This window comes from Streptomyces sp. FXJ1.172 (assembly GCF_001636945.3).
Lineage (GTDB): Bacteria > Actinomycetota > Actinomycetes > Streptomycetales > Streptomycetaceae > Streptomyces.
Map to the genome: position 1 here is coordinate 341,671 of NZ_CP119133.2, position 113,554 is coordinate 455,224.

The 113,554-nt window shown below is 69.6% G+C and carries 106 protein-coding genes and 11 pseudogenes (2 of these 117 running past the window's edge); 54 read left to right on the plus strand and 63 right to left on the minus strand.

All coding sequences use genetic code 11. The features are described from left to right. The 6 genes and pseudogenes from A6P39_RS45305 to A6P39_RS01780 form a co-directional block, all read left to right on the plus strand. Positions 1–223, plus strand: a pseudogene (locus A6P39_RS45305) (IS701 family transposase) (its annotated part extends 26 nt beyond the left edge of the window); the annotation flags it as partial. A 35-nt stretch (positions 224–258) separates the two neighbouring features. Next, on the plus strand, positions 259–549 hold the full coding sequence (locus A6P39_RS01760; RefSeq protein ID WP_331454073.1) for a hypothetical protein: 291 nt from the start codon (positions 259–261) through the stop codon (positions 547–549). A 5-nt stretch (positions 550–554) separates the two neighbouring features. Beyond that, positions 555–1,031, plus strand: coding sequence for a hypothetical protein (locus A6P39_RS01765; RefSeq protein WP_159396032.1), 477 nt, complete (start codon positions 555–557; stop codon positions 1,029–1,031). Further along, complete coding sequence (locus A6P39_RS01770) at positions 994–1,320, plus strand: transposase (protein ID WP_067045306.1); 327 nt, start codon at positions 994–996, stop codon at positions 1,318–1,320. The genes A6P39_RS01765 and A6P39_RS01770 overlap by 38 nt, the downstream gene beginning before the upstream one ends. 681 nt (positions 1,321–2,001) lie before the next feature. Continuing rightward, a complete protein-coding gene (locus tag A6P39_RS01775; protein ID WP_234378872.1) occupies positions 2,002–2,625 on the plus strand; it encodes a hypothetical protein in 624 nt (207 codons plus the stop codon). Continuing rightward, positions 2,622–3,209 (plus strand): DUF6262 family protein, encoded by a 588-nt coding sequence (locus tag A6P39_RS01780; RefSeq protein WP_067045280.1) that lies wholly within the window; start codon positions 2,622–2,624, stop codon positions 3,207–3,209. Before A6P39_RS01775 ends, A6P39_RS01780 begins: the two co-directional genes overlap by 4 nt. Before the next feature lie 117 nt (positions 3,210–3,326). Here the strand turns inward: A6P39_RS01780 and A6P39_RS01785 are convergent, their stop codons facing one another. Further along, entirely contained in the window at positions 3,327–4,193 is an 867-nt protein-coding gene (locus A6P39_RS01785) for an NAD(P)H-binding protein (RefSeq protein ID WP_159396031.1), read from the minus strand. A 173-nt stretch (positions 4,194–4,366) separates the two neighbouring features. On the opposite strand from A6P39_RS01785, the gene A6P39_RS01790 reads away from it, so the two are divergent. Together A6P39_RS01790 and mptB are read left to right on the plus strand one after the other, a co-directional pair. Continuing rightward, positions 4,367–4,870, plus strand: a complete 504-nt coding sequence (locus A6P39_RS01790; protein ID WP_234378871.1) for a TetR/AcrR family transcriptional regulator — start codon at positions 4,367–4,369, stop codon at positions 4,868–4,870. Positions 4,871–5,100: 230 nt separating this feature from the next. Further along, positions 5,101–6,552: a polyprenol phosphomannose-dependent alpha 1,6 mannosyltransferase MptB gene (gene mptB / locus A6P39_RS01795; RefSeq protein WP_067045272.1), complete on the plus strand. Its 1,452-nt coding sequence runs from the start codon at positions 5,101–5,103 to the stop codon at positions 6,550–6,552. On the opposite strand, the gene A6P39_RS01800 is transcribed toward mptB, so the two are convergent. Together A6P39_RS01800 and A6P39_RS01805 are read right to left on the minus strand one after the other, a co-directional pair. Beyond that, on the minus strand, positions 6,452–7,513 hold the full coding sequence (locus A6P39_RS01800) for a lysylphosphatidylglycerol synthase transmembrane domain-containing protein (protein ID WP_159396030.1): 1,062 nt from the start codon (positions 7,511–7,513) through the stop codon (positions 6,452–6,454). The two genes, mptB and A6P39_RS01800, sit on opposite strands and share 101 nt — an antisense overlap. Beyond that, entirely contained in the window at positions 7,507–8,325 is an 819-nt protein-coding gene (locus A6P39_RS01805; protein WP_067045266.1) for a PIG-L deacetylase family protein, read from the minus strand. Before A6P39_RS01805 ends, A6P39_RS01800 begins: the two co-directional genes overlap by 7 nt. 51 nt (positions 8,326–8,376) lie before the next feature. Here A6P39_RS01805 and A6P39_RS01810 point away from each other — a divergent pair, with 51 nt between their 5' ends. After that, positions 8,377–9,489, plus strand: coding sequence for a glycosyltransferase family 4 protein (locus A6P39_RS01810; RefSeq protein WP_067045263.1), 1,113 nt, complete (start codon positions 8,377–8,379; stop codon positions 9,487–9,489). A gap of 1 nt (position 9,490) precedes the next feature. Here A6P39_RS01810 and A6P39_RS01815 read toward each other — a convergent pair. Together A6P39_RS01815 and A6P39_RS01820 are read right to left on the minus strand one after the other, a co-directional pair. Beyond that, positions 9,491–9,868, minus strand: a pseudogene (locus A6P39_RS01815) (CBS domain-containing protein); the annotation flags it as partial. A gap of 139 nt (positions 9,869–10,007) precedes the next feature. Then, positions 10,008–10,121 (minus strand): annotated as a pseudogene (locus tag A6P39_RS01820) (DoxX family protein); the annotation flags it as partial. A 56-nt stretch (positions 10,122–10,177) separates the two neighbouring features. Here A6P39_RS01820 and A6P39_RS01825 point away from each other — a divergent pair. After that, positions 10,178–10,573: pseudogene (locus A6P39_RS01825) on the plus strand (IS701 family transposase); the annotation flags it as partial. A gap of 471 nt (positions 10,574–11,044) precedes the next feature. Here A6P39_RS01825 and A6P39_RS01830 read toward each other — a convergent pair. Further along, positions 11,045–11,368 carry an ANTAR domain-containing protein gene (locus A6P39_RS01830; protein WP_107304337.1) on the minus strand — a complete coding sequence of 108 codons (324 nt, stop codon included), beginning with the start codon at positions 11,366–11,368 and terminating at the stop codon, positions 11,045–11,047. Continuing rightward, positions 11,358–11,627 (minus strand): STAS domain-containing protein, encoded by a 270-nt coding sequence (locus A6P39_RS01835; RefSeq protein WP_159396029.1) that lies wholly within the window; start codon positions 11,625–11,627, stop codon positions 11,358–11,360. The genes A6P39_RS01830 and A6P39_RS01835 overlap by 11 nt, the downstream gene beginning before the upstream one ends. Before the next feature lie 282 nt (positions 11,628–11,909). Between A6P39_RS01835 and A6P39_RS01840 the strand changes: the two genes are divergently transcribed. Next, positions 11,910–12,293: a helix-turn-helix transcriptional regulator gene (locus A6P39_RS01840; RefSeq protein ID WP_067045260.1), complete on the plus strand. Its 384-nt coding sequence runs from the start codon at positions 11,910–11,912 to the stop codon at positions 12,291–12,293. 332 nt (positions 12,294–12,625) lie between these two features. Here the strand turns inward: A6P39_RS01840 and A6P39_RS01845 are convergent. The 3 genes and pseudogenes from A6P39_RS01845 to A6P39_RS01855 all read right to left on the minus strand — a co-directional run. Beyond that, a pseudogene (locus tag A6P39_RS01845) lies at positions 12,626–13,054 on the minus strand (transposase); the annotation flags it as partial. Between the two features lie 1,286 nt (positions 13,055–14,340). Then, positions 14,341–14,607 carry a hypothetical protein gene (locus tag A6P39_RS01850; protein ID WP_067045257.1) on the minus strand — a complete coding sequence of 89 codons (267 nt, stop codon included), beginning with the start codon at positions 14,605–14,607 and terminating at the stop codon, positions 14,341–14,343. Then, complete coding sequence (locus A6P39_RS01855) at positions 14,604–14,903, minus strand: hypothetical protein (protein ID WP_067045254.1); 300 nt, start codon at positions 14,901–14,903, stop codon at positions 14,604–14,606. Before A6P39_RS01855 ends, A6P39_RS01850 begins: the two co-directional genes overlap by 4 nt. A gap of 668 nt (positions 14,904–15,571) precedes the next feature. On the opposite strand from A6P39_RS01855, the gene A6P39_RS01860 reads away from it, so the two are divergent. After that, the gene (locus A6P39_RS01860) at positions 15,572–15,775 is read left to right on the plus strand and encodes a hypothetical protein (protein ID WP_331454077.1); all 204 of its coding nucleotides are present in this window, start codon (positions 15,572–15,574) and stop codon (positions 15,773–15,775) included. A gap of 367 nt (positions 15,776–16,142) precedes the next feature. Here A6P39_RS01860 and A6P39_RS01865 read toward each other — a convergent pair whose 3' ends face one another. Then, positions 16,143–16,616 carry a MarR family winged helix-turn-helix transcriptional regulator gene (locus A6P39_RS01865; RefSeq protein ID WP_067045251.1) on the minus strand — a complete coding sequence of 158 codons (474 nt, stop codon included), beginning with the start codon at positions 16,614–16,616 and terminating at the stop codon, positions 16,143–16,145. A 57-nt stretch (positions 16,617–16,673) separates the two neighbouring features. Here A6P39_RS01865 and A6P39_RS01870 point away from each other — a divergent pair, with 57 nt between their 5' ends. Beyond that, a complete protein-coding gene (locus A6P39_RS01870; RefSeq protein WP_107304335.1) occupies positions 16,674–17,450 on the plus strand; it encodes an alpha/beta fold hydrolase in 777 nt (258 codons plus the stop codon). A gap of 221 nt (positions 17,451–17,671) precedes the next feature. Here the strand turns inward: A6P39_RS01870 and A6P39_RS01875 are convergent, their stop codons facing one another. From A6P39_RS01875 to A6P39_RS01890, 3 genes are all read right to left on the minus strand, one after another. Next, entirely contained in the window at positions 17,672–18,358 is a 687-nt protein-coding gene (locus A6P39_RS01875; RefSeq protein WP_331454078.1) for a hypothetical protein, read from the minus strand. A gap of 726 nt (positions 18,359–19,084) precedes the next feature. Further along, positions 19,085–19,222, minus strand: coding sequence for a hypothetical protein (locus A6P39_RS01880; protein ID WP_275883999.1), 138 nt, complete (start codon positions 19,220–19,222; stop codon positions 19,085–19,087). A gap of 261 nt (positions 19,223–19,483) precedes the next feature. Then, positions 19,484–19,630 carry a hypothetical protein gene (locus tag A6P39_RS01890; RefSeq protein ID WP_199840787.1) on the minus strand — a complete coding sequence of 49 codons (147 nt, stop codon included), beginning with the start codon at positions 19,628–19,630 and terminating at the stop codon, positions 19,484–19,486. 63 nt (positions 19,631–19,693) lie between these two features. On the opposite strand from A6P39_RS01890, the gene A6P39_RS01895 reads away from it, so the two are divergent. Beyond that, positions 19,694–20,560, plus strand: coding sequence for a replication-relaxation family protein (locus A6P39_RS01895; RefSeq protein ID WP_234378876.1), 867 nt, complete (start codon positions 19,694–19,696; stop codon positions 20,558–20,560). Positions 20,561–20,679: 119 nt separating this feature from the next. Here the strand turns inward: A6P39_RS01895 and A6P39_RS01900 are convergent, their stop codons facing one another. The 3 genes from A6P39_RS01900 to tgmA are packed head-to-tail and all read right to left on the minus strand — an operon-like array spanning position 20,680 to position 23,386. Further along, the gene (locus A6P39_RS01900) at positions 20,680–22,143 is read right to left on the minus strand and encodes a DUF6087 family protein (protein ID WP_275883776.1); all 1,464 of its coding nucleotides are present in this window, start codon (positions 22,141–22,143) and stop codon (positions 20,680–20,682) included. Then, positions 22,140–23,096, minus strand: a complete 957-nt coding sequence (gene tgmB, locus A6P39_RS01905) for an ATP-grasp ribosomal peptide maturase (protein WP_067045241.1) — start codon at positions 23,094–23,096, stop codon at positions 22,140–22,142. The genes A6P39_RS01900 and tgmB overlap by 4 nt, the downstream gene beginning before the upstream one ends. After that, on the minus strand, positions 23,093–23,386 hold the full coding sequence (tgmA, locus tag A6P39_RS01910; protein ID WP_067045238.1) for a putative ATP-grasp-modified RiPP: 294 nt from the start codon (positions 23,384–23,386) through the stop codon (positions 23,093–23,095). Before tgmA ends, tgmB begins: the two co-directional genes overlap by 4 nt. Before the next feature lie 108 nt (positions 23,387–23,494). Between tgmA and A6P39_RS01915 the strand changes: the two genes are divergently transcribed. Genes A6P39_RS01915 through A6P39_RS01925 form a run of 3 tightly spaced genes read left to right on the plus strand, consistent with a single transcriptional unit; the run spans position 23,495 to position 24,806 of the window. Then, complete coding sequence (locus A6P39_RS01915) at positions 23,495–24,100, plus strand: hypothetical protein (RefSeq protein WP_159396028.1); 606 nt, start codon at positions 23,495–23,497, stop codon at positions 24,098–24,100. A gap of 32 nt (positions 24,101–24,132) precedes the next feature. After that, positions 24,133–24,288 carry a hypothetical protein gene (locus A6P39_RS01920; protein ID WP_234378869.1) on the plus strand — a complete coding sequence of 52 codons (156 nt, stop codon included), beginning with the start codon at positions 24,133–24,135 and terminating at the stop codon, positions 24,286–24,288. Continuing rightward, complete coding sequence (locus A6P39_RS01925; RefSeq protein WP_067045232.1) at positions 24,285–24,806, plus strand: NUDIX domain-containing protein; 522 nt, start codon at positions 24,285–24,287, stop codon at positions 24,804–24,806. The genes A6P39_RS01920 and A6P39_RS01925 overlap by 4 nt, the downstream gene beginning before the upstream one ends. A 307-nt stretch (positions 24,807–25,113) precedes the next feature. Here the strand turns inward: A6P39_RS01925 and A6P39_RS01930 are convergent, their stop codons facing one another. Both A6P39_RS01930 and A6P39_RS01935 read right to left on the minus strand, forming a co-directional pair. Further along, a complete protein-coding gene (locus A6P39_RS01930; RefSeq protein ID WP_067045229.1) occupies positions 25,114–25,395 on the minus strand; it encodes a hypothetical protein in 282 nt (93 codons plus the stop codon). Between the two features lie 287 nt (positions 25,396–25,682). Beyond that, positions 25,683–26,384 carry a hypothetical protein gene (locus tag A6P39_RS01935; RefSeq protein WP_067045226.1) on the minus strand — a complete coding sequence of 234 codons (702 nt, stop codon included), beginning with the start codon at positions 26,382–26,384 and terminating at the stop codon, positions 25,683–25,685. A gap of 36 nt (positions 26,385–26,420) precedes the next feature. Here A6P39_RS01935 and A6P39_RS01940 point away from each other — a divergent pair, with 36 nt between their 5' ends. From A6P39_RS01940 to A6P39_RS01950, 3 genes are all read left to right on the plus strand, one after another. Beyond that, positions 26,421–26,930 carry a CGNR zinc finger domain-containing protein gene (locus A6P39_RS01940; RefSeq protein WP_067045223.1) on the plus strand — a complete coding sequence of 170 codons (510 nt, stop codon included), beginning with the start codon at positions 26,421–26,423 and terminating at the stop codon, positions 26,928–26,930. A 75-nt stretch (positions 26,931–27,005) separates the two neighbouring features. Then, on the plus strand, positions 27,006–27,536 hold the full coding sequence (locus A6P39_RS01945; protein ID WP_067045220.1) for a GNAT family N-acetyltransferase: 531 nt from the start codon (positions 27,006–27,008) through the stop codon (positions 27,534–27,536). Positions 27,537–27,596: 60 nt separating this feature from the next. Further along, positions 27,597–27,962: a hypothetical protein gene (locus tag A6P39_RS01950; protein ID WP_067045217.1), complete on the plus strand. Its 366-nt coding sequence runs from the start codon at positions 27,597–27,599 to the stop codon at positions 27,960–27,962. Between the two features lie 369 nt (positions 27,963–28,331). Here A6P39_RS01950 and A6P39_RS01955 read toward each other — a convergent pair whose 3' ends face one another. Then, positions 28,332–29,228 (minus strand): LysR family transcriptional regulator, encoded by an 897-nt coding sequence (locus A6P39_RS01955; RefSeq protein WP_067045214.1) that lies wholly within the window; start codon positions 29,226–29,228, stop codon positions 28,332–28,334. A 78-nt stretch (positions 29,229–29,306) separates the two neighbouring features. On the opposite strand from A6P39_RS01955, the gene A6P39_RS01960 reads away from it, so the two are divergent. From A6P39_RS01960 to A6P39_RS01970, 3 genes and pseudogenes are all read left to right on the plus strand, one after another. Continuing rightward, positions 29,307–30,326 carry an EamA family transporter gene (locus A6P39_RS01960; protein WP_079133340.1) on the plus strand — a complete coding sequence of 340 codons (1,020 nt, stop codon included), beginning with the start codon at positions 29,307–29,309 and terminating at the stop codon, positions 30,324–30,326. Further along, a complete protein-coding gene (locus tag A6P39_RS01965) occupies positions 30,217–30,864 on the plus strand; it encodes an NAD(P)-dependent oxidoreductase (protein ID WP_067045211.1) in 648 nt (215 codons plus the stop codon). The genes A6P39_RS01960 and A6P39_RS01965 overlap by 110 nt, the downstream gene beginning before the upstream one ends. Positions 30,865–30,975: 111 nt before the next feature. Beyond that, positions 30,976–31,284, plus strand: a pseudogene (locus tag A6P39_RS01970) (IS701 family transposase); the annotation flags it as partial. Between the two features lie 121 nt (positions 31,285–31,405). Here the strand turns inward: A6P39_RS01970 and A6P39_RS01975 are convergent. Next, positions 31,406–31,957, minus strand: coding sequence for a helix-turn-helix domain-containing protein (locus A6P39_RS01975; RefSeq protein ID WP_067045205.1), 552 nt, complete (start codon positions 31,955–31,957; stop codon positions 31,406–31,408). Between the two features lie 38 nt (positions 31,958–31,995). On the opposite strand from A6P39_RS01975, the gene A6P39_RS01980 reads away from it, so the two are divergent. Both A6P39_RS01980 and A6P39_RS01985 read left to right on the plus strand, forming a co-directional pair. Then, complete coding sequence (locus tag A6P39_RS01980; protein WP_331454079.1) at positions 31,996–32,697, plus strand: hypothetical protein; 702 nt, start codon at positions 31,996–31,998, stop codon at positions 32,695–32,697. Between the two features lie 354 nt (positions 32,698–33,051). Continuing rightward, the gene (locus tag A6P39_RS01985) at positions 33,052–34,248 is read left to right on the plus strand and encodes a low temperature requirement protein A (RefSeq protein ID WP_067045199.1); all 1,197 of its coding nucleotides are present in this window, start codon (positions 33,052–33,054) and stop codon (positions 34,246–34,248) included. Positions 34,249–34,498: 250 nt separating this feature from the next. Here A6P39_RS01985 and A6P39_RS01990 read toward each other — a convergent pair whose 3' ends face one another. Then, positions 34,499–35,137, minus strand: coding sequence for a tyrosine-type recombinase/integrase (locus A6P39_RS01990; protein ID WP_234378867.1), 639 nt, complete (start codon positions 35,135–35,137; stop codon positions 34,499–34,501). A gap of 300 nt (positions 35,138–35,437) precedes the next feature. Then, the gene (locus A6P39_RS01995; RefSeq protein ID WP_067045196.1) at positions 35,438–36,040 is read right to left on the minus strand and encodes a CGNR zinc finger domain-containing protein; all 603 of its coding nucleotides are present in this window, start codon (positions 36,038–36,040) and stop codon (positions 35,438–35,440) included. A 107-nt stretch (positions 36,041–36,147) separates the two neighbouring features. Here A6P39_RS01995 and A6P39_RS02000 point away from each other — a divergent pair, with 107 nt between their 5' ends. Continuing rightward, positions 36,148–37,467, plus strand: coding sequence for an MFS transporter (locus tag A6P39_RS02000; RefSeq protein ID WP_067045193.1), 1,320 nt, complete (start codon positions 36,148–36,150; stop codon positions 37,465–37,467). 390 nt (positions 37,468–37,857) lie between these two features. Here A6P39_RS02000 and A6P39_RS02005 read toward each other — a convergent pair whose 3' ends face one another. Then, positions 37,858–38,682 (minus strand): hypothetical protein, encoded by an 825-nt coding sequence (locus A6P39_RS02005; protein WP_067045191.1) that lies wholly within the window; start codon positions 38,680–38,682, stop codon positions 37,858–37,860. A gap of 116 nt (positions 38,683–38,798) precedes the next feature. Beyond that, positions 38,799–39,005 carry a hypothetical protein gene (locus A6P39_RS02010; RefSeq protein ID WP_079133337.1) on the minus strand — a complete coding sequence of 69 codons (207 nt, stop codon included), beginning with the start codon at positions 39,003–39,005 and terminating at the stop codon, positions 38,799–38,801. A gap of 578 nt (positions 39,006–39,583) precedes the next feature. On the opposite strand from A6P39_RS02010, the gene A6P39_RS02015 reads away from it, so the two are divergent. Beyond that, complete coding sequence (locus A6P39_RS02015) at positions 39,584–40,522, plus strand: ISL3 family transposase (RefSeq protein ID WP_275883974.1); 939 nt, start codon at positions 39,584–39,586, stop codon at positions 40,520–40,522. Positions 40,523–40,904: 382 nt separating this feature from the next. Here A6P39_RS02015 and A6P39_RS02020 read toward each other — a convergent pair whose 3' ends face one another. After that, positions 40,905–41,294, minus strand: coding sequence for a hypothetical protein (locus A6P39_RS02020; protein ID WP_159396027.1), 390 nt, complete (start codon positions 41,292–41,294; stop codon positions 40,905–40,907). On the opposite strand from A6P39_RS02020, the pseudogene A6P39_RS02025 reads away from it, so the two are divergent. After that, positions 41,275–41,640: pseudogene (locus A6P39_RS02025) on the plus strand (GNAT family N-acetyltransferase); the annotation flags it as partial. The gene A6P39_RS02020 and the pseudogene A6P39_RS02025 overlap by 20 nt on opposite strands. Positions 41,641–42,068: 428 nt before the next feature. Here the strand turns inward: A6P39_RS02025 and A6P39_RS02030 are convergent. Together A6P39_RS02030 and A6P39_RS02035 are read right to left on the minus strand one after the other, a co-directional pair. Further along, positions 42,069–42,623, minus strand: coding sequence for a hypothetical protein (locus tag A6P39_RS02030; RefSeq protein ID WP_067045180.1), 555 nt, complete (start codon positions 42,621–42,623; stop codon positions 42,069–42,071). 81 nt (positions 42,624–42,704) lie between these two features. Beyond that, on the minus strand, positions 42,705–43,190 hold the full coding sequence (locus A6P39_RS02035; RefSeq protein ID WP_067045177.1) for a NucA/NucB deoxyribonuclease domain-containing protein: 486 nt from the start codon (positions 43,188–43,190) through the stop codon (positions 42,705–42,707). Positions 43,191–43,437: 247 nt separating this feature from the next. Here A6P39_RS02035 and A6P39_RS02040 point away from each other — a divergent pair, with 247 nt between their 5' ends. The 3 genes from A6P39_RS02040 (at position 43,438) to A6P39_RS02050 (ending at position 46,471) form a co-directional block, all read left to right on the plus strand. After that, positions 43,438–44,142, plus strand: a complete 705-nt coding sequence (locus A6P39_RS02040; RefSeq protein ID WP_067045174.1) for a hypothetical protein — start codon at positions 43,438–43,440, stop codon at positions 44,140–44,142. Between the two features lie 401 nt (positions 44,143–44,543). Then, complete coding sequence (locus A6P39_RS02045) at positions 44,544–45,635, plus strand: hypothetical protein (protein WP_159396026.1); 1,092 nt, start codon at positions 44,544–44,546, stop codon at positions 45,633–45,635. Between the two features lie 626 nt (positions 45,636–46,261). After that, positions 46,262–46,471, plus strand: coding sequence for a DUF6207 family protein (locus tag A6P39_RS02050; protein WP_067045295.1), 210 nt, complete (start codon positions 46,262–46,264; stop codon positions 46,469–46,471). Between the two features lie 424 nt (positions 46,472–46,895). Here A6P39_RS02050 and A6P39_RS02055 read toward each other — a convergent pair whose 3' ends face one another. Together A6P39_RS02055 and A6P39_RS02060 are read right to left on the minus strand one after the other, a co-directional pair. Continuing rightward, the gene (locus A6P39_RS02055; RefSeq protein ID WP_067045167.1) at positions 46,896–47,192 is read right to left on the minus strand and encodes a hypothetical protein; all 297 of its coding nucleotides are present in this window, start codon (positions 47,190–47,192) and stop codon (positions 46,896–46,898) included. 95 nt (positions 47,193–47,287) lie between these two features. Next, positions 47,288–47,428 (minus strand): hypothetical protein, encoded by a 141-nt coding sequence (locus A6P39_RS02060; RefSeq protein ID WP_275883778.1) that lies wholly within the window; start codon positions 47,426–47,428, stop codon positions 47,288–47,290. A 717-nt stretch (positions 47,429–48,145) separates the two neighbouring features. Here A6P39_RS02060 and A6P39_RS02065 point away from each other — a divergent pair. From A6P39_RS02065 to A6P39_RS02095, 7 genes are all read left to right on the plus strand, one after another. Beyond that, positions 48,146–48,553, plus strand: a complete 408-nt coding sequence (locus A6P39_RS02065; protein WP_199840784.1) for a hypothetical protein — start codon at positions 48,146–48,148, stop codon at positions 48,551–48,553. Further along, positions 48,550–48,960, plus strand: coding sequence for a hypothetical protein (locus tag A6P39_RS02070; protein ID WP_067045160.1), 411 nt, complete (start codon positions 48,550–48,552; stop codon positions 48,958–48,960). The genes A6P39_RS02065 and A6P39_RS02070 overlap by 4 nt, the downstream gene beginning before the upstream one ends. Before the next feature lie 26 nt (positions 48,961–48,986). Next, positions 48,987–49,370 carry a hemopexin repeat-containing protein gene (locus A6P39_RS02075; RefSeq protein ID WP_067045157.1) on the plus strand — a complete coding sequence of 128 codons (384 nt, stop codon included), beginning with the start codon at positions 48,987–48,989 and terminating at the stop codon, positions 49,368–49,370. Positions 49,371–49,440: 70 nt separating this feature from the next. Continuing rightward, positions 49,441–50,508, plus strand: coding sequence for a WD40 repeat domain-containing protein (locus A6P39_RS02080; protein WP_067045154.1), 1,068 nt, complete (start codon positions 49,441–49,443; stop codon positions 50,506–50,508). 6 nt (positions 50,509–50,514) lie between these two features. Then, entirely contained in the window at positions 50,515–53,418 is a 2,904-nt protein-coding gene (locus A6P39_RS02085; RefSeq protein ID WP_067045151.1) for a DUF6603 domain-containing protein, read from the plus strand. A gap of 58 nt (positions 53,419–53,476) precedes the next feature. Then, positions 53,477–56,038, plus strand: a complete 2,562-nt coding sequence (locus tag A6P39_RS02090) for a hypothetical protein (RefSeq protein WP_067045148.1) — start codon at positions 53,477–53,479, stop codon at positions 56,036–56,038. A gap of 87 nt (positions 56,039–56,125) precedes the next feature. After that, positions 56,126–62,059, plus strand: a complete 5,934-nt coding sequence (locus tag A6P39_RS02095) for a hypothetical protein (RefSeq protein WP_067045145.1) — start codon at positions 56,126–56,128, stop codon at positions 62,057–62,059. Positions 62,060–62,127: 68 nt separating this feature from the next. Here A6P39_RS02095 and A6P39_RS02100 read toward each other — a convergent pair whose 3' ends face one another. The 4 genes from A6P39_RS02100 to A6P39_RS02115 form a co-directional block, all read right to left on the minus strand. Further along, entirely contained in the window at positions 62,128–63,114 is a 987-nt protein-coding gene (locus A6P39_RS02100; protein ID WP_199840783.1) for a hypothetical protein, read from the minus strand. 230 nt (positions 63,115–63,344) lie between these two features. After that, a complete protein-coding gene (locus A6P39_RS02105) occupies positions 63,345–63,983 on the minus strand; it encodes a hypothetical protein (RefSeq protein WP_199840782.1) in 639 nt (212 codons plus the stop codon). A gap of 445 nt (positions 63,984–64,428) precedes the next feature. Further along, positions 64,429–65,523 carry an integrase core domain-containing protein gene (locus tag A6P39_RS02110; protein ID WP_067045292.1) on the minus strand — a complete coding sequence of 365 codons (1,095 nt, stop codon included), beginning with the start codon at positions 65,521–65,523 and terminating at the stop codon, positions 64,429–64,431. Positions 65,524–65,687: 164 nt separating this feature from the next. Continuing rightward, positions 65,688–66,863, minus strand: coding sequence for a carboxylate-amine ligase (locus tag A6P39_RS02115; protein ID WP_079133334.1), 1,176 nt, complete (start codon positions 66,861–66,863; stop codon positions 65,688–65,690). Between the two features lie 75 nt (positions 66,864–66,938). Between A6P39_RS02115 and A6P39_RS02120 the strand changes: the two genes are divergently transcribed. Further along, positions 66,939–68,342 (plus strand): NAD(P)/FAD-dependent oxidoreductase, encoded by a 1,404-nt coding sequence (locus A6P39_RS02120; RefSeq protein ID WP_067045142.1) that lies wholly within the window; start codon positions 66,939–66,941, stop codon positions 68,340–68,342. Positions 68,343–68,451: 109 nt separating this feature from the next. Here the strand turns inward: A6P39_RS02120 and A6P39_RS02125 are convergent, their stop codons facing one another. Further along, complete coding sequence (locus A6P39_RS02125; RefSeq protein WP_067045139.1) at positions 68,452–69,033, minus strand: hypothetical protein; 582 nt, start codon at positions 69,031–69,033, stop codon at positions 68,452–68,454. Further along, on the minus strand, positions 69,030–70,721 hold the full coding sequence (locus A6P39_RS02130) for a SpoIIE family protein phosphatase (protein WP_067045136.1): 1,692 nt from the start codon (positions 70,719–70,721) through the stop codon (positions 69,030–69,032). The genes A6P39_RS02125 and A6P39_RS02130 overlap by 4 nt, the downstream gene beginning before the upstream one ends. Positions 70,722–71,050: 329 nt before the next feature. Here A6P39_RS02130 and A6P39_RS02135 point away from each other — a divergent pair, with 329 nt between their 5' ends. After that, the gene (locus A6P39_RS02135; protein ID WP_067045133.1) at positions 71,051–71,518 is read left to right on the plus strand and encodes an SRPBCC family protein; all 468 of its coding nucleotides are present in this window, start codon (positions 71,051–71,053) and stop codon (positions 71,516–71,518) included. 249 nt (positions 71,519–71,767) lie between these two features. Continuing rightward, positions 71,768–72,007 carry an IS110 family transposase gene (locus A6P39_RS02140; protein ID WP_067045130.1) on the plus strand — a complete coding sequence of 80 codons (240 nt, stop codon included), beginning with the start codon at positions 71,768–71,770 and terminating at the stop codon, positions 72,005–72,007. A 141-nt stretch (positions 72,008–72,148) separates the two neighbouring features. Here A6P39_RS02140 and A6P39_RS45310 read toward each other — a convergent pair. Then, a pseudogene (locus A6P39_RS45310) lies at positions 72,149–72,419 on the minus strand (zinc-binding dehydrogenase); the annotation flags it as partial. Between the two features lie 66 nt (positions 72,420–72,485). Between A6P39_RS45310 and A6P39_RS02145 the strand changes: the two are divergent. The 3 genes from A6P39_RS02145 to A6P39_RS02155 all read left to right on the plus strand — a co-directional run bounded on the left by A6P39_RS02145 (position 72,486) and on the right by A6P39_RS02155 (position 74,776). Further along, positions 72,486–73,172, plus strand: a complete 687-nt coding sequence (locus A6P39_RS02145) for a hypothetical protein (protein ID WP_079133333.1) — start codon at positions 72,486–72,488, stop codon at positions 73,170–73,172. Positions 73,173–73,370: 198 nt separating this feature from the next. Continuing rightward, positions 73,371–73,664 carry a hypothetical protein gene (locus A6P39_RS02150; RefSeq protein WP_159396025.1) on the plus strand — a complete coding sequence of 98 codons (294 nt, stop codon included), beginning with the start codon at positions 73,371–73,373 and terminating at the stop codon, positions 73,662–73,664. A gap of 5 nt (positions 73,665–73,669) precedes the next feature. After that, a complete protein-coding gene (locus A6P39_RS02155) occupies positions 73,670–74,776 on the plus strand; it encodes a hypothetical protein (protein WP_275883779.1) in 1,107 nt (368 codons plus the stop codon). Here A6P39_RS02155 and mobF read toward each other — a convergent pair. The 5 genes and pseudogenes from mobF to A6P39_RS45315 form a co-directional block, all read right to left on the minus strand. Continuing rightward, a complete protein-coding gene (gene mobF, locus A6P39_RS02160) occupies positions 74,732–75,955 on the minus strand; it encodes a MobF family relaxase (RefSeq protein WP_331454196.1) in 1,224 nt (407 codons plus the stop codon). The genes A6P39_RS02155 and mobF overlap by 45 nt on opposite strands. A gap of 165 nt (positions 75,956–76,120) precedes the next feature. Beyond that, positions 76,121–76,411 carry a relaxase domain-containing protein gene (locus A6P39_RS02165; RefSeq protein WP_067045118.1) on the minus strand — a complete coding sequence of 97 codons (291 nt, stop codon included), beginning with the start codon at positions 76,409–76,411 and terminating at the stop codon, positions 76,121–76,123. Next, positions 76,408–76,992 carry a hypothetical protein gene (locus A6P39_RS02170; RefSeq protein WP_159396022.1) on the minus strand — a complete coding sequence of 195 codons (585 nt, stop codon included), beginning with the start codon at positions 76,990–76,992 and terminating at the stop codon, positions 76,408–76,410. Before A6P39_RS02170 ends, A6P39_RS02165 begins: the two co-directional genes overlap by 4 nt. A 473-nt stretch (positions 76,993–77,465) precedes the next feature. After that, positions 77,466–78,203, minus strand: coding sequence for a VOC family protein (locus A6P39_RS02175; protein ID WP_067045114.1), 738 nt, complete (start codon positions 78,201–78,203; stop codon positions 77,466–77,468). A gap of 605 nt (positions 78,204–78,808) precedes the next feature. Further along, positions 78,809–78,937: pseudogene (locus A6P39_RS45315) on the minus strand (IS701 family transposase); the annotation flags it as partial. Between the two features lie 253 nt (positions 78,938–79,190). On the opposite strand from A6P39_RS45315, the gene A6P39_RS02185 reads away from it, so the two are divergent. Next, the gene (locus tag A6P39_RS02185) at positions 79,191–79,967 is read left to right on the plus strand and encodes a macro domain-containing protein (RefSeq protein ID WP_107304333.1); all 777 of its coding nucleotides are present in this window, start codon (positions 79,191–79,193) and stop codon (positions 79,965–79,967) included. 49 nt (positions 79,968–80,016) lie between these two features. Next, positions 80,017–81,471, plus strand: coding sequence for an ADP-ribosyltransferase domain-containing protein (locus A6P39_RS02190; protein ID WP_234378866.1), 1,455 nt, complete (start codon positions 80,017–80,019; stop codon positions 81,469–81,471). A gap of 371 nt (positions 81,472–81,842) precedes the next feature. Here the strand turns inward: A6P39_RS02190 and A6P39_RS02195 are convergent, their stop codons facing one another. Next, the gene (locus tag A6P39_RS02195; protein WP_275883780.1) at positions 81,843–82,112 is read right to left on the minus strand and encodes a hypothetical protein; all 270 of its coding nucleotides are present in this window, start codon (positions 82,110–82,112) and stop codon (positions 81,843–81,845) included. A gap of 114 nt (positions 82,113–82,226) precedes the next feature. On the opposite strand from A6P39_RS02195, the pseudogene A6P39_RS02200 reads away from it, so the two are divergent. Further along, a pseudogene (locus tag A6P39_RS02200) lies at positions 82,227–83,466 on the plus strand (IS256 family transposase). A 424-nt stretch (positions 83,467–83,890) separates the two neighbouring features. Here A6P39_RS02200 and A6P39_RS02205 read toward each other — a convergent pair. Then, on the minus strand, positions 83,891–84,868 hold the full coding sequence (locus tag A6P39_RS02205) for a GlxA family transcriptional regulator (RefSeq protein ID WP_067057294.1): 978 nt from the start codon (positions 84,866–84,868) through the stop codon (positions 83,891–83,893). A 113-nt stretch (positions 84,869–84,981) separates the two neighbouring features. Between A6P39_RS02205 and A6P39_RS02210 the strand changes: the two genes are divergently transcribed. The 3 genes from A6P39_RS02210 to A6P39_RS02225 all read left to right on the plus strand — a co-directional run bounded on the left by A6P39_RS02210 (position 84,982) and on the right by A6P39_RS02225 (position 86,637). Then, on the plus strand, positions 84,982–85,278 hold the full coding sequence (locus A6P39_RS02210; RefSeq protein WP_067057290.1) for a putative quinol monooxygenase: 297 nt from the start codon (positions 84,982–84,984) through the stop codon (positions 85,276–85,278). Between the two features lie 43 nt (positions 85,279–85,321). Beyond that, positions 85,322–85,861 (plus strand): PaaI family thioesterase, encoded by a 540-nt coding sequence (locus A6P39_RS02215; RefSeq protein WP_067057287.1) that lies wholly within the window; start codon positions 85,322–85,324, stop codon positions 85,859–85,861. A 380-nt stretch (positions 85,862–86,241) separates the two neighbouring features. Continuing rightward, on the plus strand, positions 86,242–86,637 hold the full coding sequence (locus A6P39_RS02225; protein ID WP_067057284.1) for a DUF3592 domain-containing protein: 396 nt from the start codon (positions 86,242–86,244) through the stop codon (positions 86,635–86,637). Positions 86,638–86,847: 210 nt separating this feature from the next. Here A6P39_RS02225 and A6P39_RS02230 read toward each other — a convergent pair whose 3' ends face one another. The 12 genes from A6P39_RS02230 to A6P39_RS02285 form a co-directional block, all read right to left on the minus strand. Then, positions 86,848–88,680 carry a glycoside hydrolase family 15 protein gene (locus A6P39_RS02230; protein ID WP_067057281.1) on the minus strand — a complete coding sequence of 611 codons (1,833 nt, stop codon included), beginning with the start codon at positions 88,678–88,680 and terminating at the stop codon, positions 86,848–86,850. Positions 88,681–88,935: 255 nt separating this feature from the next. Then, entirely contained in the window at positions 88,936–89,586 is a 651-nt protein-coding gene (locus A6P39_RS02235) for a class I SAM-dependent methyltransferase (RefSeq protein WP_234379315.1), read from the minus strand. A 53-nt stretch (positions 89,587–89,639) separates the two neighbouring features. Next, on the minus strand, positions 89,640–90,149 hold the full coding sequence (locus A6P39_RS02240; protein WP_443052801.1) for a hypothetical protein: 510 nt from the start codon (positions 90,147–90,149) through the stop codon (positions 89,640–89,642). Beyond that, positions 90,146–91,525: a molybdopterin-dependent oxidoreductase gene (locus A6P39_RS02245; protein ID WP_079133874.1), complete on the minus strand. Its 1,380-nt coding sequence runs from the start codon at positions 91,523–91,525 to the stop codon at positions 90,146–90,148. Before A6P39_RS02245 ends, A6P39_RS02240 begins: the two co-directional genes overlap by 4 nt. 494 nt (positions 91,526–92,019) lie before the next feature. Continuing rightward, complete coding sequence (locus A6P39_RS02250) at positions 92,020–92,697, minus strand: GAP family protein (RefSeq protein ID WP_079133873.1); 678 nt, start codon at positions 92,695–92,697, stop codon at positions 92,020–92,022. A 377-nt stretch (positions 92,698–93,074) separates the two neighbouring features. Then, on the minus strand, positions 93,075–93,509 hold the full coding sequence (locus tag A6P39_RS02255; protein WP_067057268.1) for a hypothetical protein: 435 nt from the start codon (positions 93,507–93,509) through the stop codon (positions 93,075–93,077). After that, positions 93,510–95,207, minus strand: coding sequence for a hypothetical protein (locus tag A6P39_RS02260; protein ID WP_159396224.1), 1,698 nt, complete (start codon positions 95,205–95,207; stop codon positions 93,510–93,512). A 577-nt stretch (positions 95,208–95,784) separates the two neighbouring features. Beyond that, entirely contained in the window at positions 95,785–97,602 is a 1,818-nt protein-coding gene (locus A6P39_RS02265; protein WP_067057261.1) for a hypothetical protein, read from the minus strand. A 114-nt stretch (positions 97,603–97,716) separates the two neighbouring features. After that, positions 97,717–99,177, minus strand: coding sequence for a tyrosine-type recombinase/integrase (locus A6P39_RS02270; RefSeq protein WP_067057258.1), 1,461 nt, complete (start codon positions 99,175–99,177; stop codon positions 97,717–97,719). A 214-nt stretch (positions 99,178–99,391) separates the two neighbouring features. Beyond that, entirely contained in the window at positions 99,392–100,972 is a 1,581-nt protein-coding gene (locus A6P39_RS02275) for an ISL3 family transposase (RefSeq protein ID WP_331454080.1), read from the minus strand. 193 nt (positions 100,973–101,165) lie between these two features. Then, positions 101,166–101,681: a hypothetical protein gene (locus A6P39_RS02280; RefSeq protein ID WP_067057255.1), complete on the minus strand. Its 516-nt coding sequence runs from the start codon at positions 101,679–101,681 to the stop codon at positions 101,166–101,168. Positions 101,682–102,379: 698 nt separating this feature from the next. Beyond that, on the minus strand, positions 102,380–102,949 hold the full coding sequence (locus A6P39_RS02285; RefSeq protein ID WP_067057252.1) for a DUF4232 domain-containing protein: 570 nt from the start codon (positions 102,947–102,949) through the stop codon (positions 102,380–102,382). 382 nt (positions 102,950–103,331) lie between these two features. Here A6P39_RS02285 and A6P39_RS02290 point away from each other — a divergent pair, with 382 nt between their 5' ends. Continuing rightward, a complete protein-coding gene (locus tag A6P39_RS02290) occupies positions 103,332–103,937 on the plus strand; it encodes a nucleotidyl transferase AbiEii/AbiGii toxin family protein (RefSeq protein ID WP_067057249.1) in 606 nt (201 codons plus the stop codon). 145 nt (positions 103,938–104,082) lie between these two features. Here A6P39_RS02290 and A6P39_RS02295 read toward each other — a convergent pair whose 3' ends face one another. From A6P39_RS02295 to A6P39_RS02305, 3 genes are all read right to left on the minus strand, one after another. After that, a complete protein-coding gene (locus A6P39_RS02295) occupies positions 104,083–104,550 on the minus strand; it encodes a hypothetical protein (RefSeq protein WP_159396223.1) in 468 nt (155 codons plus the stop codon). Positions 104,551–105,605: 1,055 nt separating this feature from the next. After that, positions 105,606–106,405 (minus strand): IS5 family transposase gene (locus A6P39_RS02300; protein WP_275883975.1). Its coding sequence is split into 2 segments (ribosomal slippage): positions 105,606–106,067 and positions 106,070–106,405, totalling 798 coding nucleotides; the frame shifts between segments, so codons are not numbered across the junction. Positions 106,406–106,618: 213 nt separating this feature from the next. Further along, positions 106,619–107,227 (minus strand): TetR/AcrR family transcriptional regulator, encoded by a 609-nt coding sequence (locus A6P39_RS02305; RefSeq protein WP_067039856.1) that lies wholly within the window; start codon positions 107,225–107,227, stop codon positions 106,619–106,621. A gap of 161 nt (positions 107,228–107,388) precedes the next feature. Here A6P39_RS02305 and A6P39_RS02310 point away from each other — a divergent pair, with 161 nt between their 5' ends. The 3 genes and pseudogenes from A6P39_RS02310 (at position 107,389) to A6P39_RS02320 (ending at position 109,296) form a co-directional block, all read left to right on the plus strand. Beyond that, positions 107,389–108,102, plus strand: a complete 714-nt coding sequence (locus A6P39_RS02310) for an SDR family NAD(P)-dependent oxidoreductase (RefSeq protein WP_067039858.1) — start codon at positions 107,389–107,391, stop codon at positions 108,100–108,102. 199 nt (positions 108,103–108,301) lie between these two features. Further along, positions 108,302–108,544 (plus strand): annotated as a pseudogene (locus A6P39_RS02315) (helix-turn-helix domain-containing protein); the annotation flags it as partial. Positions 108,545–108,588: 44 nt separating this feature from the next. Further along, positions 108,589–109,296, plus strand: a complete 708-nt coding sequence (locus A6P39_RS02320) for an IS630 family transposase (protein WP_234378731.1) — start codon at positions 108,589–108,591, stop codon at positions 109,294–109,296. A gap of 741 nt (positions 109,297–110,037) precedes the next feature. On the opposite strand, the gene A6P39_RS02325 is transcribed toward A6P39_RS02320, so the two are convergent. The 4 genes from A6P39_RS02325 to A6P39_RS02345 all read right to left on the minus strand — a co-directional run. Beyond that, the gene (locus A6P39_RS02325; protein ID WP_234378732.1) at positions 110,038–110,706 is read right to left on the minus strand and encodes a hypothetical protein; all 669 of its coding nucleotides are present in this window, start codon (positions 110,704–110,706) and stop codon (positions 110,038–110,040) included. A 1,240-nt stretch (positions 110,707–111,946) separates the two neighbouring features. After that, a complete protein-coding gene (locus A6P39_RS02335) occupies positions 111,947–112,366 on the minus strand; it encodes a hypothetical protein (protein ID WP_067039861.1) in 420 nt (139 codons plus the stop codon). Between the two features lie 356 nt (positions 112,367–112,722). Next, complete coding sequence (locus A6P39_RS02340) at positions 112,723–113,163, minus strand: hypothetical protein (RefSeq protein WP_159395941.1); 441 nt, start codon at positions 113,161–113,163, stop codon at positions 112,723–112,725. A gap of 158 nt (positions 113,164–113,321) precedes the next feature. Beyond that, positions 113,322–113,554 carry the 3' portion of a hypothetical protein gene (locus A6P39_RS02345; protein ID WP_067039867.1) on the minus strand. 277 nt of this gene lie beyond the right edge of the window, so only the last 233 of its 510 coding nucleotides appear in the window; the start codon falls outside the window, past its right edge — the gene reads right to left on this strand; it ends in the stop codon at positions 113,322–113,324.

The following is a 113,554-nucleotide window of genomic DNA, read 5'->3' on the forward strand; positions in this document are numbered from 1 at the left end:
TGCGCCGGGGCCGTTGGAGGAGTATGCGGCCCGGTTCGACGACCTCTTCTTCAGTCTCGCCCAGCGGCGGGGGTTTCGCGAGTGCCTGACCGGGCTGCTGGCGCCGCGGGAGCGGAACAAGACGATCACCTGTCTGGCCGGGGCGGAGCCGGTGACGGGTGCGGGGATGCCGGGGGTGCAGCGGCTGCAGTTCTTCCTGTCCGAGTCGCCTTGGGAGGTCGAGCACCGGCTCCAGCCGTCAGTTCCGGGGAGATCGAGTTGGTCAGGCTTCAGGAGGCCCCCGGGGATGCAGCGCGTGCGCAGGCGCTGAGCACCGCTTTGGCGGTGCGGGCCGCGGTGGATACAGAGTTCTCTTCCGGCCTGCAGCAGTGGCACGAGCAGGCGAAGCTCGTGCGTACTGGCGACGGTGACGTCCACAACACGATCAGCGGCGGCACCCAGCACGGGCCGGTACTGCAGGGCCGGGACTTCTCCGGTTTGTCCTTCACCACCACCTCCCCTCCTCCTGCGACTGCAACCGAAGGCGAGACGCGGTCGGCGCAAGGCTGAACCGTATGGCCGTCGAGGACGGGAACGTGTCCGACGCAATCAGTGGCGGAGTGTTCTTCCACCAGGTGATCCAGGGCCGCGACATCACCGTGGTGCTGCCCCCAAAGGTCACGCCAGCGCTCTCCGGTCTCCCCGCTCCCTCTCCCGCGTTCACCGGACGCGACGCAGACGTAGAGGAGTTGCTCCACGCACTGGCCCCGCGCGAGGAGATGCAGGCGGTGCCGCAGTCGTCACGGATAGCGGTGGCGGGTCTGGCAGGTGTCGGCAAGACCGAGCTGGTCATCCAGGTCGCCGCACGTGCCCTGCGCTACCGGGCTGGTTCCCGGGCGGAGTGCTGTTCGTTGACCTGCTCGGTTACGACCCTGAACGCCAGATTGAGGTTCCCCCGAGATGCGGAGGATGGTGACAGAGGGTCAGATGGTTCTCATGAGAGGAACATCGACCATGGCTGCCCCCAGGAAGTACTCGTTGGAGTTGCGTGAGCGTGCGGTGCGGATGTACCGGACCTCCGACCCGAAGCCGCAGATCAAGAAGCTGGCTGTTGATCTCGGTGTGCATCCCGAGGCCCTGCGCGGCTGGATCCGGCAGGCCGAGGCGGATGCCGGCGAGCGTGATGACCGGCTCACCACGGACGAGCGGGCCGAGCTGGTGGCCCTGCGCAAGGAGAACCCCCAGCTCAAGCGGGCCAACGACGTGCTGCGGACGGCCCCGGCTTTTTTCGCGGCCCAGTTACCTCGGCGGTTCTCGACGCCGCGGACGGCAACCTGCTGATCGCCCGGGACGCCGGTCGCTGGGCGTCGGCCGCGATGGTCGACGAGGTCTACGGGCACGTCGACGTCCACGACTCTGAGTTCGACGCCGCACTGCGCGCGGTCTGGGGTGAGGCGTGATGCGGCGGCAGGAGTACCTTCGGCCGCTGTTCACCGAGCGTCCGGACCGGGTCGGCCGCGACCGGCTGGAGATCCTGACCGCGCTCATCGGCAGGCCGTCCTTCGACCCGATCTACCGGCCCGACATCATCAAGATCCCGCGCGGCCACGCGATCTACCGGTGGGAGTGCGTCGTCGGCACCTGTGAACGCACCCGGAGCGGGCGGGTGGGACCTGTGCTCGGAGCATCAGCGGCAATGGGTCTGCGACCGCGAGCGCGGCGTGGGCAAGGCCGCCTTCGTGGCCGCCGCCCAGGGGCTGGAGCGACACGTCGGAGCGGAAGAGAGCATCTGCCGGATCTGCCCTGAACGGCCCGCAGCACACAGCGACCTGCGGCTTTGCCAACGACATCTGAGCCGGTGGGTCGCGCGCAAGAAGGAGGGAGACGACAGCGACTCCTTCGCCACCTGGGTGAACGACGAACAGCCGTGCCCCGGCTACGGTCCCTGCGGCGCGGTCGTCTGCCCGAACCTGGCCGACGCCCCGCTGGGGCTGTGCTCATGGCACGGCAGCCGCTACCGCCGTGACGGCAGTCCCGGAGGCGCCGCCATGCCGCCCAACTGGTGGCAGCGATACGAGAAGTTCGGGAAGACAGTCCCGATCGAGGGTCGCCGGTCCCGGCGCTGCACACCCCGGCGAACTCCTGGCAGGGGACACCACCCCGCTCACCCGCCAGCAGGCCCAGGCCCTCGCGATCGACCTGTCACGCCGCAGCACCCCTGCGGAGGGCGGCTTCTGCACCTTCCAGCCCGTCGTCGACGGCGGCGCCTGCCCCTGGAACCTCGACTGCCACAACTGCGACAAATTCGTCCTGTCCGGCGCCGACCTCCTCTACTGGCGGCGCAAACGCGAGCAGTGGCAGCTGCTGGCCGAAGGCGCCCCCGACGACGCGACCGCCGACTACCTCCACCGCTACTTCGAACCCACAGCCCGGGCCATCGACGGCCTGGAGAAGGCCCTGGCCGGCCTCGGCCTCCTCGACGACGCCCTCGCCCTGGACCTGCGCAAACCCCAGGACTACTTCCACCGGGTCTGGTCCACCGCCTTCCGCGCCGCCGACCTCGCCGACGCGGGCAGCGACGAGCCGGACGAGTACAGCGATACGTGCACAGCCAACGGCGACGACCCCGAACAGGAAATTGCATGAACACCGCCACCGTTCCCGAGCCCCGCACCGCGGCGGCCCAGGCCGCCCGCCGCCGCAAGACCGAGATCGCCCTGGAGCGAGTCCACCAGGTCATCGCCCGGCTCCGGCGCGAGAAAGCCCAGGTCAGCGTCGCCGCTGTCGCCCGCCGAGCGGACGTCTCGCGCACCTTCCTCTACGACAACGCCGAGGCCAGGGCCATGGTCGCCGCAGCGATTGCCGAGGCTGGCGAAGGCCGGACCCAGATGCTCGCCGACCAGGACGACGCCCGCGAGGCGGCCTGGCGTGAGCGGGCCCTCAACGCCGAGGAAGCCCTCAAGACCGCCCACACCGAGATCCTCACCCAGCGCACCCGCATCAGCGAACTCCTCGGGCAGATACGCGACTTGCAGACCGAATGGACCCAGGAAGCCGTCCAGCGGATCATCACCGAGAACACCACCCTCAAGCAGCGCGTCCGCCAGTTCACCACCGACAACCGCACCCTCGACGAACGACTCAAGGCCGCCCGCTCCAACCTGCGCTTCCAGGACCGCCGCGTCTCCGACCTAGAAGCCCAGATCGCAGCTCCCGGGTCACGAGCATGATCGTTGCAGGCCGATGACTCACGGCCCGTCCATGCAGTGGACGGGCCGTTGCATTGCTGCCTCCCCGATGCGTGGTCAGTCAATCGCCCCGAGCCCCGCACCGCCGCGGCCAGCTGGTCAGAGTGCGACGGCCTGCCGGACAGCGTCGAGGGATGCGGTCGGCTGCCTGCGCAGCAGGTGGCCCAGGTCGGGACTGGGGGTGCTGGCCCATCCGGCCCGGAATGCCTGGTAGTAGGCGACAAGCATGTCAATGACCGGTGCCGAGAAACCGGTGGCTAGGACCTGGTCGCGGAACTCCTCATCCGGCACTGGGCGGTAGCCGATCTCCTTGCCTGCCAGCGTGGTCGCCAGGGTTGCCAGATCGTCCCAGGTGATCGCGTCGGGACCCGTCAGCTCGTAGGTCTTACCGTCATGGCCTATCCCTGACAGAACGTTGGCGGTTGCGTCGGCAAGGTCGCCGACGGCGGCGGGGGTTGCACGGGCGCCCCCGGCCGGGGCGGCGAGCGTGCCGACCGTCAGGGCCGATTGCACGTCGCGGGCCAGGGATGCCGACATCCCGTAGGTCAGGCGCAGGACCGTCCACGAGGCACCGGATGCGGCAACCAGGCTTTCGGTTTCGGGAAAGTCACTGACGGTCTCCAGCGGGCAGTTGTCCAGGTCCTGCCAGCTGGTGATGACGATCCGAGTGGCGCCGACGGCTTGTGCGGCCTGAAGGGCGGCCGCCTGCTGACGGGCACGCACCTGCGGCGCGGCACCGTAGTTCGTGCCATTGATCAAGACGGTGTCGGCCCCGGCGAAGGCCTTCGGGAGAGTCTCAGGGCGGTCGAAGTCGCCGTGCCGGACGTCGACACCCCGACAGGCTATCCGGGCGGCGCCAACCGTGTCGCGCACGCTGACTGCCAGGTCGCTGGCAGGTATGCGAGCCAGTAACTGCTCGACGACGAGGCCGCCGAAGGCCCCGTTCGCTCCCGTCACGACGATCACAAGAGATCCCTTCATCCGGCCAATGCAGTAAAGTGGGGCGTGCGCCCCGGTTCACTATACGGGGCGCACGCCCCGGTTACTAGGAATGCGAGACACCCGTGTCAGACGCCCCGCCACGCGATGCCCGGAAACCGAAGCCCGCACGCGCCGACGCGCGCCGGAACAGGGAGCGCGTGCTGACCGCCGCGAGGGCCGCCTTCGCTGTCGAGGGCCCATCGGTCAGCCTCGATGACATCGCTCGCCGGGCCGGGGTGGGCGCCGGAACCGTGCACCGCCACTTCCCTACCAAGGACGAGTTGTTCAAAGCGGTCATCGCCGACCGACTGCACGAACTCACCACGGCCGCACGAGAACTCGCCTATGCCACCGAACCCGGCGAGGCGTTCTTTGCGTTCTTCCACCAGCTGTCTGCCGCCGCGCGCCACAACCTCGCGCTCTCCGCAGCCCTCGCCAGCCCGGTCAACACGGACAACGCGGTGCTGGACGCCGGTGCGACCCTGAACGACGCTGTCGCTGACCTGCTCGCCCGCGCACAGGCAACCGGCGCCGTCCGAAGCGACATCGACGCCGCCGATCTCCACGCGATCATCGCCGGCGCCCTTGCCATGGAAGAACGCCTTACGCCGGGCTCTCAAGGGCGCGGCCTGGCCGTCATCGTTGACGGATTGCGCGGATAAGCACCAGCCGGGACCCTGGACCTCGCGCGAGTCCACCCCGCCGGGTGACAGCAAACGCGCCGAGCCACGTCACGCACATGTACTCTATGAGCCGCCGCAGTTCGGCCGCGCGGCGGACGGGAGCTTGAGTAACAGCACTCGGCGCGTATAGGAGCCGATGCCTGGGATTCGGGAACGGACACGGAGGAATCGGTGCGAGATCCCCGGATGGTCTTCCTTACGCTCGCTGTGTGACGATCAAGGCTCCGGGCTGGCTGCTGCTCGGCACCGCGGGCTCCGTGCTGGTCGCGGCCGGCAGCTGGGGAGCCGGTGCGCTGCCGCTGGGCGTTCCTGGCGGGGTGTGGGGGCAACCCGGCCAGGTGGAGATGCTGCTGGGCTTCGGCCTCTTCTACGCGGGTCTGGTGCTGCTGGTGGCCGGGTGGTGGTGGCTGGGGCGCCTCCTGCGCGACGGGGCCGGGGTGAGCCGCGGACAGCAGCGAAGCGCCCTTCTGTGCTGGTCACTGCCGCTGCTTCCGTGCCCGCTGCTCTTCAGCAGCGACGCCTACAGCTATGTCGCCGAGGGTGCGTTGTCGGCGCGCGGGTGGGACGTGTACCGGCTGGGCCCGGGTGCGCTGGGCGGGGCGCTGTCGGCCAATGTGCCCAGGATGTGGCAGGACACCCCGGCTCCGTACGGGCCGGTGTTCCTCGCCGCCGCGCGCGCCGTGGTGGCCGTGACGGGCGAGGGCCATGTGGTGGCTGCGACGATGGGTATGCGGTTGCTGGCGATGGCGGGACTGGCATTGGCGGTCATGGCGGTGCTGCGGCTGGCGGCCGACATTGGCGGGACGGGGGCCCGCGCAGCTGCGGGGGCGCTGTGGGCCACCGCGCTGAGCCCGCTGGTGCTGCTGCACATGGTGGGCGGTGCGCACAACGACGCGCTGATGCTCGGCGCGATGATGGCGGGCCTCGTGGCGTTCCGCCGGGGCCGGTGGGTTGCGGGGACCGTCCTGCTGACGACGGCGGCGCTGATCAAGGCGCCGGCTGGGGTGGCGCTGTTGTGTGCCGCAGTGGTGGCGGTGGCGGGCCGGGCCGGCTGGGCGCGCCGGGCCTGGCTGGCGACGGGGATCCTCGTGGTGGCCGCCGGTGCAGGTCTGCTGGAAGTGCTCCTGTGCAGACAAGGCTTCGGGTGGGTGCGCACGCTCGGTGCCCCCGTCTCCGTGCGGACGATGCTCTCGCCGAGCACGGATGTGGGTGCGCTGCTGGAGTGGCTGGCCTCGGTGGTCGGCTGGCGGGCCGGGACGGGGACGCTGATGGCCGCGGCACGGACGGCCGGTCTGCTGGCCGGTTCGGCGGCGGTGGTCTACTGGGCGCGGCGGGCGCCTCGGACGGGAGCGGAGTACGCCGTGGGCATGGCGCTGCTGACGGTCGTGGTGTGCGCGCCGGCGGTACAGGTGTGGTACTTGCTGTGGGGCCTGGTGCCGCTGGCTGCGGTGTCGTGGCGAACGCTGGCACACCCGGTCGCGAAGGCCGCGACCATGGCGACGTTCCTCGTCGTGATGCCGATCGGAGTGGGCCCCACCTGGCCCTCCGCGCTCGCCGCCGTCACAGGTGGGCTGGCGGCTGTGACGGGTCTCGCGTGGTGGTGGCTGCTGCGGGGCGGCGGGCGCGCCGCCCTTCGCGCAGCAGGAAGTACGCTCCGGTGAGACATCCCAGAAGGATCTCCAGCAGGTGGGTGAAGGCGGCGTACAGCAGCATGCTCGAGGCCACGGCGGCGGGCGCCCCGCCGAGGGCGACAAGGGCGAACGCGGCGGCGCTCTCTGTGACCCCGATGCCGCCGGGCGTGATGCCGATCTGGGTGAGCAGCCTGCTGGCGGCGAAGACCGCCGCTGCCGGCCCCAATCCGGTACCGGCGCCCGTCACCCGCAGGCAGGCCAGGAAGAGAAGACCTTGCGCGGCCAGCGTCCCCGCCATCCCGCCCACCAGGCGCGGCCACGATCGCAGCCACACGGCATGGCAGTCGTGGCGGCACCGCCGTGCGAGCCTGCGCATCCGCACCGCCGTGCTGGCCGCGGGGCCCTGGAACAGTCGTGCGGGAGCACAGTGTCTGACGGCCCGTCGCAGCGGCTGCCGGAGCAGCCAGAGGCCGCCGCTGCTCAGGCACGCCGCCAGCAGCGCGGTGCCGGCGTCAGCGGCCCAGCCGGTGCCCGGTAGGGACAGCCCGGCCAGCACCAGCACCCCGGCGGTGGAGACCACCAGCCGGGCCAGGACGTTGCAGACCCCGGTCACAAGGATGGACGCGGCCACCGCCCGCGGCGGGTGCCCCCAGCGACGCGTCATGGAGTAGGTGACGGCCACTCCGGCCGCACCTCCTGCGGGCAGGACGTTGCTGACGGCGCTCCCTGTGCAGTTCAGTACCAGCGCCCGGGAGCGGGTCAGGCCCGGCAGCGAGGCGCTGAGGACGTACGTGTAGGCCCACAGGTACACGCCTGCCAGGGCGGCGAGATTCGCGAGGTGGAAGGCGCCGACCTGTCCGAGGCTGGCTCTGACCGCCGACCACTGCGTGCCCGCGGCCCGCGGCACGGCGAGCACCAGCAGGGCGATCCCCGCAGCCGCCGAGGCGAGGCCCAGCAGCCGCCGCACGTAGGGCCGACGGAGCGTCACCACGCCCGGTTCCCACCGCCGCTGAACCCCGCCAGGGGGTGGTCCAGGCGGGTGCCCGACGGAAGGCCCCGCTGGATGTACCACTCCGTGCCCAGCACCTGGCGGAACACCGGAGCGGGCAGACGGCGCAGCGCGGCCAGGGTTCGCACGGAGTCGCCGCCGCCCGTCTGGCTCACGTGTGCGGCCATGCTGGCGCGTTTGGCGGCCCAATGGTGCCCGACCCGCACCCGGTGCGTGATCTGGGCACGAGGCGCGTAGGCGCGGCGGAAGGCGTCGCGGTCGAAGCCGGGCGGGAGGCGGTGGAACCAGGAGGCCCAGCGAAGTCCGCGCAGCAGCAGGTCGCGGTCGACGGTCGCCTCCAGCACCACGGGGGTTCCGGCGAGGCGGGCCGCCCGGTAACCGACGCGGTGGACCTGCACATGATCAGGATGGCCGTATCCGCCGGCCGGGTCGTAGACCGTCAGGACTGCGGCGTGCTCCCCGCCCAGCAGGTCCGCGAGGCGTCCTGCCGCCTCGTCGGCGTCCGCCGCGGCGAACGCCCCCTCGGGGGGCGGGGAAGCGTGCCCGGAGTCGCCGTAGCCGAGGAAGGCGACCCGTGCGCAGCCCAGGAGGCGTGCCGACGTACGGGCCTCAGCGCGGCGCAGGCCGCCCAATCCCCGGACGAGGTGCTCGGGCGCCGCGAGGCCCCCCTCCCCGGCGGTCGCCAGCACGAGAACCACCCGGTGGCCCTCGGCGGCCAGCCTCGCCATCGTCCCGGCGGTCAGCAGCGCCTCGTCGTCCGGATGGGCGTGGAAGAACACACACGTATGAGTCATCACCAAGCGCCCTCCCGCCAAGGGATCGCGACAAATAGGAATGTACCAGGCATGATTCTGCACATCTCGGACTGCTTCGCGCCGCGCACCGGGGGCATTGAGAGCCAGGTCATCGCCTTGGCGGAAGCGCAGCACCGGTCCGGGCAGGAGGTTGCAGTGGCGACCGCCACTCCTGCCGCCGGCCAGGGGCAGGGACCGTGGCCGTACCCCGTGCACAGGATCACCGCACGCCTCCCCTACCAGTTGCCCGTCCACCCGAGGGCCGGGCGGGAGCTGGACCGGCTGCTGACCGGTCTTGCGCCGCGGGCCGTCCACGTGCACGTGGGTGCGGTGTCGCTGTTTGCCTGGTCGGCGCTGGCGTGCGTGCGACGCTTGCGGATCCCGGCGGTGGTGACGGTGCACAGCACCTGGGGTCCCGCGGTGCGCACCCTCTACCGCTGCCTGGCGCGGACTCCGGGCGGGCCATTCGCCCCGGTCGTCGTGACGGCTGTCAGCCGTTCGGCCGCCAGGCTGATCGGCCAGGCACTGCCGCACCTGACGCCGCTGGTGGTCCCCAATGGCATCGACCCCGACCTGTGGCGCGGCCCGGCACGAAACGGCCGTGACGACGAGCGCGTCCATGTCGTCTCGGTCGGTCGGCTCGTCCCTCGCAAACAGCCGATGGAACTGCTGGCGGCTTTGCGGTCGGCGCAGCCGCGGCTGGCGACCCGCAACGTGGCGCTGCGTGCGACGGTCGCCGGAGACGGGCAGCGCATGGCGGCCATGCACCGCTTTGTGCACCGACACGACATGGCCGGCTGGGTTCGTCTCACCGGCCGGATCGACCCGAGCGAGGTGCGGCGGCTGCTGGCCGACGCCGACCTGTTCGTCAACGCCTCGAACCACGAGGCGTTCGGCATCGCCGCGCTGGAGGCCCGTACCAGCGGGGTGCCAGTCCTGGGACGCGCCCACACGGGCGTCGCCGACTTCGTCCGGCACAACCGCGAGGGGGTACTGTGCCGCGCCTCGACGTCCGCACTCTGCGACGAGCTGGTCTGGCTGGCCCGCACCCCCGGCGCCCGGCGCCGCATGGCGGACCACAACCGCAAGACCCCGCCGACACCCTGCACCTGGCCCGTAGTCACCGCAGCGTTCGCCCACTGCTACGACGCGGTCGCCCCCTGACATCGCTCCGCGACGCGGCGGGCAACGCCAGGGCCGCCACGATGAGAAGGCGGGCCGCGCCGACCACACTCCAGTCCGGACGTGCGCACACCGCGGGAGCCGACATCAGCTCCTCGGCCCTGGGCCCTTCGGCCTTGGCTCGCTCCCACGCCTCCAGGTGGGGAATCGGTGTCCGGCCGGACGGGTCGGCCTGGTCCGCCGACTTGCGCAACAGGTCGGCCTCCGACACCACACCCATGGGGCGGTCCAGTTCGTCCACCACGGGTACGGCGGTGACGTCGTTCTCCGCCAACAGCCTGACGATCTCCTTGAACGGCGTGTCACGCCGCGCCCGGACGACCAGTCTGGTCATGAGTTCTGCGACCGTTCGGTGGTGCATGTCGCCGTTCCCTTCCGGGCCGTGAGAGCCGGTCGTGGTCACGTGGCCAGCGTGGTCGGGAACCATCCCGTGCGGGGGCGGTTCGTACGTGGCACGTTGGATACAGCAGAATTCTGCGGAAACGGCGGCGATCATGCGTCGCGGCGAAGAGCTTGCCCGGGTGACACCCCAGGGCCGCGAATCCCTTGCCGGTTGCCGTCAGCCCCCGGCCTCCGAAGAGCCCGAAGACTTTCTGGGCGTCGTGGGCGGCCATCAACAGGCCGAAGGTCAGCCGGATGAGCAGCAGGCCGCAGTCTGCGGCGGAGTGCGTCCTGGGACGCTGACGCAGTCCGGGACGACGTGCAGCATTACGTCGCCGAGCGCCTCGGAACCCCGGACGGGGTCCTGATCGTGGATGACACCGGCTTCCTCAAGAAAGGCACCACATCCGCCGGCGTGCAGAGGCAGTACTCCGGTACTGCCGGTCGCACGGAAAACTGCCAGATCGGAGTCTCCGCCGCCTACGCCTCGGTCAAGGGCAGGGCGCTGGTGGACCGGAAACTGTAACTGCCCAAGTCCTGGACCTCAGATGCGGTCCGGTGCCGAGCCGCGAAGGTCCCTGACAACCGCGTCTTCGCGACCAAGGGTGAGCTGGCCCGCGCGATGATCCTGCGGGCCCTGGCTTCGCCCCTGCCGATCGCCTGGGTGACGGGCGACTGTGCCCACGACCGAGACCGCTCTCGTCTTGCTCGAGGACCCCGCCGCCGCGGCGAGCTGTGCGGGCCGCTGGACTGGATCCCCGAAGTCCACCACCCGATCGGGAGCGGCGAGGCCGTCATCCCTGACGCGCTCCTGTCCTACCGGCGTGGCCCCGCCGACGGCGAAAGCGGTCGATGCTCCGGGCGTTCGTGGAAGTCGACCGAGCCACTATAGGCCCCGAACGCCTCGCCGCCTAGCTGCCCGCATACGAGCGCCTCCACCGCTACGTACCCGCGGTCCCGGGACGCCGGCCGACCCTCCAGGAGCCAGGCCTGGAGGCGTGGCGGCGGCGCTACCCGCTGTTCCCCCGCGTCCTGTTCATCCTGGACGGCACCGGAGCGGCCGGTGTCGACTCGGTGAAGGCGCCCGGCCGTGCGTAGGAACGCGGCGAGCTGGGTCGCCGGCTGCGCCGGTGCCGCCACCGGGTGCTCACTCTCCCTATGCGGGAGTTGTGCCAGGTGTGATGGCGAGTTGAGTGACCGCTGCGGTCAGCTGATGTTGAATGTGCGCGGTCAGCGCCGGGCCCTTGACCGCGTCGACGATGTCCTGGGCGAGGCGGTGCAGCTTGGTGTTCGTGTGCTGGGAGACCATGACCAGGACGGTCCAGGCTTCCTCGGGGGTCAGGTTGAAGGAGGCCATCAGCACTCCGCGGGCGAGGTCGATGACCGGCCGCGTCTCCATGGCCCGGCGCAGTTGGACGACCTCGGTGCGAGCGTCCGGTCCGGCATCGTCGGTCAAGGCGTCTTCGGCGTCATGCGTCATGGCGATGGCAGGGGAAGTCGGAGAGGAACAGGGGCAGTGTGCCGGTGAGCGTCAGCAGTCTCGTCACAGCCGGACTGGACTGCCGGACGGTGACGGTCTTGCCGTCGTGCAGTGCATGTTGCCGCAGGCGCAGCAACATGTTGAGGCCGGAGCAGTCGCAGAACTGCACGCCACCCAGGTCAAGGTCCACGCCGGTCAGTGACAGGGCAAGGGCGTCCTGCAGGACAGGGCCAAGCCATGCGCTGCCGTCAAGGTCCACCTCCCCGGCCACCCGGGTGAGCAGCCGCTCGCCCTCGGAGTACGTCTCGGCCTGAAGGGACAGTTGCGGGTGGTGCCCAGTCAGCCCCGACACTGCTCGGGTGGGGCCAGCTGAACCCGCCCCGAGCCGTCCTGTCCCTGCGAGTCCAGGCATGACCGCCGCTCCCCTCACCTTGTGCGCTCCCGGTCCAGCTTCGACACCGCCCTTCATACCCGTCAAGGGTTACATGAAAAGTCTTTCGCCCTTTTGTTTTCGTGAACCTTCTCTCCTATCCTGGGGCGCATGGGTGGAGTGCCGGAGTCGCACACAGGCTGGACCTTCTTGACCAATCACGCACGCGTGCTGGCGGCGATCGCCGACGATCCCCACACGCGCATCCGCGACCTCGCCGCGCATTGCCGGCTCACCGAGCGCGCCGTACAGAAGATCATCGCGGACCTGGAGGAAGCGGGCTGTCTGTCGCGCATCCGGCACGGGCGCTCCAACACCTACCGCATCGCATCCGATGTCCCGTTGCGGCACCCGGTCGAAGCCGAAGCCGGAGTGACGGTGGCCACCCTGCTGTCCATGCTCGCCAGCCACGACGCACAACGGAGCAGCCACCTGGAGTCGCCGCAGACCGCGGTCTCAGCCACCGGAGGGCCCACGTACGAGGGCGAGAGGTGACCGCCCTTCAAGACGAAGCCGGTAAGCGGTTCGGGGGCCCGGGGAGGGGGCGTTACCCGCGGGGGGAGCCGGTGGAATTCGACCTCACCGTCGACGCCGCGGGTGTCCGCGCTTCCTCGGAACGGTCACTGCGGCAACCGCGATCATCTGGCTCCGCTCATGACCGACCGGACCCGCTCGGTTCAAGCGCAAGGGTCTGGCCAGCCGCCGCGAGCAGTTCGAGCGGCAACTCCTTATCCCCCTGCCCAATGGCGAGCCCGAGCCAGCGACCGGGAGCGTCACGTCCGCCAAGGTGGTGTATTGACGGCCACTCGGTGATCTTGTTTTCGAGGCTATGCGGTGAGTTCGGTGGGCAGGACGGTGTCGTCGGTTTCTGACTCGATCGGGTGGAGGCGGGCCTTGGCCAGCAGGTCGAGTCCCATGTAGCGGCGGGCTTCGGTCCACTCGTCGTTCTGTTCGGCCAGCACCGCGCCGACCAGGCGGATCAGGGCGGTGCGGTCGGGGAAGATGCCCACGACGTCGGTGCGGCGGCGGATCTCCTTGTTCAGCCTCTCCTGCGGGTTGTTCCAGATCTGCCGCCAGATCTCACGCGGGAACGTGGCGAAGGCCAGCAGGTCGTGCTGAGCAGCATCCAGGCGCTCGGCGGCTTTGGGGAACTTCGCCTCCAGTGCGTCCAGGACATGCCGCATCTGGGCCTTCACCGCGTCGGTGTCGGGCTGTTCGAAGACCGTCCGCAGCAGCGTGGCCACCCACGGCTGGGCCGGCGTCGCGGAAGTACATCTCGCCGAGGCCCTCGGCCGCGACGGCGCGCAGCTGCTGCTCGCCGGCCTAGGCGGGGCGGCGAGCAGCAGCTGCGGAGCGTGTCCGGTTGCTATCGGATCGTTATGCTCAGATCTGCCTCAGAAGTAATGACGCTGGTCGGAAGGGGTGCATACCTTCTTCCTCAAGAAAGGCTCAACAAGGAGGGCTCAGCACGCCCAGGCCAGCTGGGGGCGTGACGAACTGCCCTCAGTGACGCGGGGCGCTTCCCCGTCCAGCCGAAGGGGGTCGACTCACATGTCGTCCCGTCGATCCGGGAAAGACCGTCAGTCCAAAGCAAAGAGGAAGCGGAGGGAGCGCCTCAAGAGGGCCGTCCAACTCCCGCTTCAGGCCAGAATCCGTGTCTGTGCCCCGTGAGGCTGCTGGTCGTCGCGTACTTCTACGACCGGTGTAAGTGATCCGAAGGGCCGGGGCCTCAGCGTGAAAGCTGTGGCCGTGCCATCTGTCGGCCCACACGGCGAAGAGCCACGCTGCGTTGGCAGGACCGGTCTGGCCGCGGGCGTTCGACTCGCTGGAGGACTTCGATCCTCGGCTTGCGCGGCTTTGCCCGTCTCGGTGTATGGCGGTGGTTGGTCTGCTCATAACAGAAGCGCGAGGCCGATTCAAGCGCTCGCGAAAACGCATTCCCATAGCGGGACCGCGCGCCCCATTCAAGGGCCAGGGCTCACAAACTCGCAGGTCAGAACACGTGAATGAACGCCGCGAGCGGTAGAAGCTGGGAGCACGCCAGCGGGCCACTGCCGAAATTCGCGAGATCTCGCATCGGCACGAACCGCGGTGCACTCTCCTCCCTGTCCGGGCGGCGCCCCGGACAGACCAGGGCTTGCGGAGCTAACACCTCCGTGGCCCAGGGTTCGACCGTTCGTTCATCCACACGTGGCTCCGCCACACCCAAGACAAGGAAGTGTCATGCCTGCAACCCGGGTGGCAGAGAAGCCTCCGACGACTCGACGGCGCGCTCCGCGGTTCCTGCTCCCGGCAACCGGTGTGATCGGTGGCGCCTCTGCCGGCGGCGTCGCCTACGCCGGAGCCCCCTGGTGGGTGGTCTTCCTGTGCTCCGTGCTTTGTGCGGCGATCGCCAGCCTCCCCGCGCTGCTCCCGCAAGAGTCCGAGCACCGGCGAGACGTGCTGCGGGACTTGTTCCGCCACCGCGAGCGCATGTACGAGCTACGACGTGAGCCGCCCCGGCAGCAAGCAAAGGACGCTCTCGCCCGACATGAGCGCGACGTCAGGGACCGGCGATCAGCCACAAGATCAGGGCGGCGTCGAGATCCTGCGAGTACCGGTACACCACGCTGATCCCGCGGCCGCCAGTCTGCTCAGGCAGCAGCTCGACGACGCGCGACTCGCTGCGCGGATCGGCGTCCGGGAGGCGGCGCCCCTGCCCGGGGTCTTCTTCGAGCGCTCGGCGGACGGACTCGACGGCCAACTGCTCGGACCGACTCAGCTCCTGGCAGACCTTCGCCGCCGCGTCGGAATAGAAGGCATGCGTCACCGGACGCCGGCCTCCGTGAGCTTCTGCCGCAGCTCGGCCTCGACGTCAGCGGTCGTCCGAGCGAGCGCCGCCATGCCCTGGGCGTCATAGCGGAGCAAGACCCGGTGCCGGTACGCCTGGGTGAGTTCACGGACGGCAGTAAGGTCGTCGAGGTCGAGGGCGTCCAACTCCGCCTCGAAAGCCTGCCGGTCGCCGGGGAAGCCCCAGGTCGACAGGGCCTCGCGCAGCTCGGCGAGCGTGCCCATGGGCGGGCTGAAGCCGGGCTGGTCGGCCGGGTGGTCGGGCTGTGCGGTCACGGTGACCTCCTCCTTGCTCTGGTCTCGACGCTACCGCCTACCGCCCCGGCGCGGCACGGCCCGGCGGAATCCGCACACCCTTGTACCCGGGGTCGAGGTGCGGCGGGCGCGTCCTCAGGGGAGGCCCTGGGGGCGGGCGCATCGGCTGGGCGTCGCCCCCAGGGCACCGTGCCAGTCTCCCCTACGCGGCGGGCGTCGCCCGCAAGGGCGACTGCGTCACCCCGCGCGGTGCTCTATATAGGGCAGGCTCCTTGCCTTCTGTGCCCATGTGCTCCTTCGCGCCGGGCCCTGGCGGTGGTTCGGCGACGTCGGTGGGGCAGTATCTGCTCAGTCTGTTGTGCTCGGTGAGGGGTCGTCGTGGGTTCGTTGCGTCGCGCTGTGCCGCTGGTGGTGCTGTCCTGTCTGGTGCTGTCAGGATGTTCGTCCTCCGGGTTGCATTCCGGTGGGAAGGCCGGCGGGAAGAACGGCGCGTCGGCTGCAGGGCCCTCGGGTGCGGTGGGTTCGGCGGTACCTGTGGGTTCGATGGGGAAGATTCCGGTGGGGGCCGGTCCGCAGAAGACCTACACGGTGCAGCAGCAGCCGCCCGCGGGCAGCTGCCACTACAGGTACACCAAGGACGGCGAGCCGCTCCGGATCTGAAGTGCACGCCGGGCGCGACGTCGCCGGCGGTGACGCAGGCGAACCTGGCGCAGACGATCTGCGCCAAGGGCGGCTACACCAAGGGGATCCGGCCGCCAGCTTCGATCACGGGCCAGGAGAAGAAGCTGAACGCGGCGTCCTACGGCTACAAGGGAAGCCTCAAGGATTCCGAATATGATCATGATCTTTCGCTTCAGCTGGGCGGCGACCCGAACGATCCCCGCAACCTCTAGGTCGAACCGCCGGACCCGGGTCACACGCCGGGGAGCACGGTCAACAACCGGAAGGACCCGAGACGAAGCTGCACACCGCAGTCTGCTCGGGCAAGGTCACTCTCGCCGCGGCACAAAACGCGATCGCCACAGACTGGACCACCGCGCTGCAGTCCCTCGGGCTGAGCTGACACCCACACCCGCGCGTACGACGAAGCGGCCACCAACGCCATCCGGCCGCAGCCGGGAGGAGGATCGCAACACCACGCCCGGCGCTGTCCCGGACACCGACCTTGCCAATGGCGGTCGTCCTTCGGGACGGCCGAGGATCGAATTTCCCACGTACGGCCGGTTGTGGTGTCACTCTCTGTGAGTGATCGCGCCGACCTCAGTCGACGTCGACGTTGCCCAGGAGTTCGAGGAGGCGGGAGAGGACTCGGAGGCAGGCGTCGACCTCGGCGTCGGTGAGGTCACCGCCGACCTGGCGCAGCACTGCACGTTCGCGGTCGATCACGGTGGTGATGGCGACCTGGCCCTGTTCGGTCAGCCGGATGAGGGATGACCTCTTGTGGGCCGGATTGGGGGCGGACTCGACCAAACCGTGGGCAGTGGCGTCGTTGACCATACGCTGCACGAACTGGCGGCTCAACGCCTGCGCCCGACCCATCTGAGGGACGGTCATGGGACCGTGCTCGCCCAGTAGATTGAGCACGGCCCGTACCCCCACCGACAGCCCCTCGACGGACACGTCCTGCTCCACCTTGCGCTGTGTGCGTCGGTACAGCGGCCCCACGAGGTCGAACACCTCGGTGAGCCGGTCGACCAGTTCTTCGGATGCCAGGCCACGGTCTGTCTCATTCACCCCACCATGATGACACCTGGGTTGCCATTCGTTCCCGGCAATGACACCTTGGTTGTCATGAATGATCTGTTCTGGCTCGACATCGGCGCCGGCCAACCCCTCGTCCTGCTGCACGGCGGATTCCTGGACCACCGCATGTGGGACGACCAGATACCCGCCCTCGCCGCGCGGTACCGCGTCATCGCGCCCGATGCCCGCGGCCACGGCCGGTCACCCAACGCCACCGAACCGTTCCGGCACACCGACGACCTCGCCGCGCTGCTACGACACTTGGGCACCGGCCCCGTGGTCCTGGTGGGCGTCTCCATGGGGGGCAGCATCGCGGTCGACACCGCACTGGAGCATCCAGAACTGGTCAGCGCCGTGGTCGTCAGCGGTGCCGGGACCAGCGAGCCGCATTTCACCGACCCCTGGACCACCCGAACCTGGACCGCATGGCACGCGGCAATGGCCGCCGGCGACCTGGCCGCCTCGGTCGAGGCGTTCACGCTCTTCGCCGCGGGACCGCACCGCACCCTCGACGACCTCCACCCCGAAGTCGTCGACCGCCTGCGCGAGATGACCCGCAGCACCCTGTCCAAGCACACCCCCGACGAACCCGACCTGCGCATCCCTATCCGCGACACCTGGGATCGTGCCGCCAAGATCGACGTGCCCGTGCTGGCCGTCAATGGCGCCATCGACTCACCCGACCACCTCGGCATGGCTGAACGCCTCACCCGCACCGTCGCCGACGGACGCGCCATCTCGATCGACGGGACCGCCCACTACCCCAACATGGAACGCCCGGACGTCTTCAACGAGACCCTCGAAGGCTTCCTCCGTACTGTGTGACCACACCACCGCCCCCGTTACCTTTCTCGTGGCCCCGCAATGGGGCGCCTGACCCCCGGGCCCGGTATGGCTGTCTGCCCCCTGTCGTACGCATGACCTGGGGGACAGAACCAGATTCAAACAGCCCCATCAACGACACCAGCCCTCAGCAGAAGAACGACACGACACAACCACTCACCAAGGAAAAACCACCCTGAAACACTGTCGCCAACCACTGCAACTCACACGTCGCGCATCACGGATTCTCCCCCGCGCTGGCCGCGGGGCCAGATGGCCAGCAGAGTACGGTCGTCGCGGAAGGTCTGATGGGAGAAGTCCAGCAGGTGCCCGAGCCACAGACGAGGCGGCGGCGCGGCGAGCAGCCCGCTCTTGACGGCTGAGTCGCCGTCGCTGCCACGGCGGGCGATGTCGGTGACGGTCATCCGCCAGCCGTCGCGGTGCGTGGAGAGCAGTCCCAACAGGCCCTTGGCCTTGAAGGACAACTGGGTGTCGCGGAAGAGCCCGTTGGCAATCTGGGTGAACTGATCAGCCGCCATCACGTCCCGGCAAATCCCCGCTGGGAGTCTCCCGGCGTGCTCGGCCGCGGGGACTGTGACCACCAAGTCGGCATCGATCAGTGCGATGTCCAAGGTGGCCGGTCGGTCCGTGATGCAGTAGACGATCTCGCCGAGGGTGCCGTCCGGGCGGCGCAGGCGTTCACGGATCAGGTAGCCGTGTGCCTCCAGCTCCCGCAGGCCGGTGCGTACTGCTTCCCGCCCGTCCGGGCCCACGCGAACGAGGTCGGTGACGGTCACCTGCCAGCCGTTCCTGTGCATACTGACGTACCCCAAGATGCCCTTCGCCTTGTAGGAGAGCCGGCCGTCACGGAACAGACCGTTGGCAATCTGGGTGACCTGATCAGCCGCCATCACGCCCCGGCAAATCCCCGCCCCGAAGCAGCTCACCGCCGTGCCCCGGCGCGTACCGCGCGCAGTGGACACAGCGGCACACCGGCCCCGCCGACGTGGGGCGCTCGGCGGTCCTGAATGCGCCGCAGTACATGTGTTCCATGCCTTCAGGTCACCCGCCAGCCCCGACCAGGCCGGCGGCCACGATCCCCGACCATCGCTCACGATCCAGCAACGGCAGCCGTCTAGCTGCCATGGTCGGGCTCATGGTCGGGCCGACCACGCACCTTCGGCCCGGCGCCCAGTGGTTGCGAGTCGAGGATCCTGCGCATCGGGTTGTGCGGTGTCGCCGCGCAACCCGCCCGGGGTTCCCGCTCGTGCGCATCGGATTACGGGGAGGCTGCGCAGTGCGCCTCGACATTCCAGGTCTCCTCGTGCGCGCGTCCCGTTGCCGGACCCCACACGTCCCTGTCGCGGTGCGAGTGGCGTGCGTCTCTGACCGGTGTGCGGGTCGGGGCCGTACGCGTGTGGTCGCGCGGCGATCCTCCGCCCGAGCACGTACGCCGCCCGCTGCCGGCGCATGGTCGGGGCCGTGGTCGGGGTCTCGTGGTCGGTGGTCGGGTCGGGGCCGGCGGGTTCTCTCAAGGTCAGCAACATTTCGTTCTGACCTGGGAGTTTGACCATGTCCCCTGGCATGCAGACCTCGGAGAGCCAGGCTGGTGCTCCGATGGCGGCAGGCGTGGCCCTTCAGGCGATGCAGCGCCGCGTACGCCTCTCACGCGTGGCCGTCTGGACCGTGATCGCGGCCGGCCCCATCGCCTTGTGCGTCGCCATCGCCTCCACCCCGACCACGGTCCAGGCGGCCACCCCCGCCAAGCCCACCACCGTGCACACCGCGGCCGCCGCCGACCCGGCCGGCTATGCGCAGCTGTTCGTCAGCGCGTGGCTGCGCAGCAGCGCCAACGACGCGACCACTGCGCAGGCCCGGCTTGCGCAGTCACTCGCACCGGACGTCGACCTGCCCGCCCCGGCCGCCGATGCGCAGCCGGCGCCGCAGTCCGTCACGGCGGTGCGCAGTGCGCACAGCGAGAGCGGCGCGTGGTCGGTGACGGTGGCTGCACAGTACGCCGACGGCTCGGTGCGCTACTACACGGTGCCGGTGACCGCCGGCCGCGACGGCGCCTCGTTCACAGTCAGCGGTGCACCCGGCGTGGTGGCCGGCCCCGGCCGGGCCGCGGTGCCGGCGCCGCCGTGCCAGGTGAGCGTCCCCGACAGCGATCTGTCCTCCGCCATCGGCCAGTCCTCACGGCCTATCTCACCGGTGCCGGAGAGACCGACCGCTACCTCGCACCCGGCGTGCACCTGCTGGCCGTCTCCCCCGCCCCCTACACAGCCGTCTCCGTCCAGCAAGTGTCCGCCATCGAACAGGCAGCAGCCGCCGGCAAGGTGCCAGCAGACGGCACGACGGTGCATGTCCAGACCCAGGCGGAAGCCGGGGACGTCGACCTCACCCCGCTGGCGGACGCGGAGCGGTCGCGTACTCACGCCTGGTACCTCACGCCGGAAGGGGTCCGGCTGACCCGCGATCTTCCTGCTCTGCGGGGGCGTCCGCCCTACCCCATCACCTCGAGGACTGCAGCATCGCTGAAGACTCCGCACACGCTCACTGTCGTGCGCGCTCACCTGCCCTTCGCGGCAGACGCCTGTCTGCGCGGTCACGAGCACGGGCTGTGGGACTGGACCCCTGAGGTGTCCCACCCCATCGGTGAGGGAGAGCGGCTCGTGGCCGACGCTGTCATGCACTACACGGTCCTCGACGGCGAACACCGAAGGAAACTGCGCGGCTTCGTGGAGGTCGATCGCAGCACCATGAGCAGCGAGCGCCTGGCCGTGAAGTTGATCGAGTACGCCCGCCTGTTCCAGTACGAAGCCCAGCCCGTCGGCCGCCGCAGGCAGCCGGCTGCCAATGGCCCTGCGTGGCTGCGCTGGTATCCGGTCTTTCCTCGCGTTCTCTTCGTGCTTACGGGTGCCTCCCGGACCACGCTGGACAACCGGATCAGTGACCTCCAGGCGATGGTCGCCCATCACCCACTCGTGGCGGCACTCGCCCGCGAGGTGCAGCTGGGGGCCGGCGCGCTGGAAGACATCGAGCAACACGGTCCCTCCGAATCCGTGTGGGTGCCGCTGACCGGAGGCGCGCCTCGCCCGTGGACCGCCCTGTAAAAGCACCGCCGGTGCGAGCCAGCCGACGGCAGAAGTCCTCTCAGCAGTAGCCCCGCGCACGACTACGCCCCCGCCGGTCGATGGAATCGGCGGGGGCGTAGCCGTTTTCGAGGTGCGCGTCAGGGCTTACGGTGGCGTCCGCGTCCGGGGGCCATCGGTGGCCGTCCGTCTCCGGCCGTGACGGTGATCTGTGCCGCCTCGTCGCTGATGCCGTGGAGCATCCGTTGCGCGGCTGCGTAGTTATCCACGGTGGTCACCGGCACCCACTGGTAGCCGTCCCACTCCATGATCATCCGGGGCGTATCCCGGTCCAGGTGGGCGGCGCGCTGCGGGCCGGTGCCGAGGGTGACGGCGCGGCGTTCACCGACCGGCCGCAGGCGTGCGGCGCGGCGGTCCGCCCATTCGCTCAGCGGCTCGTCTCCCGGCTCACCCATCGCTCGCCCTCCCTCGTTCTCAGGATCAGACCTTAGCCCACGTCGCGGCCTGTCCCTCGGGTGTGACGATGACCTCGAACTCCTCCAGGGGCGGCGCGCCGTCGGTGCGCCACCGTGCCACCTTGTCTTCAACGGCGTCCCAGAGGCGATCGGGTCCGCCCTGACGGACTGTCCAGGAGTCGCCGTCCTTCGCGAACGCGGCCCATGACGCCTTTTCGACGTCCAGGAGTACATGTGTCTCCCGGCCATCCCACGTGAGGGTGACGCGCTGGGCCTGGGGGCGGCGAGTTGGGCGACGAAGCGCGTGTTCCAGTCGTTCAGCACGTCGGGCGCGAGGGTGGCAGGGCGCTCCTGCCCGGCGTTCAGGTCAGGGAGGGTGCCCAGGGGCGGCGGGAGTTGGGGGCGGGCGAGCATGAAGGAGACTTGGCCGCCAAGGAACCGGCCGCGTGCGGTGCCGTCCTCGCCCACGGTGAGGCGGGCGAGTTCGGAGGCGTACAGCCAGCCGGACAGGGTGGCAAGGATGGTCCCGCCGGGCCGGGTCTGCTCCACCCACGCGTGGGGGAGAGCGACCACGCCGCAGGTGGCGACCAGCCGGTCATACGGTGCGCCGTCGGGGCAACCGGCCAGACCGTCACCCACGATCACTTGCGGGCAGTAGTCGCAGTTCCCAAGGGCTACCCGGGCCGTGCCAGCAACGTCGGCGTCGACTTCCACGGACGTCACGCGGTCGTCACCGAGCCGGTGGCACAGGAGTCCGGTGGAGTAGCCCGATCCGATTTCCAGCACCCTGTGCCCGTCCTGCACTTGCAGCTCTTCCAGCATGCGCACCACCAGGGACGGCAGGGTGCGGGACGAGGTGGGGGCGCGCAGGATCTCACCGCGGATGTCGCGGGGGGCGATGGTGTCGGCGATCTGGGTGACGAGGGATTCGTCGTCGTAACAGCGCTCCAGCCATCGGGGATCGTCGGGCATGACCGGCCGCCATGCGGTCGGGGCGGAGCCGGGTACGGGCTCGAAGAAGCCGCCGCTCAGGAACTCGTGCCGGGGTACCTCTTCGACGGCTGCTCGCCATGGTGCGGTGCGGAGCTGTCCGCCGGCGGCCAGCCGGTCGGCGAGCGCCAGGCGTAGGGCTTTGTCGTCGTCACTCACGTGGTGTTCTTCCTCTCCAGCAGATCAGCCATGGCCGCGATCATGGGCAAGCCGGTCTCGAGCTCCAGCCACGCCCACTGTCCCGAAGGGTTGCACTCCAGGAACCACCATGTCCCCCAGCGGTCTATGGCGAAGTCGAAAGCGCCGAAGACCAGCCCGAAAGAGGCGAGATACCGGTACAGGGCTGTGGTCAGGCCGTCCGGGGGTGTGACGGTGGTGTAGGTGAGCTGGGTGTAGTCGGTGCGCCAGTCCAACAGGTCCGAGTCGATCCGGACGGTAAACACGTGGTCGCCGATCACCGTGACCCTCGCGTCAGCCGCCTTGTCCACGCGCTGCTGGAACAGGTGGGCGGTGCCGCCTACCTCGACGTCGATGTCGTCGGCGGTGACCTCGTCCACTTTCACAGTGCAGGAGACGCCCTCGTCGTCCTGGTAGAGCGGGGCGGCTAATGGCTTGTAGATCACCGGCCCGTGCCGCTTGACGAATGAGCGGGCCGCGTCGGGGGTCGAGGTGATCAGGGTGGGCGGGAGCTGGAACCCGGCTGCCGCGGCGGCGGCGAGACCGGACGGTTTGAACTCGGCGTCGCCGATGCGGTGCGGGTGGTTCACGTACAGGCAGCCTGGCAGGGAGGCGATGATGCCGCCGAGCCCGTAGCGGGCCTGGGCGACGGCGAAGCGGGCCGTCTGCTGATCGAGGTGGGGGAAGGCGAAGCCGGACGGGCGGCGGTAGTACAGCGACCGTACGTTCCCGAGGTCGGCGGTACGCGACGGCGTGGTCAGGGTGCCTTGGATGCCGTCGCTGGTGATGGTGGCCGCAACAGACAAGGTGGCGGGGAAGTCCCCGGAGTCGAACCGCACGACCGGGATGCCCCGGCCGTGCAGCTCGTCAATCACCAGGTCGGTTGTGGGGTCGTCCAGGTTGGTGACGACCAGGACCGGACCCGGATGCGTCACTGGTCGTTGTCGTTCCCGGTGTCGCTGTCCTGGGTGGTGCCGTTGCCGTCAGGGCTGGTGCCCGTGGGCGGGTTCGTGCCGGTGCTGGTGCCGTGCCCCGGCATCCTCACCGGCTGTCCGGTGGCGTCGAAAAAGCGGCTGGTCTGGGTGGCCGGGTCCAGCTCGACGCGGGCGTAACCGGGAGCGAGTGCCGGGTAGGGGGTCATGCGGCGCAGGCCCCAGGGGGCTGGGGTGTTGGCTCCTGACGGCAGCGGGGTGCCAGTCGGGACACGATCGGAGTGAGCGAACAACGTTCCTCCCTTGGTCGGTTGTACGGCTCTTGCTGGACCCTGCCGGGCCGGGGTGTGATGAGCAAGACGGCCCGGCAGGGGGCTTGTGGGGCCGTCCGCCCCAGGAGATTGAGCGGACGGCCGTTGTGGTCCCGGAGGCGAGGGACCGTCCCGCGCGATGACATCGTCGCCGGTCTGCTCGCCGATGAACGCCTGCTCAGGGCGTGCGCCGAGCGGGACATGGGCGCGGTGTTCCGGATGCTCAATGCGCGGGGCGTCAGTACGCGGCGGATCGCCGCCGCTGCCGACGTCACACAGGGGCGCTTGTACGACTACATGAACGGCAAGAGCCGGGTCGAGAAGCTGACGCTGTTCGAGCAGATCGCCGACGCCTTCCACATCCCTGGGCACCTTCTGGGACTGGCTCGACGGTCATGGGAGCCCGCGCCGGCGCACGCGGAGCATGAGCGGGCGGACCGGCCGCCGCCGGACGGTGACGACCTGGTGGCGGTGGACCACTTCCGCAGCGCTGACCGGCAGACCGGCGGCGGCCGGTTGTACGGGGCTGTCGTCCGCCATCTGTCGGACCGCGTGGCACCCCGGCTGGTCGACATCAGCAGCGGCCCGCAGGTGTTCGCCGCAGCAGCCGCACTGACCGAGATGGCCGGTTGGATGGCGCACGACTCCGGACACGACGACCGCGCCGCCCAGCAAGCGTCGGCCAAGACCTCCTGAGTACGAACCCCACTCTCGGTTCGGTCCGGGTGGTGCAGCAACTCGACGGACTGCGCGAGCTGCTGGAACCGCACCGGGGATACCTGCCGGTCCGGGAGTACCTGACGCGATTCGACGAAGCACGCCGCGCGAGAATGCTCCTGCTGGCTGACCTGATCCCGCCGTCCCCGGGAGGCACCACCGCATGAGGCCGACAGCACCCAACCCCGCCGACACCGACGCCTGGAACGCCTATCTCGCGGAAGGCAACGCGAAGCAAGCCCGCAAGCGCGTAGCGGCCGACGTGCTGCTGCGGGACCCATCCGGCCGCGTGCTTCTAGTGAACCCCACCTACAAACCGGGGTGGGACCTGCCCGGCGGCATGGCGGAAGCCAACGAGCCGCCGGAGGACACCGCACGCCGTGAACTGATGGAGGAACTCGGCGTACATGTCACCCTGCTCGGGCTGCTGGTGGTGGACTGGGTCGCCCCGCACGGCCCCTGGGACGACCAGATCGCGTTCATCTTCGACGGCGGCACACTCGACCAGGACCAAGCCGACCGCCTACGGCCACGAGACGACGAGCTGTCCGAAGCTTCCTTCGTCACGCCCGCCGAAGCCTCCGTTTACCTGCAGGACCGCATCCGCCGCCGGTTCGAACACGCCCTGAAGGCACTCGATACGGGACGGCCGCTGTACCTCCGAGACGGCGAACCCGTCATATAGACCCGATCCCGACGGCTCTTCACGCGCGGCCCGGTGGGCAACCAGAGCCCTGGCGGCCGCAGAAAAGAGTGTGCGGGCACACGGCGACGTTGGGCGTCCCTCCCCCAGCCAGCGAGTCCCTCCGTTGCCGTCTGATCGGCCGTCACACGGGCCTACGGGGCTGCTGCGGCGCGCGGGGCTCCACAGGGAGCCGTACAGGCCGCGGTCGTAGGCGAGGTGGACCAGCGCGGTGTCCTCGGCGTCGGGGTGTGCGGCGGTGGTGTCGGCCAGGACGCGGTCGGGCAGGCCGAGGTACCAGATGAGCAGGTCAATGGTGGTAGCCCATGTCCACCGCGGCGCCGCCGCCGGCCAGGGATGTCCGGCTGCGCCAGTCGGCGGACGGGTCGGAGCAGTGGAAGGTGTGGCGGCCCTCGACCAGGTACGGCTGCCTGATCTGGCCCAGGAGCCGCACCGATGCGGTGTAGACCGGGTGGAAGCGGCGCTGGACGGTGCCCATCAGCTGAATGTCGGTCTTGTCGCACAGCGCGACCGGCTCAGCGGCCTCGGCCGGGCCAGTCGCGAACAGCTTCTCCTCTGAAGGGGCCCACATGGACCAGACGCCGCACGATGGCTGGCGTGACGCGGTTCGCCACCGCGTCCCACAGCAGCCACAGGCTGCTGCGGGCCATCGCCTCTTTCCTCTCAGTCCCTGGGCCGCCGAGCCGCCACTGCTGCTCCCACGTTATGGCGCCCCACATGGCGCTCAAGTGTGTGACGGACCTGCTCTGCTGGGTTCCCCAGCTCTGTCGACCCGTGTCGAGACGGCGGAAGTGGGTCCGCGCGTTCGGAAGTCCGCTTGGTACGTGGCTTCGCGGGAACCTGCTTGACGCACTGCCGTCACAGGGCGCGGAGCAGCCAGGTCAGGTCTAGTTCGCGGGCGGTCAGGCCGGCTGTCTCGCGGAGTTGGTCGGCTTCGGCTCCGGGGGGCAGTTCGCCGGCGAGAGTGAGGGCCGCTGCCGCCGTTTGCGGGCGGGCGCCGAGGGATGCTCGCAGGTGGTAGGACCGGCGCAGCTGGGCGATGCCCTGTTCCCGGTCCTGTTCCAGGAGGTGGGCGCCGATGTGGCGTACGGCGTAGGACTCCAGCAGCGCGTCGCCGTGTTCCCGGGCGTGCCCCAGTGCCTGCCGGTAGGCCGTGTTGGCGGCGTCAGGATCCTTGTCGATGTGGTCGGCGACCACTCCGAGCCAGAACGTGGCCCAGCCGGTCAGCCGTGAGTCGGCCGTGGCGGTGGTGAAGTCCTCGCGAGCCCGCTGCACGTCTTCGGGGAGCGGGTTCAGGCTGAACAGCAGCCGGGTGTAGCGGTTCTGTGCGCTGAGGTATCCGGCGAGTACGGGGGCGGACGGCTGGAGTGCGCTGACCGCCTCCTCGGCCGCCGCGGCGCCGTCCAGCCTCCAGAAGTAGCGGTCCACCAGGATCTCGGCCCGCTCCGCCACCGCGTCCGCCGGCAGCAGGGCGAGCGCCTCGTCCCACCGGCCCATACGGCGCAGCATTCGCGCGGCGGCGGTTCCACCGTCCATCATGTAGGCGGCATCAGTTGTCATGGTGCCTACTGTTCAGGCTGGGAGGTAGGTGGTCAAGTGCGTTACGTCGACTACATCGGGAATCTGACCCGGCTTGCGGTCGAGATCGTCAACGGCGACGACCCGAGCGAGCTGCGCCGGGAGATGTTCTGCCAGCACCGGATCGCCGAACCCGACCCCGAGCAGCTCGGCGAGTTCCTGCCCAGGCTGCTCCGCGCGGTGGAGGCCGCATCCCAGGGCGGGCCGCTCGCCCCCGTCAATGCCCTGCTGGAACAGCACCCGCCGCTCATCCGGGTCGACGACCACAACGGCGAAGGCTCACCGCACCTGCACTTCGCTCCCAACGGCGAGAACCCCGTGCACTGGCTCGGACGCAGCTGCTCCGCGGCACTCGCGCACGTCGTCTGCGGCGACCCGGCCGTGACAATCGGCCGCTGCCACGCCACCGACTGCGAGCGCTTCTACGTCGACGACTCCCGCAACCGCACCCGGCGGTTCTGCTCCAACGCCTGCGCCAGCCGGACCACCGTCGCCGCCTACCGCGCCCGCCGCAAGGCTGGACACTGACCCGGCACGGTCACCCGTAGACAGGTTCGGGTCTCCTGACGGGGTCCTGACAAGTCACGCCGTAAGCTCTCGTTCATGGCTGCCGAATCCGTAAACCTGCGCCCCGTCGACGAGGACGACCTCCCCCTGCTGGAACGCTTCCTCACCGAGCCGGAGACGGCGGGGCCGTTCCAGTGGTACGGCTACACCGACCCGCGGCGGTTCCGGCAGCGCTGGACGGAGAACCGGCTGCTCGGTGAGGACGGCGGCCAGCTCATCGTCACGGCAGGGGACGACCCGCTGGGGTTCGTCGCCTGGCGGAAGGTTGTCGTCACGGCCTCCACCTACTGCTGGAACATGGGCGCCCAGCTGCTGCCCGAGGCCCGCGGCCGGGGCTTCGGCACCCGGGCCCAGCTACAGCTCGTCCGGTACCTCTTCGCCCATACACCCGTGATGCGGATCGAGGCCGACACCGAGGCCGAGAACATCGCCGAGCAGCGGGCTCTGGAGAAGACCGGGTTCACCCGCGAGGGCGTACTGCGGGGCATCGCCTTCCGGGACGGCCGGTGGCGCGACGGCGTCGCCTACAGCGTGCTGCGCGACGACCCGCTGCCCGCCGACGTGTGAGGCGTACACCTCGTCTTGCCCGGACTCCTACCTCTGCCCCCAGGGGAAAGGTAGCTGTCAGTGATCCTCTGGGTGGCAGCCCCGGGGCACGGTAGCAAGGACGACGCGAACCGACGCCCCGTCTTCCCCTTCGAACGCGACACGAAGCACGACCCTGCCTGGAGCCGCTTCTACGGCACCACGTCAAAGCAGCCGTCCCTGAGCATCACCCAGACCACCGACACGAATCCGCACGACGCACTGACCAGCACTCAGATCTCCGGCCACAAGGTCGCCGTCAACGGCCACCCTGGCGACTTGGATGACAACGGCCCCGACAACCGCACCGTCATCTGGTCCGACGGCACGTACACCTTCGTCATCAACACAGCCGACCCTCATGTCACCAATGCACAGCTTCTTGAGATCGCCAGCCATCTGGCCTGACGGGAGTCGACACCGAACTCGCCAAGCTCGCCCCGGCCGACGACCAGCGCCTGCCCCCTCGTCCCATCGCCCGGCGACGGCCGCCGGGGAGATCGCTCTTTCGGCTGGGGAAGCTCCTCAAGTAGTGTCCACGCTGTGTCGATGTGATCGGGGGACACGTCGGGAGAGCTGTCCACCGTGGCGGGCTTGCTCGTGGACGCCCTCGACTCCCGGTCGTGGCCCGGCGTCACCGAGATGGAACCGACAGACATCGCCCCGAAGCGGTGAGCTGTGACGAGGCGTAGGTTCAGCCGGGCGGCGTGGCCCCGGGCAACTGCCCCGACGCGGGCCTCAGGCTGCTCGCCGGTACGGCCACCGCCCAGGGTTCGGTCAGGGGTGGTGCGGGGGTCTGACCCCGAGGACGCTGAGCATCGCCCGGGTCGCCGGGCTGGGATTGAAGCGGCTCCACACCAGGTATTCCAGCCGGTGCGGGCCGTCCACGACCGGGACCAGGGCCAGGTCGGGATCGGCGGCGGCGAGCGGACGGATGAACGCCGATGGCAGCAGGGCGACGCCGAGCCCGCGCCCGATCAGCCGCGTGATCAGCTCCACCACCCCGGCCTCGTAGGCCACGTCGCGGACCAGCCCCGCGGCGGCGAACGCCCGGTCAGACTGGGCCCGCGCAGGCGTCCCCGACACGAAGTCCACGAATGTCTCCCCGGCGATCTCCGCCAGCGTCACGCGGGACGCCCGTGCCAGCCGGTGCCCGGCCGACACCGCCAGGACGTGCGCGTCGTGATCGAGGACGACCGCCTCCACCCCGGCCGGCCGCTCGCCCTCCGGCAGGCCCAGGAAGGCGATGTCCAGCTTGCCGTCCCGGACCGCCGCCGCCAGGTCGTCGCTGCGCCCCGAGCGCAGGGCCACCCGCACGTCCGGATGCTGGGCGCGGTAGCGCTGGAGCAGCTCCGGTACGTCGACGGCTGCCGTGGTCACGATCACGCCGACGGCCAGCCGACCGCGCACCACCCCGGTCGCGGCCGCCGCGTCCGTCACCGCCCGGTCGGCGGCGGCCAGACACTCCCGCGCGCCGACCAGGAACGCCGCGCCCGCGCTGGTCAGTTCGACCCGGCGGCTGGACCGGGCGAACAGCCGCACCCCCAGCTCTCGCTCCAGGGCGGCGATCCGGTGACTGAGCGAGGACTGCACCACGGCACAGCGCTCGGCGGCCCGGGTGAAGTTCAGGGTGTCGGCGACGGCGACGACGTACCGCAGCTGCTGGAGGTCCATACATCGATGATCTGTGGCCATGGCTGTGATGACAACCATGCTTTGGAATCATGGCTGCCCGCTGGCGACACTTCTCCCATGCATCCCACGCACGCCCCGCATCGGCACCGGGGACAGGCGGCGAACGTCGCCCTGACCGCGCTCGCCCCTGCCGCCTGGGGCACCACCTACGCAGTGACCACACGGCTGCTCCCGCCCGGCCATCCGCTGTTCGCCGGGCTGATGCGCGCCCTGCCCGCGGGGCTGCTGGCGCTGGCGATCACCCGGGTGCTGCCGCGCGGGCCGTGGTGGTGGAAGACGGCGGCGCTCGGCGCCCTCAACATCGGCGCCATGCCGCTGCTCTTCGTGGGGGCCGAACGACTGCCCGGCGGGGTCGCGGGCACCCTCGGCGCGGCCCAGCCCCTGTTGGTCGCCGCCCTCGGCACCGCTCTGCTTCACGAGCGGCCCACGGCCTGGCGGCTGGTTTGGGGGGTGCTCGGGGTGCTCGGTGTCGGACTCGTCGTGCTCGGCCCGCGGGCCGAGCTGGACACCGTCGGCGTGCTCGCCGGGCTCGGGCACACGGCGACCATGGCGGCCGGGGTCGTCCTCACCAAGCGCTGGGGACGTCCCGAAGGGGTCGGCCCGCTCGCCCTGACCGGCTGGCTGCTGACCTCCGGCGGGCTGCTGATGCTCCCGCTCACGCTCGGCCTCGAAGGGATACCGGGGCGGATCGACGCGGGCGCGACCGGCGGTTATCTCTGGCTCGGCAGCATGGGCGGGCTGATCGCGTACACCCTGTGGTTCCGCGGGCTCGGCCGTCTCCCGGTCGGTGCGTCCGCACCGCTGGTGCTGCTGTCCCCGCTGGTCGCGACGGTCATCGGGCTCGCCGAGGGGGAGTCGCTGAGCCTGGCGCAGTTGCTCGGCTTCGCCCTGGCCCTGACCGCGATGCTGGCCGCCCAACTCGGACCCAAGGAACGGAAGAAGACCGTGCAGGAAGGAGAGGTACATGATGAAGATCGCCGTGCTCGGAGCCACCGGGATGGTCGGTGCCCGGGTGGTGACCGAGGCGAGGGCGCGCGGACACCGGGTGCTGGCGTTGTCCCGGAAGCCGGCGAGTGAGGACCCGGGCGTGACACCGGTCGCCGTCGACGCGCAGGACGCGGCCGCCGTACGGGAGGCACTTGCCGGGTCGGCCGCCGAGGCCGTCGTCCTGGCCGTGCGGACGTACCCGGCCGACGAGGTCTTCCTGGTCGGCGCCACCCGGACGGTGCTGGACGCCGCCGCGGGGCTCGGGATCCGGGTGCTCGTGGTCGGCGGGGCCGGGGCGCTGCGCAGTCCCGCCGACCGGGAGCTGCCGGTCGCGGAGAACCCCGCGTACGTGCCCCCCGAGTACCGAGCGGTGGCCGCCGCCGGTGTGGCCCAGCTGCACGCCTGCCGCGCCCATGCCGGTGCCGACTGGGTGTACCTGAGCCCGCCGGCCCTGCTGCAACCCGGCGACCGCAGCGGCCGTTACCGGCGCGGCACCGACACCTTGCTCGTCGATGCCGACGGGCGGTCGTACGTCAGCGCCGAGGACCTGGCGGTCGCCATACTGGACGAGCTGGAAAACCCGGGCCCCGAGCGGCACTTCACAGTTGCCGAGGCACCTCCCGCCTAGTAGGACTCCGTTACCGGTAGTTCGTTAAATCCGGTGGTGGTGTGGGTTGACGTCAGGTCGGGTTGGTCGTAGGCCGGTGATAGATGTCAACTGCCTTGCTAGGAGCTGCATATGACAGCTCGCCGTCCGTGTCCGCCTGCACCGGGGCCGTTGGAGGACTACGCGGCCCGGTTCGACGACCTCTTCTTCAGCTTGGCCCAGCGGCGAGGGTTTCGCGAGTACCTGACCGGGCTGCTGGCGCCGCGGGAGCGGAACAAGACGATCACCTGCCTGGCCGGGGCGGAGCCGGTGACAGATGCGGGGATGCCGGGGGTGCAGCGGCTGCAGTTCTTCCTGTCCGAGTCGCCCTGGGAGGTCGAGCAGGTCAACGACCGGCGCCTTGAGCTGCTGCGTGAGGAGTCGGCAACGGCTCCGCACGATCGGCGCGCGAGCCGGCCCCAAAGAAGATCGCGGATGCCGTGGACGGAAGGACGCTGCTGATCTGGGCTACTGCGTCGCGCGCTGGTTCTCGGCGATCTGGCATCTTTGAGTTATCGGCGTTTCAGGCGGTGGCCGAGTCTCTGGGCGGTTCCTCGATCGGAAAGAGGATCGGGCTGAGCAAGTACCGCGCGCGGTCGCCTGCGGGCTGGTTGGCCAGCCGGGGGGCGATCGCGCTGCGCAACTCACCGATCAGCTCATGAAGTTCGTCGCGGCTGAGCCAGACAGCGTGCTGCCGGTAGCCGACAAGATCCGCGGCCGGGTCGGCGTGGTCTTGTCCGAGGTACGCATTGAACTCGGCGGCCAGCACGGCGAGCGCGATGGCGAACGCGCCACGGTGATCGTCGAGCGAGAGCGACTTGACGGTGTCGGCGTCGATGACCGCCCGGTCCTGGCGCAGGCGGAAGACCCGTTCCACCGCACCCCGCACCCGCCGCTCCTCGGCCACTTCGAGGATTCCGCCCCCGGAGAGCAGGTCGACATGCCGGTAGACCATCGCCTTCGACACGTCCGGCACCAGCGCGCACAACTGGGACGTGGTCAGCATCCGCCCGCCACGCATGGCGTGCACGATCCGCAGGCGCACCGGGTGCGCCAGGAGTTCCAACGTGTCCATGAGCCAACCTTCTCGCAATCTGCTACCGTTCGCAAAAAATGAGAAAGGTAGCGGGGGATGGAAGCGAGTCCGATACAGAGTGCGAGCGGGTCGTCGACCTGGCATGCAGCGGGCGCTTCACCGAGATCGAAGAGCTTTTCGCCCCGCGGCTGCGAGCAGTCGTGTACGCGGAAACGGTGCGGACGGCCTGGGCGACCGAGACGGGCATGAAAGGATCGATCTCGCAGATCGGTCAACCGACGACCGAACAGCGCGACCCGGGGCTGGTCCGCGTGAGCGTCCCGGTGACCTGCGAACACGGGGGCCAGACCGTGGTCATGTCGGTGGACGACACCGGCATGCTGCACGGCCTACGATTCGCCCCCCTGTCCACCACGTCGTGGACACCACCGCCCTACGCGTCCCAGAGCAGGTTCACCGAGCAGGAGGTCACAGTCGGCACCGGCCCACTCGCCGTGCCCGGCACGCTGACGCTGCCCCGCAAGCGCGGCCCGCGGCCCGGCGTCGTACTCCTCAGCGGCGGCGGCCCCTTCGACCGCGACGAGACCAGCGGAGCGAACAAGCCGCTGAAGGACCTGTCCGGCCGGCGGGGCACTGCGGCCCCTGCGCGACCCCGCCGAGGCGGAGGACGAGGACAACGAGGCGGGAACGGACAGACTGGATCGGACACATTGTTCGGACTGCCCAGGACGGACGGGGCTTGCTTTCCGGGGCCGGATCATTGGCGCAAGGCACCGTGACCGCGGTGGAGTTTGGCGCGTTGGAGGAGCAGACACGCCGATCCCGTACTCGCGTGTGGTCCTTCCTCACCTCGAGTGCGGGACTGGGCCGCCGGCTGCGGTGACCGCTTTGTCATGGCAGGCGTTCCCCGGGTCTGGGAGAAGTCATGGAACAGCAGCCGTGCCACGAGTCCGCAGCCCGGCCGGCCGCCGGCGAGGTGGCTGTGGGGGCCGGGCTCCACATCCGCCGCATTGCGGGGACGTTGACGGCCGGTCCCCTCGGCCCCTGCCGGCCGGCGCGCGATCGGCAGGGGAAGCGCCGTCAGGCTGTGGGTGATGTCTGGGGCCCCGTACGGCAGCAACCGACCTGCTGACATGACCAAGCGCAAGGGCCACCGGCTGTGGCATCCACCGCGCGTGCCCGGGGAGCAGCCGCAGCAACGTGTGGTCGGCCACCTGGAACTCTTCTACGACCAGGTCGTCGTCGTGTTGGTGGGACAGGCCGCCCACCATCTGGCCGGGCATCTCACGTGGTCCGGGGTGGGCGAGTTCGCCGCGGTGTTCGCCCTGGTGTGGATCGCTTGGCTCAACGGCACCGTCCACCACGAGCTGCACGGCCGCGAGGACGTGCGGGGCCGCGTCCTGTTCCTGGTGCAGATCCTCGTCCTGGTCCCGCTGGGGGCGTTCATCCCCAAGGCAGGCGGGGAGAACGGAGTCAAGTTCGCCGTCGACGCGGGGATCCTGTTCGCCGTACTGGCCGTCATCTGGATGCTGGCGGCACGCCGCAACCCCCCGGCGTGGCACGTGCCCAGCCGGTTGTACGTGACCTTGACGGCCGGGCGCGCGGTCGTTCTCTTCGCGAGTGCCTTCCTTCCACCCGGCGCCCGGCTGCTTGTCTGGGGGCTGCTGGCGGCCGCGTCCCTGGTCGAAATCGCGGTCGTGATCGCCCTGTTCCCGCACGGTCAGACGGAGGTTCTGTGCTTCACCGACGCGCTCAGGGAACGGTTCGGGCTGCTCATCATTATCGTGCTCGGTGAGGTGCTCACGGGCGTGGTGACCGGGCTGTCCGACGAACCGATCAGCGCTCTGAACCTGACGGTCGCGATAGTGGCCGTCCTGGTCGGATTCGGCGCGTGGTGGACGTATTTCGATTTCGCCGGGCACTATCGGCCCAGGCGTACCCGCGTGGTGACCCTCCAGTGGATGTTCACGCATCTGCCGCTCACGCGGACGGTGGCCGCCATGGGGGCTGCGATCGTCAGCCTGGTCGAGCACGCACACGACCGCCGTACCCCAGCCGCGACGGCCTGGGTACTGTGCCCGGGCGTCGCGATCGTGCTGTCGCTCACGATGCTCCTCGTGACCGGCCTGGAGGTCTGGCACCGGGACCGCGAGCGGTACCTGCCGGCCGTCCGCACCTGCCTCGCCATGGCACTCGCCGCCCTGGCCCTCGGCCCGGCACGCCCGGCGCCGCTGGTTCTCGCCGTCGTACTCGTCGTCCTTCTCGCCATTCCCTGGGCCGTTGCCGTGACACGCCGTATGGCCTTGGACGACGAAACGACCACGCCATGACGTTCACGGTCAGTCGCGCCCAGTACCTGCGAACGGCGTCTGACCAGGGTCCGTTCGATTCCTTACCCCGGGCAAATGCTGCCCCGGGCCCAGGTACTTACCGGGTCGGTCCGGGCGGTCGTCCCGGCCGCCGGGGATGACCGGCAGGACCGGGTCGGCGGGGGCGAACTCGCCGAGGTCGAGAGCAACCTCGCGCCAGTTGGTGATCGGCTTCAGCAGCCGGGCGGTGTCGTCGGGGAACGGCAGCGGCTCAGTGTCGGGGACGACGGGCTGGAGGATGGACGCGGCGAGCCGGACGTAGTTCACCGACCGCGGCGGCGCCGGAGGCGACGGCGTCGCGATCGACCAGGGCCTCGATGGTGCGCACGTTGCGCTCGAAGTAGCCGGCTTCGGAGTAGGCCTTGGACAGAGTGTTGGCTGTGATCTTCGCGTAGTACTGGGTGGATTGCGGGGATCGGTGTCCTAGCCAGGCCTGCAGCTCGAACAGGGTCATCGGTTCTTTGGCGTTGTAGAGCTGGCTGGCGATGGTGGACCGGGCGCGGTGGCTAGTGATGTTGCCGCGGACGTCAGCGGCCGGGACTCCGGCCTTGCGACACAGCATCGGGATGATGGTGTTGTTGATGTAGCTGGTGGAGACGCGGCGGGCCCGGACGGCGAACAGCGGGTCGACCAGCTCGCCGGTGCGTCGGTCGGTGAACTTCGGCTGGTCGGGGCGGACGGCCTGCCAGGCGTCGACGGCCTGGCCGAGGATCGGGTCGACCGGTTCGGTGAAGGCGGTGCCGGTCTTATGGGTGGGGACGTCGAGCAGGCAAACCGCGTCGCGGGCCAGGACCTGCTGCGAGTCGCCGACGATCGGTTTCCCGTCGCGCTGCCTGCGGATGCAGCCCACCCTCAGCCGGGCGATCTCGTTGCTCCCTCCGCCAGCAGCTGCTCGAACTGCCGGCTCCGTCGTCGCGGATGCTCTCGGCTACCACGACAAGACCACCACCAGGCTTCGCAAGGAGACCGGCGGAACATGGAGCCGATACTCCCCAGGGGATCACACAAGGTCACCAACGGGCTGGGTTCCTCGGGGAACCGGCGACAGTTGAATACGCGAACTCGCCAGTACGAAGGCCGGTAGCGGTCTGTGGATCGGAAACAGGGCGCGTGGCAGATCCCGACCACACCGGCCGGCACAGCCGGGAGCTCAGCGCTCGCGGTGGCGCAGGTAGTGCCGTGCGGCGCGGGCGCGGTTGCCGCATCCAGCGGAGCACCATTCGCGGCGCGGATGGTCCTTGAGGAAGAACATCATGCAGCCCGGTGCGTGACAGGCCCGCAAGTCGTGGCGCCCCGGGCCTGCCAGCAAGGCGGCGGCGCTGCTGGCCAATGCCGCGAGCGCAGCTGGGACGGGCGGGCGGTCCGTCGCAACGTTGGTCGTGAAGCCGTCCTTTCCGAAGCTGAGTTGCACCCAGTAGGGCGCCGCGGCCGCGCAGGCGTTCAGGTGGGCGAGGTCTTCGTCGCGCGCCTGGTCGTTCTCTGTCGCCGCCCTGATCAGGCTCCGGATGGCGTCACGTAGCGCCAAGAAGTCGGCGGTCTGGGTATCCGTCAGTTCGACGTCGGCCAGCGGTCCGCCGTTGCCGAGGCCGAGCGCCGTTGCGTGGCCTTGCAGCCACGCGGCCAGCTGATCCGTCGCGGCGATGCCGTCCCGCAGTCGGCCGCGCGAGCGGAACAGCGTGTTCGCGAACTCCACGGCCAGCGGCTCGCCCTGTTCGGCACCAGCAGCCGACGCCGGATGTCCTGTAGTCGTCATTGACTAATGGTAGCTCGCACTTGCATCCATTAGATCCCCCTGTCATGATCGGCGCAGCTCCTAACGGAAGCAGCGCACATCAGCCATTAGAATTTTCGGGGGCCCGCATGCCAACCACACACCCCGCACCCCACCCGAGTGCGGACGCGACGACCACAGCCCCGCGAACGCTCTGGCGCAACGCGGACTTCTTGAAGTTCTGGTCGGGAGAAACCCTCTCGCTGTTCGGGAGTCAGGTGACCAACCTGGCCCTGCCACTCACCGCGGTGCTGGTCTTCCATGCCACCTCCACCGAGGTCGGTCTGCTGCGCTTCCTGCAGTTGGTGCCCTACCTCGGGCTCGCCATGGTCTTCGGCGTCTGGGTCGACCGGGCCCGCCGCAAGCGGGTGATGCTCCTGGCCAACGGCGCGCGAATGGCCCTGATCGGCCTGATCCCGCTGCTGTCCACCGCGCACCTCCTGACCCTCCCAGCCCTGCTCGCGCTGGCCTGCGCGATCGGCGTCTTCTCGGTGCTCTTCGACGTGAGCTGGATGTCCTTCGTGCCCACGCTGGTCCGCCACCGCGACCGCTACCTGGAGGCGAACCAAAAACTGGGCACGACCTCCTCGGCCGCCGAGGTCGCCGGTCCCGGACTCGCCGGCGCACTCGTCGGCGCCCTGACCGCGCCGATCGCCCTGATCGCGGACGCCGCCTCGTACCTGGTGTCCCTGGCCACCCTGCTGTGGATCCGCACGCCCGAGCCGCGGCCCGAGCGTCCCGATCCGACCCGAGCGCAGGGCAGGCGGCACCTCGGCAGGGAGATGCGCGAGGGACTGCACTGGGTCTTCGGCGACAAGGTGCTGCGGCCCCTTGCGTTCATCGCACCGTTCTGCAACTTCTCGATGGTCACCATCTGGACCATGTTCCTGCTCTACGCAGTCCGGGTGCAGGGGCTGACGGCCACCCAGGTCGGCATGGTCTTCTCCGCCTCCAGCCTAGGAGGGCTGCTCGGGGCGGCACTGTCCCGTTGGCTGATCGACCGCTTCCGCCTCGGGATCCTGTACGCCGTCGCCATGTCGGCGATCTTCACCGGCCCGCTGCTTATCCCGCTGGCCACGGGGTCCAAGGCCACGGTGATCGGGTTCTTCGTCCTGTCGTTCTTCATCAGCTACCTGGGCCTCGGGGTGGCCAATGTGGTCATGGTGAGCCTGCGACAGGCGCTGACCCCGACCGCTCTCATGGGCCGGATGAACGCCGCCTTCCGGACCGTGCTGTTCGGCGGCGGCTCCCTGGGCGGCCTCGGCGGCGGGCTGATCGCCGGCGCACTGGGCCTGCGCACCGGCATCACAGTGCTGACCGTTGCCTCGGCGGCGATGGTGGTCCCGGTCCTGCTCTCCCCGGTCAGTAGGCTGCGGAACCTGCCGCAGCGGACCGCCGACGAAAGCTGACCCCGCCTCCGCAAACACGTCCCACCGCGCACCCAGGCAAAGACCCAGTCCGGCCGTCGAGAACCTGCAACCCGCTCTGGCTCACCGACGCCCAGCGCTCCCGGGTCCAGGCATGGCAGAAGGAGTACATCGAGCTGCCGGTGCCCTGCTCGCCGCGCCCGCAGTGATGGTCTCCGGGCTTCACTGGATGGGCGTGTGTCGACTCGGACGGCAGGCGACTGTTCGTGTGGTCAGCAGGGCGCCCGGGGGCCGAGTGGGAGATCGTGGCGCTCAATTCTGGGATGTCTTCTGGGAGTCTAGTTGCCGCCTCCTCCGGAGCCGTACCGGGTAACCGAGCTGTAGCACGGACATGCCGGAAGGGCCCGACCGCGCTCGTGGTCGGGCCCTTGGTCATGCGGCTGGAGGTTCTTCCGTCTCCGGTGGTGCGGCTCGGTCGTCGATGACGATGCGGACGGGCGTTCCGTCGCCGCCGCGGTTGGGCTTGCTGATGATCTCCTGCACTGCTGCGGTGATCTTCTGGCGGATGTGGTCGGCGATCGCCCGGGTCACGGGGTTACCGGTCGTCTCTGCCAACTGGCCGAGGCTGGTGATGGCAGCTTCGAGGCTGGGTCCCGAGAAGCGGACGCTGACGAATCCGTCGTGGTCTTCGACCTTGCCCGGGATGTGGAAGTGCTGTTCGTTTCCGGCGACTTGGATGAGGAAAGCCCAGGTGTCGCGGTGGGCTTCGACGGTGGCGTGGGCGACGCCCGCGGCGGCGCGGAGAATGTCCGGATCGGGTTCGGCAGGGCCAGGGGCCTCAGCCTCCGAGTGCGGCTCGCATGCCGCTGGCTCGGGTTGTGTCGGCGGTGAGGGATCCGCGGCCGGCTCGGGCTCGGGTGGGATGTCGGTTTCCGGCACGGCCGGCGTGCTGGCGGCCTGTGCCCGGAGCTGGCTGTCGACTTGGGCGATGGTGCCGCGGATGGCGACGAGTTCGCTGCCGATGCTGGCGAGTGGCCCGGTGGTGATGTCGTTGCTGCGGGCCATGGCATCGCGGGCGACGGCCCGGATTTCGGCAAGGCCGGTGGTGATGGAAGCAGTTGTGTCCTGCCGGATCTGGTCGATCGTATGCTGCTGGTCAGAGACCTGCTGCCTGATTGCGGCGAGGTCGGCTGTGATCTGGGTGAGCTGGTGGCTGATCTGCCGGATGGACTCCCTGTCCGCGTTGCCGAATGGCACGTTCCCCCCTCATGGTCACTAGTGACCTGGAACAGGGTGGAGTCGGGCCAACCTGGCGACAAGGATGTGATTCGGACACATGGCGGGCCCTCGGCCGCGGGTGCCGTCGAGGCTGTTCAGCGCCGGGGCTGGATGTTGTAGATCCGGATGGTCTGCTTGTCCTCGTTGACGGCGAGGATTGCGATCACAAGGGGCCGGACGAGGATGCGGTGGGTTCCGTCGTCGATGCCGCAGGGCTCGGTTTCGATGAACGGCTCGTGGCAGACGTCGGACAGCGCCATGGTGAGCTGTGCGCTGGCGTCGTCGAAGAGGGAGTCCCACACCGCCAGGAGGGTCTCATCGCAGTGGACGGTGACGGGCTCACACAGGCCCCCGCGGGCGCGAAGAGCACTCTCCTGCCTCTACGATGCGGATGCGGAAGCCGGGGCCATCCCGCGGGCGCGGCGAGCACGCCCGGCGGCCGAGCACGATGTGACCGGTCTCGCGGGACCATCCCCGCAGGCGCGAAGAGTGCGGGTCCGCCAGTCACGGGCCTGCTCGCGGGGCAGGTCCTTGAAGACGAACTCCGGTTCCTGGTCAGCTCGCGCCTGGTTGGCCCTGAACATCTGTCTCTTGGTCCATGGCCCCCGATTTCGACCATCACCTCGCCGACTTCATCGCCAGCCAGTGCGCTGACCAGCGTACCGAGCCGCGCTGAGCGTGGCTCAGCACATGAGGTGCCGCCCTGTCGGCGACGGCTGAAAAGTGGTTCTGGATCAACTTTCAGTGCCGGAGCCACGGAGGGTCACCACAACCGTGATCATGAACGGCCGTGGCTGATGTACTCCTCCAGTACCTGTGGTTCCACCAGGTCGAAGGTGTTGTGGTCGAAAGTGTCATACCCGACGGCGAGTTGGTGGTCGTGCGGGCCCGGACGGCTGCGGAACAGGCTGCGTGTCCGGCGTGTGGAACGGCGTCGGCCCGGGTGCACAGCCGGTACGTACGTCGGCTTGCCGACAGCGCGGTCGGCGGCCGCCCGGCGCTGATCGAGTTACGGGTCCGGCGGTTCCGCTGCTCTCAACAGGGTTGTCTGCAGGCGACGTTCGCCGAGCAGGTCGACGGACTGACGTTCCGGCACGGCAGACGCAGCGCCGGGCTGCAGACGGTGCTGGAACGGGTGGCGGTGATGCTGGCCGGCCGGGCCGGGTCCCGCCTGGCCCACGCGCTGGCGGCCAAGGTGAGCCGCTCGACCCTGTTACGGCTGATCCGCCGCCTGCAGGACCCCGAGACCTCGACACCGCGCGTGCTCGGAATCGACGACTTCGCGCTGCGCAAGGGGCACAACTACGGCACCATCCTGCTCGACATCGAGACACACCAGCCCGTCGACCTGCTGCCGGACCGCGCCACTGCGACTGTGGCCCGGTGGCTCGCCGAGCATCCCGGCGTCGAGGTGATCTGCAGGGACCGTTCCACCGCTTACGCCGAGGCCGGACGCCTCGGCGCCCCAGACGCGGTGCATGTTGCAGTTCGGTGGCACATCTGGTCGAACCTCGCCGAAGCCGTCGAGAAGACCGTCGTCCAGCACCGTGCCCTGCTGCGCGAGCCCCAAGTCGCCGTCATTGCCACGGCTGCCGAGGCCCTGGAAGGACTGGACCTCGACTTGGCTCCCGCTGCCCGCGCTGGCGATCCGTCAGGCGGTCGGGGTCGATGGTGGGAGCGTCCACCAGGCCCGGCATGGGGTGTGAGTTTGTGCTGCGCGTCGTCATGTCGATTGCCTCGCGCTCACAGTCGTGTTCGATGCCCCGCCAGCGCCCCTCGGGGGAACGGAGGCACGAACGGGGCCGTACACAACAGCTAACCCACAGTCACCTCGCCACAGGTATGACGAAATAGCTCGGAGCGCCTGCACGCAGACTGACGAATTGGCGTGCTCTTTACAGTCCGGACGCCCTACCGTGAGCGCATGGCGGATACCAGAAACGAGCCCTTAGCCGCCTGGATTGATCGTCACGGCATGTCGGTCAGAGAGTTGGTCGACGCCGGGAACGACGCCATTCGCGACTTCACCGGCCGCACCGGCAACACGTCCGAGCGAACCGGGTTCCGGTGGCTATCCCGGCGAGAACCGATGGCCCCAGGCACGCCAACGCATCGCGCTCGAACGGGTCACAGGCCTGCCCATCACCGACCTAGGGTTCGTGCCTCGGGGGAAACCCAAGACCACCCCATTACCCCCAGCATCACCCCCGGAGGACCCCCAAGTGCACCGCCGCCGGTTCGTCGGCGCGGCCACCGCCGCCGTCGCCGTCCCCCTCATCGCCGCCCCGAACTCGCGCCCGCAACACGTCGGCACATCTGACGTCATCCGGCTCCGTGACAAGGTGGAAGCCCTCGTCCAGCTCGACGCCGAACGCGGTGGACACACCGCCCTCGAACGCGCAGCCCTGGCCGGAGCCGACGAGGCCCTGAGTCTCCAACGCCGCTCGGCCACACAGCGCGTACGCCAACGCCTGTACGCCGTCGCATCCGATTTCGTCTCCACTGCGGCATGGTCGATGATCGACGCCGGACAGCTCGACGCCGCCGGCAAGCACCTTGACCGCGCCCTGTCCGGGCTTCGCGTGCGTCATCGGGTACGACGACGACGGCGAACCCGTGGGCTTCGCGTACGGTGCCCCGCCCACCCCGGGCCGCGAGTGGTGGCGCGAGCACCTGACCGAACCGCCGGCGGACGACTCCACGTTCAGCGTGTCCGAACTAATGGTGCGGCCGAAGTGGCGCAAGACCGGCACCGCCGAGCGCCTACAAACGGCGCTGCTGGAGAACAGGCCGGAGGCCCTGGCCGTGCTCCTGGTCGACCCCGACCATCCCAAGGTGCAGGCTCTCTACGAGACGTGGGGATACCGGAAGATCGGCAACCGCCAACCCTTCCCCGACAGCCCCAACTTCGCGGTGATGCTCCGCTACCTACCCTGACCGGCACGACCTCGGAGGCCTGCCCCACCGCTCCCTGCGAGACGTCCCCGTTCTCGCGGCGCCGCTGGCCAGCCTGCTCCACCACGGCCCCTGCGCCCCGTGTGGCGCCCCGTCCACGACCCCGACCAGCGAGTCCCCTGGACCGGGCCTGCGTACCAGCAGTCATAGCGCGCTGACCAGCCGTGGTCAGGGGTGCGCCCGGCACGGCCGACCCCATGGTCGGGCTCATGGCCGGGGCTGGTCGCCCCCGGCCATGACGACGCGAGCAGTGCGGCCCTGGCCGCCCGTGTGAAACGGGAAGCCGGCCCGGGTGTACGAAGGCACGGCGGACCTGGTGGCGCCGAGCTGGATGGACCGAGATGGTCAGGACGCCGGGCAGATGGCACGGGCCGCCCGACATTGGGCGTATTCACGTCGGCCGGCGCGCGCTACTGCTGCCAGGCATCGGCGCCCTGGTCGAAGTCCTCCTTGTAGGCGCGGCGCTGGGTGAGGTCGGATTCGGTCAGCTGCGGGTGTATCGGCGGCTGCTGGGGGGCGGGCCAGAGTTGGATCAGGTGGTGTTCGCCGCGGTCGCCGAGGCCGGGTTCGGGGTTGGGGGTGTGGCAGTGCAGGCGCATCCGGATCCACGCCGGCACGTGGTCGGTGGGCAGTTGGAGCGGGCCGTCTTCGGGTTCGGCCTCTTCGAAGTCTCCGCTGCCCAGGATGAAGATGACTGGGGTGTCCTCGGTGGCGTGCAGGCTGATTTCTTCCGCGGGCCCCCAGGCCGGCTCGGTCTCGGGTGGGGGCGGGGTGTCGTGGGTCTGGACGGTGATGGTGATGGTGCCGGTATCGGTGTCGGTGAGGATGTGCGCCGTGTCGCTGCCGATAGGCCCGCACCGCCAGCCATATGGCCACTGGGGCGGCCATTCGTAGTCCTCGCCGAGCGCGAGGAGGTAGCCGTACTCGCCGATCTCCGGCGCCAGGGTGGTCTCAGCGATGATCAATGGTGGTTTCCTCACGCAGAGGGGACACCCCCGGCTCGCGGGGATGCCCCATGGTGCCGTACGGCCCATCGTGCCAGACCGTCAGACGACGACGTAGAACGGGTCGTTGTCCATGACGTGCATCGGCCGGCGCCAGTTCGTGATCCGGGCGCCCTGGGTGTTGTTCTCGTTCGGGCTCACCCACGTCGTCTCGCGCTGCGAGGCGGGCAGCTTCGTGCCGCCCTCGTAGGTCGAGGCGAACGGGTACTCGTCACAATACGTGCGTCCCACCCGCTTCATGTCCGGCGGCGCGGTGCGGCCCCCGCAAACCGCCCTGCGGTTGTCGTTCTTCTGCTTGGTGTTGATCATCCAGTGCAGGGGCTTGCCGCCGTTCGGGTCGCCGTAGTGGCCGCCGCGGGCGCGGAGCGGGGTCGGCTGATCGGTCATGGCACAGCCGGAGGTGCCGTAGTAGTTGTCGCACCGCCAGGTCGCCGACTTGTAGCCGGTCGAGCCGGGGACGTAGCCCGCATTGGTGAACCCGAACGTGCACCTGGTCTGGGTCTTGCCGTTGATGCGGCCCTTGCGCATGGGCGCGGTCGTGTAGGTGACGCTGCCGCTGGAGCCGGTGTCGAGCAGGTGCGGCCCGTAGTGCGTCTTCGCGCTGGTGCCGTTCCCGGCCGTGGCGGTGAGGTTGACGGTGACGCGCTCATCGGTTTCACGGTGAGCGGGTGAGCGCCGTGGGGGTACTGCGCCGCTGTCGTTGAGTAGATGTACTCAGCCCAGCCGGGTACCCGCCCGCATCCGCCAGGCCCCCTCGCCGTCCTACGGTCCCCGTATGCCCGAGAAGACCACCCCACCGAACGACACCCCCGTCCTCGCACCGGCCCCGGCCGCTTCCGCGGGCCGCGCCCTGGGCTTCGGCTGCCTGGGATGCGGGGGCGTCGCGCTCGCCACCGTACTCGTCGTGCTCGTCCTGCTCGTCTGCAACTCGGGGTCGACGGACTACCCGCGGGTCGCGCCTGAGAAGCGGGCGAGCGATGTCTTCCGGTACTCCCAGGAGGCCTACGACGTCATGGGGTTCAGGCGCAGTGTCCGGCCGGGGGTCGAAAAGATCGGCGTCAGTACCGAGAACACGTTCAGCGCCGGCTACTGCTACGACGGGGGCTGGACGGGGATGGAGGACAAGACCGTCGACGGGGCCTACCGGCTGAGTCACGAGTGGGCGCTGGACCATGTGCCCGAGAGCCAGGCGGTCTCCGGCCTGCGCCGGCTGCACCGGCGTCTGACAGACGAGGGCTGGGAGGTCTCGTCGTACCGCGAGGGCGGCAACGGCAGGGACGGGGAACTCTACGTCCAGCGGGACGGCGGGGATCAGCTGATGTCCTTCGACTGGTACGCGGGCCGGCAGTACTTCGTAGCCGGCGCCACCGTGCCCTGTGCCTACGACCCCGGGTGGCAGCCGACTGACGCGAAGGCCTACTTCCCCGACTCCGCCGCCGACCCCTTGACCGTGCCCGTCCTCGCTCCGTCCTCCACGTAACGCCAGCGGCGTCGGGAAGAACCAGCGCTCCCCGCTCGCGCCCTTGGTGAAGGCGGCAGCCTTCTCGGGATGAGCGGACGAGGACGACGTGGACTCGGTGGTTCGATATTTAGGCCGTCGTCTTCGCTCACGCATCCGAGCCTAGCCATCCCGGCGCGGTGCGCGCCTGGCGCTCCTCGTGCCCGGCAACCGGGCAGTCGCCGGGTAGGGCCAATCGTCCCTTCGGGTGGCGTGTGTGGGCCACGCCGGTCACCGAGCGCGGCCATTGGGCGGATACCGTGGCCTGTCCCGTACGTCTGTCGCCCGGCTGGGCGCACCCTCCTTCCGTGGGCTGCGCCTCGGTGCATCCCTGGCGGAAGCGGAGCGGGCACGGGATTCAACGGAATTCGTTCGAGCCCCGCATGACACAGGAGAACGGGATGCACATGGGAGTGGTCAAGGGGGCGCGCCCTCGGTGGGGGAGAGCCGCGGCCGCCGATCACGACACCGTGGTCGACTGTAACCGCAATCCCAACGCCTTGGTGCTCGCCCTCAGCACTGCCCAGCCGGGATCGACGCTGCGGATCAAAGGCGTCTGCTTCGGCAACTTCGTCATCAACACCGACCTGAAGTTGGTCGGCGTGGACAAGGCGGTTCTGGACGGCCATGAGACGGGCACCACCGTGACGGTCAACTCGGCCCGGGTGCAGCTGAAAAACCTGACGATCATCCACGGCAGCGCCGTCAACGGTGGCGGCGTCCTGAACAACGGCGGCCAGGTGACGCTCGACAACTCAACCGTGCGCAACAACACCGCAAGCCAGGGCGGTGGCGGCATCGACAACCAAAACGGCACCCTGACGTTGAACCAGTCGACGGTGCGCAACAACATCGCCAAGGGTGTTTTCAGCTTCGGTGGCGGCATCAACAGTAACAACGGCACCGTGACACTGGATCACTCAACGGTGAGCAACAACTTCGCGGGGGGCACCGTGGGCAGCCTCGGGGGAGGCATCGAGAACGGCCGGACGAAGCTGAAACTGATCAGCTCCACCGTGAGCAACAACAGTGCCGTCGAGGCCGGCGGCATCGACACCTTCAACAAGAGCACCTTGACGCTCTCCGACTCCACGGTGAGCAAGAACTCCGCGAGCACCTTGGACTCCGGCGGCATCCTCATCGAACACACCAACACTTCGGCCACGCTGTACCGTTCCCAAATCCTCGACAACACCACGGGCAGCGACGACGGCGGCGGCATCTACAACCAAAGCAAGACAACGCTGGAGGAGACGATGGTGAGTGGGAACATCGCCGGGCGCTTCGGCGGGGGCATCTTCAACGGTCCCACCGGCAACCTCACACTCCGCCGCTCCACCGTCGAGCACAACACCGCCTACCAGGACGGCGGCGGCATCTACAACCTGGGCGTCGTGACCCTGCGCGACTCTGAGGTGCGCAAGAACCATCCCGACAATTGCGCCCCCACGCCGATCCCCGGCTGCAAGTCGTAGCCGAGCGCAGGAGACGAGACCCCCGGCCGCCGGCCGGGGGCCTTGTCGTTCAGCCGTCTTCTCCTCGCCGTTCTCCTCGTCCCTGTGGTGGTGGGGCCTGCTCCCGACGGCGGCCGCCGCTCTGTCGGCGGCCGGGCGCGGCGGCCCCACCGACGCGCAACACCGGTGAGCGCGCCCCGATCCCCGGCTTCGGCCGCGCCGCCCGTCCCGCCCTGTCCCTCACCCTCAACTCCAGCCAGGGACAGGGGCGAAAGCGGCCGCAACGGGGATGTCAGACCCCCGACCAGGCCCGTGCGGCGGGGGTGAACTGCACAGACGCGGCGGCGTCGGCGAGGCTCGCGCAAGAGAAGTCGCAAGAGATGCCGCAGGAGAAGACGCAAGGGCTGGCGCAAGAGATGTTGCCGCCCGGGCGGGCGCGGATCGAACAGCAGTTTCATCCGGGCCGATATTCTGCGGGCGAGGTGACTGGAAGACGTCTCCGGAACAGAAACACCATGACCACTCCCCCGCCGCCGATCGCGGAGTTCAACCCGTCCGCGCCGCCCTGCCCCGGTGAGCGGGTACCCGGTCGGGTGAAGACGCCGCGGCCGGAGAACTTCCGCGGACGTCGGGACGTCGTGCTGTGCGTGAGACAAATCAATGACGCGCATGTGGCGGTGCCGGGCCTGGCCGTGGTGGAGGTCGCGGCCGCCGATGGCACGACCGCCTTCGCCATCCAGGAGCTGCTCGCCGCACGGTGCGCCATCGCCCCGGCGGACCGCACGACCCGGGAGCCCGGCGAACCCGGTGTGCGGCTGCGGTGCTTCCTGGACTTGAGCCAGGAGCCCGGCTCGTAGCACTGTGGGCGGCGACCGCGTCCCGTTGACCAGCCATGGACGGGGTTGACGGCAGCATGGTCGCCGCTGTGGTCGATCTGGCCATCGGGGGAGGCGGTCGTCCAAGGTGAGGCGATGAGCGAACTCCGACCCGGTGCCATTACTGACGAGATGCGTCAGGCCACGGCCACGGCACAGCGACAGGGACTGCAGAAGGACCTGCGCACCCTCGCGGCCAAACACCCACGCCGACGCCGAAGGCCGGTACGCCGGCGCGGAACGCCGATGGCAGGCCGGAGTCGAGTGGACGCTGCTGTGGATCGAAAACACCACCAGTCAACTGACCGAGGGCCGGTCGTAGCAAGCTGGCGGGGGCGAGCAGCACTCTGGCCTGCCGTGGTCGGGCACCTGGTCCGGGCGACCGGTGTCGCGGTCGGGCCTGTGGTCAGGGCGTGTCACCGGAGTAGTAGAAGCGGCACACGACCCCGGGCCCCTGTGCACGAGGTTCGCCAGGGCGCGGGTCGTACAGGGCGCGGCCACCAGGCCACCGCGATAGCTCGGTGGACAAGGCCACGCCGTCGTCCACTTCCTCGGTCCGCCACCCGTGGATGTCCAGCAGAAGGCCGTCCAGCGGGCCGCCGACCAGTTCGGCGTAGGTCCGGTGCGGGACCGGTCCGGGGTTGGGGTCGTCGTGGTCGTGGCCGTAGACGCGTCCGTTCAGCAGCTGCTCATCACCGTTCATCCGACCAGCGTCGCAGCCGACACCGACAACACCCCGCGCGACGGCGGGCCCGGCCCGCGCCTCCGTTCATCCAGGCCGGGCCGGACCCGCCGTGCTCACCTCGCCTTCAGCAACGCGTCCAGAGATCGGCGCTCCTCCCCCACGCCGCGGCCGGCCACGCGCCACACCGGCTCATCGGGCCCGTGCTGGGTCAGCTGCGCCAGCCTCGTGGTCGCCACGACGATCCGGTAGTTCACGCTGTGGACGTGCCAGGCGCGCTGGTGGAAGGCCGCTTCCCGAGGGGCCGGGCCGCGCGGCGCGGGGCGGGAGCGAAGACGAACAGCAGCAGCGGGAAGGGGACGTTGGAGGGACGGCTCCGCGTATGTTCTCCTGCCAGGGGCTGCGCGGGACGCGGGCGGCGTTGCCGCGTCCGGTCGGGGGCGCGGTGCGCACCACCGAAGCGAGTGCCGCACCAGGGCCGGGAGGTCCTGCACTCCCCCATCGGCCAGTGTGCCCGGAGTGGAGTCCACTCCCCATCCGATGGACACCGCGGTGGACTCCACTCCCGACCGGGGGCACCGTCGGTCCGGGCACCGGATGCTCCGGGCACCCATCGGGGCCTCCGCGCTCAAGGGGGGATCGGTTCGCCGCACCCTCCCCGCCATCAGCCCCCGGCGCCCTCGCCGCGGGCTTCGTCGTGGTACAGCCCGGAGAGCACCGTGCCTGCCGACGAGACAGCCCTCCGCTTCAGAGCCGACTTCCATTACCTCGCCCGCCCAGCGTCGGCATTTCCGTCCGGGGGCATATCAGCAAAGGCTCGATATGCCTTGCCTCCGTGGTCTTTGGCTCGACGCGACGCTGCCATGAGGATCTTCGTGCGATAGAACGGAGGTCTGATCGCCCGCCTTCCGGGCGAGTGAGCGCGGAGGGATTCTGCGGGTCTGCCACCGGACGTGAAACTGATCGTGGACGGCATGATCAAGGCGTCCATGGGCATGGTGGACACGGTCATGGTCGGCACCCGGGACACCGCCATCGCCCTCTTCCACGAACTCGACCGGCAGCACGGCATGGCCGGCGACGACGATGCGGGACACGCGTTCGCGAAGGTCTACAAGTCCGCGGCAGCCACGACGCTCGACAAGATCGGCTTCAGCGCTTACGTGATGGGCGAGACCGGCAAGGGACTGATGCGTACGTCCCGCGAGTTCATGGCGCGGGAGAGCAGTGTCGCCTCCGCGATTCTCGGCCAGCAGGTGGATCTGACCGACGGCATGGGCGATCCCGCAGCAGACTGCTCGGAGAGCTTCCTCGGGCTGGGGCAGGAGCTTGCGGAGGTCGTCGGCGACACCGCGTGGTACGACCAGTACCCGCCGGGATGAGTGACCGTTTCCGCGGCTCGCCGGAGAAGCTGCGGGACGTGGCGGGTACCTGGCGCCGGGGCGCGAAGCCGGTGACGCGTTTCCTGGAGGACGCGCAGGCTTGCGCTCACTCGGACATGCCGGCGACGACCCTGCTGTCCGCGCTCCGCAATCGCGGGGTCCAGGACGTGTGCATCGTCGCTGGCGGGCGATTTCGTGCGCCGCAGCACCACGCCATGGATCGACTTCACCCCAGGAGGCTGATCCGCCAGGAGGACGACCTGAAGCCAGTACGGTCCGTCGAACTGAATTTCCTGTTCCGCATTTCTCCGATTGCCTTTGTCGAAGCCCAACCGAGTGAATCTCACCCCATGGGTTCACAGACGTTCACCGAAGGTCCGCCATTCCGCTACGCTGACCGTGCGTAACGTGTCGGTTGCGGAAAGGAGCGGTCATGGCTCAGGCGCGGACTGTGTTCTTTTTCCGCGGCGGCACGCACGTCCGCTACGAGATCGATCCGGTGACCGGCGCCGAGACCGTCAATCACGATATCTACCCGCGTGCCCTCGCCGAGGCGTGGACTGCGATGCCGACCTCCTTCACCCACGGTATCGATGCCGCGCTGACCTGGCCGGACGGCTACGTCTACTTCTTCAAGGGCAGCAGCTACCTGAATTACGACATCCAGAACAGCGCGGTCCGCCCGGGATATCGCAGAGTCTGGACAGGGCCGAAGGACCCGCCCCCGGACTCCTTCCGACGATCCAGCTGGTCGGCGCCAACGCCTATGCCCTGTACCGGTTCGACAACCCGGACCACCTCACCCCGTCGACCGTGACCGTGACGGTGCGCGGCGGAAGTGCGGCATTCGACGTTTCGCCGCCGATCGCTTGAAAGAGGAACTGATCATGAGTCAGCCGGGCACTGTAGCGCTCACCGTCCCACACGACGGCTCCGTCCAGGCCGTCGCGTTCAGCCCGGACAGCGCGCGGTTCGCCAGCGGCGGCACCGACTCGGTGCTGCGGGTGCGCGCGGTCGGCATCGGCGCCCCGCTCGACGTGCCCAGCCAGGGATTCGTCTCCGCCATCGCGTTCAGCCCGGACGGTTCCGCGTTCGCGGTGGCCGACTTCGAGCAGGTGTTCCTGCGCAACGGCTCGACCGGCTCGGCGATCTGGCAGGGGCCGCTCGATCCCGGCAACTCCGTGAAGACCGTACGGTTCTGCCCGGACGGCAGGCTGGTTGCGGCGACGGACACGGCAGTCGTCGTACTCGATGGCGCCACCGGCAAGACAGTGCAGCGGATTCCCGTCGACACTCCGCAGATCGCCGATCTCGACCTGAGCCGGGACGGCACCCGCATCGCGCTGGCCATCGACCAAAACCACGGCGGCGACCACAAGGCCGCCGGAGACGCGCGAGTGGTGGAGCTGGCCACCGGCGCCGAGGTCGGGCGACTGACCCCGGACAACGCGGTCCTCGCGGTCGCGTTCAGCCCCGACGCCTCCCTGGTGCTGTGCTGCTCCGCCGACGACACCACCCGGATGTTCCAGGCGGGCGGCGGGGCGCAGGTGTGGCCGGCCAAGGACGATGTCGACGACCAGGTCACCGCCCCGAGCTGTCTGGCGTTCGATCCGAAGGGCCGGTGGACCGTGGTCGGCGGTGCGGACGGGTTCGCCCGGGTGCTGGAGGCGGAGTCGGGGGTCGAGATGGGCCGGGCGCCGAAGCTCACGCCGGGTGGCCCCAACCCGGAGTTGGGCGCTGTCACGCATGTGGCGTTCAGCCCCAACGGCAAGGTGGCGGCCAGCGCGTCCATTGACAACGTGGTGCGCGTGTTCGGCCTGGACGGCAACGAGCACTACACGGTGGCCACCGACGAGGTGCTGGCGATGGAGTTCAGCCCGGATGGCCGCTGGCTCGGCGTCGGCTGCTTCAAGCGCGCGCTCGTCATCGACAACGGCGAACCCGGCCTCGGGTGAGGCGTCATGGACCCCCACGCGCTCCTGCACCAGGTCGCCGACCAGCTGCGCGCGCTCGCCCAGGACGCGGTCGCCGGCCTCATCCGCCAGCTGCCCGAACTCGGTGACGACCCGTCGGCCGCCGGAACCGTACTGGCCGGGCGGCTGCTCGCGGTGCACGACCGGCTGCCGCCCGGGAACTCGCTGGCGGAGCTGGTGCGGGAGGTGCTGGGCGACCTGGACGCCAACGCGCCGGTACGGCTGCACGGCTGGCGGCGGGCGCCCGGGGCGCCGCTCGGGGTGGCGCTGGTGCTGACCGATCCGTCCGGCGCGGCGGCCGGTCGCGCGGTGCTCGGGGTGACCCCGGACGGGCCCGTGTTCGACGTAGTCGTCACCCCAGGGGCGATCCTGACCCTGCCGACGACCGCCAACGGGCCGTGGAGTGCGCAGGCCACGATCGCCGCACCCGGCGGCTGGGATGCCGCGTTCGGTCCCGGCCTGCCGCCAACGCCGCCCGGCGGCACCGCGACGATCCAGCTCCAGCGCACTGGACGGCTGACCACCGGCATGACCGACGGACCGGGGATCGGCGTCAACGGCATCGGGGTCACCGTCACCGCCTCCCCGGCCACGCCCCCGGCCGTCGAGGTCGAACTGCGCGAACTCACCGCCGCCGTCCTGCCGACCGCGCTGGCCAGGCTGGTCGGCGTCGACGGAGTCGGTCCGATGGCGGGCGGTTCCGGACCGGTCACCGTCACTCTCCGCGCGGACCGGACCGCAGGGTTGTGCTTCACAGGTACCGGAGGGCTTGAGATCCCGCTGCCGTTGCGGCTGGACGTGCCCGGTGTGCGCACCCGGGGTACCGCTCTGGAGCTGGTCTCGGACGGTGGTGAGCCGCGGCTGGCGCTGTCCGTGTCGCTCACCGCCGGGCTGCCCGGTCTGCCCCTGCGGGTCTTCCTGGACCGAACCGGCATCGACCTGCCCCTCGCGCTGACTCCCGCGGCCCCGGTGGGCCTCGACCCGCGCCGACTGCGCGAGCTGTTCCCCGACGGCATCGGCACCGAGCTGAACGTGCCCCCGGTGTCCGGCAGCGGCGTGGTCCGGCGCACCCCCGACCAGGGCTATGCCGGGCTGATCTCGGTCGATCTGGGCGTGCTGCAACTCCAGGCCATCGCCCTGTTCCGGCCGCCGACCGGGGACGCCCCGACCAGCTTCCTGGTGCTGCTCGCCGCCCAGTTCCCGGCGCCCGGCATCGAGCTGGGGCTGGGCTTCGCGCTCGACGCGGTCGGCGGACAGGTCGGCGTCAACCGGCGCGTTGACGTGACCGAGTTGCAGCAGCTGGTGAGCGACGGCAACGCCGACCGTGTGCTGTTCCCGGACCACGCCGCGGAGCGCGCCGGAGAGATCATCGCCTCGCTGGGCGCGGTGTACCCGGTCGCCGCCGGGCGGGTGCTCGTCGGGCCGATGGTGCGCATCACGTGGGGCGGGCGGATCGTGTCGCTGTCCGGCGCGCTGATCCTCGAACTGCCCGCCCCGGTCCGCGCGGTGCTGGTGGGGCGGCTCCTGGTCGGGCTGCCCGACCCGGTCGTGCCGCTGATCCGGCTCCAGGCCAGTGTGCTCGGCCGGATCGACCCGGGCATCCCCGAGGTCGAACTGCTGGTGTCGCTGGCCGGTTCGTGGATCGTCGGCCTCGCCGTGCGCGGCGAGATGTATCTGCTCGTACGCGGCGGCCCGCAGCCGGAGTTCGTGCTGTCCGCCGGCGGCTTCCACCCCCGTTACGCCCCGCCCCCGAAAGTGCCCGCGCTGCGTCGGCTCCAGATCGATCTGGCCCCGGGCGGTGGCTTCGGGCTGCGGATGGAAGCGTATCTCGCGGTCACCTCCAACGCGGTGATGTTCGGCGGTCAGGTGCAGCTGAACGCGATGATCGCCGGGTGCGGTGTGCAGGGCTGGCTCGGGCTGGACGCGCTGTTCGTCTTCGACCCGGTGTTCTCGTTCGCGGTGCATGTGCGGGCCGGGTTGGCGGTGCGCGCGTTCGGCCACCGGCTGGCCGGCGTCGGACTGGACTTCAGCCTGGAGGGCCCGGCGCCCTGGCACGCGTACGGCACCGGCAGCATCTCGGTGCTGTTCTGGGACGTCTCGCTGGACTTCGACATCCGCTGGGGCTCACCACCAGCAGTCGCCCCGCAGCCCGGTCGCGATCCGCTCGAACCGCTGCGCGCGGCCATCGCCCGCGCCAAGGCCTGGGTGGCACAGCGGCCCGCGGTCGAGCGCACCGCGCTGAACTTCACCCCCACGGCGACCGAGAAGCTGGACAGGGGCGACATCGTGCACCCGGACGCCACGCTGCGGGTCAGCCAGGACGTGGTACCGCTGGGCGTGGCGTTCTCCCGGTTCGAACGCCGTCCGGTGCCGGTGCAGTTGTGGACGATCAAAGAGGTCACGCTCGGCACGCCCCAGCCCGCCGACCATCTCCCCCCGCTGCCCGAGCGGTTCGTGCCCGGTGACCTCTTCGACCTCACCGAGGACGAGCAGCTCACCAGGCCCGCGTTCGCGAGTTACGCCGGCGGGGTGCAGGTGGGTACCGACGGCGCCCTGCTCGGCGTCGGCCACCGGGTCGACGACCGCTACGAGACCGCGTACGAACCGCCGCTGCCGACCCCGCAGTTCTCGCCCTGGCCGGGACACTTCGACCGCGAGGCGGTGTTCGCGGTCAGCGCGGCCGAGCGGCTGGAGCGGTGGCGCACCCCTGAGGCGGCCGTCCGGGTACGTCCGGCGACGCTGAGCGTGGTGGACGCCAGGGACCTGCGTCCCAAGCTCCCCGACGTCTCCCTGGTCAACGCCACCGCCGACGCCTGGCAGGCGGTGCGCGGACAGCTGGGCGATCCGCACCAGTCCGTTCAGCTCGTCGAGAGCTGGGAGCAGCAGGCATGAGGTGCAGGCCGGCCGCGCACCAAAGACGCCGACCGTGTGGCCGTAACGGGAGCGATGCATGAGTACGCGATGGTTCTTCTCCTCGGCGCGGCTCGGGGCGGCGGCTTCGACCACGGGGCAGGCGCTGCCGACCTCCGTGCTGTTCGGGCGGGACATCGACGGTCAGCACACGCAGGAGACTGTGCCGGGGCCGACGCTGTCGCTGGTCGGGCCGGGGGATGCGCTCGGCTTCGACCGCACGATGGTGCTGCGCGAGGAACCGCCGCCCGGCACGGCCCAGGCGGCGGAGAACATCATGGCCAGTGTCGAGTTGGCACACGCAGACCTGCCCTGGCTGCTGTCCCCGGGGCCGGCCGCCGCCCCGTCCGGGCCGACCCCGCAGCCGTGGATCGTGCTGGTCGTACTGGCCGAGGACGAGGCCGCCCCACCGCGCGACGCCAACCCCCTGCCGGTCCTGACCGCTCCGGTCGCCGCGCTGCCCCCGCTGGCCGAGCGGTGGGCCTGGGCGCATGTGGAGGCCCGGCTCCCGGACGACGTCACCGACATCGGCACCGCGCAGCGGCTCGCCGAGCAGGGGGTGCGCGCGCACTCGGCCGAGGTCGTCGGGCGACTGGTGTGCCCGCGCCAGCTGAAGCCGGGCCGGGGCTGGATCGCCGCCGTGGTGCCCGCCACCGCGGCCGGGCGGGCCGCAGGACTGAACGCGGACCCGGCCGCGGCGGGCACCGCAGACGCCTGGCCGGTCGACGGCGCCGGCACCGTCGACCTGCCTGTCTACCACTGGTGGACCTTCCGCACCGGGGCCGAAGGCACCTTCGAGGAACTGGCCCGACGGCTGCACTTCCACCCGGCCGCCGAAGCCGGACTCGGCACCCGGACCATCGACGTCGGCCGGCCCTGGCCCGCCGAGCAGCCGACCGGTCCGGCCACCGTGGCCCTGGACGGCGCGCTGCGGGTGCCGGGGGCGGAGGGGCCAGAGGTGTGGTCGGACGCCGCCGCGCAGGACAGGTTCCGCGCCCTGCTCCGGGTCCGCCTCGACGCTCCGGCCCAGCGGCGCGACGCGTCCGGGCCGCCCGTCGAGGACCGGGACACCGTCGCCGTGGCGCCGCCGCTGTACGGCAGCCACCACACCGGGCAGCAGACCGTGCCCGCCGGGCCGGACGGCTGGATGAGCACCCTCAATCTCGACGTCCGGCGCCGGGTGGCCGCCGCCCTCGGCGCCCGCTATGTGCAGCAGGAGCAGGAGTTCCTGATGGCCAGGGCCTGGGAGCAGGTCGGTGAGATTCGGCGGGCCAACCAGCTGCTGGCCGTCAGCGAACTGTCCGCCGCCGCTGCCGAGCGGGCCCAGCGCAAGCACCTCGATCCGCTGGGGGTGTCCGACCTGGTCACCGTGATGGCGCCGGTGGGTGACCGGGTGGCGGTGTCCGTACCCGCTCCGGACGGGACTGCGGCCACACCCACGACTGCGGCCACACCCACGACTGCGACGTTGACCTCCATGCTGGCCACGTCCCCGGTGCCGACCGGGGCGGCCAGCACCTCGTTCGCCCGGCTGACCCGCCGTAGTGGCGCGCTGGCCCGCCGCGTGAGCCGTGTCGCGACCCCCGGTGCGCCCGGCCTCGCGGCAACCAAGCCGGTCATCGAGCAGGGGCTGAGCCAGATGGGCGGCGGCGACCGGTCGCCCGAGGCCGAGCTGCCGGGCGAGCTGCGCGACAGGATCAGCCCTCCCCGGTTGCAGCTGCTGCGGATGACCGACCGCATTCCCGCCGGCTTCTGGGCACAGCGCACCGAGGCGGAGGCCCGGCCGCTGCGGCCCATCATGGCGCACCCGACGTTCACCGTGCCGATCGCCGGGGAACTGCTGGCCCGCTGGCCGGAGTGGGCGATTCCCGGGATCGGGGCGCTGCCGCCGGACTCGGTGACGCTGCTGAAGACCAATCCGGAGTTCGTCGCCGCGCTGCTGGTCGGGCTCAACCACGAGTTCAACCGGGAGCTGCTGTGGCGGGAGTTCCCCACCGACCAGCGCGGCACCCCGTTCGCCCGGTTCTGGCCCGGCGACGACGCGGACATCGACGAGATCGCCCTCTGGCCGCCGGACGCCCCGCTGAACAGCCGTCTGCGCGGCGGCGGCGACGGCAGTCTGGCCGTGCTGGTGCGCGGGGAGCTGCTGCGCCGGTTTCCCGGCACCGCGCTGCTCGCCGTGCGCGGCGAGAACGGCAGGCTGCCGGACGCGTTCGGCGGAGTGCCGGGCACCCCACTGGCGCTGGACGAGTCCACCGTGCTCTATCTGTTCGCCGGTCTCGACGAGGAAAAGGCCCGCGCCGAGGACTGGTTCTTCGTGTTCCGCGAACCGATGCACGGGACCCAGTTCGGCTTCGACTCCGGCGATCAGCCCGCGCGGATGAGCACGTGGGCCGACCTCACCTGGAAAGGCGTGACGGTGGACGCCGCCGGGTTCGTCCGCCTCGCTCCGGCGCCTCCCGCGCCACAGCCGCTGCCGACCGATCCACCGCCGCCGCCCGATCCACCGGTGTGGGTCCGGGACGCGGCCGACACGGCCCGCATCGCCTTCCAGCAGCCGTTCCAACTGGCTTTCCAGGCCGCCACGTTGCTGGCCGGTTGAGCACCGCATGGCCGAACGAGCACCACGCTGCGGGCTGAGCACCGCATTGAGGACCGAGCACCGCGTGAGGACAGGAGTACACCGGAGATGACGGACGCGTTCACCGCCCGCGCGCTGCTGGACCGGGCCCGCGCCGACGCGGACACCGCACGGGCCCGCGCCGACGAGCAACTGGCGGTCGTGCGGCGGCTCCAGGACGCCATCCGGGCCGGAGACGAGCGCGCCACCCCCGACCAGCTCACCGCCGCCGAAGCGGCCCAGGCAGAGCTGCAGCGCACGGCCGACCAGCAGGCCGGGCTCGTCGCCAGTGACGAGGACGAACTGATCCAGGCCCTCGGCTCCGGCGCACCGCTGTTCCCCGACGGCAACACCACCCCGATCGCGCTGCTGCCGGTGCGGGTGGAGACCATCTGGTGGGAGCCGAGCACCCTGCGGGTGCGGGTCTACCCGGACGACATCCTGATGTCCCAGTTCGACCCGGAACTCACCCCTGACGAGGCGGCCGCCGCCACCGAGTACTGGCAGGCCCCGAGCCCCGAAGCCTGGCAGAAGGTGCTCACGAGGCTGCGCCCGGCACGCGCCTCCTGGGCGGTCGGCGCCTGCCGCCCCGGCTCCCCGCCACCCGTGGTGCGCCCCGACGACCCGGCCGCACACCGGCAACGGGCGGTCGCGATGCCGAAGCAATGGCGCTTCCTCGGTCTGCTCAACGGCGAAGTGGTGGTGGACAAGCTCGGCCGTACGGTGCCCGACCCACTGCCGGCCGGGCTCCTGCGCGCCGACGAGGAGGGCTGGGAGACCGACTGGTTCGAGGCGCTCAAGGCAGGCATGGGGGTCGAGCTGAACTTCCCCGACGGCACCGACCACCTGGACGAGCTGCTGGTCGTCGGGGTCCGCGGCGACTCGGCTGCGGACGGTGCCGCCCGGCTGCGAGACCTGCTGCACGGTCACCGGTACGGCGGCGGGCTCGGTTTGCTGCCGGTCGGCACCGCGACCAACAACACCCCCCGCGCCCGCTCCGGATGGTCCTCGGCGCCCGCCTACCCGGGTCCTGACCCGGACCCGCAGCCCGGTGAGCGGCCGGTGGCCGACGCCCTCGCGAACGCGCTCGGACTGCCCGACACCGGTTTCCTGCGCGGCTGTTCCGGCGCGGCCGACGCGGAACCCTCAGGCCTCGCCGCGCTGTCCCTGCTCACCTGGCCGACGCTGGGCAAGGGGTACGCCGAGGCCGCGATGTCCCAACTGGACCTGGGCACCCAGCAGGTCAGCGGCGTCGGACCGGCACGGGCGTGGCGCGCGGTGCGCGACCATCTCGCCGAGCACGTCCGCAGCCGAGGTCCGCTGCCGATGCTGCGGGTCGGCCGCCAGCCGTACGGCGTGCTGCCCGCGACCGCGCTGGATGACTGGCGCGCCGAACGGCCCGGCGACGTGGACGCCCTCCTAGCGCCCTGGCTGCTGCGGTTGCGGGAACGCTGGCGCGCGGTGCTGAACGACGCCGACACCATCCCCCGGGTGCGGCCCGACCAGTCGGTCGATCAGGTCACGGTGGACGCCCTGCAGCGGCTGCCGGTGGCGACCGGCCTGGCCATGCGGCGGATGGACGGCCCCGGGTTCGCCGTACCGAAGACCCCGCGCGACCAGCCTCCCGCCGAGCCCGGCCTGCCCGGTCTGCCTCCGGACGGGGTGCTGCGCTGGACCACCAGCGGCGACGGCTGGACCGACCTCGGCTGGGGCCTCGACGAGGAGACCGGCGTACCGAAGTTCGTGTCCCGGCTCGCCCCGGACCCGGTGGCCTTCCCGGCCCGGGCGTCGGCCACCGCGGACTATCTGCACGCGGTGCACGCCTTTCTGGCAGGGGAGTTGGACGCCGAGAGCTATGACCGGGCCTGGCCGGTGGAGCTGTCCTCCGGGCGGGAGACTCCGCCCCGGCGCAGCACGTTCTTCGACCGGCCGGACGGGGTCGGCCGGCCGAACGAGGCCCCTGCGCCGCCGACGCCGGGGGACGACGGCGTGCCCCCAAACCTGGAGAACCAGCCTCCACCGGACGCCACCGGCCTGCTCGACGCGCTGCTCTTTCTCCCCAACTGGTCGTCCTTCGAAGGCGACGACGGAGCGGACGACCCCCTCCGGCAGGCGCTGGCCGTGACCAGTGACGTGGACCAGCTGGTGGCCGACGTACTGGAGGGGCTGGCCGAGCACGACCGCACGCAGCGGGTCGCGGCCGCCCAACCCGCCGCGGGCGCGCTGCCCCAGCTGGAGCAGGCGCTGCGGACGCTCGCCGCCGTACCGGTCTCCCGGCTGCCCGAGCTGCTGCTGGAGGTCATCGACGTCCACTCGCACCGGCTGGACGCCTGGGTCACCTCCCTGGCCTCGCGGCGGCTGGCCGGGCTGCGGGCCTCCGGGGTCGCGGGCATCCGGTACGGCTGTTACGGCTGGGTGGAGAACCTGCGCCCACCGGTGGCGAGCCAACAGGTCGACATGCAGGTCGACGACGAGGACACCACGGTCGAGGTGTCGGCGCAGGACGGCTACATCCACGCACCGTCGCTGCAACACGCGGCGACCGCGGCCGTCCTGCGCTCGGGCTTCCTCGGCCACCCCGGCGAGCAGACGTACGCGGTCAACCTCACCTCGCGCCGCGCCCGCGTCGCCCGCTGGCTGCTCGGCGGCGTACGACAGGGCCAGAACCTGGGCTCCCTGCTGGGCTACCGGTTCGAGCGAACGCTGCACGACGCGCAGCTGGACCACCTCGTCGAGCGGTTCCGTCGCCAGTTCCCCCTGCCCGTCGTGCCCGAACCGCAAGGGCAGGACGGCAACACGGACCTCTGGGCACGCAGCGCGGAGGCCATCGCCGCGCGCAACGTCGTCGACGGGCTGGCCCTGGTGCGGGCCGGTGCCGGAGCGCCCGGCCTGCTCAGCGTCATCGACAACGCGCCCGTGGTACCCGCGGACGATCAGGCCGCGGTGGCACCGCTCCTCGCCCACCTCGCCGACGCCCTGGACGCGGTGGGCGACCTGGTACTGGCCGAGAGCGTCCATCAGTTGGTGGGCGGCAACCCCATCCGCGCCGGGCTGACCGCCGACACCCTGGGCCGGGGTGAGAACGTACCGGACACGTTCCGCGTACTGCGCACCCCGCACCGGGCCCGTGCGCTGACCCACCGCGTGGGCGCCCTGCTGTCCGCGGCACCGGCCGGCCCGACCGGCTGGCCCGGCGATCCGCTCGCCGCGCTGCAACCGGCGATGGAGGCGTGGGTCGCGCGGCTGCTCGGCCCGGCGGCGGGCTGGACCCTGACCGGCGTGCTGGGCGGACAGGGCCAGGCATTCGAGGTCACCGCCGACCGACTGGGACTTGGCGCGGTCAGCACCGTACTGGACGCGTCCGGCGCCGATCAGGCCCGGCTGCGCCGCGCGCTGCTCGACGCCCTCGCCGCGGCGCCCGACACGCCTGTCACCTTCACCGGGTCCGACTGGACCGGTCTGCTCGGCAGGGCGTCCCGGATCCGTTCGCTGCTGGCCACGGCCCAGCCGCTGCTGCCGACGCATCTGTCCGACAACCCGGCGGACCGCTCGCTCGACATCACCGATCTGCGCGCACGCCTGGCGCGTTTCGCCGCCGACCCGTTGATCGCCGTACACCCCGCTGCGGCCGCTCTCGGCACACTGGCCGCGGAGCCGACGGGACCGGACTCGGCGCAGGCCTGGCTGTCCCGGGCCCGGACCACGCTGGCCGAGGTGCTCGGTGCGGAGGTCCCGCTGCTGCCCGCGATCACCGGAGCGGCGCCGGCCGGACGGGCGGAGCTGCCCGGTGCCGACATCGAGGACTGGCTGCGCCGCAATGCAGCCGTACGGCCGTCGGTGCGTACCCTGCACGAGACGCTGCTGATGGCCGGTTCCCGGGCCGGCCGGGTCGAACCGCTGCGTGCGGCACAGCGTCCGGGCGCCGACGCCGACCCGTGGATCGGCGGCGCCTTCCCCGCCGGACAGCGCCCACGAGCCACCGACCACCTGGTCTGGCACGCCCCCGACGCCCCAGCACCCGGCGCAGCCGTGACCGGTGTGCTGCTCGACGAATGGATCGAGCTGCTGCCCGGTTCGGACCAACCGGACCCCTCCCCCGCGCCCAACCCACCGGCCGAGGCTCCGCCGGAGACCGAACTGACCGGTGTCGCCTTCCACTACGACCGGCCGGACGCCAAGGCCCCGCACAGCGTCCTCATCGCCGTTCCCCCGGACCTGGGTCGTGGCTGGACCTCTGACGGCCTGGTCCAGGTGCTCCGGGAGACGCTGGAACTGGCCAAGCTGCGCGCCATCGACGTCGCCGACCTGCCGCAGCTGCGCGATCTGCTCCCCGCGATCCGCATCTCCCCGCAGGGTGCGACCGGGCAGGCGCTGTCCCGGATCGAGACCACGCGGCCGAACACCGACCCGCAGGGGCCGTTCCGGCTGGAGCCCGGGCACCGCACCGGCGATGTCGAGTCCGGCCTGGCCGCCCGGGTGCACGACCCGCTGTGGCTGCTGACCCGGCAGTGGCAGTTCGGGGAACTCGCCGCGCAGGACGCCGGTTCCCCCGCGGTGGTGCGGATGACCGGCGGCAGCGCGCCGATCGACGCCTGGCGCCCGGCCGGGGCCGCCGACTGGGTGCCGTACGACCCGCGCCTTGGGCCGCTGGACGTGCCGGTCGAGGACGAACCGGTGCTCGTCGACGAGCGGTTGCGCGCCGAGGGTGGAGCCGCGCTGCTGCGGATGGCCGACGACGCCGGGCTGCTCGGTGCCGCCGTCACCGCGCTGGCAGCGCATCAACTCCCGGCCGATGAAGGCGGCGACAAGACCGACATGAGTCTGATCGGGCTGCTCGGCGGGCGGATGCCGGACGCGGCGGCGGTGGCGGCGGCGCTGGACGCGGGCACCCTCGAAGGCGGCGGCGACCCGGGGCTCGGGGCGGTGCTGGGCCGTTGGCGGCATTGGTGGGCCGGGCAGGTGACCGAGCTGGGACCGGACTGCTTCGACCCGCACCGGTTCGAGTACGGCGCCGAGGTGTCGACCGGTGGTGCGGTACTGCGCGCCGACGCGTATCTGGGCGACGGACTGGACTGGTACGGCCTGGACGTGCACCCCGATCCCGACGTCAAGGGCGCTGCGCCGGGGTCCAGGCACACCTTCACCGACGAGGGGCTGCCGTCGACGGTGCGCTACGGCGGACTGCCGGCCGACCGGTTCTGGGAGATGGAGGACGCGCAGGTCGACCTAGGCTCGGCGGAGGTGTCCACGCTGGACACGGGGCGGTTGCTGCTGATCTCGTTCGCCACGGTGTACGGCAACGACTGGTTCCTGGTGCCGCTGGAGGTACCGGTCGGTTCGCTGACCGTGCTGGACCAGCTGCTGGTGCGCGATGTGTTCGGCCGCTACCACCTCGTCGAGCGCGCCGGACGGGACGACCCGTCCTGGTCGATGTTCACCCTGGACAGCCAGGACCCGGACCATCCGGCGGCGACCGGTCTACTGATGCTGCCCACCGAGCCGGGTCAGGTGGGCGATCCGCTGGAGCAGGTGGTGCTGGCCCGCGACGAACTGGCGAACCTGGCCTGGGCCGTGCAGCACCGCTATACCGACGGCCGGGGCGAACCGGTGGACCGACGGGACCTGTGGGCGCGCATCGCGCCGCCCGAGCCGGCGCCGACCGGCGGACTACCCGGGTACGGGGTGCAGAGCGTGGTGCCGGACTACTGGTTCCCGCTGGTCCCGGAGTCGGTCAGCGCCGGGGTGATCCGGTTCCGGCTGGCCGAGTTGACCGGTCCCGGCCTCGACTCCCGCCCGGAGGGCCGGTTGATCGCGCCGGAGCTGTGGGTGTGCGAGGAGGAGGTGCCGCGGGACGGGGTGAACGTGACCCGCCGTCCGGTGCTGGCCCGCTGGTTCGACGGCTCCTGGCACAGCTGGGTGCGCCGGGAGAAGGCCCCCGGTACCGGGGAGGGCTCCAGCGGGCTCGCCTTCGACACGGTCCGGCCGACCGAGCCGTGGCCGTGACGAGGGGCACGGAGTCGCACCGCTCGACACAACCGATTACGTGACAGAGCCGAGCGATTTACAGTCCCTCATTCTTCCTGCCCGTGATCGAAGTTCAGGCAGAGCGCCCAGACGTCGGAGTAGGTGTTCGGTGAGGGCGATCCCCCGACGTGGATGTCGGCTGTCCAGTGTGCGGCCGTGCTGGTCCCGTCACTGAACGGGCTGCCGTCCGAGTCGCTGGGGAAGCTTCCGATGAGGTGGGTTCCGCCCGACCCTGCCTTGGTGAAGTCGGTCGTCGTCACGTTGCCTCCGCTGGCGGCGGCGCCCCCACTGACCAGCACGTGATGCTCCCTTGCGTTGCCGCGCTCCCCGGCTCCCTCGGCGCAGCCGACCGTCTCCGTCTGGCTCGTGCCGGCCGTGGTCGGCCCGCTCAGCTCGCGGAAGTGGACCGTCGTGGTGATGCCTCGGACGTTGACATCGTCTCCACTGCAGATCGCGTAGGCGTATGTCGTGTTGTCACTGTCGCGTCCGCCGCCGATTCCTCCGACGGCGGTCCAGGAGTCGGGGTTGGTCTCCCCGTCCGCAGCAGCTTTCTGGCCGAAGTCGTGTGCGGCGTCGTTGAAGGTGGGAAAGCTGGCGATGGGCTTGAGGCTGCCGACGCTGGCGGGGGTGGTCCGGGCGCCGCCACCGAGCAGGACCGTGCCTGTCGGGCAGGTTGCCACGCCGGTTTTCGCTGTCTGTCCGATCGAGGGCCCGGCGATCTTGTTCATGACCACCTGGGTGTGCTTGATCCGGTTGCTGGAAAGGCACACCGCGTAGGGAGTGGTGGAGAAGTCGGGGCTGGAGTTGCTCCCGCTTCCGCCGAACGCGAGCCAGTGCGTCACATCGGTGCCGACGACACCGGTCGAGCCGGTGAATTCGGTGACGCCGTCGGGGCTGGGCGCGATGCCCATCACGTGGTTGCCGTTCCCTGCCCTGTCGTCGCCGGTGGTCTGCTCGATTCCGCCACCGGAAATGAGGCCTTGGCCGCAGTCCGCGTGGGCCGAGACACCGGTGAAGGGGGTCGCGGGGCCCATGGTGGGTCCGGGGGTCGTGACGGTGACGTCTGCGGTGTCGGTACGCGATCTCCGGCACAGCCACGGCCAGCAGGGCACCCGGGGATCAGTATCTTCGCCAGGGCGGACTTCCGGGAAAGCCTCTTCTTCATCGAATTCTGCCTTTCTGTTGTCAACGCGGTGAACGTGGCGGGCGGGCTGCCGGGGTATCGGTGTCTCGTGTCCGCCCGCAGGCCAGTGGTGCCGGTGACTCAGACGCCGTCGTTGGCGCACAGCGCCCAGACGTCGGAGTGGTTGGCCGTCGACGTCATCCCGCCGGTGTGAGTGAACGCCGTCCAGGAGGCCGTCGTCGTGGTCCCGTCACTGACGGGGTTGCCGCTGGAGTCGCTCGGGAAGCTGCCGTTGAGGTGGTCGCCGGGCGAGCCCGGTCCGGTGAAATCGGTGGTGGTCACGATGCCCCCGCTGATGGCGCCGCCCCCGCTCACCAGGTTCCCGTCCCCCACACCGCAGCTGACGGCTGTGTTCTGGCCTGTGCTCCCGGTGTTCGGGCCGTTCGCCTCGCTGGAGCGGACCTTCACGGTGACACCGCTGACGGTGATACCGCTGCCACTGCAGATCGCGTAGGCGTAGGTCTCGTTACTGGCGTTGGCGCTGTTGTCCCATCCGACGGCGCTCCAGGAATCGGGGTTGGTCTCTCCGTCCGCGGCGGCCTTCTTTCCGAAGTCGTGTGCGGAGTTGTTGAATGTGGGGAAGCTGGCGATGGCCTTGAAGTTTCCGGTATTGCCAGATGTGACCAGAGCGCCGCCACCGAGCAGGGCGGTGTTGGCCGGGCAGGTCGCCGTCACGAGACCCGGTGTCGATGCGGTGGTGGGTGCGTTCACCTTGTTCATGACCGCCTGTGTGTGGTTGATGAGGTTGCTGGTGAAGCACACCGCGTAAGGGGTGGTGGAGAAGGAGAGTTGACCTGTCCTCCGCTTCCGCCCTTCGCGATCCAGTACGCCACGTCGGTACCGACGACCCCGGTTGATCCGGTGTATTCGGTGGCACCGTCCGAGCTGGGCTCGGTGCCCAGCACGTGGTTGCCGTTCACCCCCGCACCGGTGCCGGTGGCCTGGTCGATCCCGCCGCCGGAAACGAGACCGCTCTTGCAGTGGGCACTGGTTGAGATCGAAGAGTCGATGGTTGCAGGTCCGAGAGTGGCGCCGGGCGTTCGCACAGTGACGCTCACGGTGGTGGCGTACGCGGCCCCTGGTGCCACCAGGACCAGCAAGGCCCCAACGACCAGCGCTTTTCCTGCGGCGACGCTGCCCTTGCCGGAAATCTCGTCCGCGCAGGTCAAGCGGCATGCCGGTACTCGTGGATGACACCGCCGAGGCGGTCGTGTCGTCGTACGTTGCGGCCGACGATGTGAGCCGGGTCGGTGATCGGTGTGGGCAGCGGGTGGAGGGGGCGGGCGTTGGCGATGCCCTGGTGCGGTCGGTGCGAGTTGTAGAAGCGCTCGAACTCGCCCAGGGCGTGGATCAGGTGGCGCTGGTTCCATGTCAACGTGCGGTCCAGGAGTTCCCGTCGGCAGGTCTGCACCCACCGCTCCATGATCGAGTTCATCCTCGGCATCCGGACTCCGGCGAGCACGGACTCGATGCCCGCATCCTTCAGAATCGTGTCGAACAGGGCGGGGAACTTTCCATCCCGGTCTCGGATGAGGAACCGTGCCCGGCAGCCAGCGTCTTCCAGGTCCATGATCAGGTTCTTCACGGCCTGCGTCACCCACGCGGCGGTCGGATGCACAGTCGCGCCGAGGATGCGGATCCGTCGGGTAGCGTGCTCGATGACGGCGAGCACGTAGATGCACGCCCCGGTCAGGATGACAGTTTCGAAGAAGTCGCAGGCCAGCAGCGCCTCGGCCTGGGAACGCAGGAAGTCAGCCCATGTGCTGGCGCCGCGCTCGGGCGCTGGATCGATTCCGGCCTCTTTCAAGATCTCCCAGACCGTGGAGGCGGCGACCTTGATGCCCAGGACCAGCAGTTCCCCGTGTACGCGCCTGTAGCCCCAGTTCGGATTCTCGCGCGCGAGCCGAAGTACCAGGGCCCGTATGGAGTGCACCGTCCGAGGCCGTCCCGGCCGCTTGGGCCGGGAGCGGGCGGCATGACCACGCGCGACCACACGGTGCCACCGCAGCAGCCTCTCCGGGCGCACCAGCAGCCGCATCCTTGGGAGGACCTCCCGGGACAGCCGGTGGAGCAGTGCGGCCAGGAACACCCGGTCGCTGGGGGTGAACCGGACCCTTGTCGTGCCCAGTTGGCGCTCCAGCACCGTGATCTGGTGACGCAAGGCGAGGATCTCGGCGTCCTTCTCACGGTCGCTCATCGGCAGCAAGCGCAGCAGGGCGAGGGCGTTGGTCACACCCAGGTAGGCCAGTCGAAGCAACACGGTCGCGCATGATGCCGCCGTGGTCGACACGATGGCCACGGTGCCGCCATGCACGCCAGACGATGCGGGGTACCCCGCGGCTGCGCTGCACCGCCTCCCACCAGCACGGATGAGTATTCGGCAGGCGCACCCCTGGCCGCTCGGAATCCGTCATCGCTGCTCCCTTACGAAGGACAGGTGGCGGAGATGACGTAGTCGACTACGTCGTGCGTGCTGGAACGGTCCCGGCAGGCAGCGCGCTGGCGGTCGGCGCCGGTTCCTTCGGTGCGCAGGCGCTGCCACCGCTCGCGTACCAGGTCGAGATCTTCGTGCCGACGCAGTGCCGGGGTGATGGTGTGCACCAGCCGCTCGACGAGCGCGGTCTGGAATGCCAGGCGGCCGGTCAGCGGGTCGATGCCGTGGCCGGCCAGTCCGTCGTGTGCCGCGCGCCAGCAGGTCGCACGCAGGAGTTCCGGTGCCGGGCGCGGGGCCGGTTCTCCGGCCTGGCAAGCGGTGAGGGCGGTGGCGGTCAGGGCGCGGACGACGGCGGCGAGCAGGAGGGTGTCGTCCGGGGTCAGGGCGGCGTCGGCGACGCGGATTTCGACGGTGGGCAGGTGGTGGGAGGGACGGATGTCCCAGTACAGGCCGCCGCGGTCGATGAGCGCCTCTGCTTCGAGGAGGGTGTCGACAAGGTCGTCGAAGTGGGCGGGTGATTCGAAGTAGGGGGGCGGGCCGGCCACGGGCCAGCGCCCCCAGGTAATGGCGCGCCAGCTGGCGTATCCAGTGTCCCGGCCACCTTGGAACGGGGAGTTCGCACTCAAGGCGGTCAGGACCGGCAGCCAGGGACGCAGGTGGTTGCTGACGTGGACGGCGTCGCGGGGGCCGGGCAGGCCGACGTGGATATGGCAGGCGCACGCGGTCTGCTCCTCGTCCAGGGCGCGGAAGTGGGCGGCGCTTCGTGCGTAGCGGGCTCCGGGCGTGATCGGGACGGGGGCTGCCTGGCCGAGTACGGGGGTGCCGGTGGAGGCGATGCGCAGGCCCAGGCGGGCGGCGGCGCGGGCGGCCGCCGTTCTGGTGGAGCGGATCTGGTCGTCGGCTTCCTTCAGGCAGGTGTGCGGGTCGGTGCGCAGTTCGACCTGGTAACGGGTCAGCTCGGTGCCTACCCGGTCACCGAGTTCACCGGCTGCCTCGCCCACCAGCTGAGGACCGCGCGGGCTGAGGGCCCGGCTGTCCGGTTCGATCAGGAGGAACTCTTCTTCGATCCCGACGGTGAGCGGGGCCGGGGGCTGGCCTGATCCGAGGGTGCGGGCTGGCGCGGGGGCGTCTGTCGGGGCGGACGCGCCGTGGGGTTCACTGCTCATAGTGATGACACTGTCTCAGACAGTGGCGGCGCCGGTGTGCGGTAACGGTCTTCGTCGACGACTGAGGAGCGCAGCATGCATGAACAGACCGACGTCCTGGTGGTCGGCGGCGGCCCGGCGGGCGCGACCGCGGCAGCCCTCCTCGCCCGGCAGGGCCTTCAGGTGCGCGTGCTGGAACGCGAGCGGTTCCCGCGTTACCACATCGGCGAGTCCCTGCTGCCGGTGCTGGACGTGCTGGGCGCACGCGAGGCAGTCGAGGCGCACGGTTTCGTCCGCAAGACGGGGGCGTTCTACGACTGGGGCGGCCAGGAGTGGTCGCTGGGCTTCGACGAGCCGGGCAGACCGGCGGCCTACAGCTTCCAGGTGATCCGCTCCCAGTTCGACCAGATGCTGCTGGAGCACGCCCGCGCACAGAGAGCCGACGTGCGCGAAGAGGTCCGCGCCGGACATGTCACGTTCGAGGACGGCAAGGCCGGCCAGGGCCAGCGGGCCGTGGAAGCGGCCTGGACCGGTAACGACGGGACTGAAGGGCGCATCCGGTTCGGACACCTCATCGACGCCTCCGGCCGCACCGGACTCCTCGCCGCCCGGCAGCTGCGCACCAGGCGCGTCCACGACATCTTCCGCAACGTCGCCACCTGGAGCTACTGGCACAACGCAGCGCCTCTCGCCGCCGCCCCGAGTGGCGCGATCGGGGTGTTCTCCCTGCCGGACCACGGATGGCTGTGGGCCATCCCTCTGCACGACGGCACCCTCAGCGTCGGCCTGGTCACCGACAAACGCTCCTTCGCCCACGCCAGGCAGGCAGCCGGCGGCTCACTCCAGCGCCTCTACGACGAGGCCATCGCCCGCTGCCCGCTCCTGGCCGGCATGCTCACCCACGCCCGGCAGGCCACGCCGCTGAAGACCGAGAGCGACTACTCCTACGTCAGCGAAGCCTTCACCGGACCGGGCTGGTTCCTCGCCGGGGACGCCGCCTGCTTCCTGGACCCCCTGCTGTCCACCGGAGTGCACCTGGCCATGTACAGCGGCCTGCTCGCCGCCGCCTCCATCAGCAGCGTGCTCAGCGGCGACGTCGACGAAGACGCCACCCGCGCCTTCTACCAGACCGCCTACCAGCACGCCTACGAACGGCTCCTCATCCTGGTCAGCGCCTTCTACCGCATCCACGACGGCCGCGACACCTACTTCCGCACCGCCCAACAGCTCAGCCGCCGCGACCAGGCACCCCTGCGCCTGCACGAGAGCTTCCTCAACATCATCACCGGCACGGAAGACCTCCACGACACCCAGACCGACGACGCCGTCGACACCTTCCTGCGCACCGTGCGCCAACCCGTCAACGGCCGACCCCCGCAAGGACTCGCAGGCCACGGAACAACCGATCTCCTGCCCCTGCCCACCACCCCCGCACTGGCCGCCGCCGGGCTCTACCTCAACCTCCACCCGCATCCCCACCTCACGACCGATACCACATGAGTGCGAGATCGGCGTCAACCAACCACGGTGAGGCAAACGGCTTGCCCGTGACTGCGCGCCCGGCGAACGGGCCGACCCCGGGACGCAGCGGCTCTGAACTTTCGCCTGCTCAACTCACGGTTTCCTGAGTGATCTGCACACTCCACGCCTCTACCCACTTCTGCACGCGCTGGCTGTAACCCTGATTCCAGTAGCGGATGCGGATGGTGCCGTCGGAGGTCGTTTGTAGGGTTTCGGGATACCCGAAGTGCTGGATCAGCCCTGTGGTGAGGGCAGATGTGGCAGCCACGAGGGGTGCCCCATCCTCAACGAGGTCGTCGAGGTCGAACGCGCCCGTGGCGACGGGCGGCTTGATGATCTGATGGCCCGGCGAGCCTCCGAAGCTACGGTTTTGCACGAGGATTGCCGGGGTCTCTTCGGTGACGAGCCACAAGGTCGCGCGAACTGGCGCGTTGCCACCAGAAGCCGCGCGGTCACTGGCGTGACGGGCGAGGAAGCGCAGGCCCGACAAGACGCTGACGGCCAGGTCCTCATCACCGATCCGGCTGATCGGCGTGCTCGGGGCGCCCATCGCAGGAGGCAGACCCCACAGGGCGCAGCGGATGGCGGCCTGGATGCCGAGACCGAAGTTGGCAGTGCAGGTCTCGAACATGCAGCGGCCGGTGCCGTATTGCAGCTTCGAGAGCTTCAAAACGACGAGTCCGTCCCGTGTCGGACAGCCAGCAGGGCCACGTCGTCGTCGTTGTCTGGTGGGCGTGCCCGTGCCAACAGCTCGTCGGTGAAGGATTCCAGGGGGCGGTGGGCCAAGGACGCGGCGTGGCGGCGCAGACGGTTGAGGCCCTCGTCCAGGCTGTGGTTCGGGGACTCGATCAGGCCGTCCGTGTAGAGGAGCAGGGTTGCCCCGGGGGGCAGTTCCGCTGTCGCGTCAGGGCGGACCTGATCGGGTGTAACGCCCAGCAGGATCCCGTGGCCGTCGGTCAGATAGCGGGCCATGCCCTCATGGGTGACCAGCAGCGGCGGTGGGTGGCCCGCGTTGGTCCAGGACAGCTCGCACTGGCCTGCGTCGTTCTCACTCATGCGGGCAAAGACCAGCGTGGCCATGGAGACCTCCGCGATGTCCAGGGTCGCCCGGTCGAGCCATTCCACGATCTTGCTCGGTGGCTTCTGTTGGGACACCGCGTACGCGCGGAGCATGTTGCGCAGCTGGGCCATGCCGGCCGCGGCGTCTAGGTCGTGGCCGACGACGTCGCCGATGGCGAGGGCGGTGGCGCCGTCTGTCAGGGTGAACGCGTCGTACCAGTCGCCGCCGACCTGTGAGGCGTCCGGCGCGGGCAGGTAGCGCGCGGTCATGCTGCGGCCGGGCGTCCGCGGGAGCCTCGGCAGCAGATGGCGCTGCATGGTTTCGGCGACCTTGCGCTGGCGCTGGTAGAGGCGGGCGTTCTCCAGGCCGAGGCTGGCGCGCCGGGCGATGTCTTCCAGCAGGGCGGCGTCGGTCGCGGTGAACCGCTCGGGCTGGTCGGCGCGGCCGAGGGTGAGGGCGCCCAGTACGTCGTGCAGGCTGCGGAGGGGGACCACGATCGCCGAGTGCATGCCGGTCGCCTGGAACAGGCGCCGCTGCTCCACCGCGATGCCGGAGTCGGGCGGTCCCTGGTAGGTCTCGGGGCCGGCGAAGGAGGACGTGACACCGCGCAGGGCCCGGGATAGGGGCATCGGGGACTCCTGGGGCACGGGCGGCATGGGCCCCTGGAGGTCCTCCCGGAACACCACGGTGCCGCCTTCGGCGTGGGCGACGGCAAAGCGCGACACTTCGTCCCGCTCGCTGATCAGGTCGATGACGGCCCAGTCGGCGATGCGAGGCACTACAAGGTTGATCAGGCGGCGCAGCGCCTCGTAGATGTCCAGGGTGGAGGTGAGCAGGGTCGTCGTCTCGGCGAGTAGAGCGAGCCGTTCCAGTTCGGAGAGCCGTCCGCCGGCCGGTGGCCGCTGGGCGGGACGCCCGGAGCGGCCGGCGGAGTGAAAGAGGAAGAGCGTGGCCGACGGACGGATACCGATGTCACAGGGTGTGGCCAGCCATGCCACCGGCAACAACGTGCCGTCTCCGCGCTCGAGCCACTCCTCCTCACCCTGCTCTGTCCGACCGCCGAGGACGCTCTCCCGCATCCGGCACTGGGCCCTCGGCACGGGCTCCCCGCAGCTGGTGCGGTGCAGCAGGTCATGGGCGTCCTGGCCGACCAGATCCGAGGCGGGGCGGGCCAGGAGTTCTTCGCCACGCGCGTTGACAGCCACGATGAAGCCCTGCTCGTCCGTCAGGTAAGCACCTGTACCGAGGGCGTCGAGGGCCGTGGCAACCGCTTCCTGCGGACCATCCGGGCCCCTCATTGCCGCCTCCCGTCACCGGAAAATCGCCTAGGATCCCTGGGATCCAGGTTCCCCATGGGTCACCGCTGACTCTCGCAAAGCGCACCACAGACCGCACCAGATCGCGCGGGGAACAGCGGGGAATCACGGAGAAAGCAGCCGCGCCCAACGCCACCACCGTAATACCGTTCGCCCTGGTCAGCGCGCGAGCCCACGGCAAATAATCGCAGTTTCCCAAGCTGAGGGCCCCGGCACCGTTGTCACGGGCCGGGCCGTCGCGGCGTACTGGCTGAGCGGGCCGCACGTGTGTCGAGCTCCCGAGCATGAGTGGCCGGACTAGCTTTGAGGTCATGGCTGTCGACGTCCTCACCGAGACCGTGATCGCCCGTCCCCGTGCGGAGGTCGCCGCCTACGCCGGGGATCCGACCAATGCGCCGCACTGGTACACCAACATCGTCTCGGTTCACTGGCGGACCTCACCGCCGCTCGCCGTGGGCTCGAGGCTCGACTTCGTCGCCCGGTTCCTGGGGCGCACCCTGACCTACACGTACGAAATCGTCGAGTACTCCCCCGACCGACTCGTGATGCGCACCGAGCAGGGACCGTTTCCCATGGAGACGACCTACACCTGGCATCCAGTGGACGCCGACCATACCCGGATGACGCTGCGCAACCGCGGCGAGCCATCCGGCTTTGCCAAAGTGAGCGCTCCGATGATGGCCGCGGCTGTGCGGCGAGCGAACATCAAGGACCTGGCCGCATTGAAAGCGCTGCTGGAAGGCGCCGACGCCGGCCGACGCCTACCGGGCGACGTCTGACATCCACGGCTGACTGTGAGGATGTCGATGGTGCCGCCCGAGGCGGTCTGACCCGCCGACTGACCGACGCCCAGGCTGTCTTGTTGATGAAATGTCGGCCGACTCGGGTGGTGCCGCCCTGCGCGCGGCCGGTCGGGCGTTTGTGACCTCATGGGAGCCCGGCCAAAGGTCCCATCACAGTCTTGTCCTCCCGCCCGACCGGCGCGTGCCACCCCTCATGCGTCGCACGGAAGGACAGCACTCATCAGCATGGCAGACGAGATAGCGGTGATCGGCGGCATCGACACCCACACCGACTTCCACCAGGCCGCAGTGATCGACTCCATCGGCCGGCACCTGGCCACCGAGGCATTTCCCACCACTCACGACGGCTACCGCCGTCTACTGGAGTGGCTTCGCTCGCACGGCGAGGTCATGGCCGTCGGCGTCGAGGGAACCGGCGCCTACGGCTCCGAGTTCACCCGGCGCCCGCACGGCGGCGCACCCTGATGCCGGACGAGACAGCGGTCACAGGGCAAGCCACGCACGTGCCCGGCGGGACGATCACCGTCGTCGCTGCCGGGCGTCAGCTACGATCTGAGCGGGTCCCATTTTCGTTGACCAGGGCCGCGAACACCGTCCCGGTCCGGCTCAGGGCGCCAGCACAACCCTGCCGAACACCTTCCCCGCGTCCATCTCACGGTGGGCCAGCACCGCCCGGTCCAGCGGCAACACTGCATGCACGACTGTGCGCAGGTCACCGTGCGCAGCATCGGCCGAAGTGGGACGACCGCACGGCCTGCCGGTCGGGGCCGGGCACGGTGTCAGAGCTGAAAGTGGCGAACGACAGCCGCATGCCGAAGTCCGCCGGCGGCTGCCCACCGACCGCACCGACAGCCACGTACCCGCCGGGCTCGCCGAGCACCTGGACGCCGCCTTCGACCAGATCGCCGAGCGCGCCCGCGAACTACGTCGCATCGGCCGTGACTTGGGTCGCCTCGTCATCCTCGGCGGCGGCGACATCGTCGAGGGTTGCACGATCTACCCCAACCAGGCGTACGAGATCGACGGCGACAGGCGCGCCCAGGTGCGCAACGCCGTCACCTTCGTCCTGGACGGCCTCGACCGCCTCGCCCCGCTCTTTAGGGACGCCACCGTGCTCGTGGTCGGCGGCAACCACGGCGAGAGACGCATCGGGAGCAGCCGCACCACCTGCTCGGACAATGACGACTGCGCCGTCTTCGAACACGCCGCGCGCGCCGCCGAGCGCGACCGGCGCCTGGCGCACGTCCGCTTCTCCATCGCCGATGCCGAGCCGGCCGAGACGCTTGCCGTCCACGGCTGGATCCTCGGCATCGCCCACGGCCACGTCTTCGCCCGCGGCACCGGCTCGACCGAGCAGAAGGCGTACCGCTGGTACTCCGGCCAGGCGGCCGGCCACCTCCCGGCAGGCGACTGCGACCTGCTGGTCACCCACCACTACGACCACTTCGCCGCCCGCGACTGGGGCGGCTGCTTCTGGGTGCAGACCCCCGCAATGGACGGCGGGTCGCCGCACTTCACCGACGCGACCAGCCAAGGCGCAGACCCCGGGATGCTTTCGTGGGTCATGACGCCGGAGAAGCGGGCCGTGGACGTTCAGATCCTGTGCTCAGTGCTCATGGAATCGATCTGATCCGCACGGCTTTACAGACGGTCACATGATCTGCACACTTCGGGCATGACAAGTGGTAGACGGGCGTTCCTCGGGGCCCCGTTCCTCATCATCGGCCCGCTCACAGGGTGCAGTGAGAAGACGGGTAAAGAGCACTCGCTGCCCACCGCTCAGCCTTCACCACACGCGTCAGCGACGGCGAGCAGCCCAGCAAGACTCATGCTGACAGAGAGTTCAACCTGCGCCGACTACCTGCGCGTCAGCCAGGACGATCGAGCGCGCTTCGTCGAGCATGAGATGCAGGTTCATCAGCCGCAGACGAACGCTCCCGTTATTTTGTCCTCGCAGTTCGCTCCGGGTGGTACGCCAACAGCCGTGAGCGGCAACGCGATGATGAACGAAATAGGCGCCGCGTATCTCGGACCGATTCTTGACAGCGAGTGCCCTCACAAGCTCTCAACGAAAATCGTTGTTCTCCTGGCTCCGGCCTGGACGGCAAGCCCGAGTTCTTGAGGTCAGTGGAGACCATGAACCATGGAAGACGGTCGCACCTTTTGCTGGCGGCCATCGCAGTCCTGGCGCTGGGCGGGTGCAGCAGCTCTCCACACGTATTGGGAGAGCGGTCCTCCAGCTCGAAGGCCCCCGTAAACGTTCCGGGGACGGTCGGATACCTGTACAGCAGCTCCAGCGGGATCAACTTCTTTCAGTGGCAGACCGACGCGTCGGGCGCGATCCAGGGAACCCAGATGTCCGCGAGCACCTCCGGGGATGCACCCAGTGAGCAGGTCTCGACCAACCGGTCCGACATCAGCGGGCAGATCAATGGCTCCTCCGTCACGCTCGACATCGGCTTCCACACCGACCAGGGGGTCCTCAGTTCGGGGACGCTTACTCTCAACGTGGTCCAGCAGGACGGCAACATCCAGCCCATCGTCTACCGCCGGGCATCCGACGCGGACTACAACGCGGCCCTGGCCAAGCTCAACTCTGCTGTGCAGCAGACGAATAGCCAGCAGAGCCAGGCCGACAACCGGGCTGCCACCGAGCAGCAGGTCGCCAAGGACTATCAGGCCATCGGCAGCGATGAGACGAACGTGAAGAGCGACCTATCGAGCCTCAAGGACACGGTCTCCAGCACAGCGACAGACGTAGGCACCGTGCACAGTGACGAGCGGAACGTGCTGAGCGAGTCCGGGAACGGCACAGACAACGGCACTGTTTGCGGCGACGCTGCCTCCGTGAGTGGTGACGCGTCCTCGGTGAGTGGTGACGCATCCTCGCTCAGCGGTGACCTCGCTTCCTTCACCAGCGACCTGACCTCGCTGGACAGTGACGCGCGCTCACTGAGCACCGATCTCGCCGCTCTTTTGAGCATCGAGCCGGGCTATACGGGAGGAAGGAACGAGCCGTCGCCAAGTACGGCGCGCGAGGCGGTGTCGGGAGCGGGCTCGGCCGCGTCTGCCGACGTCCAGAGCGCAAACGGTGACATTGATGAGGAGAACTCCTACGTGTCCACCGCCTACGGGTATGCCGCGGACGCGGAGAAAGCCGGCAACTGCGGTGAGTCGCCCAGCCCCCAGTCACCCAGCTCTCACGTCTCTGCGTCCGGGAGCCAGCAGTCCTGACCCACAATCTGACTTTCTCCAGCCGGCGAGCAGGAAAGCCCGCCCATGCCTCGAAACGCATGGGCGGGCCGCTTGGGACCTATCGCACTGACCAACCGGCTCCGGGGCTAGCTCACCCAAGCCTCTCCTGACGGCTCCGCGATAGCCAGTAAGTACGGTGCCGCACGGGCGTGGTCCAGACGATCCCGGTCGAAGTCGGGGCTCCGGCTCGCGCGGGAGCGGGTGCGGTGCGGGCGTCGCGGATCGCGTTCTGCACGGCGAGGCTGGCGATCCGGCGCGCTCGTATCTGCTCGACTCGCGGGGCGGTTTGCCGGCGGTGCCGGCGATCCACCACCGGTGGGGCCAGGCGAAGTCAGGGGTGAAGGTGATCTGGTCCGGTGCCGGGGTCCGGCGGCCAGTCACGGGAACGGTGAGCTGGCGGGAGTGGCAGGCGAGAGCCTCGTCGGTGATGTAGTCGTCCAAGCCGGGACGGAACACGCGGCCGCGCAGCATCTCCAGCAGGTGCCGGCGGGCTTCGGCCAGGACGTGGGTGGCGAGCGCCGTGTCCACCCGCGGGCCGACCTGCTCTCGGATCGCCTTCCCGGCCGCCCTGCAGCGCTCCAGGAGCCCGTCGACCATCCGCTTGCCGAAGCGCAGGATCGCGGACGCCCGCCACCACGCGCGCAGCTGCTCCAAGGGGTGCGGCGTCCTTTTCGCCGGGCGGGCGTCCTGCGCCGCCCACCACCCGAGACCGTGGCGGCCGCGCTCGCTCGGCAGCCGCCCGTGGTCCTTCACGTACTGGTCGATGATGCCCTCCAGGGCGTCCTCGATCCGCTGCCGGCGGGTTGAGGACCAGTCGATCAGCTCTTGATCAACCCCGGCTATCTCCATCACGGGGCGAAGGCCCGGCGTCACCTCCCGAGCAACGGTCGCCAGCCCCAGCTCCTCACACACCTGGGTCGTCATCGTGAGGGTGTTGAGCGTCCCGGCTGCCACGACGTGCTGGTAGAGGCGGCGGGTGTCGAGCGCGTACCAGGTGCCGTCCGGGCGCTGCACTCGGTTCAGGATCAGGCAGTGCTCGTGCAAGAGGGGGAAGCCGTCGCGGTTGTCGAAGTGACGGAACGCCGCAACGACCAGGGCAGGGGCCTTTGCACGCTGGCGGCCGGACGACCACCGGGTCTCCGCGATCTCCTTCTCCAGTCATCGCAGCACGGTGGCGATGGCCCGCTCGTGCGTCCGCTCTATGACCCGCCGGGTGTGGTCGTCGCCCAGGGCCCACAGCACGATCAGGGACGCCTGCGGTCGGAAGTCGAAGTCGATGGCAAGCAGCGGGATCTGCTTACGCTCCTCGATCTCTTCGATTGGCTACCCAAGGGCAGTCTCCAACCGCGCGGTGTCGGGGTCGGCGCCTTCGTCCAGGTGCTCACGCTCTATCCGGTTGGCGTCCGGGTGCCGGAGTTTACCGAACAGCAGTTCCATCTGCCGCTCCGTGACTGTCTCCCCGGTGGTGAGCCCGAGCGCGGGCAGGCCGCGGCCCATCCACACGCCAGGCGGGAGGCCAGCTTCCTCCTGAGCATCCTTCAGCAGCCTGCGGGCCGGACGGCGACTGTCCCCGAAAGCCACCCCACGGACGTAGTAGCGCCTGTCCAACTTCACCCGCGACGCGCAGCAGGCATACCTGCGACTACTTGATCCGCGGTGGACGCCCCCAGGCGAAGGACGCCGTAGGCCCGGCTGACAGCTATGCGTCGGCGTCGTGCCTGATGCCGCTTCGGGGCACTGCATTCGGACTGTTCGTTGCGCCGCACCCGTACCGCGCCGAACACCGACTTCACTGCGCAGGGGCACGGGAACAGCGCGCGTACGCGTGTCAGGCCCGATTGCAGGCCCTGGGCAACCGCCTCCTCGATGCCGCCAGGAAGCGGTCCTGTTCCACGGTCTGTGGGTGTGGGCAGGGCCTTGCTCCTGGCAAGGGCGCGAGGGCTTTGGAACGGGCCGTTGAGTCGGAACAGGCGCCACCACCGGTTGCTGCCACGGGCCTCAATGATGATCAGCTGCGGCCGCTGCCACAGGACGAAAGCAGTGTGGTCACTGGCGTGTGCCGACGCGGCGACGAGGGTCGCTGCCTCGGCGCTGCCGACGGCTTCCAGGGCCTGGAATACGAGGTTGCCACGACTGTCGTCGACCTCGAGCAGGTAGGGGCCGGCGCGGCGGACGAGGCGTCCGCGTTCTGCCATGGCGGCGACGGCGTCTTGGACGGGGTCGTCCTGAACGATATCCTCGGCGGTGTCCAGGACCGCCTGGGAGTCGACTGTGGTGCCGAAGGCGGGCGCGAGCAGGTGGGTGTACTCGGCGATGTAGGTCGGGTCGGCTGCGGACAGCAGGTGTCCTGCCTTCCAGCAGTGACCAGCAGCGACAGCACCGCACCATCACCTCGATACGTGAACCTCGCCCGCCACAAAGGCGTGCTGCCCTGCTCGTCGGGGACATCCACTCCCGCACCCGCCGCCAGGAGAGAGCCTGCAGCCGCGGCATCGCCACCGTAGGCGCCAGAGCCGTACGGGCACGGCCGACGACGGCCCGCTCGTGGCCTTCTTGCCCAGTGACGCGCGCTGGCGCACCAGGGACGCCATCCCCGTTTCCGGCGGCATGGGCTGACGCCGCGCGGTCTTCGCCGCTGCCCGGAACCAGCCGGAGTCGTTGCTCAAGGTCAACGAGGCGTGAGGAGACAGAACTCGTTGCCTTCCGGGTCGGCCAGAACCGTCCAGGAGACAGCGGACTGATCGAAATCAGGGTCGGTGGCGCCCAGGGCGCGCAGCCGGGCTGCCTCGGCCGCCAGGTCATCACCCGGGTAGGGACAGACGTCGAGGTGGACGCGGTTCCACCCGCATTTGGTGTCGGGGGTGCGGACGAACTCCAGGTAGGGACCGACGCCTTTGGCTGAGCGCATGGTCGCGTGGTCGTCGGTAACCTCGTGCAGCGTCCAGTCCATCGCCTCGCCCCAGAACCGGGCCATCCCTCGTGGGTCGGTGCAGTCGACCACCACCGCGGCGATCGGCCCGATGTCCTGGTAAATCGGACGGGGCTCCAGGACGCAGAACTCGTTGCCTTCCGGGTCGGCCAGTACCGTCCAGGGGACGTCGCCCTGACCCACGTCGGCGGGCATCGCGCCGAGATCCTTCAGGCGCGTGACCAACTCCGCTTGATGGGCGGACGAGGTCGTGGCCAGATCAAGGTGCACGCGGTTCTTGACTGTTTTGGATTCCGGGCGGGCGACGATGTCAATGCAGACGGCCAGGGGGTCGGGGTAGGCGAAGCCCACGGGTTCGAGGTTGGTCACGCCGGGTCCCTCGCTGTCGACGCCCCAACCGAGTGCCTCCGCCCAGAACCGGCCGAGCGCGGAGTCGTCATGGGCCTTCATGTTGATCTGCACAAGTCGCGTTGCCATACCGCAGATCCTAGAAGCTCAGCCGGCCTAGGCCGCCGTGATCAGACGCAGGGCTGGTCCGTGATCCTCTGACGCACGTGGGGCCTGGACGGCATGCGGTCCAGTCCCCCGGTCACCGCACGGGTCAGCGGCCGGTGCCGGACTGCACCTTCCTCAAGGCTCGCATCCTCTGCTGGGCGGCACTGACGGCGGCGTGCAGCTGAACCCGTGCGTACTTCCATGGACCTTTCCATGGCCTGTTCGAGCTGGGCGGCGCACGATCCGGTAGCGGGCAGCGTATCGGGCATGGCCAGGTAGGCGTCGAAGTGCTTGACGACGTCGTTGAGTTCGGGGCGCATCACTTCGAGCTGGTCAGCGAAGTTCTTGATGAGGTTGCGGAACTTGCGCAGCGGTGTGAAGCCTTCGGGCTTGCAGGGCTTCTGGGCGTACTCGCAGAACTTGTCGACGATCTCCTCCAGGCGGCCGGTGACGCCGCCAAGGTCCTTCGCGTTGTCTACGACAGTTTGCTTGATCATCCACGAGAAGGGGCGGCGGGCGTGGCGGTAGCCAAGAATCTCCACAGCCACCGTTGCGGCGCCGACGAGCGCGACCACCAGGAGGGATCCGGCGCCAGTGCCGAAGGCCGGGGTGATGTGACGGTACCAGCCCACGTAGCGTCGGACCTCGTATTCGTCCAGGCCGCACTGGTTCTTCGCGGCCTGGAGGCATTCCTCGATGGCCCAGCGTGAGCCGGCGGCCCAGCAGCGATTTCTAACTCGAGGCGCACGCCGGGGAAGTAGCGATCTGCTTGGCAGACGCTCCACGTGGGCCGATGTACCCCGATCGGCGGGTGCACGGTCGGTAGGACGCGGGCGTGTGCGGCCACCGGTCGGTGCGGGCTCGCCGGAACATGACGGCCGGTCACCGGCTCCTTGTCGGGGCCGTGTTGTCAGTGGTGGGCGATAGGTTCGAGGCCTCGGAACCGCTGTTGCACGACAGGAGTGGACGATGACCGAGAGCAGTGTGCTGTCCGCGCTCAGGGTGGTGCTGACGGACGTCAACGAGCGTGTGGTGGAGGCGTGGCGCGCCGCGTTCGCCGACACCCCCGGCATTGAGATCCGCAAGGGCTCGATCCTCGACGAGGACGTAGACGCCTGGGTCACCCCCACGAACTCCCAGGGCCGGATGGACGGCGGGGTCGACGCCGTCATCAAGCGGTGCCTGGGGTCCGGCATCCAGGTGCGCGTCCAGCGGGCGATCCGCGACCGGTTCGCCGGACCCATGCCGGTGGGCAGCGCGGTCTGCGTCCCGTCCGGCGCGACCGTCCCCCTGTACCTGATATCGACGCCGACGACGGTGCGGTCCTCGCAGAACGTGAGTGCCACACTGAACGTGGCGCTGGAGTGCGCGGCTGCTTTCCAGGCCGTCCACCGGCAGAACCGGAAGAAGCCGGGCAGCATCCGGTCCGTGGCGCTGGTCGGGATGGGGGCGCAGACCGGCCAGGTGCCGGCCCAGGTGTGCGCAAATCTGATGTGGACCGGCTACACGCTCTTCCACGACCACTGGTTCGAGGACGACGACGAGCTGCGGTCCACGATCATCTCCCAGCTCCACGGGATCGAGAATGCGCCCGTCGACCAACGGGTGCGCATCGTGCGGCCGGCGGCCACGCCCGTCGTCCCCGCGCTGGCGCCCGAAACCGCCGCTCCCGCCCCCTCGTCTCCTTCTGCCGCGACGAGCGAAATCGCCTCCGCCATGACTCCCGCTGCTGAAGCCGGTCATTGAAGCGCAGCCGGACGCCGCACGGTTCATCGGGAAGGGCCGCAGCCACGAGGTGGTCCCGGTCCGCGAGCTGACGTTCCAGGCGCTCAAGCCGAACCCGCCGCACAAGTGGAAGGTCGTGGTCTTCGGCCAGAACCCGTACCCGCGGCCGGAGAGCGCCACCGGCATAGCCATGTTCGACAACACCTTCAGCGACTGGAAGGACAGCCAGTTCGGCCGGGTCGTCAGCATCCGGTGCCTCATCAAGGCGGCGGCGATGTGGAAGTACGGCATCGCCAAGAAGACCCCGATCGCCGACGTGCGGGCGCTGCTGAAGGAGCGGGACCCGGTCCAGCCGCCGGAGTGGTTCCAGGCGATGCTGACGCAGGGCGTGCTCCTGCTGAACGCCTCGCTGACCGCGAGCGGCGACGGAGCAATGGGTGCCGACCAGCACACGGCGTTCTGGCGGCCGGTCGCCGAGCGGATCGTCGAGGAGATCCTCAAGGCCAAGCAGGCCGCGACCGAGGAGGACCACGGGGTCGTGTTCGCGTGGTGGGGGGCGCACGCCCGCAGCCTGAAGCGGGTCGTCCTGCGGCTCCAGCAGAAGTACCCGGACGTCGAGGTCCGGCACCTCGACCACGCGAACCCGGCGGCACAGGGCGACATCTTCTGCGAGGGCGACCACATCGCCCAGGTCAACGACGCCCTGACTTCGCTGGGCGCGGACCGCATCGACTGGCTGCCCAGCAAGGGATGGAACGGGCCGACGGCCGGCGCGGGCGGTGCGGACGGGGGTGTCGCGGCGCGCATGGGCGCTTTCATCGAGTCGACCATGAACCTGCACCAGCTGTACCTGGAACGCCTCACCAGCGTCAAGGACGAGGGCCTGGTCCTGCCCGCGATCACCGGTGTCTTCGACACCCCGCTGATGGACTTCCAGGACGCCGTCGCCCCGGTCTCCGCAGCGCTGTCCGGGCTCGCCGGGCACATCCGGCGCTCCCGCGACTTCGGCAAGCAGCGTGCGGACCAGGCGGCCGGCGGCGGCCTGTCCGCCGACGCGATCGCCGCGCTCCACCTGTACATCTGTGAGTCAGCCTTCTACCGTGAGGTCAACAGCGTTCTGCGCTCCCCCGACCGCACCAGGGTCACGCCCTACCTGCCGTACCTGCTGTTCTCGGCGGTCTCGGAGCTGCCTGCCTACACGCAGCCGTTGTGGCGCGGGGTGTCGCTGGACCTTCGGGCGCAGTATCCGGTGGGCCGGACGGTGACCTGGTGGGGCGTCTCCTCGTGTACCTCCGAGCTGAAGGTGGCCAGGGCGTTCTTGGGCAGTCGCGGCAAGCGGACCCTCTTCGAGGTGACGTCGGCCCGGGCAGTCGGGATCAAGAGCTTCTCCGCCTTCACCGGCGAGGAGGAATACATCCTTACGCCGAGTACCCAGCTCAAGGTGACGGAGGTGAAGAACGAGCCCCGCGGGCTGTGCACGGTCCGGCTGAGCGAGGTCACGGACGCCGCTCCTGTGGTGTCCTGAACCGCCCCCGTTCCACGGTGGTCTCTGCCCCTGCTGCAACCTTGGGTTTCCATGTCCTGAGCGAGCGGCACGAGTGTGTGGATGCCCCGAGAGCGGTGTGCCTCGACGGCGGTGACGCGTCTGCTGCTGGCCCGTCGTCATCAATGGTCGCGGGCAGTTCCTCGGCCTTCTCGCCGTCGTGACCGAAACTTTGACCGCCGCTGTGAATGGGTGCGTTGGTGGCACTGGGCAGGCGTCAGCCAGGTTGAGGGGGTAGCCCCTGTTCGGCGAGTGACTCGCACCGGCCGCGGTCAGCGGGAGGCCGGGCTCAGCAGGGGGCCGGACGGATTGTCCCCGCCCGGCCCCCTGCTGAGCGCCGTCGTACCGACGCCCTATCGGGCTGGGGTCACGCTGTCGGAGGATGTGGCGCGGAGCCGGTCGATGAGCGCTTCCATGCCGATCAGCCCGGCGTCCAAGCCGAGTTGCCGCATCCAGTTGTCGACCTGCTCGCGGCGTTCGGATTCCACCCGCAGATCCAGGGCCGGGTCGGCGCTGAAGATCCCGCCATGCGTTCCGCCCGAGACTCTCGGCACCGGGGCCAGTCCTTCGGTACGGAGGAGAGCGGCGACGATGGCGTCCCACTTTGTGGTGTAGCCGATCAAGGCTAGGGCGTACGCCCCGGGGCGTGTGGTGATGGGGATTCCGCTCCCTGCCCAGCAGGCGGGCCACCTGCAACTCTCCTTGGTGAACGGCCAGTTCAACCCGGGAGGTGCACGGTGGCCCTGTCTCAGTCTGACCTACTCCGCCTGCTGGAGTCACTACGTTCGGCGGACGGGCTCGAACTCGTCCGTTCGGTGGCCGAGCGGATGCTCCAGGAATTGATCGAGGCCGAGGCGAGCGCGAGGATCGGCGCGGAGTGGAACGAACACACCGACACCCGCACCGCGCTGCGCAACGGGCACCGGGACAAGACACTGACCACGCAGGCCGGCGACCTGGACCTGGGCATACCCAAGCTGCGCTCGGGCAGCTTCTTCCCCAGCCTGCTGGAGCGCCGCCAACGCATCGACCAGGCCCTGTTCGCCGTCGTGATGGAGGCGTACGTCCACGGGGTGTCCACCCGCTCGGTCGACGAGCTGGTCAAGGCCCTCGGTGCGGACAGCGGGATCTCCAAGAGCGAGGTCTCGCGGATCTGTGCCGACCTGGACACCCAGCTGACCGCGTTCCGCACCCGGTCGCTGGACCATGTCCGCTTCCCTACATGTATCTGGATGCGACGTACTGCAAGGCCAGGGTCGCCCACCAGATCGTCTCCCGGGCCGTGGTGATCGCCACCGGTATCACCGAGGACGGCGGCCGCGAGGTGCTGGGGTGATGGTCGGCGACAGCGAGACCGAGGTGTTCTGGACCCAGTTCCTTCGCTCCTTGCGCGAACGCGGCCTGAACGGGGTCCGGCTCGTGCTCGGCGACCACCACTCGGGCCTGGTCAAGGCGATCCGCAAGGTGATCATCGGTGCGGCCTACCAGCGGTGCAGGGTGCACTTCCTGCGCAACGTCTTCGGCGTGATCCCCAAGGACGCCGCCGAGATGGTCGCCGCCACCATCCGCACCATCTTCGCCCAGCCCGACCAGGCCGCCGTTCGCCGCCAGCTCGACACGGTCGCCGACATGCTCGGCGCGCAGTTCCCGCAGGTCAAACAGATGCTCCTGGAAGCCAAGGACGACCTGACGGCATTCGCAGCCTTCCCCGAACGACATTGGAAGAAGATCCAGTCCACGAACCCGCTGGAGCGGGTCAACCGAGAGATCAAGCGTCGCATCGATGTCGTCCAGGTCTTCCCCAACGACGACGCGCTGCTGCGGCTGGTCACCGCCGTGCTCTTCGAGATGCACGACGAGTGGATCGCCTTCCCCCGCCGCTATCTCCCCGAGGGCAGCATGGACCAGATCTACCCCGCCGAGCTCCCCGAAAGCGCCCCCGAGCTACCCAACACCACCAACACAACCGCCGATTGATCGGCTACACCACGACAAGGGACACAACCGCGGCGACGGCGTCGCCGGTGACGGGGTGCAGCTGCTGGGGCTGGGCAACAAGGACCTCTTCGACGCCGTTGTTAGGCAGAGCGCGGTGTCTCAGCAAGGCATGTTGTCGCACAGCATCATCACTCGAATGTGTAGCCCTGCACTGTGAGTTGGGCAGGTGACCGGGGTTCGGGGCTACAACAAGTCCGCGCCCGGTCGACGTCGCCATGCGCTGCCCATCCCGTGCTGATTGCTGGGCAGTTTCAGGGGCTGTGCCCGCGTCGCTTGTAGTGGCTGATACGGGCTTGGGGTGGCCGCACCCGCGCCCCCGCCGCGGTGCCAGCGGCGCAACGGGCCACCCGGGTGCCCGAACCGCGCCGGCCGCCCAGCGCTTCGCCGCCGGCCCCGGGCCCGGTCAGATGCCCCGAAGGGCCGTGGTGGTCTTGCCGGTGCGTTCGCGCAGCAGCACGCGCAAGGTGTTGGGGTGCTCGTAGCCGACTTTGCGGGCGATGGTCTCCATGGACAGTTCGGTGGTGCGCAGCAGGTGGGAGGCCCGTTCGATTCTGAGGTCCTGGATGAAGCGGATGGGCGAGGTGCCGAGGGTGCGCTGGACGGAGCGTTGCAGCGTGCGGTTGCTGACACCGATGGATCTGGCAGCGTCGGGGATGCTGATCGGCTCGGCGAGGCGCTCGCGGGCCCAGCGTTCGAAGGCGGCGACGGTGGGGTCGCTCTGGGCCAGGGCGCTGGGGATGGTGTAGGCGGACTGTGACGGGCGTTCGTCGACCACCAGGTAGCGGGCCACCAGGTCGGCCAGCGCCGGACTGCTCGCCTTGACGATCGCCAGGGCGAGGTCGACGTGTCCGAAGGCAGCACCGGCGGTGGTGACGCCGTCCGAGGCGATCACCATCCGGCTCTGGTCGAGCTGGACCTGCGGGTACCTGGCGCGGAAGACCGGCGCCAGCCACCAGGTCGTCGTCGCGCGCAGGCCATCCAGAACGCCCGCCTCGGCCAGCAGGAAAGTGCCGGTGCAGGCCGAGGCGATGGCCGTGCCGCGTTCACGGGTGCGTGTGATCAGGTTCCGGACGGGAAGCAACTGGTCACCGCTGACGTGGTCGAGCAGCGCCGTGGGGCGGCGTTCGGCGAGGGCGGGGACGATCAGCAGATCCGCTGCCTCGGCGTGCGCCAGGGGCCTGGTGGTCACCAGGTGTCCGGCCCCGGTGCGCACCTGGGGCTGGGAGCCGACCGTCGTGACGTTCCAGGACGGCGGTTCGTGGATCTCCTCGCCCATCAGGGAGGCCACCTCGCCCATCGCGTTGGCGCCGTCCAGTACGTCGAGGATGGCCGCGAGTCCGGAGTCGAAGACGCCGTCGTAGACGAGAACCGCTATCTCCATGGCAAAAACACTATCATTGATGTCGTTTTTGCCACTGCTGTGGCTGCTGATCAACAACGTAGGTTCGTGGTCGGCCGGAGATCCGGCTGTTTCCCACCTGAGGAGTGATCACGATGAAGATGGGTCTGCTGGCGCGCATCGAGGCCAAGCCCGAGTACGCCGACGAGGTCGAGGCGATGCTGCGCGGCGCGGTGGAGCTGGCCGAGCAGGAGCAGTACACGGTGACCTGGTTCTCGTTCCGCATGGACGCCACCACCTTCGGGGTGTTCGACACGTTCAACGACGAGCAGGGGCGCCAGAGCCACCTGGAGGGCCAGATCGCCGCCGCGCTCATGGGGGCGGCGGAGACCATGCTCAGCTCGGCTCCGGTCATCACCCCGGTGGACCTGCTGGGCGTCAAGCTCCCCTGACGGGTCTGCCTGACACAGTCGAGCGAGGCGAAGGACAACATCGATGACAGCGACCACGAACACCCACGAGCTGCGTACCCGGACACACACCTGGCAGCAGCCGGTGCCCTGGGCCACGGCCGGCGATCTGACCGGCCTGGAACTGCTCCAGAAGATCCTCAAAGAGGAGATTCCGCAGCCGCCCATCGCCGGGACGCTCGGACTGCACCTGGTGGAGGCCGGCGAGGGCACGGCAACGTTCGACGGCGAACCCGGCGAGCACCTGCTGAACCCCATGGGGACCGTCCACGGGGGCTTCCTGGCAACGCTGCTCGACTCCGCCCTGGGCAGTGCGGTGGCCACCGTACTGCCCAGGGGGCGCGCCTACACCACCATGCAACTCAACGTACACATGGTGCGCCCGGCCTTTGCCCACACCTCCCGGCTGAGGTGCGAGGCGAGCGTCGTCCACGTCGGCCGGACCACGGCGACGGCCGAAGCCCGGGTCACCGGCACCACCGACGGCAAGCTGTACGCGCACGCCACGACCACCTGCGCGATCTTCACCGCGCCGAGCGCCGGCCCGGACCGGAACACGCGCTGAACTTCCGCACGAGAGAACCCCGAAGGAAGCGCGGTCATGAACCGCACGGCCCACCGGCTTCGACGCGGCGCGGTACGCCCCAGGAACGAAGTCGTGCGCCTGATCAACAAGCTTAAGATCAACCGGGCTGGCGATGCGCTTCGACAAGCGGGCTTACGTCTTTCACGGGACGGTCACCCTCGCCGCGATCAGGCTGTGGCTCCGGTGATGACCTCGGCTTCAGGGAGGGGGCGGCCCTTCGTGGCCCCCCGCCACGGCCACGGAAGCCCGAGGAGCCGGTGTGCCCGTGCACCTTCGTGAACCATCGGGCTGTGTGCCGCGTCCTCGCTGATGCGCGGCCCGTGCCGGGCGGTCGCTGTGCGAGGGAGAGCAGGGGACGGGTGACGGGTGAAACGATCGGTATCGGGCTGGCCGTATTGGCGGGCCTGGTGAGTCTGTGGGCCGGTGCCCGGGAGGCACGGCTGCAGATGCGGCTGAGCCGCTACGGGCTGCACGCCGAGGGGGTGGTGGTGGACCAGGAGCATCGGCCGGGGGACGATTGTTCGACGCCCGTCATCGAGTTCACCGACCGGCAGGGCCGGCCCGTCAGGTTCCGGCCCCCCACGACGGGGACAGGGCTGGCCCTTGGAACCTATGTACCGGTCGCCTACCTGCCCGAAAGGCCGAAAAGCGCACGGGTATTCACCCGGAAGTACCGCCTACATCGGATCGTCGGCCTGTTCTTCGGAGCCATGATCTTCCTCGGCGTCGCGGCTGGGTGCCTGCTCACGCGCTGAGCTTGCTCTCCCTCCTCGTTCTTACTAACGGATCCACCGCCAGACCCGTCACGGGACCCCCTCGGACACGCCTAGGCGGGCAGGGCGTTTGTTCAGTTGGTTCCCGAAGCCGGAGGGAGACGGTGCTGCGCGATGTGTCATCCACGCTCGCCTGCTGTCGTGCCTGCGATCTGACGCCTTCTTACGCCACCCGCTGCTTCGTGGTGGGAGCTAGCGTTCGAATCGTCGTGGTGCGGGTTGCCGCTCGGCGTCGCGGATGGCGCGGGCGGCGTTGATGAGCCCGATATGGCTGAAGGCTTGCGGGAAGTTGCCGAGGGCCTCTCCCGTGGTGGGGTCGGTCTCCTCGGCCAGCAGGCCGACATCGTTGGCGTGCGCGACGGCGGTTTGGAACACCTGCCGTGCGCGGGTGGTGTGTCCCGTCAGGGCGAGGGCCTGGGCGAGCCAGAAGGTGCACAGCAGGAAGGCTCCCTCTCCGCCTTCGATCTCGTCGCCGAGGTAGCGGCGGATCAGACCGTTGCGGTCGGTGAGGTGGGTGGCGATCGCCAGCACCGTGGACTGGACGCGGGGGTCCTGCGGGGGAAGGAAGCCGACGATGGGCAGCATCAGCGCAGAGGCGTCCAGGTCGTCGCTGTCGAACGCCTGCGTGAAGGCGCCCAGGCGGGGGTTCCATCCGCGCTGTTCGACGGCTTGGCGGATCTGGTCCCGCTCGTGCCGCCAGTGGGGTACGCGTTCGTCGGCCTGAAGGACGGGGGCCATCGCGATGGCCCGGTCCAAGGCGACCCAGCACATCAGTTTCGAGTGCAGGAAGTGTCTGCCCGACCCGCGTGTCTCCCAGATCCCCTGATCGGGTTCGGCCCAGCGACGGGTGGCCGTTTCGGCCGCTTGGAGCAGGAATGCGCGGGTGGGCGGGTCCAGGCGCTCGTTGGGCGGGAAGGTCTGGTAGGCGGCGTCGAGGAGTTCGCCGTAGACGTCGAGCTGGCGTTGGCGCCATGCTTCGTTGCCGCTGCGCACGGGGGTGCTGTCGCGCCAGCCGGCGAGGTGGGGCAGGATCCGCTCACTCAGGTCACGTTCGCCACCGATGCCGTACATGATCTGCAGGTCCACGCCGCGGTGGAGCTGGGTTGCCGCGGCTCGGGCGAGGAAGCCGAAGAACTTGTCCTTCTCCTTCTCGCAGGCGGCGGTGGCCAGCGCCTGCAGAGTGAAACTGGCGTCGCGGACCCAGGTGTAGCGGTAGTCCCAGTTGCGCGTGCCGCCCACACACTCGGGCAGAGAGGTGGTGGCCGCGGCGACAATCGCCCCCGTGGGCGCGAAGGTCAGTGCCCGCAGCACGCGTCCGCTGTGGCCCACCTCGTCCTGCCAGGGGCCGACGTAGCCGCGGTGCAGCCGCGACCATGAGCGCCAGCCTTCGACGGTGTCGTTCAAGCGCCGCCGGATACGCCCGGCTCGCCAGCGCATCGGCTCGGTTCCCCACGCCGGCCCGACCTGCAGTGCGAAGCCGAGGCGTTCCGACGCCCGGAGAGTGAACTGACCGTGCGCGGTGGAACCGCTCACCGTCAGGTCGATAGGGGTCGACAGCAACAGGACGTGGGCGCCTCCATACGCGACGAGCCCGCCCCGCACAGGTGCGAGGAGGGGGTGGACGAGTCCGAACTCCGGGCGTGGCGCATAGGTGATCTCGACGGGCACTCGTCCTTCGGTGCAGGTGATCTGTCTCAGAAGCATTCCGGGAGACGCGGTGCCGAGAGCGTGTCCGCGCTCTCGGCGTCCCAGGGCGAGTGCGTCGCGTAGGACGGCCGTTCCACCGGTGGTACGAAAGGTCGTCTCCAGTACGAGGGTCTCCTCGAGGTAGCGGCGGCTGACGTCTGCGGGGCCGGTGGGGCGGATGGACCAGTGGCCGGCGTCCTCGTCGAGGAGTCGGGCGAAGAGCGCCGGACTGTCGAAGCGGGGAAGGCACAGCCAGTCCACTGAGCCGTCGGAGGTGACCAGGGCGGCCGAGCGGCAGTCGGACAGCAGCGCATGGTCACCGATCGGTCGCCCGCTCATCGGCGGCAGTCCATCCGCCTCCGGCCCGCTGACGCGACCTGACCCGGACGGACTGAGCGGACGCCCGCACCGTGGAGCGCTTCAGGCACCGGTGGGTCGTCCATCGCAGCCTCCCTGAGCGGCGGATTCATCTCACTCAAACAGCACCACCGGCGGATCGCACCTCCTGGCTGGCCGTCGGCGGTTGCCGTGACGGGGCGGCAGGTTCTGGCGCATCTGACCCGCCCGACTTGTCGCTCGCACAGCTCCGTCTCCTCACCGCGGCTGCGCCCGGGGCGCGTGAGACGCGACGGCTGAGGGGCGTGCGTCGTGACGACCGAGGGAGACAAAGCACCGTCGGCCACTGACCCACTGGTCGGTGACGCTGAGCCCGAGGCTTTCGGCGACCCGGCGGACGGCCGGCGTCCCAAGGCGCGCCCAGAGGAAGGCTGGGCCGCGGTTGCCGTGGGTGTCCTCCACCCAAGCGCTGCAGCCCTCTTCGACATCATGCTGGTCGACTTCGACGAGCATGAATCCCGTCGGGGCGATGAGTTGGGTACAGCGGCGGAGCAGGGCATGCGGGTCGCCGCCGATGCCGATGTTCCCGTCGACGAGCAGCAGGGTCTGCCAGCTTCCCTCAGCGGGCAGCGGGTCGAACACCGACCGGCACAGTGCAGCCCCGCCGCGGGTCTCCGTTCGGGCGACCGCGTGGGGAGCGACGTCGATACCAAGGGCGCAGACGCCCCGGTCCTGGAGCGCCCTGCACAGGCGGCCCGGTCCGCAGCCGATGTCGAGTACGGGGCCCCTGCAGCGCTCCAGCAGCGTCTCGTCGGCCCCGGTGGGCCGCGCGCCCCAGCGGCGTACCGGCAGTCGGGTCCGGCGCCCGTCGGCGAACCTCAGGTACACCGGCCCGCGACCGGATTGCAAGGCCAGTGCGTAGGGGTCCTCGTGTGCGGCGGGCGACCTGTTCTCCTCAGGCGTCACGGCTCGGCATCGCGACCGGGTGAGGGCCGGTGCTTGTCGGCGGGGACGGCTCGCCGCACGCGGCGCAGTTTGAGAGCGAAGGCCAGTGCCGCCGCACCGAACAGCACGCCGGTGACCGCCAGCCACCGGCCGAGGTATACCCCTTCCGGCAACCGGGTGTCATCTCGGTAAGGGATCGCCAGATCGAGGATGAGGGGGAACCACACGAGCAGCAGCACACCGGACAGGAAGGCGGGTACGCGCAGGTAGTTGATCCATGCCACGGTCGGTACCCGGCCAGTGCGATGCCGCAGCACGGAGTGAGCCGACAGGTCGGCGAGCGAATACAGAGGCAGCAGGATCAGGTCGTGAAGGATCGCCGCCCCCACGAACCAGATCGCCACCTCGAGCGGCCGAACGGCGAACAGGCGCACCATGCCGTAGGCCGTGAGGGCGAAGGAGCAGATCAGCACAAGCAGGTGCAGGGGCCCGGAGCCGTACCAGCGAACGAAGCGTGCCATGGTCATGTCCTGAAGGTGAGCCGGTGCACCCACTTGGTGTTGTTCACGCCGGGGTTGGCCGGGACGATGATCCGGGCCGGATAGCCGTGGTCGAGCGAGAGGTCCGCGCCGTTGACCCGCAGGGCGAGCAGCGATCGCGGGTCGTGGATCTGGTTGCCGCGCAGCACCACCGAGCGGAAAGCACCGCGCGATTGGACGGATTCCACCAGGACGCTTCCGGCCCCGGGCAGCCCGGCCATGGCGGCCAGGTCGGTGAGCCTGAGACCGCTCCAGTGCTGGTCGTCGGTGGACCATCCCTCCACGCAGGCGATCGGCAGGAGAGCGTCGTGCCGGCGCATCGCCAGGAGCTGCGCGCGCGTGAAGACCAGCGTCGGTGCACGGCCGCGTACCTCCAGCCGCCACGCAGGACCCACATGTGCCGGGTTGATGCCGACGGCCGCGGCCGTCTTGTTGATCTGGAAGTCCATCGGGCCGCCGCCCGGGTTGCGGTTGTGCGGCGCGAACAAGGCGGTGTTCCGCAGCCGGCCGCCGATGCTCTGCCCGGCCGTGACTACCAGCAGGGCCAGCGAGCCCACCCCCACCAACCCCACGGCGCCACGCCGCGTCATCGTCGGCGCCGCCGGTGCGGTCGGCACCAGGCCGTCGGGGTCGGGCGGCTCAGGCACGGTGTGCGCGAGGTCGGTGCGCAGTTCCGTGGCCAGACTGCGTGAGCCCAGTGCGCGTGACATCCGGCCCAGTCTGAGGCACACATGGACGATGAACGCGGCGATGAACACCCACGCGCCGTAGAAGTGCAGGGTGTAGAACGAGCCGGGAAAGACGTAGTACAGCTGAATATTGAGGATCCCGGTCACGAACTCGAAGATGACGCCGCCCACCAGCATCAGCAGGGACAGCCGCTCCAGACCGTGGGCGACACTCCGCACCGGCAGCCACTCGAACAGCTTCGGGATCACCGACCACAACTTGCCCAGCAGCACGGGCACGAGGACCACACCCAGCGTGACGTGCACGCCCTGGGTCAGCCGGTACAGCCAGTAGGGGTGCGTAGGCCAGTCGAACAAATAGAAACCCAGCAGGCCCTTGTCGGGCGTCATGTCATTGTGCGGGCCGAGATCGGGGTTGTAGGCGGCGTAGGAGAGCGCGCCGGTGAGGAAGAGCACCGGAATGCCGACCAGCAGCACCAGGCCGAACACCGACGTCAGCCAGGGACCCCGGATTGGACTACGCCAGAACGCGGGCCGAAAGGGCCCCGGCGGCGCAGGCAGCTCCCCGATCCGCCGCGCGACAGCTCGGGCACGCGCGGCAGCCGCAGCGACACCGCCAGCCACACCGGCGCCGATCCGCCGAAGACGCCACCGCGCATGCGCGGCCTCCGGCATCGGGCGCTCCGGCCGCCCGGACGAACCGGGCTGTGACCGTCGTCCGCCGTTACCCATCAGCCGCCTCCTCCATCCCAGAGCCCCGCCCTCAAGGGCGGCCGGTCAACCCGTCAGAACGTCTTCCAGAACACGACTGATGAGACCACTACAGAATGTCTCTGCGCCGGTGGACCAACCCCTTGGCATCGTCGTCAAGGCATACGCTGATACCCGAGTGGCCGGACCCCGTCAGCCGAACGGTGGAGTCCCTGCCTCCCGGCAGCCGCGACAGCGCACACGGTGCGATCCCCGACCGGGGCTGATCGACCTGCTCGCCGCGCGTCCCGCACCTGGACCGCGTTCTGAAGAAGGATGGTGTCGTCGTACTGAGCCTCCGCCAACTTGAAGTTGCAGCTCAGGGGGCTGGTATGACCGTCTTCCGGGGGTCTCACGCTGATCGTGGTCAACTGTCTGCTCTCTTCAGCGCTCGCGGCCTGTTCCTGAAGGTGCCTGTCTCAGCGGCCGAGACCGGACAGCCCGTCACCCAGGACGCTTGCGCCCAGGAGGAGCAGCACGATCACCGTGATCACGGTGCTGTTGGTGACCATGAACTGTCTAACGCTGTCCAGGTACGACGCGGCGCGCTGTCCTCCGGCGAGATGGATGCCGACGGAGCCAAGCACCGTGCAGGAGGCGATGAGTACGAAGACGGTGACTGCCGCGATGAGGCCGACGTCGTGGGCGCCGGCTTCGACGATCGAGGTGGTGGCCGACGTTGTCAGGACGAGGTTCTTGGGGTTGGCGCCCGACAGGAGCGCCCCGAGGAGCAGCGCACGTCCAGCCGTGGCGTCGTCGAGCGAGGCCACCCAGCGTGGTGGCTCTGCCTGCTCACCGGCGCGGGGGCGCTTCCACCACTTGCGTACCCCCAGCACGATGAGGGCTCCCCCGGCCAGTACCCGTCCCCAGTCCGCGATCGCCGACGAGGTGCTGTCGGGGTCGTCGGCTCCGCCGAGGAGCACCGCGACGAGCGTCGCCGCGATCGCGAGGCCGGTGATCCATCCGGCCGCGAACAGCAGGCCGTTACGGCGGCCCCGCGCGCCGGACAGGATCAGAACGATTCCGATCAGCGGGAAGGGACTGAGCGCGACCGCAAACGCAGCCGGCAGCATGGCCCCCATCGCCTGGCTGAGCACCCGATCCCCTTCCAGTCATGCGATCGGAACAACGGATCAACGCGCCCCTTCAGCGGCCGCACCGGGCTGCCGCGCGAACAGCTCAACCTCCGACATCCACGGCGTGGCCAGCAACTTTCGCTGCAGCATCCCGATGCTGCTCTAGCAGGAGCCCTCGTGCCTTCCGAACTCGCCGACGTCACCCATCTGCGGAACGGCCCCCCAGCCCCGTCGACAAGCGCCGCCGGTGCCGAGCTCCTCGCCGACCTGTTCGGCACCGCTGCCTGATACGCCTGCCGGGCGCCGGCCCGACGGAGAACGATGCCGCCGCCTGAACCAGAAAGTCTTGGAAGACCCTGATTCCTGATAGACCTGCACAGGTAGCGACGAGCATTTGATCAGTGAAACGAGCCGGGCGGCACCGAGTGAACGGTCGCTGCTCCAGCTGCGCTCAGGGCTGTACCAGGCTGGCCGTCCAGGCGTCGGCGCAGCGTTCGGTTGTCGGCGTACAGGTGGGCTGTCACGGTGGCCAGCGCATCAAGCTGGCCTTGGAGTTCGCGGGCATGCTGGCGGGCCTGAGTGAGTTGGGTGCGCAGGGTGGTGATGGTTTCGTCTCGGGCTCTCTCACTGGGCGTGCGACGGACGGGGTGGGGGACGTGAGCGCTCCATTCGGCAAGGACGGTGGTGGCGCGGTGAACGGTGGCATGACTCACGTCGGCCTCGCGGGCGAGGTTTTCCTTGGTCAGAGCACCATCGGTGTGCTGGGGCTGTCCAGCCAGGAGGCGGGCCATCGCGGCGCGGAGTTTGGCTTCGGAGGCTGGGGAGACGGCCATTTACAGGTCCTCGGTGAGGGCGGTGGTGATGGTCTCGACGTCGTCGAGACGGGCTTGGAGGGCGGCTCGGCGGGCGGGTGGAAGACGGCGGTCACGTAGCTGCTGGGCGAGGTCGTGTTGTTCGGCCAGCCAGATGGGGGCGTGGTCGGCGCTGACGGCGGAGTTGCGACAGCGAGCGGGCTGGCAGGCCCCGATGAGTGGCGCGCCGTCCTCGTTCTCTGGGAGGTGCTTCGTGCATTCGTCCCATTCCGGCTGCCACAGGCAGTGGTTGAGGGTGCCGAAGTGCAGCTCGGGCAGTTCGGCGCGGATGAGTTCGGCGGCAGTGCGGGGGTCGGCGGCGAGTGCCTGAAGGCCCGGGGACGTCCCGTGGGAGTTTGCCGGGGTGCCGAGTTGGGCGGCGGCGCGGTCGAGGCCGGTGTGCAGGCGAGCCGCTGCGGGGCCAACGGCGACGGGGGCGCCAGTGGTGCCGGCGGTGAGCAGGCCGGTGAGTTTGGCGGCTGCGGCGGTGGCGAGTCGGTCGTCGAACTCGCGCATCCAGGCGCCGTCGGGGGCGGCGTAGGAGTGGGTGGTGGGGTTGGCCAGGATGCGGCGGGCGGCGTGTTTGAGCTGGATGCCGAGCGCGATCTCGCCGTCGGGCTCCTGAGCGCAGATGACGGACATGGTCTTGCGGAACTGGTGTGGTCGCACCCGCGCGTCGGGAATGGCGTCGAGGCCGGTGGTTTGGCGGTGGGCGTTGACGTGGGCGATGAAGGTGTCGATGACGTACGGGGCGCTGAGGCCGCGCCGGCCCGTTCCCCGGCCGCGGCCCGAGGTGCCGGGGGTGGCCAAGGTGGTGAACAGGTGGGTGGGGTGCTGTGACAGGCGTTCGAGGACGGTCAGGGCGGTGGCGACGGGCTGGATGATCCACCACTTCTCCTCGAGCGGTTCGGGCTCGTTCTTCAGCTTGTACGAGCGCAGGGCGGGCGTGCCGTAGTGGTGGGTGAGGGCTCCGCGGCGGATCTCCTGGATCTCGGAGTCGCGCATCATCGACAGCGCTGCGACGAAGCAGTACACGGCGCCTTGCAGGGCCCGTAGTTCTTCGCCGAGGTTGCGGTCGGTCAGCTGGGTGCGCCACGGGCCTTCGGTGCCGTCGGCACGTTGCACGACGGTGAAGTGCGGTGTGGGGCGGGGCAGGTCGGCGGCGCGGGCCTGTCCCGCCAGTAACTGGTACTGGCCCGCGTCCACGGCGGCCTGGGCGATTGCGCGGCGTCGGCGGGAGGCCGACGAACTCGGGGAGATGGTGCGCGGTCCGCCGGGGCCGTAGACGAGGGTGGCCAGCAGCGACCAGCGAGGGGTGCGGACAACCCGGTCTCTTCCTTGGGCGGTGGTGTGCATCGTCTCCTGGACGGGGATGAGGTGGCCGGGTTCGGCGAGCCATGTCTTAAGGGTGGCGTCGAGTTCGGTCTGCGTGCGCTGGGGCGTCCGGGTAGACGTGGCGTGGGGTTGACGGGTGACGGCGAGCATCTGCTCGGCCTGGCCGGGCGTGAGGGCGACGGTACGTCCGCGGGCGGCTTCGGTCAGGACGCGGCGACGGCGCGCGGTGGCGGACGGGCGCGAGGTGCCCAGAGCGTCCTCGTTGGTGCCGTCGGTGATCAGCAGGCTGATCACCGACCACATCGGGGTGCCCGCCGGGCTGGTTCGGAATGCTGCGGCGTGCACGGGAATCCGGGTCGTCGGGTCGTCGAGCCAGGCGTCCAGCCGTTCGTCGATGCTCGGCCGCGCAGGTGGCGGTCCGGCCGTGGCGGGGCTCGTGGGCCGGGCGAGAGCCTTGTCCCGGGCGGTGAGGATGTCGTCGGCGAAGGAGTCGATGTAGGTCCAGGCGGCCCGCAGCAGCGGCCACCATGGCTGGGCTGGTTCTGGGCGATGGCCCAGCGCCCCAGTGCTCCGAGGCGCTCGATCAGCTGTCGCACCGTGGACAAGCAGGTCGGCTGGGCGGGGCGGTAGACGCCGGCGTTCCGCAGGACAGGGTGGGTGGGGTTGAGCAGGGCAAAGGCGACCTCCCTGGCCCGCAGGTTCCATGCCGCGTCGAAGGTGGGGAATGTGATCCGCCAGTTGCCCGGGATGACGTTGCTCGGCCGGCGCAGGCAGGAGCCGCTCCAGCGTTCCCGCTCGCTGAACAGAGGCACTGGGTTTGGATGCTGTTCGAGCAGTCCGTTCGCAGCCGTGAAGACCGGCTCATCGTCGCCGAAGGCCGCCCGGGGAATCGGCAGACGTGAATCTTCGCAGGCGGGGGCGCTCACCGGTCGTACTCCGTGCGCATGCCGAGGGGAAAGTGGAGTCGGGCACGGCCTTCTTGGGCCGCGCGGCGGGCGTCCGGCATCGCCGCAGCGCATTCCTCGAACAGTTGCGCCAATGCGGCGGCCTGGCGCCCCCACAGCGCCTGCCACTGGGGCGGGGTGAGCCGGCTACGCATCTGATCGATGTGCTCGGCGAGCAGCACCAGCCGCGGCAGGTGGGAGGGGAAGACGACCGCGTTGCGGCACAGCATGCACATCGCCGGCGCGACATGACACACCGAGCCCGCCGGAGTGTGCGGAGAGGCGTAGGGGTCGCGGCAGTTGACCAGTCCCATGTCCAGCTGCCCGTCCCGCATCGCTCCGGCGGTGTCCTCATCCAGGCCCAGCGCGGCACTCACCTCGGGCTCCGTCAGCTCGGCCACGGCCTCCTCGTCGGCGAAGACCGGTCGGGTCAGCGACGCGAACACCTTCTGCTGAGCCGTGGTGACGGCCCTCCCGGCCAGGACGTGCGCCGTAGTGCCGTGCGCGTAGTGGCGGCGGAAGACCTCCACGTGGTGGTCATCGCCCGCCAGGTCGGCGATCGTGCCGCCCAGCGCGACCACCCGTGCGATCTTGGCCGTCTTGCGCAGTCTTCGCGCATCGTGCGGCGCCGTGATCTCCAACGCGCGACCGTCCGGCCGGCACTGCCGGGTGATCCAGTCGGTCAGCCGACGCCCCTCGAGGACGAACTCGGCCCGCCGTCCCCGTACCCGCGCCCGGCCGGCGCCGGAGGGCTCCACCGTCACCCACAGCCAGCCGACGACGTCCGGGTAGGCGTGCCGGACCGGGTCCGTGATCGCGAACAGGCGACGCAGCAGCCCGGGCACATCCCAGCGGCCCTCCCCCTCGAATGCGGCCCCCTCCCCGGTGTCGGCCACCGGACCGGTGTGCAGACGGCGCCGGATCCGTCCGGCCCGGTGCTTGGTCTGCGCAAGACGCACCCCGCCGTCGGTGAACTCGACGTCGTCCAAGGCGAGATCGAGGAGTTCCTCCGGTGTGCACTCGTCCATGGCCAGCAGCAGCAACACCCGAAACGGCTGCAGATCCAACTCGCGCGGGAACACCATCGCTGCAAGGCCCGCTAGCAGCGCCTGCGGGGCCCACGATGGGCCTGCGTCCCCGGCGACCTGCCGGATTTCGATGGGCCAGCGCCCAGGGGACGTCGGCAGATGGGCACGCAGCACCGTCGTCTTCAGCAGGCCCTGGTGCACCGCCCAGACCAGGTTCGCCACCCTCTCCCAGCCACCCTGCCGAGGATCACATCCTGTCTCCAGCAAGGCCCGGCCCGCGGCCAGACGGCGCTCGACGGCCCGGATATCGCGGCGGGCCGCATCCCGCAGCGCAAGGCGCTCGGCCTGGCTGAACTCCTCAAGCGGCGGTGGTTCAGCCGGCTTCCTGAACAGTGGCGGCGCCTGCGCCCGGGCGGCGAGCTTCGGTGGCAGGTCCCCTTCCCGCACGGACCGCTGCTCGAGTAGCGCCAGCAGACTCGACGCCAGTTCGTAGCCGCGTTTCGACGGAGAGGGATGGACGCGGCGCAGGTCGTGCTCCCACTCGTAGATGATCTCCGTGAGGTCTGCCGGTCCCCCGGCCAGCCGCACAGGCTGCGGACCGATCCCCCGCTCGGCCAGCCAGGCGTCGGCGAACGCGACGAAGGACCGCACCGCTCGCGCGGGCCTGTCAGGCCCCCGCAAGACCCGCGTCCGGCAGTACAGCACCCACTCGTCGGCCAACTCCGCCGCCAGCACGCGGCAGGCGAACCGGCCGGCATACCGTGCCATCCCGGCGGGAAGCACGCTCCACCTCCCGCACCCCCACTCGCGCGGGCTCCGCCACCACCCCCACGGGCTCTACCCGCTGACCCGGTACCAATCGCCGTTCCCCGCGCCGCGGCATCACACACCACCACCGTCACGGCCAGCACACTGCAGGGCGTAGTCGGCGAGCATGCGGTCCTCCCGCGTCCACTCCTCCACCGCCCGCGTCACGATCGCGCTGACGTCCTCCAGGTAGCGCAGATACTTCATCGTGGACCGCGGATCGCGATGCCCCAGCAGCCGCTGAAGGATCAACAGCGGCGACCGGGCGATGTGCTGCATCAGCCACACCCCCGACCCACCCGCCTCCCGGCGGCACCGCTCGTCCTCAACGACCTGCTCCGTCAACAGCCGCAGCATGAACACCGCGAACGTGTGCCGCAGATCGTGCAGCCGGACCCTACGCGGCATCTCCACCCCGCCCGACGCCTCCGACAGTCGACGGGCACGCTCGGCCGCCGCATCGAACACCTGTTGCCAGCGCGACGCCGACAGCACCCCACCGCCCCGGCCCACGAACAACCCCAGCGACTCCAGCCCTCGCTCTCCCTCCAGCACCGCAATCCGCCGCAGCGGCGCCGGCATCGCCACCACCTCGAACGACCGCCGACGGCCATGGAGGAGCCCGGACACCCGCATCCGCCGCTCATCGACGTCGTCCACCACGAACAGTTCCGCGCGCCGCCGCCACAGCGCCCCGTGGCTGCGTGCCACCTGAGCGGCACGCTCGGTACGGCGGTACAGCTCCAACGACCGCAACACCGCCTGCTGCACCACCACCACCCGGGCAAAGCCGTACTTCGCGATCGCCCCCAACGCCACCGGAACCGCACCGGCCCCCGGGCACGGGCGCGGCACCTCCATGTCCAACAGGCAGCTGAACTCCCGCAACCGCATACCCGTCGTCACAGCCAGGTCCGCGCCCGCCATGTTCCGCAGTCGCCCCGCACGCCGGAAACCCGGATCCGCACTGCCGTCCGGGAGATCACCTCCGAGACCGACCCGGTGCAGCATCACGTACTGCGCCCGCGAAAGATGCCGCACATCCAGATCGGCAGCCGCTCCCCAGGACAAGGCATCCCGCCCACTGCGGCGCCGAGCGTACGGTCTCCGCTCCAGCAGACCCGTACCGAGCGCCCACTCGTAGAACCCGTTGATCGCCGTACGGTTGCGCCGCCACGTCGCCGGCCCGACCGGAACCGGCGCCAACTGCGTACGCCACCACCGGAAGGCCACCAGGTCCGCCTCGGTCGCCGACAACAGATCCGTCGGCGGATCCAGCACCCGGGCCAGGAAGTCCTCCAGCCCCATCAGGTCGTACGCGTAGTCACGAAGGCTCTCCGAGCCCACGTGTCGGGCGAGATCAAAGAAGTATGAGCACATCGGCTCGACCGGGTACATGTTCTCGTCCACGAAGAACGGCGTGCCCTCCGGCAATGTCGCTGGCCCGGACAGCAGCTCAGACACATCGAAGCCGAGTTCGCCCAGCGCCTTCTGGTGCCGGGTCAGATGGCTGGACGAGGTGAAGAAGTAAGGCATCGCACTCCCGCGGCTGGTCGTAACGACCGAGGAACCTAACAGCCCAGCGCCACCTCGCCGTTCACCCCGTCAACGAGCTGAGACAGGTACGGACACTGGACCTAACCGGCGAAGTCGAGGGTGTACGTGAGCCCGTACCTGCCTCTGCACCAACAAGGCCCCGGCAAGATTTCCGTGAAGCCGGGGTATGCGACCGTGCGCCGGTGACGCTCCGTCATGGGTGTCGGCGTCGGAGGTGGGCTATGAGGATCACGCGGTGGCGGAGCAACGGGACTCCGGCCCGGCCAGCCATGAGTCGCTTCTGGAGCTTGACGTCGGTGATGCGGCCCTCGTTGACGCCGGAGTTGAACGGGGTGGTGATGCCCTGCACGACCGCCGCCTGGTCCTCGCGGATGGCCTTTGCCAGACTGGCCAGCGTCGGGAGGCGAGAGGTCGTGAGCTTCTCGAGCCAGTCCGGGAGGACGTTGGCGTCGCGGGCATCGAGCATGGCGGCGAACTGACGCACCAGGTCGTGGGTGTGGTCCAGGTCCTGGCAGTGTGCGAGCAGCCGGTTCAGCCGCTCCGCGGTGTTCAGGCCGCGCCGGGAAGGCTCGGTGGTGATCCAGCGAGCGACCTCCCGGGGCGAGGGGGACCGTTCGCGCGGCGCGTCGATCGGCAGGCCGCGACGCAGAGGAGCGACGGCCATCTTGACCCGCTGGTAGTGGCCGCGGTAGCCCTTGGCGACGAGCTCCTGGTGCAGCACCTTCGCACTGTGCTCGCCCTCCTCCCAGCGCAGACGCAGGTACTCCAGGTACGGATCGAGGCTCGTCGGCCGGCGTGGGCGGGGTCGCCGCACGCACTCGTCCCAGGTGGCGGCCTGGGCGTACTTGCGCACCGTGCGCCAGTCCAGGCCCAGCTCGCGAGCTGCCGCGTTGATCGAGCGGCCGGTGTCGGTCACCGCGTGCACCGCCTCAAACAGCCGCTTGGCGTGGCGACGGGCGGGTGTATCCGCTCGGTCGGACGGTGCTCTGGCGGACGGACGCTGCGGTGCCGGTTGGGGATCGGGCAGTGCGTTCGGCAAGCAGCCGCGGTGGGCGGCGGCCACTTCCACCACGCGCTTCGACAGCCCCTGCCAGAGGTGGAACCGGTCGCTGACCTGCAGGGCGTCCGGGGCGCCGTCGGTGATGCCCTGCCGGTAGACCAGCGATCCGTCCCGGCACACAACCTCAACCCCGAGATGCGCGCGCAGCCAGGCAGCCAGTTGCTCAGCGTCCCGTCCCGCCCACAGCGCGATCGGCAGCCGGGTATCAGCATCCACCGGCAGCGTGCCGTAGACGTCCGCATACAGTGCGAAGTCGTCCACGCCCAGCACCCGTGGAGTCGTTGCTGACGGCAGCGGCATGCGCATCAGGTGGAACAGCACACTCGTACGCGACAGCGTCACGTTCACGATCTGCAGCAGCCGGGCGCCGCCCCGGCCGGCGAGCAGCACCCCTGCCATCTCCACCAAGTGCTGCAGCAACGGAGTGCGGCGCTGGTAGCGCACCGTCAGCTTGTCGACCTGCTCGGCGAACGTCCGGCGACCGCAGCGCGGGCCGTCACAGAACAGCCGCCGCACCGACAGGCCGATCAGTAGCGGGCGGCCGCCGACGGCGCGATCAGCCAGCGTGCGGGTATAGCGGCTGTGCACCCGCGCTGAACGTCGACCGCAATCCGGACAGGCAACCATCAACTCGCGGGTGCGGGCCGAGATTCGGACCACGTCGCCCTCCACCCACACCCGCTCCACCTGCACCGAGTCGAGGTGCGGAGACACAATCCGTACGAGGCGATCACACTCGATGACAATGCCGGAAGATATGACGGAGCGTCACCGGCGCACGGTCGCACACCCCGGCTTCACGGAAATCTTGCCAGGGCCACCAACAACATGTACGCGGACAGTCGTGGCTGGGACGGATGCCCACCGCCTGATCAGCGCCGAGGCGGCGGGCGGGCGGAGCAGAGCGTCAAGCCGTGGGGACGACCTTGAAGGCGTGCATGAAGCTCGGGGTGCCGCCCCACATACGGCTGTGCGTGACGATGGTGTCGTTGGCTGGCAGAACGTGCTGGTGCGGGGCGAGGGCGTAGGAGTTGCCGCGCGAGACGATGGCCCGCACCTGAGGTTCACCGGCAGTGTCCGGCACACCGGGGACCGTGACGAAGTCCCAGAGCATGCTGCTGGTCAGGCCGGTGCTGCGAAGTCTGGGGGTGGTCCAGGGTGCGACGGTCTCGGCGTTGAGGTAGCGGCCGCTGTTCTGTGTCTTGATGTAGTAGGCGTTTGTCGAGCGGTCGAGTTCAAGGTGCCACTTGGGGGCGAAGGTGCCGTCGATCGGGTCGGGGAAGTAGAGCTGGATCGCGTCGCCCTCAACGCCGTCATTCCCACTGTCGGGGATGAGATAGTTGTTGGTGATCATGTGAATGAGCATGACTTTGGCGGGCAGGTGGCCGGACTTCGCGCTCGGGGTGTTCGCCTGGTTCGACATGATGCTTCCGCTCCTGGTCTCTTCGTTGGCGGGTCCCTCACGCAGCCGGGCGGCGCGCGGGGATCGACAGTCACCGCGAGGCAGAACGCTGCGAGAACCGAACCGCCGGCTGCCACCGCACCCACACCCACACCGGCCCTGACCCGCCGATCGGCAAGTCGATGTCCGCACCGCCCACATCCAGATCCCCACCACGGCTCCCCTCACCCGGATGGAGGCCGCCGTTCACCGGCGAAACGATCCACCAGCACCGCCAATCGGCAGCAGCGCACAACGGCGCACCCACCACGCCCTCCGCTCATCCCGGCACGGCCTGAGTGACGCGCCACAGCCGCCGCGGGAGAGCTCCCTCCTCGAACTCATGGACTTCCTGAAGACTCCAGCCCTCTGCAAGAGCGTCGATCACATCACGCGGGAAGAAGTGGACGACGAAACCGCCCGTCCCCAGACGTCATCTCCGCGCCGGACACCAGCCCGATAGTGCGCATCGCCCGCGTGGCGGACGGGTAGACCGTTTGCCATCGGACTTTGACGGACGCGAGTTTGTGTCATCGGAGTTTGATCACCGCAGGTCAGCGACTCAGCGCACCTTCGGTACGCTGAGTCGCTGACCTGCACTTATGTGCAGTTCCTCGTAAATGTGCAGGTCAGAGCCTTGCGATCGTTGTGCAGGCTGCTCGATTTGTGGGGACGGGGGGTCAGGAAGGCTTGACCGCCGAGACCGGGGTGACGGTCACCTTGTTGTCGCACTCGGCCCACACCCCGTCGTTCAGGGCGACCTGGTGCTCCCCGGAGTGCGGCAGCCCGATGACCATCGTCGGATACGTCACCGGGTCCTTGCCCGACACGCAGTAGCCGTCGGCCTCCCCCTGGACCTGGACGAAGGTCAGCTTCACCCACGCCTTGCCGTGCGGCCGGACCGTCACGGTGGCCGCCCTGCCGGTGCGGGTGACCTTGAGCGGGGTGTTGTGCGCGGGGGAGCCGTTGCCGGCGCCCGCGACCGTCGGATGGCCCTTCAGGACGCACGTCCTCCGGGAGACGTTGGTGAACTGCACGACCGCCGCCCCGGTCCCGGTCCCGACGGGCCGGTGGACGGCCTGCCAGGCGCTGGCCTGGAGGGCGGAGGCCGGGCAGGCGGGCGGCGGGGTGGAGGTGGTGGTGCTCGCCGCCATGGCGGTGCCGGGCATGATGCCGGTCACCGCCGCCGCGACGGCCGTGACCGCCGTCGTCGCCAGAGCCGCCCTGCGAATGCCGTTGCTGTGACGCATGCTGTCGTCCCCCTGAGTCGTCTCGTCCGCGGGTTTCGGTCGTCGGTTGTTGCCCCGCGGTACGCGTGGTCGTGGTACGTGAGTGCAGAGAGGGCGGGAGAGCGGCAGGGTTCCGTGCGGCGGCTACTTGTGACGGAACGGTGACGACAGGCTGCACCCGTGCAGATGCCCCCCCGATGCGCACCGAAGGTGCGCTGAGTCGCTGACCTGCGGTGATCAAACTCCGATGACACAAACTCGCGTCCGTCAAAGTCCGACTAGAGGACTTTCTCAACCGGGACCTCCTGATCAGCCAGTGGCTCATCCTTCGCACCCTGATCAGCCGCTTCATCCGCGACGCGTGGGAGGACGCCTTCCCCGAGCTGGCCCATGCGAAGGCCCCGTGTACCTCACCCACCTGCACCGCCGCCTGCTCACCGACGTTCTCGCCATCGGCACCCACTACCCGCTGGTCATCACCGGCGGCTACGCCGTGCAGGCCCACGGCCTGGTCGACCGGCCCTCCCAGGACCTGGAGGTCGCCACCGAGAACCCCGCCCTGATGGACCAGATCATCCATACCGTCCGCGCAGGCCTCACTGACCCCGCCACCGGCGAGGACTGCGAGGTCGACATTCTCACAGAAGCCTTCTGGACCCCGCCCGCCGCCACCGAGTGCGGCCCGGTCCTCGCTCTCGACGACGTGATCGGCACCAAGGTCCGGGCCCTGGCCGAGCGCGGCGCGGTCCGTGACCTCATCGACGTTCACGCCGCATCCCGCCACCGCACCACCTCCGACCTGGAAGGACTCGGCCGCCGCCACGCCCGCACCGAGTTCAGGCTCAGCGACCTGCGCGACCGCGTTGCCGGCGCGGAATGGTGGGACGACGCCGACTGCACCGGCTACGGCCTCACCCCTCACCAGATCTCGGACCTACGCGACTGGGCCCTCGCATGGGCGAACGATCTCGACACCCGCCTGCATGCCGAGGAAGATCCAGATAACTGACCCTCGCACACCGGCAGTTGACTCACCGCATTGCCCGGGAGTACGGGCCTTGGTCTCCGCGGGACACGCGAACAGCAACGGGTGACCGTACGCCGTGGTCACGCTAGGGCTCAACAAGCAGACGTGCTTCGCCACGCGGCCGTGGTCATGTAACAGACCTGATAGCGGTCCACTGCGCACAGATCAAGTCGAGATCGCCAATTGCAATCCAGGAAAGATAATCCACTTCAGCAGAGAGAGCACTAACCGATCCCAGCTGGTAGGCCTGCAATCTGCGTGGAACATCGCCAGGAAGCCCAACTTCCTCATGTCCGACCTTCAAGTCTATGCGCCTTGGCGCCGGATCCTGTGGCTGCTGATTTTTGGCAAAAGTAGCAAGCCAGCGATAAGCAAACGCGGGGTCGATATGCAGAGTCGTCGTACCGACTCCTATCCCGCGACCATCAAAATAATACTTAATGAAGAAGGTTCTGTATATTCCGTCTTCCTGCTGACCGAGCGTACCCATGGGGCTTAGCCCTCTAAGGCCGAACATCACCCCGCCGAAGCCCCTTGCGGCCGTTGCGATTTCCTTCTCCATTGCCTGTCGGTGGCCCGGCGGGGTGATGTTCATTTTCCCTCACTTACCGAAGTTCGGGGTCAGTCCTTGTAGTAGTACGTCTGATCCCACGGGGAGCCGGAGTGAAACTCCTCGCCGTCGATCAGGATGGCGTAGCTTCCGCCTCCCACCCGTGCGACAGCATCTCCCGAGCCCCCCGAGTGCGTGAGGAAATGCATTTCATCATGCGATCCGGTGGCCCACCCCGCTGTCGCCGAGCTTACCAACGCAGAATCGGTCTCTGACGTCGACGGTCCAGCCGTAGCGAATGACGTCGTGGTGGAGCCGGTAGCCGGTAGAGATCTCTCCCCCGGAGTTACCCCCGGGTTGAATTGAAGTGGATGTACGATTCTCCGCAGTCGCCGTACACTACGGGTACAGCACAGTGTTCGGGACGACGTGCCTGTCCTTCGGTACGGAAGTCTGCTTCCCGTTCGGTAACGTGACGACTTTGTAGCCGTGCCGTTCAGCTACTGCCGCGTCAAATCCGACCACCTTCATCGACGTCGTGACAATTGCCTCGCGTACTTTAGGCGTCGAAGGGTCAGCAGAGGCTGCGTTTGCGCCAGCCAGCAAAATAGCAGCCAACAGCGTGGACGGCCACAGCTATTGCCCTTACCAAGTTTCGCATGATCGCCCTGGCATCGGATGTTTTGCCCACTGCTCCGCCACGAATCCGCCGGCTTGGGCCAGGCGTCGTGGGCACTGGCTGCGGAACGGCTGCGCCCGTACACCGAGCAGGAGGCCATCGCGTTCCTCCGGCTCCACCAGGCCCTGCGCCGGGCACTGCCCAGGCACCGGGCCGAGCTGGACGAAATCGCAGCGCTCGCCCGGCCCCTGATGCCGCCCGGGGTGCAGCCGGCCCGGATCGACCGGCCGCACCCGCCCGTACCTACCCTCCCGGTCTCCTGCCTCCCGACCGTACGGCGGGGCACTGACACTGCTTCTGGGCGGCCCCCGCCGTCCCGCGATGCGCCAGGCAGCGCCTGTAAGGGACGCCGCATCGGGAAAGCCCTGGCCGAGATGCCGCTTGTGGCAGCCGAGCTCGGTGATGGAACTTAGAGGTCATCTCATTTGGTGAGTCTGCGGTAGCAGATCAGGGTGCAGGCGATGCTGGTGAAGGCCAAGAAGTGGACGGCCTTGCGTTCATAGCGGCGGTGCAGGCGGCGGCATCCGGCGAGCCAGGCCATGGTGCGTTCGATGGTCCAGCGGTGGCGTCCCAGGCGCTGGGAGGACTCGATGCCTTTACGGGCGATGCGGTGCCGGATGCTGCGCTGGCGTAACCATCGGCGCAGGTGGTCGTAGTCGTAGCCCTTGTCGCCGTGGAGCTTGGCCGGCCGTCGTCGGCGCGGACCGCGACGGGAGCGGATGGGCGGGATGCCGCGAACGAGCGGTTCGAGGGCCTGGCTGTCGTGCAGGTTGGCGCCGGAGATGCCGATGGAGATGGGCAATCCGGTCCGTTCGGTGATCAAGTGGATCTTCGAACCGTACTTGCCTCGATCTACTGGATTCGGACCTGTCAGGCCCCCCTTTTCAGGGCCCGCACGTTCACCGAGTCGATCGCACAGCGAGACCAGTCCAGTTCACCCCGGGAGCCGAGTTCGTCGAGGACCAGGCGATGGAGCTTCGCCCACACCCGGGCTTTCGACCACTCGGTGAAACGCCGGTGAGCCGTGGGTCCCGACGGTCCGAACGAGGCGGCCGGCAGCTGCTGCCACGTACAGCCCGACGTGGCCACGAACACGATCGCAGCCAGCACCTCCCTGTCACCGTGCCGGCGCCGGCCGCCTCCCTGAGGCCGACTCGGCGCCTCCGGCACCACTCGCTGGAACAACTCCCACAGCTCATCCGGCACCAGCCGCTCAACGATCCCCACACCCGGAGCCTATCGAATGCGCCAAATGAGATGACCTCTTAGTGGTCGGCTCCGGAAGTCCTTCGGGGGTTGACTTGAGCAATCGTCTTGTGAAGTCCGGGTAGCGGAGCGAGCATGCCACCGGTGTCTCCGGATGCGGACCCGGTCTGTGGCAGCGGATGTGCCCAGTCTCCGCCCAGGGTTTCCGGGCTGATTGGCCACTGCGGGTCAGCCGCGCACCGCAGCCATGCACTCGTCGTACAGGTCCATGATTTCGCCCTTGCCGTCGTTGGTGACCCAAGTCATCGACGCGGCATCCAGGCATGCGAACGCCGTCGCGATCACCGCGCGGGCCTTCGCGCCCTCGTTGCCGGTAGCTGCGTCCATACGGGTCTCGATGAGCGGCAGCAGGTTCTCCTGGAACCGCAGTCGCTTTTCGAGCCACCCGGCACGCAGCGAGGCGGTGTTGTGCAGGAGACGGAACCGCTTCAGGGCCTGCTCGCGGCTGTCGTGCAAGGCCAGTACCGCGGCAACCCCTGCGCGCAGGGCCTCCCAGACGCCGGCTTCTGCGGGCTGTTCGCTGATCGTGTCCATCAGGACCTGTCCGAACCGGTCCTGGCCGCCGCCGAGAAGGTCCTCCTTGGTACCGAAATAGCGGAAGAGGGTGCGCTGGGAGACTCCGGCCTCCCGGGCGATCTGGGCGATGGTCGTCTCGTCGTAGCCCTGCTCGGTGAACAGGCGCAGAGCGGTATCGAGGATCTCCTGGGAAGCCAGCTGCCGTGTCCGGTCCCACAGCGTGGTCGGTGCACCCGTCGCTGATTTGGCTTCCTGCTTCATGCCACCAGACTAACTCAGAACTGTCAGACCGACAGTTACATCACGTTTGGCAGTCGCTGCCAACCTGTCGTACGCTGCCAGCGGCGGTGGCGCAGCACAGCCCGCTGCCCTACGGACAGAGCCGCTCACCCCCTGTCCAGAAGTACGCAAAGGAGCGCATCATGCCTGCACCCACAGCTTTGATCACCGGTGGAACCAGCGGCATCGGCAAGGCGACCGCCGAACTACTCCACTCCCGCGGCTACCGCGTCATGGTCACCGGTGTCGGCAATGTCGCCGACACCGGACTTCCCGAAGACGTCACGGTCTTCCGGGCCGACGCACGGTCTCTGCCGGACATCGACCAGGCGATCGACCAGGCACGCCGGCAACTCGGCTCCCTCGACTTGCTCTTCCTCAACGCGGGCATCTCCCGCCCCGGCCCGATCGAATCAACCGACGAAGACGCCTTCGACGCCCTGTTCGACATCAACGTCAAGGGAAACTTCTTCACCCTGCAAAAGGCGCTGCCGCTCCTCAACGAGGGCGCCTCGGTCGTGTTCACCGTGGGCGCCGCCGAAGGGCTCGGGGCCGCGATGACAGCGGCCAAGGGCGCTCTGCTGCCCCTCATGCGGTCCCTTGCGCTCGAACTCGCCCCCCGCCGCATCCGCGTCAACGCGGTCAGCCCGGGAATCATCAACACCCCTGCCTACAGCAAGATGGGTGTCTCCCAGGAAATGATCGACTCCTGGGCCCGGGACGTCCCGCTCGGCCGCATCGGCGCCCCCGCCGACATCGCCGAAGCCGTGGCCTTCCTCGCCTCGGACGCCGCCACCTACATCACCGGCGACAACCTCACCGTCTCCGGCGGCATCGGTGTTCACTCCAACGCCTGACGAGTAGTTCGGCTCTACCAGGAAGGTTCACCGGGCCCGATGCTCAGGCTGTGGCCCTGGCGAGCCGACGGCCCGTGCCGGAAGCTGGCCCCGCCACTTCGTCCTCCACCACGGATAGATGGGCCGCCCTCCTTCCATGCCCGTGTGCTCCGCCGTGCCCTTGGAACTGACCGCCGCCGAGCGCCACCAGATCAAGAAGATGGCCTACGGCCACAAGACCCCGCACCAGGCGCGCCAACGGGCGACGATCGTGCTCCTGGCAGCACGAGGCCGCAGCAACGCCCAGATCGCCGCCGAAACCCACCTGCATGTGGACACCGTGCGCCGCTGGCGCGGCCGATTCGCGGCCGGCCGGGTGCCCGCCCTGGCCGACCGCAAGCAGTCGGGGCGGCCTCCGACGTTCACCGCGCTGCAGATCGCCGAAGTCAAGGCATTAGCCTGCCAGTTGCCTTCCACCGAGTCCGGAGCCCCGTTCTCGCGCTGGTCATGCCCCGAACTCGCCGTGCTATCACCGACACGATCTCCGCCTCCACTGTGCGCCGCTGGCTCAGGGACGACGCACTCAAGCCCTGGCAGCACCGTTCCCGGATCTTCATCCGCGACCCGAACTTCCGCGCCACCGCTCAACGGGTCCTGGACCTGTACACGCGCAACTTCGATGGCACCCCGCTCGGAGAGGACGAGTACGTCATCTCCGCGGACGAGAAGACCTCCATCCAGGCCCGCTGCCGCTGCCATCCCACCCTGGCCCCAGGCCAGGCCCGGTCGATGCGCGTCAACCACACCTACGGGCGCGGCGGAGCCCTGGCCTACCTGGCCGCCTACGACATCCACCGGGCCGAGGTCTTCGGCCACTGCGAACAGCGCACAGGCATCGTGCCGTTCATGAGACTGGTTGAGCAGGTGATGGGCAACGAACCCTACGCCAGCGCGAAACGGGTCTTCTTCATCGTCGACAACGGCTCCTCGCACCGCGGCAGGTCGGCCATCGACCGCTTGGCCTCCCGGTTCCCGAACTCCGTCAAGGTCCACACCCCCGTCCACGCCTCCTGGCTGAACCAGATAGAGATCTTCTTCTCCATCGTGCAGCGCAAGATCGTCTCACCCAACGACTTCACAGACCTCGACGAGGTCCGAAACCGGCTCCGAGCATTCGAAGACCGCTACAACGCCACGGCACAGGCGTTCCAGTGAAGGTTCACCACCTCCGACCTGGACGACCTGCTGGCCAGGCTCGACCGGCACACCGCCGATCACCACGAAGAATCCTCCGTTGCCCTGGGAGCATGATCAACCCCCGAAGGACTTACAGCCACGACCACTTAGCCACTGAAGCGGCTTCAAGATCGGCTCCTTCCTGGCCCGGAGGCCAGCGAAGCGGGATGGCGTCCGGCACCGCCGAGAGACGGTCCGCGCCCCAGCTGGAAGGTGCGGCCCGGTGTCACCGGAAGGAGTAAGGAGGACGATACAGCGCCAGCCAGACCTGCACGGACCAGCTCGACGTCAACTGCTGCCTGGAAACGGACGATTACGTGCGTGTCGTCGAACTTCGCGTAGGCCAGGAGACGCTGACCAGCCGTCGGCACCTACCGCACCGGGCATTGCAGGTGGTCGCGGCCGGTGAAACACAGGTTCCGGCGCGGGACGGTGCCCCAGGACTGGCCTTCCCGTTACAGAGGCACTGTTGCCGTCCGCCGATTCACACTGAGTTCTCACGGACCAACTCAATCCAGACCGATGGCAGATCGTCGGCCTCTGCTTGAGGATCGATGTGTCGTCCCGCGGCGACCACGGGCCACCCTGGGGCTCGTCCTCCGATCGGATCGCCGATTGGCGAGATGCCCGGTTCGGAGGCCTGCCGCCGCGCATGGCCGCGTGCGGGGACGGTGGGACAGGGGACGTCGTCGGCCTCGGCGGCGCCGGCCAGGGCCGGGCTCACCAGCTGGTGTGCGCCACGATCCATCGGACCAGGGCGTCCTCATCGCTGGCGGGCGGCAGGTCGGGGCCGCAGCCGAGCGGAGTGCAGGACAGCCGCAGGTGGGTGAGGTAGCCGTAGGGGCCGTGGTCCTCCGCCGGCCCGAGGACCAGGGCGTGCGTGGCGGTGCGCCAGATGCGATGGGTCAGCGCCGGGCCAGCGGCCACCGCCGCGGACACCAAGATCCGTTCCGGGACGGTGCCCAAGTGCTCGGTGACCGCCCGCGCCGCCTGCGCGAGCACGGCCTCGCAGTCCTGGTCGGTGGACGGCCTGCGGCATGTCCAGCCGGGCAGTTGCTGCCAGCCCTCGATATAGCCGTTGAGCCACTCCTCGTTCCTCATGTCCTCGTCGCCGGGGTCAACGGGGTAGATCTCGCCGAAGACGAGGAAACACCGTGCGTCCGGCTCTCCGAACGGACTGCCGTAATCGCTGCACAGCACGTGTCCGTGTCCGGTGCGGAAGGAATCGCAGACCAGTTTGTGCTGCCATTCCCACCCGCGCCGCCGCAGCTCCTCATCGACGGCGTCGAACTCCTCAGGTATGCGGGACACGTCCGGCAATGCGAGGAGTTCCGCGACGGCCTCAGTGGTCAACGGGCGCTGTACAAGGGCATGTACGGGTATCGACATGCGGATCACTCTAGAAGTCGGCATGCCGCGGGCGGCAACCGGAGTTCGGCCTGCTCGGACGAGGCGATGACCTCGGCTTGGGGCACTGTCTGGCCGCCGGTCGGCGGCTCGGCCTGGAGAAGGTCCCGACAGTGCAGTTCAGCACCGCACTGATCTTGTCCAGGTCGCCCAGCCGGACGGTCACCGGCTTGTTGTGCCCCACATCGCCGCGACCTTGCTCAACGTCGGTGTGAAGTCGACCGTCTTGAACACCTCCAGCACGCCCGTAGTCCGCCACAGGTCACACTGAGCGGCCCCCATCCGCGCACCAGCTGGGTGCTGCCAGGCCTGTGACGATGGCCAGCGGTCGGAGAAGGCAGCAGCAGCGCCGCAGGCGGGTTGGACAACGTCTCCATGTCGAACGTAGGCGGCTCTTCCCATGACCTGGCAGATGCCAAGTCAACGGTGCCATCAGGCTGGGCAGGGTCGACAGCATGACAGGCGATGAGGGCGCCGAACAGTCCCCAACCACGCTCGGCTACCGCCTGCTGGCCGCGCAGAACCCGCAGCGGCTCGAGCAACGCCCTCCCACTACGCATGCGCCTCCCCGTCCTTGTACCGTTGAGGCTGGTGAGACGACGGTAGGGCCGACGTGTGAGGGACGGGGCCCGGCCCGGGAAAGATCACCGCCCCGTGCAGCTATGCCCTGACTGTCAATGAAGAACCGGCACATCAGGTCAACGCACTCGGTGGACGACGCTGGTCATGAGGCGGCGGTTGGGTGAAGCCACGGCAGCGACCGGATGCCACCACGCCGACTCCTGGACGCAATAGGCGCCAAGCGGGTCCAATCAGGGACGTCGTCACGGCCCCAGGAAACCGCGTCGATGATGCGGCCGTGTTCATTGCGCAAGGGTTGCGGTGTCGCCGTGGTTCTCCCACACTTCGCGCCGCCGGTCCTGGTACACATCGGTGCGTCTCCCGGCGGCCTTCCAGCCGCACGTGGTGGAAGGTGTAGGTAGGGCCGTCCTCGTCCGACGGGCTTCAGCCGCCCAGGTTCACCGCCCACCGGGTTGAGTTGGTGACGTCCGCCCACTCCCTGTTCAGCGAGCGGTTGGAGCGCCCGCCCCAGCCCGGGGAGCCGTGCCGCACGCCGCTGACGTACACCGCGGTGTGACGCGGGTAGCCCGAGTGGTGGTCGGCTGCCGCGGCCGCGGCAGCGCCACCGCACCCGAGGCAGCGGCCGCTACCGCGGCGACGACTACGCGCCTGGGATCAGGGTGGCGACACTGTGGTACATGCGAGGGATGGTGGTCGCTGTCCGACTCGTCCACTGCCCACCAGGCGGAATCTTCGCTGTCTGTGTGGTGCCGTCGTTGGCAGTGGCGATCACCGTCACAGGAGTGCTGCTCAACTGGCTGTTGTTGCACACGAGCTTGGCGGTGTCGGTTGGCGTGCCCTCCGTCTCCTGGGGGTCCACGGTGCTGAGAACGAACAGGTTGTCACCGATCTCCTGGCTGGTGCTGTTATCGTCGACGCAGTTGACGACAGCCTCCTCGACCGGGGCAGCACCCGATGCGTGCGCGGCCGCCGGTGCAAGTTGAGCGCTCGCCGCGACAGGTGTGGCCAGCATGAGGGGCAACGCCGCCGCAGCGGCCATACTGATGCGGGCACTCCACATGCGGTGTTCTCCTTGAGGTTCGGGACGCACCGATAGCGCGCGACGACGGCACCACGCCCGGGCGCCAGCGTCAGCGCCCATGGCGGCTGAAGGAGGCAATCCAGCCAGGCCGCCTTCATTGTGACCACGGCGCATCACGACAGGGAGGGGGCGCTCGGAGCACCAGACTGCTGCCCCTGGTACCCGCGAGAAGCCACCGCGAACTGTGTTTCTACCGTGCCGTTCGCTCACGGCCCGGTCCGCCGACCACCACGGTCGTCCGGTGGAATCAGAGGACCACCTTGTGGGTCGAAGCAGACCAAGCCCTGACTTCCGCGCAGCGGCGGCAAGGTCGGTGGCGGCCTGGGGAAGGAGTCTCATGGCAATGTCGGCTCCGGCCTCGTGCGCGGCAGGACGACGGCGTAGTAGTTGTCCGTCAGTCGGCCGATGATCTCGGCGACGACGGCGGTGACGTCAATCTGGTCGTCGAAGGGGGGCCGGGCGTCCAGCCGGTCAAGGACCAGGAAGCTGCCGGGCTGTTCGACGGCCTCCTCCAGCTCGGGTGCGAAGCCACCGTCCGGGGTGAGGAGCCGGCCGGCGGCGATCGCGCAGTGCCCGCCGTGGTCGGCCATCCGTTCGGCCAGGTTGTCGACGCCGTAGTACAGGCAGCGGGCCGCGCGCAGGCTGCCCACCTCACGCTCACCGTCCAGGATCCGGATGTGCCACTCCGGCAGGCCCCGCTCGGGACCGGCCAGACGGTGGCGGTGGCCAAGCTCGATCCCGAGGTTCGTGAGATCGGGTGCTGAACGGGCAGTCACCGCGGGGGCGGGCATCATCGCTCTCCTGTCGGCCGGACGTGGTACTCGATGCGCCGCCCACCGCAGCGGCTCACAGCCGGCGCACAGCAGTCCTTCTCAAGGGGCCGCCCTGAGCCAGCAACGCGGCCGGAACCCGGGCGCAGACCGGGGGTTCCGGCTCAGGGACGCTGCCCCAGGGTGGGCAGTCCGGCCGAGGTGGCCCGCACGCTCCGGCCGCGGCAAGTGGCACGGCCGTCCTTGAGGATCCGGCGGGCCCGGGCACGCCACAGCTGGGCCTCTTCCGCACGGCCGGCCTGGCGGTGTACCGCGGCCGTGCGCAGCATGGCGGCACGGGTCCGGGCAGTCAGGAGTTCGGCGGCGGGCGCCAGGGGGCCTTCCACCCGTACGGCCC

Coding starts and splice junctions, on each gene's coding strand:
- A6P39_RS01765 (WP_159396032.1), top strand. CDS start 555: ATGGCCGTCGAGGACGGGAACGTGTCCGACGCAATCAGTGGCGGAGTG.
- A6P39_RS01770 (WP_067045306.1), top strand. CDS start 994: ATGGCTGCCCCCAGGAAGTACTCGTTGGAGTTGCGTGAGCGTGCGGTG.
- A6P39_RS01780 (WP_067045280.1), top strand. CDS start 2,622: ATGAACACCGCCACCGTTCCCGAGCCCCGCACCGCGGCGGCCCAGGCC.
- A6P39_RS01805 (WP_067045266.1), bottom strand. CDS start 8,325: ATGACTCATACGTGTGTGTTCTTCCACGCCCATCCGGACGACGAGGCG.
- A6P39_RS01810 (WP_067045263.1), top strand. CDS start 8,377: ATGATTCTGCACATCTCGGACTGCTTCGCGCCGCGCACCGGGGGCATT.
- A6P39_RS01830 (WP_107304337.1), bottom strand. CDS start 11,368: ATGACGCATGACGCCGAAGACGCCTTGACCGACGATGCCGGACCGGAC.
- A6P39_RS01840 (WP_067045260.1), top strand. CDS start 11,910: ATGGGTGGAGTGCCGGAGTCGCACACAGGCTGGACCTTCTTGACCAAT.
- A6P39_RS01870 (WP_107304335.1), top strand. CDS start 16,674: ATGAATGATCTGTTCTGGCTCGACATCGGCGCCGGCCAACCCCTCGTC.
- A6P39_RS01875 (WP_331454078.1), bottom strand. CDS start 18,358: ATGGCGGCTGATCAGGTCACCCAGATTGCCAACGGTCTGTTCCGTGAC.
- A6P39_RS01890 (WP_199840787.1), bottom strand. CDS start 19,630: ATGGCGGAGGACAGATCGCTGTCGGGGACGCTCACCTGGCACGGCGGC.
- A6P39_RS01925 (WP_067045232.1), top strand. CDS start 24,285: ATGAGGCCGACAGCACCCAACCCCGCCGACACCGACGCCTGGAACGCC.
- A6P39_RS01930 (WP_067045229.1), bottom strand. CDS start 25,395: ATGTGGGCCCCTTCAGAGGAGAAGCTGTTCGCGACTGGCCCGGCCGAG.
- A6P39_RS01935 (WP_067045226.1), bottom strand. CDS start 26,384: ATGACAACTGATGCCGCCTACATGATGGACGGTGGAACCGCCGCCGCG.
- A6P39_RS01945 (WP_067045220.1), top strand. CDS start 27,006: ATGGCTGCCGAATCCGTAAACCTGCGCCCCGTCGACGAGGACGACCTC.
- A6P39_RS01955 (WP_067045214.1), bottom strand. CDS start 29,228: ATGGACCTCCAGCAGCTGCGGTACGTCGTCGCCGTCGCCGACACCCTG.
- A6P39_RS01960 (WP_079133340.1), top strand. CDS start 29,307: ATGCATCCCACGCACGCCCCGCATCGGCACCGGGGACAGGCGGCGAAC.
- A6P39_RS01965 (WP_067045211.1), top strand. CDS start 30,217: ATGAAGATCGCCGTGCTCGGAGCCACCGGGATGGTCGGTGCCCGGGTG.
- A6P39_RS01975 (WP_067045205.1), bottom strand. CDS start 31,957: ATGGACACGTTGGAACTCCTGGCGCACCCGGTGCGCCTGCGGATCGTG.
- A6P39_RS01980 (WP_331454079.1), top strand. CDS start 31,996: ATGAGAAAGGTAGCGGGGGATGGAAGCGAGTCCGATACAGAGTGCGAG.
- A6P39_RS01985 (WP_067045199.1), top strand. CDS start 33,052: ATGACCAAGCGCAAGGGCCACCGGCTGTGGCATCCACCGCGCGTGCCC.
- A6P39_RS01995 (WP_067045196.1), bottom strand. CDS start 36,040: ATGACGACTACAGGACATCCGGCGTCGGCTGCTGGTGCCGAACAGGGC.
- A6P39_RS02000 (WP_067045193.1), top strand. CDS start 36,148: ATGCCAACCACACACCCCGCACCCCACCCGAGTGCGGACGCGACGACC.
- A6P39_RS02020 (WP_159396027.1), bottom strand. CDS start 41,294: ATGACGCACGCGAAGCCCGGACAGGGCGCGGTCAAGGTGCTTGCCGGC.
- A6P39_RS02035 (WP_067045177.1), bottom strand. CDS start 43,190: ATGCGCAAGGGCCGCATCAACGGCAAGACCCAGACCAGGTGCACGTTC.
- A6P39_RS02040 (WP_067045174.1), top strand. CDS start 43,438: ATGCCCGAGAAGACCACCCCACCGAACGACACCCCCGTCCTCGCACCG.
- A6P39_RS02045 (WP_159396026.1), top strand. CDS start 44,544: ATGACACAGGAGAACGGGATGCACATGGGAGTGGTCAAGGGGGCGCGC.
- A6P39_RS02055 (WP_067045167.1), bottom strand. CDS start 47,192: ATGAACGGTGATGAGCAGCTGCTGAACGGACGCGTCTACGGCCACGAC.
- A6P39_RS02065 (WP_199840784.1), top strand. CDS start 48,146: ATGATCAAGGCGTCCATGGGCATGGTGGACACGGTCATGGTCGGCACC.
- A6P39_RS02070 (WP_067045160.1), top strand. CDS start 48,550: ATGAGTGACCGTTTCCGCGGCTCGCCGGAGAAGCTGCGGGACGTGGCG.
- A6P39_RS02075 (WP_067045157.1), top strand. CDS start 48,987: ATGGCTCAGGCGCGGACTGTGTTCTTTTTCCGCGGCGGCACGCACGTC.
- A6P39_RS02080 (WP_067045154.1), top strand. CDS start 49,441: ATGAGTCAGCCGGGCACTGTAGCGCTCACCGTCCCACACGACGGCTCC.
- A6P39_RS02085 (WP_067045151.1), top strand. CDS start 50,515: ATGGACCCCCACGCGCTCCTGCACCAGGTCGCCGACCAGCTGCGCGCG.
- A6P39_RS02090 (WP_067045148.1), top strand. CDS start 53,477: ATGAGTACGCGATGGTTCTTCTCCTCGGCGCGGCTCGGGGCGGCGGCT.
- A6P39_RS02095 (WP_067045145.1), top strand. CDS start 56,126: ATGACGGACGCGTTCACCGCCCGCGCGCTGCTGGACCGGGCCCGCGCC.
- A6P39_RS02100 (WP_199840783.1), bottom strand. CDS start 63,114: ATGGGCCCCGCGACCCCCTTCACCGGTGTCTCGGCCCACGCGGACTGC.
- A6P39_RS02105 (WP_199840782.1), bottom strand. CDS start 63,983: ATGAACAAGGTGAACGCACCCACCACCGCATCGACACCGGGTCTCGTG.
- A6P39_RS02115 (WP_079133334.1), bottom strand. CDS start 66,863: ATGAGCAGTGAACCCCACGGCGCGTCCGCCCCGACAGACGCCCCCGCG.
- A6P39_RS02120 (WP_067045142.1), top strand. CDS start 66,939: ATGCATGAACAGACCGACGTCCTGGTGGTCGGCGGCGGCCCGGCGGGC.
- A6P39_RS02130 (WP_067045136.1), bottom strand. CDS start 70,721: ATGAGGGGCCCGGATGGTCCGCAGGAAGCGGTTGCCACGGCCCTCGAC.
- A6P39_RS02135 (WP_067045133.1), top strand. CDS start 71,051: ATGGCTGTCGACGTCCTCACCGAGACCGTGATCGCCCGTCCCCGTGCG.
- A6P39_RS02140 (WP_067045130.1), top strand. CDS start 71,768: ATGGCAGACGAGATAGCGGTGATCGGCGGCATCGACACCCACACCGAC.
- A6P39_RS02150 (WP_159396025.1), top strand. CDS start 73,371: ATGCTGACAGAGAGTTCAACCTGCGCCGACTACCTGCGCGTCAGCCAG.
- A6P39_RS02170 (WP_159396022.1), bottom strand. CDS start 76,992: ATGGCAGAACGCGGACGCCTCGTCCGCCGCGCCGGCCCCTACCTGCTC.
- A6P39_RS02175 (WP_067045114.1), bottom strand. CDS start 78,203: ATGGCAACGCGACTTGTGCAGATCAACATGAAGGCCCATGACGACTCC.
- A6P39_RS02185 (WP_107304333.1), top strand. CDS start 79,191: ATGACCGAGAGCAGTGTGCTGTCCGCGCTCAGGGTGGTGCTGACGGAC.
- A6P39_RS02205 (WP_067057294.1), bottom strand. CDS start 84,868: ATGGAGATAGCGGTTCTCGTCTACGACGGCGTCTTCGACTCCGGACTC.
- A6P39_RS02210 (WP_067057290.1), top strand. CDS start 84,982: ATGAAGATGGGTCTGCTGGCGCGCATCGAGGCCAAGCCCGAGTACGCC.
- A6P39_RS02215 (WP_067057287.1), top strand. CDS start 85,322: ATGACAGCGACCACGAACACCCACGAGCTGCGTACCCGGACACACACC.
- A6P39_RS02230 (WP_067057281.1), bottom strand. CDS start 88,680: ATGAGCGGGCGACCGATCGGTGACCATGCGCTGCTGTCCGACTGCCGC.
- A6P39_RS02240 (WP_443052801.1), bottom strand. CDS start 90,149: ATGACCATGGCACGCTTCGTTCGCTGGTACGGCTCCGGGCCCCTGCAC.
- A6P39_RS02245 (WP_079133874.1), bottom strand. CDS start 91,525: ATGCCGGAGGCCGCGCATGCGCGGTGGCGTCTTCGGCGGATCGGCGCC.
- A6P39_RS02255 (WP_067057268.1), bottom strand. CDS start 93,509: ATGGCCGTCTCCCCAGCCTCCGAAGCCAAACTCCGCGCCGCGATGGCC.
- A6P39_RS02265 (WP_067057261.1), bottom strand. CDS start 97,602: ATGGCACGGTATGCCGGCCGGTTCGCCTGCCGCGTGCTGGCGGCGGAG.
- A6P39_RS02270 (WP_067057258.1), bottom strand. CDS start 99,177: ATGCCTTACTTCTTCACCTCGTCCAGCCATCTGACCCGGCACCAGAAG.
- A6P39_RS02280 (WP_067057255.1), bottom strand. CDS start 101,681: ATGTCGAACCAGGCGAACACCCCGAGCGCGAAGTCCGGCCACCTGCCC.
- A6P39_RS02285 (WP_067057252.1), bottom strand. CDS start 102,949: ATGCGTCACAGCAACGGCATTCGCAGGGCGGCTCTGGCGACGACGGCG.
- A6P39_RS02295 (WP_159396223.1), bottom strand. CDS start 104,550: ATGAACATCACCCCGCCGGGCCACCGACAGGCAATGGAGAAGGAAATC.
- A6P39_RS02305 (WP_067039856.1), bottom strand. CDS start 107,227: ATGAAGCAGGAAGCCAAATCAGCGACGGGTGCACCGACCACGCTGTGG.
- A6P39_RS02310 (WP_067039858.1), top strand. CDS start 107,389: ATGCCTGCACCCACAGCTTTGATCACCGGTGGAACCAGCGGCATCGGC.
- A6P39_RS02320 (WP_234378731.1), top strand. CDS start 108,589: ATGCCCCGAACTCGCCGTGCTATCACCGACACGATCTCCGCCTCCACT.
- A6P39_RS02325 (WP_234378732.1), bottom strand. CDS start 110,706: ATGTCGATACCCGTACATGCCCTTGTACAGCGCCCGTTGACCACTGAG.
- A6P39_RS02335 (WP_067039861.1), bottom strand. CDS start 112,366: ATGTGGAGTGCCCGCATCAGTATGGCCGCTGCGGCGGCGTTGCCCCTC.